The organism is Salinivibrio sp. IB643, assembly GCF_001996105.1.
Taxonomy (GTDB): domain Bacteria; phylum Pseudomonadota; class Gammaproteobacteria; order Enterobacterales; family Vibrionaceae; genus Salinivibrio; species Salinivibrio costicola.
In genome coordinates this window covers 1-85431 of sequence record NZ_MUFF01000008.1, presented here as the reverse complement: position 1 = coordinate 85431, position 85431 = coordinate 1, and the positions used below count along the sequence as shown (strand labels likewise).

The 85431-nt window shown below is 48.6% G+C and carries 62 protein-coding genes, 1 pseudogene and 1 CRISPR repeat array; of the genes and pseudogenes, 36 read left to right on the top strand and 27 right to left on the bottom strand.

Going from position 1 to position 85431, the window contains the following annotated elements; genetic code table 11:
• The first annotated feature begins 62 nt into the window (after window positions 1–62).
• The 3 genes from csy2 to cas6f are packed head-to-tail and all read left to right on the top strand — an operon-like array spanning window position 63 to window position 2712.
• A complete protein-coding gene (gene csy2 / locus BZG77_RS06100) occupies window positions 63–1055 on the top strand; it encodes a type I-F CRISPR-associated protein Csy2 (RefSeq protein ID WP_077646584.1) in 993 nt (330 codons plus the stop codon).
• A gap of 16 nt (window positions 1056–1071) precedes the next feature.
• On the top strand, window positions 1072–2055 hold the full coding sequence (gene csy3, locus BZG77_RS06095) for a type I-F CRISPR-associated protein Csy3 (RefSeq protein WP_077646583.1): 984 nt from the start codon (window positions 1072–1074) through the stop codon (window positions 2053–2055).
• A gap of 9 nt (window positions 2056–2064) precedes the next feature.
• A complete protein-coding gene (cas6f, locus tag BZG77_RS06090) occupies window positions 2065–2712 on the top strand; it encodes a type I-F CRISPR-associated endoribonuclease Cas6/Csy4 (protein ID WP_077646582.1) in 648 nt (215 codons plus the stop codon).
• A gap of 150 nt (window positions 2713–2862) precedes the next feature.
• A CRISPR array of direct repeats spans window positions 2863–4690; the repeat unit is 28 nt; unit sequence GTTCACTGCCGCACAGGCAGCTTAGAAA.
• A 637-nt stretch (window positions 4691–5327) separates the two neighbouring features.
• Here the strand turns inward: cas6f and BZG77_RS06080 are convergent.
• From BZG77_RS06080 to BZG77_RS06070, 3 genes are all read right to left on the bottom strand, one after another.
• Window positions 5328–5612 carry a helix-turn-helix domain-containing protein gene (locus BZG77_RS06080; RefSeq protein ID WP_077460599.1) on the bottom strand — a complete coding sequence of 95 codons (285 nt, stop codon included), beginning with the start codon at window positions 5610–5612 and terminating at the stop codon, window positions 5328–5330.
• Window positions 5605–5928: a type II toxin-antitoxin system RelE/ParE family toxin gene (locus BZG77_RS06075; RefSeq protein WP_077460598.1), complete on the bottom strand. Its 324-nt coding sequence runs from the start codon at window positions 5926–5928 to the stop codon at window positions 5605–5607. Before BZG77_RS06075 ends, BZG77_RS06080 begins: the two co-directional genes overlap by 8 nt.
• Before the next feature lie 379 nt (window positions 5929–6307).
• On the bottom strand, window positions 6308–8209 hold the full coding sequence (locus BZG77_RS06070) for a bifunctional metallophosphatase/5'-nucleotidase (RefSeq protein WP_077646580.1): 1902 nt from the start codon (window positions 8207–8209) through the stop codon (window positions 6308–6310).
• Between the two features lie 313 nt (window positions 8210–8522).
• Between BZG77_RS06070 and BZG77_RS06065 the strand changes: the two genes are divergently transcribed.
• A complete protein-coding gene (locus BZG77_RS06065) occupies window positions 8523–10259 on the top strand; it encodes a methyl-accepting chemotaxis protein (protein ID WP_077646579.1) in 1737 nt (578 codons plus the stop codon).
• Between the two features lie 176 nt (window positions 10260–10435).
• Complete coding sequence (locus BZG77_RS06060; RefSeq protein WP_131826137.1) at window positions 10436–11416, top strand: VirK/YbjX family protein; 981 nt, start codon at window positions 10436–10438, stop codon at window positions 11414–11416.
• Between the two features lie 68 nt (window positions 11417–11484).
• On the opposite strand, the gene BZG77_RS06055 is transcribed toward BZG77_RS06060, so the two are convergent.
• The 4 genes from BZG77_RS06055 to BZG77_RS06040 all read right to left on the bottom strand — a co-directional run bounded on the left by BZG77_RS06055 (window position 11485) and on the right by BZG77_RS06040 (window position 16412).
• Complete coding sequence (locus tag BZG77_RS06055; RefSeq protein WP_025744670.1) at window positions 11485–12381, bottom strand: DMT family transporter; 897 nt, start codon at window positions 12379–12381, stop codon at window positions 11485–11487.
• A 168-nt stretch (window positions 12382–12549) separates the two neighbouring features.
• Window positions 12550–13032, bottom strand: a complete 483-nt coding sequence (locus BZG77_RS06050; RefSeq protein WP_077646578.1) for a DUF2780 domain-containing protein — start codon at window positions 13030–13032, stop codon at window positions 12550–12552.
• Window positions 13033–13135: 103 nt separating this feature from the next.
• Window positions 13136–14740 (bottom strand): ABC-F family ATPase, encoded by a 1605-nt coding sequence (locus BZG77_RS06045; RefSeq protein WP_077646577.1) that lies wholly within the window; start codon window positions 14738–14740, stop codon window positions 13136–13138.
• A 184-nt stretch (window positions 14741–14924) separates the two neighbouring features.
• Window positions 14925–16412 (bottom strand): carboxypeptidase M32, encoded by a 1488-nt coding sequence (locus tag BZG77_RS06040; RefSeq protein ID WP_077646576.1) that lies wholly within the window; start codon window positions 16410–16412, stop codon window positions 14925–14927.
• A 110-nt stretch (window positions 16413–16522) separates the two neighbouring features.
• On the opposite strand from BZG77_RS06040, the gene BZG77_RS06035 reads away from it, so the two are divergent.
• Window positions 16523–17092 carry a gamma-glutamylcyclotransferase family protein gene (locus tag BZG77_RS06035; protein ID WP_077646575.1) on the top strand — a complete coding sequence of 190 codons (570 nt, stop codon included), beginning with the start codon at window positions 16523–16525 and terminating at the stop codon, window positions 17090–17092.
• 93 nt (window positions 17093–17185) lie between these two features.
• Here BZG77_RS06035 and BZG77_RS06030 read toward each other — a convergent pair whose 3' ends face one another.
• On the bottom strand, window positions 17186–18181 hold the full coding sequence (locus tag BZG77_RS06030; protein ID WP_077646574.1) for an outer membrane beta-barrel protein: 996 nt from the start codon (window positions 18179–18181) through the stop codon (window positions 17186–17188).
• 314 nt (window positions 18182–18495) lie between these two features.
• Window positions 18496–19197 (bottom strand): DUF2786 domain-containing protein, encoded by a 702-nt coding sequence (locus BZG77_RS06025; protein ID WP_077646573.1) that lies wholly within the window; start codon window positions 19195–19197, stop codon window positions 18496–18498.
• Between the two features lie 229 nt (window positions 19198–19426).
• Here BZG77_RS06025 and BZG77_RS06020 point away from each other — a divergent pair, with 229 nt between their 5' ends.
• The gene (locus tag BZG77_RS06020) at window positions 19427–21793 is read left to right on the top strand and encodes a DNA polymerase II (RefSeq protein ID WP_077646572.1); all 2367 of its coding nucleotides are present in this window, start codon (window positions 19427–19429) and stop codon (window positions 21791–21793) included.
• 99 nt (window positions 21794–21892) lie between these two features.
• The gene (locus BZG77_RS06015) at window positions 21893–22159 is read left to right on the top strand and encodes a DUF1289 domain-containing protein (protein ID WP_021023263.1); all 267 of its coding nucleotides are present in this window, start codon (window positions 21893–21895) and stop codon (window positions 22157–22159) included.
• 131 nt (window positions 22160–22290) lie between these two features.
• Here BZG77_RS06015 and BZG77_RS06010 read toward each other — a convergent pair.
• From BZG77_RS06010 to BZG77_RS06000, 3 genes and pseudogenes are all read right to left on the bottom strand, one after another.
• A pseudogene (locus tag BZG77_RS06010) lies at window positions 22291–22434 on the bottom strand (50S ribosomal protein L25); the annotation flags it as partial.
• A gap of 141 nt (window positions 22435–22575) precedes the next feature.
• A complete protein-coding gene (locus BZG77_RS06005; protein WP_077646570.1) occupies window positions 22576–24375 on the bottom strand; it encodes a DEAD/DEAH box helicase in 1800 nt (599 codons plus the stop codon).
• A 111-nt stretch (window positions 24376–24486) separates the two neighbouring features.
• Window positions 24487–24948, bottom strand: coding sequence for a GNAT family N-acetyltransferase (locus tag BZG77_RS06000; protein ID WP_077575970.1), 462 nt, complete (start codon window positions 24946–24948; stop codon window positions 24487–24489).
• Window positions 24949–25234: 286 nt separating this feature from the next.
• Here BZG77_RS06000 and rsuA point away from each other — a divergent pair, with 286 nt between their 5' ends.
• The 7 genes from rsuA to BZG77_RS05965 all read left to right on the top strand — a co-directional run bounded on the left by rsuA (window position 25235) and on the right by BZG77_RS05965 (window position 33926).
• On the top strand, window positions 25235–25927 hold the full coding sequence (rsuA, locus tag BZG77_RS05995; RefSeq protein WP_077646569.1) for a 16S rRNA pseudouridine(516) synthase RsuA: 693 nt from the start codon (window positions 25235–25237) through the stop codon (window positions 25925–25927).
• Window positions 25928–26187: 260 nt separating this feature from the next.
• Window positions 26188–27396 carry a Bcr/CflA family multidrug efflux MFS transporter gene (locus BZG77_RS05990; RefSeq protein WP_077646568.1) on the top strand — a complete coding sequence of 403 codons (1209 nt, stop codon included), beginning with the start codon at window positions 26188–26190 and terminating at the stop codon, window positions 27394–27396.
• The gene (locus BZG77_RS05985) at window positions 27393–28052 is read left to right on the top strand and encodes a DUF2913 family protein (RefSeq protein ID WP_077646567.1); all 660 of its coding nucleotides are present in this window, start codon (window positions 27393–27395) and stop codon (window positions 28050–28052) included. Before BZG77_RS05990 ends, BZG77_RS05985 begins: the two co-directional genes overlap by 4 nt.
• A gap of 94 nt (window positions 28053–28146) precedes the next feature.
• Entirely contained in the window at window positions 28147–29523 is a 1377-nt protein-coding gene (locus BZG77_RS05980) for an MATE family efflux transporter (protein ID WP_274532598.1), read from the top strand.
• A gap of 147 nt (window positions 29524–29670) precedes the next feature.
• The gene (locus BZG77_RS05975) at window positions 29671–30342 is read left to right on the top strand and encodes an ABC transporter ATP-binding protein (protein WP_077646565.1); all 672 of its coding nucleotides are present in this window, start codon (window positions 29671–29673) and stop codon (window positions 30340–30342) included.
• Entirely contained in the window at window positions 30323–32797 is a 2475-nt protein-coding gene (locus tag BZG77_RS05970; RefSeq protein ID WP_077646564.1) for an FtsX-like permease family protein, read from the top strand. Before BZG77_RS05975 ends, BZG77_RS05970 begins: the two co-directional genes overlap by 20 nt.
• Window positions 32798–32807: 10 nt before the next feature.
• Complete coding sequence (locus tag BZG77_RS05965; RefSeq protein ID WP_198532391.1) at window positions 32808–33926, top strand: lipocalin-like domain-containing protein; 1119 nt, start codon at window positions 32808–32810, stop codon at window positions 33924–33926.
• Here BZG77_RS05965 and cra read toward each other — a convergent pair.
• A complete protein-coding gene (cra, locus tag BZG77_RS05960) occupies window positions 33923–34936 on the bottom strand; it encodes a catabolite repressor/activator (RefSeq protein ID WP_077646562.1) in 1014 nt (337 codons plus the stop codon). The genes BZG77_RS05965 and cra overlap by 4 nt on opposite strands.
• A 483-nt stretch (window positions 34937–35419) precedes the next feature.
• Here cra and fruB point away from each other — a divergent pair, with 483 nt between their 5' ends.
• Genes fruB through fruA form a run of 3 tightly spaced genes read left to right on the top strand, consistent with a single transcriptional unit; the run spans window position 35420 to window position 39328 of the window.
• Window positions 35420–36610 (top strand): fused PTS fructose transporter subunit IIA/HPr protein, encoded by a 1191-nt coding sequence (fruB, locus tag BZG77_RS05955; RefSeq protein WP_077646561.1) that lies wholly within the window; start codon window positions 35420–35422, stop codon window positions 36608–36610.
• Window positions 36607–37563, top strand: a complete 957-nt coding sequence (pfkB, locus tag BZG77_RS05950) for a 1-phosphofructokinase (protein ID WP_077646560.1) — start codon at window positions 36607–36609, stop codon at window positions 37561–37563. Before fruB ends, pfkB begins: the two co-directional genes overlap by 4 nt.
• Window positions 37564–37591: 28 nt before the next feature.
• The gene (gene fruA, locus BZG77_RS05945) at window positions 37592–39328 is read left to right on the top strand and encodes a PTS fructose transporter subunit IIBC (RefSeq protein ID WP_077646587.1); all 1737 of its coding nucleotides are present in this window, start codon (window positions 37592–37594) and stop codon (window positions 39326–39328) included.
• Between the two features lie 71 nt (window positions 39329–39399).
• Here fruA and BZG77_RS05940 read toward each other — a convergent pair whose 3' ends face one another.
• From BZG77_RS05940 to BZG77_RS05930, 3 genes are all read right to left on the bottom strand, one after another.
• Window positions 39400–40848 carry a glyceraldehyde-3-phosphate dehydrogenase gene (locus BZG77_RS05940; protein WP_077646559.1) on the bottom strand — a complete coding sequence of 483 codons (1449 nt, stop codon included), beginning with the start codon at window positions 40846–40848 and terminating at the stop codon, window positions 39400–39402.
• A 410-nt stretch (window positions 40849–41258) separates the two neighbouring features.
• The gene (locus tag BZG77_RS05935) at window positions 41259–41945 is read right to left on the bottom strand and encodes a DUF3334 family protein (protein ID WP_077646558.1); all 687 of its coding nucleotides are present in this window, start codon (window positions 41943–41945) and stop codon (window positions 41259–41261) included.
• Window positions 41946–42073: 128 nt separating this feature from the next.
• Complete coding sequence (locus tag BZG77_RS05930) at window positions 42074–45259, bottom strand: ATP-binding protein (protein WP_077646557.1); 3186 nt, start codon at window positions 45257–45259, stop codon at window positions 42074–42076.
• Between the two features lie 443 nt (window positions 45260–45702).
• Here BZG77_RS05930 and BZG77_RS05925 point away from each other — a divergent pair, with 443 nt between their 5' ends.
• The 3 genes from BZG77_RS05925 (at window position 45703) to nagK (ending at window position 47861) form a co-directional block, all read left to right on the top strand.
• A complete protein-coding gene (locus BZG77_RS05925; protein WP_077646556.1) occupies window positions 45703–46047 on the top strand; it encodes a DUF3802 family protein in 345 nt (114 codons plus the stop codon).
• 30 nt (window positions 46048–46077) lie between these two features.
• On the top strand, window positions 46078–46851 hold the full coding sequence (locus tag BZG77_RS05920; RefSeq protein WP_241844109.1) for a tRNA-uridine aminocarboxypropyltransferase: 774 nt from the start codon (window positions 46078–46080) through the stop codon (window positions 46849–46851).
• A gap of 107 nt (window positions 46852–46958) precedes the next feature.
• Window positions 46959–47861: an N-acetylglucosamine kinase gene (gene nagK / locus BZG77_RS05915; RefSeq protein WP_077646555.1), complete on the top strand. Its 903-nt coding sequence runs from the start codon at window positions 46959–46961 to the stop codon at window positions 47859–47861.
• Window positions 47862–47937: 76 nt separating this feature from the next.
• Here the strand turns inward: nagK and BZG77_RS05910 are convergent, their stop codons facing one another.
• From BZG77_RS05910 to BZG77_RS05895, 4 genes are all read right to left on the bottom strand, one after another.
• Entirely contained in the window at window positions 47938–49017 is a 1080-nt protein-coding gene (locus BZG77_RS05910; protein WP_077646554.1) for a ketoacyl-ACP synthase III, read from the bottom strand.
• A 121-nt stretch (window positions 49018–49138) separates the two neighbouring features.
• On the bottom strand, window positions 49139–50509 hold the full coding sequence (locus tag BZG77_RS05905; protein ID WP_077646553.1) for an SLC13 family permease: 1371 nt from the start codon (window positions 50507–50509) through the stop codon (window positions 49139–49141).
• Window positions 50510–50759: 250 nt separating this feature from the next.
• Window positions 50760–51425 carry a SanA/YdcF family protein gene (locus BZG77_RS05900; protein WP_077646552.1) on the bottom strand — a complete coding sequence of 222 codons (666 nt, stop codon included), beginning with the start codon at window positions 51423–51425 and terminating at the stop codon, window positions 50760–50762.
• A 114-nt stretch (window positions 51426–51539) separates the two neighbouring features.
• Window positions 51540–53231, bottom strand: coding sequence for an NAD-dependent malic enzyme (locus BZG77_RS05895; protein WP_077646551.1), 1692 nt, complete (start codon window positions 53229–53231; stop codon window positions 51540–51542).
• 373 nt (window positions 53232–53604) lie between these two features.
• Here BZG77_RS05895 and BZG77_RS05890 point away from each other — a divergent pair, with 373 nt between their 5' ends.
• On the top strand, window positions 53605–54342 hold the full coding sequence (locus BZG77_RS05890; protein WP_077646550.1) for a substrate-binding periplasmic protein: 738 nt from the start codon (window positions 53605–53607) through the stop codon (window positions 54340–54342).
• 71 nt (window positions 54343–54413) lie between these two features.
• Here BZG77_RS05890 and BZG77_RS05885 read toward each other — a convergent pair whose 3' ends face one another.
• The 3 genes from BZG77_RS05885 to BZG77_RS05875 all read right to left on the bottom strand — a co-directional run bounded on the left by BZG77_RS05885 (window position 54414) and on the right by BZG77_RS05875 (window position 57703).
• Window positions 54414–54896 carry a YajQ family cyclic di-GMP-binding protein gene (locus tag BZG77_RS05885; protein WP_021023238.1) on the bottom strand — a complete coding sequence of 161 codons (483 nt, stop codon included), beginning with the start codon at window positions 54894–54896 and terminating at the stop codon, window positions 54414–54416.
• Between the two features lie 53 nt (window positions 54897–54949).
• Window positions 54950–56005 (bottom strand): 3-deoxy-7-phosphoheptulonate synthase, encoded by a 1056-nt coding sequence (locus BZG77_RS05880; protein ID WP_077575985.1) that lies wholly within the window; start codon window positions 56003–56005, stop codon window positions 54950–54952.
• A 228-nt stretch (window positions 56006–56233) separates the two neighbouring features.
• A complete protein-coding gene (locus tag BZG77_RS05875) occupies window positions 56234–57703 on the bottom strand; it encodes a protein adenylyltransferase SelO (protein WP_077646549.1) in 1470 nt (489 codons plus the stop codon).
• Between the two features lie 158 nt (window positions 57704–57861).
• Between BZG77_RS05875 and BZG77_RS05870 the strand changes: the two genes are divergently transcribed.
• Entirely contained in the window at window positions 57862–58701 is an 840-nt protein-coding gene (locus BZG77_RS05870; RefSeq protein ID WP_077460567.1) for a CvfB family protein, read from the top strand.
• 191 nt (window positions 58702–58892) lie between these two features.
• Here the strand turns inward: BZG77_RS05870 and BZG77_RS05865 are convergent, their stop codons facing one another.
• Genes BZG77_RS05865 through BZG77_RS05855 form a run of 3 tightly spaced genes read right to left on the bottom strand, consistent with a single transcriptional unit; the run spans window position 58893 to window position 64556 of the window.
• On the bottom strand, window positions 58893–61529 hold the full coding sequence (locus tag BZG77_RS05865) for a PqiB family protein (RefSeq protein WP_077646548.1): 2637 nt from the start codon (window positions 61527–61529) through the stop codon (window positions 58893–58895).
• Window positions 61492–62751 (bottom strand): paraquat-inducible protein A, encoded by a 1260-nt coding sequence (locus BZG77_RS05860; RefSeq protein ID WP_158011419.1) that lies wholly within the window; start codon window positions 62749–62751, stop codon window positions 61492–61494. The genes BZG77_RS05865 and BZG77_RS05860 overlap by 38 nt, the downstream gene beginning before the upstream one ends.
• A gap of 2 nt (window positions 62752–62753) precedes the next feature.
• Window positions 62754–64556 carry an ABC transporter ATP-binding protein gene (locus BZG77_RS05855; protein WP_077646547.1) on the bottom strand — a complete coding sequence of 601 codons (1803 nt, stop codon included), beginning with the start codon at window positions 64554–64556 and terminating at the stop codon, window positions 62754–62756.
• A 76-nt stretch (window positions 64557–64632) separates the two neighbouring features.
• Here BZG77_RS05855 and BZG77_RS05850 point away from each other — a divergent pair, with 76 nt between their 5' ends.
• The 4 genes from BZG77_RS05850 (at window position 64633) to BZG77_RS05835 (ending at window position 68707) form a co-directional block, all read left to right on the top strand.
• Window positions 64633–65091 carry a GAF domain-containing protein gene (locus BZG77_RS05850; RefSeq protein ID WP_077646546.1) on the top strand — a complete coding sequence of 153 codons (459 nt, stop codon included), beginning with the start codon at window positions 64633–64635 and terminating at the stop codon, window positions 65089–65091.
• A 114-nt stretch (window positions 65092–65205) separates the two neighbouring features.
• On the top strand, window positions 65206–65862 hold the full coding sequence (gene proQ, locus BZG77_RS05845) for an RNA chaperone ProQ (protein WP_021023230.1): 657 nt from the start codon (window positions 65206–65208) through the stop codon (window positions 65860–65862).
• Between the two features lie 17 nt (window positions 65863–65879).
• Window positions 65880–67922 carry a carboxy terminal-processing peptidase gene (prc, locus tag BZG77_RS05840; protein WP_077646545.1) on the top strand — a complete coding sequence of 681 codons (2043 nt, stop codon included), beginning with the start codon at window positions 65880–65882 and terminating at the stop codon, window positions 67920–67922.
• 128 nt (window positions 67923–68050) lie between these two features.
• Window positions 68051–68707: a hypothetical protein gene (locus BZG77_RS05835; protein WP_077646544.1), complete on the top strand. Its 657-nt coding sequence runs from the start codon at window positions 68051–68053 to the stop codon at window positions 68705–68707.
• Between the two features lie 70 nt (window positions 68708–68777).
• Here the strand turns inward: BZG77_RS05835 and pncB are convergent, their stop codons facing one another.
• A complete protein-coding gene (pncB, locus tag BZG77_RS05830; RefSeq protein ID WP_077646543.1) occupies window positions 68778–69950 on the bottom strand; it encodes a nicotinate phosphoribosyltransferase in 1173 nt (390 codons plus the stop codon).
• Window positions 69951–70313: 363 nt separating this feature from the next.
• Here pncB and pepN point away from each other — a divergent pair, with 363 nt between their 5' ends.
• The 9 genes from pepN to rmf all read left to right on the top strand — a co-directional run bounded on the left by pepN (window position 70314) and on the right by rmf (window position 85342).
• Complete coding sequence (pepN, locus tag BZG77_RS05825; RefSeq protein WP_077646542.1) at window positions 70314–72923, top strand: aminopeptidase N; 2610 nt, start codon at window positions 70314–70316, stop codon at window positions 72921–72923.
• A 107-nt stretch (window positions 72924–73030) separates the two neighbouring features.
• Complete coding sequence (locus BZG77_RS05820) at window positions 73031–73249, top strand: DUF2835 domain-containing protein (protein WP_021023225.1); 219 nt, start codon at window positions 73031–73033, stop codon at window positions 73247–73249.
• Window positions 73250–73454: 205 nt separating this feature from the next.
• The gene (locus tag BZG77_RS05815) at window positions 73455–78275 is read left to right on the top strand and encodes an NAD-glutamate dehydrogenase (protein ID WP_077646541.1); all 4821 of its coding nucleotides are present in this window, start codon (window positions 73455–73457) and stop codon (window positions 78273–78275) included.
• A 66-nt stretch (window positions 78276–78341) separates the two neighbouring features.
• Complete coding sequence (pyrD, locus tag BZG77_RS05810; protein WP_077646540.1) at window positions 78342–79355, top strand: quinone-dependent dihydroorotate dehydrogenase; 1014 nt, start codon at window positions 78342–78344, stop codon at window positions 79353–79355.
• 139 nt (window positions 79356–79494) lie between these two features.
• Entirely contained in the window at window positions 79495–80049 is a 555-nt protein-coding gene (locus BZG77_RS05805) for a cell division protein ZapC (protein WP_077646539.1), read from the top strand.
• Window positions 80050–80698: 649 nt separating this feature from the next.
• Entirely contained in the window at window positions 80699–82831 is a 2133-nt protein-coding gene (gene rlmKL / locus BZG77_RS05800) for a bifunctional 23S rRNA (guanine(2069)-N(7))-methyltransferase RlmK/23S rRNA (guanine(2445)-N(2))-methyltransferase RlmL (RefSeq protein ID WP_077646538.1), read from the top strand.
• Window positions 82828–83082: a glutaredoxin family protein gene (locus tag BZG77_RS05795; RefSeq protein WP_021023220.1), complete on the top strand. Its 255-nt coding sequence runs from the start codon at window positions 82828–82830 to the stop codon at window positions 83080–83082. The genes rlmKL and BZG77_RS05795 overlap by 4 nt, the downstream gene beginning before the upstream one ends.
• Complete coding sequence (gene uup, locus BZG77_RS05790) at window positions 83069–84991, top strand: ATP-binding cassette ATPase Uup (RefSeq protein WP_077646537.1); 1923 nt, start codon at window positions 83069–83071, stop codon at window positions 84989–84991. Before BZG77_RS05795 ends, uup begins: the two co-directional genes overlap by 14 nt.
• A 180-nt stretch (window positions 84992–85171) precedes the next feature.
• Entirely contained in the window at window positions 85172–85342 is a 171-nt protein-coding gene (rmf, locus tag BZG77_RS05785; RefSeq protein ID WP_077646536.1) for a ribosome modulation factor, read from the top strand.
• Window positions 85343–85431: the final 89 nt, after the last annotated feature.

The following is an 85431-nucleotide window of genomic DNA, read 5'->3' as shown; positions in this document are numbered from 1 at the left end:
GTGTTCCTAACCCAGCTAAAAGCGTTTGAGCGCGACACGCCTCAATTTGAGGAGATCCGATAATGGCACAGTATCTATTGCTTAAGCACATTGAGGTGCAAAACGCGAATGCGATCGYGGGGCTGACTCATGGTTTTCCGGCGATCACGCACTTTCTTGGTTTTGCCCATGCGCTATCACGTCAACTCCCTGATGCGATGGGATTGCGTTTGGGTGGCGTGACCGTGGTGAGCCACAAAAACAATGTTCATGCACGGCAGCCCACAGGGTGGGGCGACTATGTTTTTGCCTTAACCCGCAATCCGGTCACTGCCAAAGGCGAGACGGCATCGATCAATGAAGAGGGACGCATGAACATGCAAGTCTCTTTGCTGATCGAGGTTGAGGGACTGGTTTCCGGTGATAAAGCCGCCGCTGCACAGTTGATCGCGGAGGTGAAAGATTTGGCGCCTCAGCGACGGCTCGCAGGTGGGCAAATCTTAACCATTGGCGAGATTGAACTGCTTGCGGATGCAAGTATGCAGAAAAAAGCGCTACGCCGCCTCATGCCGGGCTTTGTCCTTTGCGACCGACATGATTATCTCGCCCAGCATCATCAACATCTATTGCAACATAATGCGCAAGCCAGCTTATTTGATGCGTGGTGTGAGTTTGCCATGCTGACGTACCAAGCTGTCGCCGATGATGCACACCTACCTAACGACGACAACCAACCCGTGCCGGCCCAATGGCAGCGCGTGGCCAAACCCAAGCCTGGATATTTAGTGCCGATCATGACGGGCTACCGCGCAATTTCCCCTTGTTATGCCGCAGGTGAGATCGCCAATGTCCGCGATCCCGAGGTACCGGTAAGCTTTGTGGAAGCAGCATACAGCGTAGGTGAGTGGCGCAGCGTACATCGTCTCACCGATATCGACGAGGCATGCTGGCGTTATCACGGTGATTACCCTTGGTATCTTGCCCGCGTGACGGCAGCAACGCATGACGAACCCATTGAACCTGACGTTGTGCCCACAACCGAAGATAAAACTGACTTTGACCCTGACTTTTTGTAATTAAGGAGATTTCATCATGGCTGATAAAAAACTGACTACCCCCTCCGTCCTTGCCTTTGAAGCGAAACTGGTGCCTTCGGATGCACTAATGTATGCGGGCAACTGGGAAAAAGGCGATTGGCAATCCATTCATGTGGGCGAAAAATCAGTGCGAGGCACCATCTCTAACCGCTTAAAAGCGGCCACTGCCAATGATCCCGCCAAGTTAGATGCGGAAGTATCTAAAGCGAATCTACAAACGGTCGATGTTGCGGCACTACCGCATGATGCCGATACGCTTAAAGTGACGTTCTCACTGCGTGTGCTCAGCGGACTACATGTACCGTCAACCTGTAACAACCCGGACTATCAGCAAGCGTTGGCTGATAAAGTGCGTGACTATCAATCAGAAACCGGTTTTAAAGAGCTGGCGCAACGTTACGCACACAACATTGCCAATGGGCGTTTTTTGTGGCGCAACCGTGTCGGTGCCGAGCAAGTTAAGGTTGTAGTTACCGCAGGCGAGAAGCAATTTAGCTTTGATAGTTATGAATTCAGCTTACGTGATTTTGACACGCACTCAGATGTCACCGCGCTGGCAGAGGTGATCCAATATGGCTTAACAGAAGCGCATGCGCTTATTCATGTTGAAGCCTACTGCCAACTGGGCGAAGGGCAAGCGGTCTACCCCTCTCAAGAGCTAGTAATGGGCGGCGGTAAAGGCGACAAAAGTAAATTCTTGTATCAATTAGATGGCCAAGCCGCGATGCACTCACAAAAAATCGGCAACGCGCTGCGCACTATTGATACTTGGCATCCTGCTTATGACGAAGTSGGCGCGATCGCCATCGAACCYTATGGCTCGGTGACTAACCGCGGGGCGGCGTATCGTCAGCCAAAAGAAAAGAACGACTTTTACAACTTGCTCGATGCATGGATGTTAAAAGACAAAACCCCAACGCTCGAACAGCAGCATTACATTATGGCGATGCTGATCCGCGGCGGCGTKTTTGGCGCRTAAGGAGGCACAATGCAGTATTACATTGATATCACCTTRTTGCCCGACACCGATATTTCGGCAGATTTTCTCTGGCACAAGGTGTTTCAGCAAGTGCACATTGCCTTAGCGGAAAACAAAATCGGGCCGAATCAATCGGCCATTGCTGTGGGGTTTCCGGATTATCGCCAAGGTGATTTCCCACTCGGCCATCGGTTGCGCTTGTTTGCACAAACCAAGGAAGAATTTGAGCAGTTAAATATTCAACGATGGCTATCACGCTTGACCGATTATGTACATATCAAGGCGGTTAAGCCAGTGCCAGACGGAGTGCAAGACTATGCCTACTTCAAACGCTGGAACTACAAATCGCCGCAGCGACTGTATAAAAACCTCGATCGGCGCGCGGCCGCGATTGCCAGCAAAAATGGTTACGATGAGGAGGAAGTAAAGCGTCGTTTGTTGGAAAACATTAAAACGGACGACAAACGCTGGTCACTGCCTTTTATTCAAGTGACCAGCCTTTCGAGCCAAAAACGAGCAGGGCAGCCAAATACCGAGTTTGCTTTGTATATCGAGCGGGAAATAACCAAACAGCCGCCAAACAAGGACCAACCCTTCACCTGTTATGGGCTCAGCCGACGCGAACCCGATCAGCAATCTGCGGTGCCGTGTTTTTGAGGGGGAAACCCCTCTTTACCCCTTCTTTTTGGGCTCTTTAAAAATAAACTTTAAATACAGCTGGTTACGGCAGGCCGTTTTTAACAAGGGTAAAAGGCCATTTTTATCCTAACGGCCTGTTGTTACTGACGATTGTTAGGTTATTCTATTGTTCACTGCCGCACAGGCAGCTTAGAAAATCAAGCCAGTCAGGTTTTGTCCTGAGCCATCGTTCACTGCCGCACAGGCAGCTTAGAAAAAGCGGCACCGCAACCGCAGACGTACCAGCGGGTTCACTGCCGCACAGGCAGCTTAGAAAAGCCGATGCTGACAAGTTGCTAATGTCTTTACGTTCACTGCCGCACAGGCAGCTTAGAAAAGTCGATGATGCAAAATGTCACTAAAAAACTCGTTCACTGCCGCACAGGCAGCTTAGAAAGCACTGGAATGTGTCGTTGACGTGTCGTGCGAGTTCACTGCCGCACAGGCAGCTTAGAAACCGCGACTTAGGAGTTTTGCAGCTCGCTAAGTGTTCACTGCCGCATAGGCAGCTTAGAAAGCTCTGCTCTATGAGGCTATAGACCACCAGCAGTTCACTGCCGCACAGGCAGCTTAGAAAAAGGAAACACTGAGGCGAGAACTCTTGAAATTGTTCACTGCCGCACAGGCAGCTTAGAAAATCATCAGCCGCTCAGAGGCTGAGCGCATCTTGTTCACTGCCGCACAGGCAGCTTAGAAATGATGCCCTTCAATTAGGAGTTGTATTAATCAGTTCACTGCCGCACAGGCAGCTTAGAAATTTTATGCGACGTTGCGTTTTTTGGTCATTAGGTTCACTGCCGCACAGGCAGCTTAGAAAACATGCACCTCGCCGTTTTTATCGAGCGGTTGGTTCACTGCCGCACAGGCAGCTTAGAAATTTGCCAGCGCCCACAAAAGCAAACCGACGCCGTTCACTGCCGCACAGGCAGCTTAGAAAATCGATGTTTTGATGCAGACTGTAGGTTTCAAGTTCACTGCCGCACAGGCAGCTTAGAAATTTGCCAGCGCCCACAAAAGCAAACCGACGCCGTTCACTGCCGCACAGGCAGCTTAGAAAGCGCTGATTACGAAAACGAAATTGCCATGGTGGTTCACTGCCGCACAGGCAGCTTAGAAACCGCGAAAAGCCACCGCCTGATGCCTATTTAAGTTCACTGCCGCACAGGCAGCTTAGAAATCCTGATGATCCGCCTTGGCCTTTCTTCTAACGTTCACTGCCGCACAGGCAGCTTAGAAAAAAAGGAGTTAGCCGCCCTCGTCGGAGTGAGTGTTCACTGCCGCACAGGCAGCTTAGAAACCGAGTGGGAAATCATTTTTTTACTTGTCGATGTTCACTGCCGCACAGGCAGCTTAGAAATCAATAATGGTCATGGTGTGTGTCCTTTGTTTGTTCACTGCCGCACAGGCAGCTTAGAAAGCTATTCGCGCGAATACCAAATCGCGGCCAAAGTTCACTGCCGCACAGGCAGCTTAGAAACACATGCTAGCCAGCCCTCGCCATATCTAGCCGTTCACTGCCGCACAGGCAGCTTAGAAAACATCAAAATACCGTCGCTTATATTTTAAATTGTTCACTGCCGCACAGGCAGCTTAGAAAATACCTAGCCCTATTATATTTGTGGTGTTTCTGTTCACTGCCGCACAGGCAGCTTAGAAATATGAATTTATCAAACTGATCACGAATAAATGGTTCACTGCCGCACAGGCAGCTTAGAAAATCAAGAATCATGACGTAGCTAGAAACTTCAAGTTCACTGCCGCACAGGCAGCTTAGAAACTTGAGCGCGACAAGCAAATCATCAACAGCCAGTTCACTGCCGCACAGGCAGCTTAGAAATCTCGGTTGGTCATGCTGGTGGCGTGTTGTAGGTTCACTGCCGCACAGGCAGCTTAGAAAGCAAAAGTAAGGAGTGGAGCAAGGAAGCCAAGGTTCACTGCCGCACAGGCAGCTTAGAAAAGATTAACGACCTGGCCGTCTGCCACGATCGAGGTTAATCGTTGGCCTCAATGTCGGATGGCGCGCGGCGTAAATCATACCAAGTTTGTACGATCGAGTTGGCGCTTATGCCGACCTACGCGAACTTTAACGTCGGTGGTACCATTGGCGTAGGTGACACAAGCCCCGGCAAAGTGTTAGGTATGTGAAAACTGCTAACGGGCGCCTGTCACGATCAGTGCCAATTTTAACGACGATGTCGGATGGCGCGCGGCGTAAATCACACCAAGTTTGTACGATCGAGTTGGCGCTTATGCCGACCTACGCGAACTTTGACATCGGTGGTGCCATTGGCGACCGAGACACAAGCCCCAGCACGGTGTTGGATATGTGATAACTGTCAAAGGGCGCCTGTCACGATCAGGGGTTAATCGTTGGCCTCGATGTCGGATGGCGCCAGTTGCACTGCGCGCGGCGCAAATCGTACCAAGTTTGCACGATTGAGTTGGCGCTTATGCCGACCTACGCACAGGCAGTTTAGACATTGAAAATAATTGTTTTTTTTGATGTCAGTTCATTGTTAGTGTGTCGTGGCATCGAGGGAGTAGGGGATGGTTCAAGATCAATAAAAGCGTATGACTAGCAATGACCATACACGTCAATTTGACGCATGTTTATAGCCAAAGTTAAGCTTGCAGTTGCATGCTTTTGCATAGCTAAGCAGGGTTTTAAGGGTTGGATTACCTTTCCCTTTTTCAAGTCGAGAAATATTGCCTTCTTTCGTCCCCATACGTACTGCAACCTGCTGTTGAGTTAGCCCGGCCTGCTTACGCATGCTGAGTAACATATCGATCAATTCAAACTCAGGCGCCAATTCATCGTATGCTTGTTTCACGTCTGGGTTTTGTAGTGCTTTCGCTTTTAATGCTTGTAAGCTATTCACTTTTCACCTCTTTCATACGCCTTGTTGCCAATGCTAAATCTTTCATTGGTGTCTTTTGACTTTTCTTCACAAATGCATGAAGGATATAGATGTTGGGGCCGTCTAAATAGCAGAATAGACTTCGTCCGATCCCTTCTTTTGCTTTGGCGCGAACTTCAAACAGGCCGTTACCTATTGATTTTGTGTGAGGAGGACCCAAGTTTGCGCCATGTTTTTCTATTAGTTCAAGCAGCTTGAGCATTCGCGCTTGAATCTTAGGAGGCATGTTGAGAATGCTCTCCTCCACGCCTTGGTAAAAAACGATGCTCCAGTTCATCTTTTACTTCTTGTTATCATATATGATAAGTTTCTGTGGGTCAAAATCCACTCATCATACCGAGTAATCTCGAGTAATCTTGGGCGATTAGTGTTATCTGATTCGCATAACAATCACACAGACAGCAGACTGCGATCTTTCTTGTTTACTGCCGCACAGGTAGCGTCGATGACACAAGCCCCAGCACGGTGTTGGATATGTGCACATTGTAAACGGGCGCCTGTCACGATCGAGGTTAATCGTTAGCCTCAATGTCGGATGGCGCCAGTTGCACTGCGCCAGTTGCACTGCGCACGGCTTATATCGTGATAATTCTTGATCATGGGCAGGGGGGTATGCGGCCGGGGTGTTACCGACCGCATAAGCTATACCAGCGAGCCTAGTTCAGCGCGTTGATGATGACGATTTCTCGTTCAAGGTTTTCTTTCTCTGTGCCTGTTGCCGTAGCGAGTTTTGCTTCACGAACGGCCAGTGCTTCGGCTTTTTCTTCTTTGGTGTTAAAACGTAAGCCTTTTACGTTGATCGCAGCAACGTTGGTATAACGCCCGTCGTCGCTACTTGGTACATCAATTTGCTTGCTGTTGACCAAATCTTTAATGATATTGCGTGTGTTAGTGTCAATATCTAGACCTTTTAACTGCCAGCGAGCCATAGGTTTGCCGGTATAAACGCCACCTTTTTCCTCTGTTAGATAGCGAATAGTCATATTTCTGATGGTACCTTCTTCTTCACCATAAGCTTGTTCTGAGTCGAACAGCACCGGAAAATCTTTTCCTTCTAACGCGCCACCTGCTTTGGTCAGGTGCCCCATTCGATAACTATTCATCCCGAGGTTTATCTCGGTTGTATCGGTAATTGGCTGTCCATCAGCAAAGGCTAAATCTGTTATGCGTTTTCCTGCCGGTTGAGTAAGATCAATGGTATAGGTGACTCCCGCAAAAAAGTCATTGGTTGAGTATTTCGATGCGCGACGTTCAGGGTTAAAGCTATAGGTGACATCACCCGGTTTGACTGAGTTGAAATAGTCAGCGGACCATTCCATATATTTGCGTAGATCTGCCCCGGTCATTTGATAGACAGTAATTTCGCCGCCAGCATATTGATAGTTATAGGCGATATCTTTTGCTTTAATCGGACCGACGTTTAGCTCGGCATTGTCATTATCAATTTGCAGAGCAATCACGTTGGCTTTTGGTGCATAGAAAAAACTGGCTTCTTGGAACAGTGCACTAATGCCAGTATCTTGAATGTGAACTTGCGGGATCCCTCGGATTTCATTCTGGGGGACCAAATCCACCCCTCTTAATTCCGCGACTTCGCGGTTTGCCATCGCACGAAGGCGTTGGTGGTAAGGCTGGTACAAGGTTTCCATTTCTGGATCTGACGCTGTGCCTTTAATTTTATAAGTAAAACTATCTTTGTTAACCAATGTGTATTGACCGTTTTTTTCCTCAAACGAGAGATCAATACGAGATAGAGCACGACCGTATTTATCCGGCTCAGTCACGATCACACCATTAACAACTGCTTTATCAATGCGAGTATGCATATGGCCGGCGACAATCGCATCAAGTTCTGGATTGGCATTGGCAATATCTGTGACCCCGGTATTCGCAATGTCGTTTTCATTATCCAGGCCCATGTGGGCGACTAAGATAAGAGCGTCGACATCATTTTTGAGTGTCTCGACCACTTTTTTAACTTCCAGTGAAGGGTTGGTAAAGGTCACGCCTTCGAGTCGCCCGGTGCCTTCGGCAAAGACTTGTGTCATCGGTGTATCCATACCAATTACACCCACTTTGATGCCATTTMGCTCGATGATGGTATGAGCGGGTAAAAAAGGGTTGCCGTCAGGTCGTTTAATATTGCCGCCGAGTGATTGTCCCTCAAATTGATCGAGCGAGCGCTGCAAAACATCCAAGCCAAAATCAAACTCGTGGTTACCCATGACCCATACATCATAATCCATTTGGTTAAAACCAAGCATCATTGGACTTGTCGCTTCATCCTTAAACGTCTCGACAAAGTTACCTTGAATGGTGTCACCCGCATCGACCATGATGACGTTTTTGTTGGTGCTACGAATATCCGCTACCTTGGTCGCGATCTGGCTCAAACTGCCACGCATATTGAGTTTGTCTGCCGCGTAATCCCATGGCATGAAATGGCCATGTAAATCTGATGTGCCAAGGATAGTGACATTATGCATATCCCCATCAGCGGCAAGAGTGGGGAACGAGAGTGAGAGCATGATCAGACTAGCGAGTGCGTTTTTTTTCATCAGAGAGTACCTGTTTAAAAAGTTAGGCGAACCTTAAGGGAAATGAGCACTACATAGAGTGACTAGCGTCATGCTTTTGGATTGTTAATATYAGTGGGTTACATTTTTATGAGATGTTGCACGCTTTCAACAATATCAGGGATAGAACAAGGCCTGTGACAACGAAGATCATGCTTTAATTTTATATTAATCAGATGCTTGAGGTTTTTTTCTTTTTCTTTTATTTTTCAAAGTCGATGAAATGATTCTGTCCTACGCTGAAATTGAACAATTTTAAGTAGATATAAATGTGATAGAGGCGGTAGGAATGGGTATGAACATCAATAACACCATGAAATTAGTGTTTTTTATTATTGGTGCAGGCATTGTGGTGAGTTTTTTTTCGATCATTCAGCTTAATGGCTTGATGAATAAAGTCGATGAAATGGCTCAGGTGCGATATGAATCGTATCAAATGGCCGATGAATTAAGACAAAGCTCTGATGACTTAACGCGTCTGGGCAGAACTTACACAGTTACCGGCAATGAAAAGTATGAAAAAATGTATAACGATATTCTAGCCATTCGTAACGGTGAGAAACCTCGGCCTGTTAACTATCATACGATCTACTGGGACTTAGTGTTAGAACATGGTCAAAAACCTAAACCAGATGGCCAAGCTATTTCGTTAAATCAACGGATGAGAGATTTAGGCTTTACCGAGAAAGAGTTTGGCTTACTCAAAAAGGCTCAGGCCAATTCTGATGGGCTGGTGAATATGGAAGTCAAAGCCATGAACGCGGTTAAAGGACTATATCCGGACAGCAGCGGTAATTATACCGTTCGAGGAGAGCCCGACAAACAAATGGCGATTGAGCTATTGCATAGCTCGCAGTATCACCAAGAAAAAGCAAAAATAATGAAACCCATCGAAAGCTTTTTTATTGCGCTGGAACAGCGAACGGATGCACAGTTTAACGAGGCAGCATCTAGTGTCAAAAAAACGGTGCTCATCGGCAATATCTCGTTAGCAGTGGTGATCGTAATTGCGATTTTGGGATACATCATCACGAAACGAACGGTTGTTAATCCAATCGATAGGATGGCATCCACGCTAAAAAAAGTAGATGATAATTCAGATCTTACATTGCGAGTCGACGATAGTAAAAAGAATGAAATTGGAACCATTGGTAATACTGTTAATAAAGTTATCGGAAGTTACTCATCGACGATTAATAAAATTAATGACGTTAATCATATGATCGCTCAGATTACGGATAGTTTGGACGATATTACCAGTAAAAATGCCAAAATATCTAACCAGCAAAACCAAGAGCTCGAGATGGGTGCTACGGCCATGGAAGAAATGACCTCCGCCCTTGCCACGGTGGCGGAGAACACCTCCATGGCAGAAAAGTACGCAGGTAGTACTGAGAAAGAAACTACCACTAGTAAAGATGTGTTCGATAAAACCATGGTCGAGTTTGGCAGTTTAGAAACTGAATTCAAAAAGACATCGGAGGTGATCCAAGAGCTTGCCGATGAATCCACTAATGTAGGTAATGTACTTGATGTGATTAAAGGCATTGCAGAGCAAACCAACCTCTTAGCGCTAAACGCAGCCATCGAAGCGGCGCGAGCAGGCGATCAAGGTCGTGGCTTTGCGGTTGTGGCCGACGAGGTGAGATCTTTAGCGCAACGGACACAAAAATCTGCTGGAGAGATTGAAGAAATGATCGGTGGTTTGCAAGGTAAGGCGGAACAATCAACACAGACTATTCGTGTTAACGCAGATAAGATTGCATCGACACGTGACAATATGACCACCGCAAACGAATCGCTTGGCACGATCAAAGAATCTGCGATAGAAATCCATCGACTGAATTCATCGATTGCATCGGCCACGGAAGAACAGCTTTCTGTCAGTGATGAAATCTCGAGCAATTTATCAAACATAAAAACCTTATCAAGCGATATGCATGAAGCGATTGATCAACTGGGCCCGATTGTGTCTGATTTAAAAGATAACGTTGACGCATTGAACGGTGCTATTCAGGATATTCGTACCTAATTGACAGGCGATGACTGTTAACCGGATTGCTCGAGTGAGTAATCCGGTTTTGTCCAAACGCTCATACGTTCTCTCATTGCAACGAGATCTACCGACAAACACTGACACACTCGTACATTCTCACGACAGCCTTTTTTCTACTTGGTGATTATAGTCAGCCTTCTTTAACGCGTTTTATGCGACACAATGAACTGGGTTTGGCTGTGATGAATATCCGTAAACAACACCTTACTAGCCTTGTGAACTGGGCTGACAAAATTTACCCGAACAGCAAAGGATGGCGAGTGGTGAGCAAGAACTGGCGCTTTTATGCGTTGGGCTTTGCATTTTCGAATATTATGGAGCGAATGGTTGGGGTGTTTGACGAGCCGCATTTGGAACCTGTATTGGCTGACTATCCAGAAGTGATCACCAAGCCGCTCAAACCGTATCTGAATGTGTCGCTAACCATGCTGGAGCGGGTTGAAATGTTGCATGACCATTATCGTTTTATGGCGAATACCTTTGGTCCTCATTGCAGCACTATTTTCTCTGTCACGGGGCTGCCGCTTGCCAGCTTTACCGCCAATAATGGCCGCAGCTATGGCGTGCGTTTCTATCGTGGTGCGATTCGCGAAGGAGCATTGGGTCTGTCGTTGTATGACGTGGAGAGCAAGCAAGGCGTGTATAGTATTTCGTTCCACTTTAACCGTGGTGGGCGTGATCTGTATATTGGTGCGCTGCAAGGCCCAAGCGACAGTGTGTCTGAACGCCAGCAGATCATTAAAATATTAACGAAAACCGCTCACGGCTTGCGCACAAAAGCCTTGATGTTAGAGTTAGTGCTGATGCTAGGGCGGATCATGGGAGCCGAGCGCTGTTATGCGGTGTCTAATAAAGGCCATATTTATAAAGCGATTCGTTATGTCACCTCCAAGCGAAATGTCGTTACCTTTGATTATGATGCGCTCTGGCGTGAATATGATGGCACACCACAAGATCGGTACTTTTTTACTTTAGCGATGCAGCCGTTGCGTAAAGATGTCACTCAATTGAGCAGCAGTAAACGACGCTTGTATACTAAACGTTATGCTTGGCTTCATACCTTGGAGCAAAATATGAGCTTTACGTTGAACGGACTCACAGAAACTCGCACAGAAATAGATCAAGTTGCCTGATCAGCAAACCAAAACTGGCCTCAAATGAGGCCAGTTTTGCTCGTATTAAACCTTTGAATGTGCGAGTGTTATACGATACGTCGCCGAAAGATGCGATGGCCAACTGCATTGAATAATGCGCCTGCCACAATTAACCCACCACCGAGATAGGTCCAAATTGAGGGCACTTCATTAAAGATCCATACCCCAAGCAAGGTTGAGAACACAATTTGTATATAGGCATAAGCAGACGCTTCACCGGCTTGTTGGGTTTGCATGGCTTTGGTGAGTCCATACTGGCCAACCTGGGTAAATACACCGACTAAAACCAATAGCAATGTGAGCGATAAACTTGGCATCACGAACTGTGGCCACATCAGCACGGTCGCGACGGGTAGGGCAACCATGGGAAAGTACAAAATAATTACCGAGCTGTCTTCGGTGCGGCTGAGTTTACGCACAATCACATAAGCCATTGAGCTGCCTAATGCCCCCAGAAGCGCAATAATCACGCTAAACGTGGGCAAGGCCTCCGCAATATTACCGTTAAGGTTAGGTTGCACCATCACGTAAAGCCCGATTAAACAAAGCGCAATACACACCAACGTGGCGCCTTGTAATCGCTCTTTGAGTAACACCAACCCAAGCACAGCAGTAAACACCGGGTGAGTGTATTGCAAAACAGTGGCTTCGGCTAAGGGTAAAGTCGTGACCGCATAATACACACACATCAGCGCGGCTGTACCGAGTACACCACGCAGCAACAGGAGTTGCTTATTGTTACCCCATACCGACAGGCCTTTACGTTTCACATCGGTGTAGCTGATGATGAGCGACACCAGTGCTCGGGCGGCGACAATCTCAAATACTGGGATACCATTGACAGCCACGTATTTCACACAGGCGGACATCAAGGCAAAGCCAAGCGCAGACAGAAGCATAAAGCGGATCCCAACTGGGATCGCAGAGAAAGAGAAGGCAGGCATAATCATACAAACTTAAACAACAGGGCGACTATGATAACGCGTCTCGGTGCGCTTTGCTTGATGATTCGATAAATAAACGCGCGTCAGCGGTTGCCGCGCGTTGTCGTTGTTTAAACTGCCGAGGCATGCGGCGACGGAGTGATTTAATCGGTGTTTGGTAGCGTCGCGCTATGGCCAAAGTTGGGTTAGCGAGCTTAGCAATCCATCGCTCGCGCCTTGTTGACCCAAATAGTCGASCACAACCGGCACAAACTGCTTTAACGTGGCCGCGTCGATACCAAGTTTTTCTGCTGCACGATACACATCACCCATTGAACCGATGCCACCCGCGCTCGCATTGTCTCCGAGTAATGACGAAAGCGACGATAAATCAGGGCTTAAACTTGCAAGCTCTTGTTGATCGCTGCCGGTGAGGTCATTCGCTGCCATGGCGAGTAAGGCCCCGGCGCCACCTGTTGCTTGATCTGGGCTCACATCCACTTGTTCAGTGATCGATTTAACGAGCGGAGATTGGCTCATCTCATCACCGGCAAATTGGGTTGCCATTTGCGTCATCACATCAGTGGTTTTATCGCCTTGGCCGAAAAGGGCATAGCTCGGTGTGGTAAGAAGAAGACTGGAAAGCGTTAACAGTGTGGCCGCGTATTTCATGATCCCTCGCTCGTTATAAAGAATAAGCACGTTACTCTAGGTATAGCGGGACTTGCCGCTGAATGAAAGCCAATCAGCGGCAAATTCAGGCTCAGTCTTATGATCAAGCCACCGCACGTACTTTTTCTAAGTGGGCGAGGTACTCATCGTAACTGCCGTTAAAGTGGATCAATTGCTGGTCTTTGATCTCAATGATATCGGTCGCCAATGAGGAAACAAATTCACGGTCGTGGCTGACAAAAATCAAGGTGCCTGGGAATTGCTCTAGGCCTTTATTGAGTGATTCGATGGCTTCCATATCCATGTGGTTGGTCGGCTCGTCCATCACAATCACATTGATATCTTGCATCATCAGCTTGCCGAACATCAGGCGGTTTTTCTCGCCCCCTGAGCAGCTTTTCGCTTTTTTGTTCACATCATCTGCTGAGAACAACAAGCGACCCAAAATGCCACGAACAATCAAATCATCATGCTTGGCCGTACGCCATTGCGACATCCACTCAAACACGGTGAGATCGTTATCAAACTCGGCACTGTTATCTTGTGCACAGTAACCAATTGCGGCGTTTTCTGACCATTTAATTGTGCCTTCGCTTTGCGCAAGCTCGCCCACTAAACAACGCAACAGGGTGGTTTTACCCACACCATTTTCGCCAATGATCGCCAAGCGCGATCCGGCTTCAAGTAAAAAGTGACCGTTTTTAAATAAAGGTGTCTCGTCAAAGGTATGGCCAACCTCGCGTAATTCGACCGCTTGACGGTGGAGTTTTTTGCTTTCGGTAAATTGAATGTAAGGGTGCACGCGACTGGATGCTTTGACTTCATCAAGCTGGATCTTTTYCATGCGTTTGGCGCGTGAACTGGCTTGCTTAGCTTTAGAGGCATTGGCACCAAAGCGATTTACGAAGTCTTGCAGTTCACTGAGCTCGGCTTCTTTCTTGGCGTTACTCGACAGCAATTGCTCGCGAGCCAAGCTAGAKGCGGCGACAAAGTCATCGTAGTTGCCTGGGTAGACACGCAGCTCGCCAAAGTCGATATCGGCCATGTGGGTGCACGTGGCGTTCAAGAAGTGACGATCGTGAGAAATGATAATCATGGTGCACTGGCGCTGTTGCAGCTCACCGGCCAACCAGTTGATGGTATGAATATCCAAGTTGTTGGTCGGTTCATCCAACAGCAAAATATCAGGATTCGCAAACAAAGCCTGGGCAAGCAGCACCCGTAATTTCCAACCCGGTGCCACTTGCGACATCAGGCCAAAGTGCAGCTCTTCTTCAATCCCCGCTTGCAGCAGAATATCGCCAGCACGGCTCTCGGCGGTATAACCGTCCATTTCCGCGAACTGGCTTTCTAGCTCTGCGACGGCCATGCCATCTTCTTCGCTCATTTCCGGCAAAGAATAAATGCGCTCACGCTCTTGTTTGATTTCCCACAGCTTGCGATCGCCCATCATCACCGCATCAATCACTGAGTATTGCTCATAGGCAAATTGATCTTGGCTAAGCTCGCCCAAGGTTTGTCCTGGCGTGATGGACACATTGCCTGCGGTAGGCGTGAGCGCGCCACTCATGATTTTCATCAAGGTGGATTTGCCACAGCCGTTGGCTCCGATCAATCCGTAGCGGTTACCGTTACCAAATTTGGCAGAGATGTTTTCGAATAGCGGCTCGGCACCAAACTGCATGGTGATATTGGCGATTGAAATCAAAAGACGTTCCTAGCGAATGTGCTCAACCAGGGCGTGTRGTCATGCCAACAAAGCATCTGACTCACGGCCAAGCGAGAGGGTGTAAAGATAAATATGACTGAGCGCGCATTGTACAGAAGTGTGATGGAATTAACAGATTAACCTGAAAAACCAAGGCCAATATCGCTGGCCTTGGGGGCACGGATTATAAATACCGCCCTTGAATATACTCGCGGAAGTGGGCGGGGTTGAGGATTTCGCCGGTAGCATCCTTGAGTATGTTGTCGGTTGAGGTGGTGCTGGCGCGTTGCCAGATATGTTGAGACAACCAGTCAAAAATCGGTGAGACATTGCCGCTGGCGATAATGCCATCCACATCCATTTGCTGGCGCATTGCTTGCATCAATTGCGCGGCATACAGAGCACCCAAGGTATAGGTGGGGAAGTAGCCAAAGCTGCCATCGGTCCAGTGAATGTCTTGCATGCAGCCGTTTTTATAGTTGCCGGCGGTGCTGAGGCCAAGGTATTGCTGCATGGCGTTGTCCCAACGCTCAGGAATATGATCAACTTCCATGTTGCCACTGATCAGATCGCGCTCGATGTCATAGCGCAGCATGATGTGTGCCGGATAGGTGACCTCGTCGGCATCGACACGAATATAACCGGGCGCGACTTGAGTTAACACGCGGTGGAAATTCTCGACATGAAAGGCGGGATCGTTTTGGCGGTTAAAGGCAGATTTAGCACGCTGACAAATCAAGGTGGCAAATGCTTCACTGCGGGCCAGCTGCATTTCAAAAAACAGGCTTTGGCTTTCGTGCACGCCCATCGAGCGCGCTTGGCCCACKGGTAAGCCTGCCAGGTCCTTAGGCAACCCTTGTTCATAGCGCGCATGGCCGGTTTCGTGGATCACGCCCATTAATGCCGAGGTAAAATCTTGCTCGTCGTAGCGGGTGGTAATGCGCACATCAGTGGGYACGCCGCCACAAAATGGATGGGTGCTGACATCCAGACGACCCTGTGCAAAGTTAAAGCCCAACTGCTGCATCACCTGCTCACCTAAGGCTTTTTGTTGTGCTTGGGTAAATGGCCCTTTGGGCATAAGGGGTGGCTGTTGCGCTTGCTTGTCGACTACCGCCTGGATGGTCTCCGGTAGCCATGCTTTAAGCGCACCAAATACYTCATCGACACGATCAGCGGTCATTCCTGGCTCGTAGAGRTCGAGCAGGGCATCGTAAGGCGCACAACCTTTTTGGTCCGCACGAATATGGGCTTCTTCGCGCGCCAAGGCCACCACTTCTTTTAAATTTTTGGCAAAGCCTGCCCAATCGTTRTCTTGACGTTGTTGGCGCCAAGCATGCTCGCATTTGGCACCCGCTAAAGATTTGGCTTTGACCAGGGTGTCAGGCAATACGCTGGCCTGCTGCCACTCGCGMTTCATCTCTGCCACGCTCGCTTTTTGCGTCGGTGTCAGTTGCTCCAATTTATCGTCCAGCTCTGCGAACCAGTCACTAAGCTCAGGTTGGGTGCTTTGTTGATGGCAATAAAGCGCGAGCTCTGCCATCGCGTCGGCACGGGCTTGATTCCCTCCATCTGGCATCATGGTGGCTTGATCCCAACCGCAGATTGCGGCAAGGTGCTGAAAATGTGACAGCCGTTTGAAGTGGGCTTCGAGCTTATTGAGTGGTTCCATGATGACTTCCTTGTTAACAACATTGCCGGATATTCTGGCAATTTGTATGAAAAAAGCAAGGCAGCCACTACCGTTCTGTCAGGTTATGCAATAAAGGAGTTTGCAACGTCATGTATCTATTTGGGTACGGGAGTTTAATGAATCCGGCGTCACGGGCGCTGACCGGTGAATCTGGATGGACGTGCCCGGTTACCGTGACCGGGCTAAGTCGTCATTGGAGCAATGTCAGTGAGGCGTTTATTTCGCCTTTGGTGGTGTTACAAGGTGAAGGTCAATGTAATGGGGTGCTGGTCAGCATCGATCCACAGTCATTGCCCGACTTTGATCGCCGAGAGGCAGGCTATCAGCGGTTACAGTTAGCTGAATCAAACATCACTCTGCCCGAAGACGTGACGCTTGATGGCCCCGTGTACGTGTATGTTGCCGATACGCAGCGTCCCCCAGACGTAGACAAGCCGATTGCCCAATCCTATGTCGATACGGTCATGGCAGGCTGTTTACGCTACTCAGCGGATTTTGCCCGCGCGTTTTTAACCACCACTCAGGGATGGGAAGGCGCTTATCATAACGATCGCGCTGAGCCCAGATACCCACGGGTCGCCGGAGTCAGCGATCAAGATAGAATCGACATTGATCGGTTGATGCAGACGCACTTGACAGGTTTTGCCGCGCGCAGCTAATCAGTCATTGATTGTTCATGACAAGAAAAGGCCACCGACAATGCGGTGGCCTTTGCGTATTTATATATCTATATGATGCGATCGTTGATGTGATTAATTCACTTCCACATAAACGAACTCTGGCGAAGTGACTTCCACGCGGCGGTTTTTCGCACGACCGTCGGCAGTCTCGTTACTGGCGGTTGGCGCGGACTCGCCTTTGCCCATCACAGTTAAGCGCTCAGCCGCAATGCCCGCATCTAAGAAGACTTCCGCAACGGCTTGTGCACGCACTTCAGAGAATGTTTGGTTATAAGCGGCAGGCCCTTGGCTGTCAGTATGACCCACAATCGTCGCTGTGGCTTCTTCATGCTTAAGCAACCGGTCAACTAATGGCTGCAAGGAGGCGACTGCTTGCTCAGATAACGTTGCTTTATCAAAGCCGAACATTTCGGTTTGGCCGGCCTCTGAGATCACAATTGATTGCGGCTCGGCAATCGGCTCTGGCTCTGCCATAACTGGCTCTTCAACCATTGCTTCAGTCATTGGCTCACTGGCGGTACGGCCAAAGTGATAGGTCATCCCGACGGTAACAAAGTTATTATCAACGCTTGAGAAATAGCCATCATCCATATCATTGATGTGTTGATATTCTAGGCGAAGGTTGAGTTTATCGGTGGCTTGGTGATCAACACCGATCGCGCCCATCAACGACACATCGTCGCGATCACCGGCATTGCTGTTAAAGTTCCATATCGCGCCGCCCACTTTCCCGTACAGTGCGGTATCGGGCTTAACGTGATACGACAATTTGGGGGCAAGTGTTAGCGCGGTGAGATCGCCCGATACTTTACCAGAGGTATCGAATTCAGTGTCAAAGCGACCTAAATAATCATAGGTGCCTTCAAGCGCAAACCAGTCATTGAAATCATAACCAGTAATAATACCTGCCCCGAGCTCTTGATCACCACAGTCGGTGTCAGACACACAGCTATCTTCTAAAAAAGACGGCCCAATACGACCCCCCATGTAAAGACCACTGTCTTGCTGTGCATAAGCTGCGGGTGCGACGGCCAATAAGAGGCCGAGACCTGTCACGACTTTTTTCATGCCACTCTCCTAATTAAGGATATGAAGTATCTTACTTTACGCATTGTGAATGCTTGTTATTAAGTCACTTTAGACCATACGATCGCAACTGCCAGCGAGTCGGGCAGACGGAACATAGATAATGTGACATGGATCCTAGGCTAGACCTGAGAGACGTGTAACACAATAGGCGACAAGCGATTTGACCATGATTTGACGTGTTTAACACAAGTGTCTTATTGGTGAGAAAATACTGAAAGAGGCCGGACAAATCGCCGGCCGTTTTCACGTGATGAGAGAGTATTAAAGGGGCGTTGGTTATTACAGGGTTGTGGTTATGATTTTGTGTTACCTGTTAGGCGCTTTTGTGGGCCTTGACCGCTCACAGGGCGACTAACTGAAATTTCGCGACCCTTTTTCATGCCACGTTCGTAGTCATCGGTCATTGCCGCCATGGCGTCTTTGAGTTGCTGCTTAAATGTCTCTCGGTCAATGTTGGCGAACTCTTTATCAATATAGCTTTTGATCTTATCGTCGCTGTCTCGGGCATCAAGCTGTGGCAATTTGTCGAGTGCCCCCTCAAGCCAGCCCGTCGTGAAGGACTGAACACGGCGGGTGACTTGTTGGGTGCTGGTGCCTGAGCCTGCGAAGCTGTTACGGAACTGGCCAATATGTTCATTCATATCGCGATACACCACATCAAATGCAAACGCCGCGAAAATAGCCCGGTCGGCATCACCGATAAATTCAGCTTGCTTGAGCCCTTTGTGGTTGACCAATACGCACTCGACACCAAAGCGATTATTGATGCCGCGGATAATTTTTAAGATCGATTGGTTAATAGACGCTGGCAACAGCTTCTCAGAGCGCGTTTTACCCATACTGATGAAGTCAATGTCGTCCTGATCGAGACCATGCTTCCGCATCAGCCGCTCGGCCATTTTAATCGCTTGCGCCGCCTCGTTGACATTGGCGGAATTGCTGAGCTCTAGACATTTAGCAATTTTTTTGAGCGCTTTGCTTTTCGGATCTGACATTCATACTTCCCGATAACGAACAAACGCGCATTGTATCGCGTCCGCAAGCGACAACAAAGGCGAGATTATAATGGGCGTCTCGGCGGAGCACGTTGTTTGGCTGTCACATGTGTAAAAAGAGGGCCGAAACTGTTTATCTATACAGTGATTAGCCACGTTTGTTACACTGTCCATATCATTCATACGATCCATATCGATAACGCCTGTGACTTCATCGACTGCGCCCTATATGCAGCAAGGGTTTGTTATCACGCGCCAGCAGCGTGATTGGGGCCATACCTCAACTATTGTTTTATGGCTTTCCACGCCAGAAGGCCCGATCAAACTTTGTATTGACGATCAGCACAGTGTGTTTTTTGTGCCGTTGGAAGAAAAAGCGCGGGTGGAGGCGTTATTACCTGCTATCGATCCCAATGCCTATTGCAAACCGGTACCGCTAACAACCTTCCAACATACGCCTGTTGCAGCCTGTTATTTCACCAGTGTTAAACGTGCCCGAGAAGGCCAGAAGGTGATAACGGGGGCCGCTATTGCGCTTTATGAAGGGGATTTACGCTTGGCCGATCGTTATCTGATGGAGCGCTATATTTGTGGCAGCTTGTTGTTCACCGGTCAGGTCCGTCAACGTCAGGGCTACCTAGAAGTGACGCAAGGCAAAGCGAAGCAAGCGGACTATACGCCCACGCTTCATCATGTCTCGCTGGATATCGAGTGTTCACAAAAAGGTCAGCTTTATTCGGTGGGGTTAGACAGTGAAAAAGACAGTCGTGTGATCATGGTCGGTGCGCCTCAGAACGATGCCCCGGCGTGGATAGAGTGGGTGGATAACGAAGAGGCTTTATTGGTCGCCCTGGAGCGTTGGTTCGCACAATACGATCCCGACGTAGTGGTGGGCTGGAATGTGATTGATTTTGACTTTCGCCTATTGGTTAAACGCGCGCAACGCTACCAGCGTGATTTACGCCTTGGTCGCGGCGGGGAACGCGCTTTTTGGCGTGATGGTGGTAGCAATAAGCCGGGCTTTATCAGTTTAGCCGGGCGGGTGGTGATTGATGGGATTGATGCGCTAAAAACCGCGACGTATGGGTTCCGATCTTGGGCGCTAGAGGCGGTTGCACAAACGTTATTAGGCGAGGGGAAAGCGATTGATGATCAGCATGATCGTATGGCCTCGATTAATCGCATGTTTCATCAGGATAAAATCGCGCTTGCGACTTATAATTTACAAGATTGCCGTTTGGTAAACCGAATCTTTGATCACACTCACTTACTCGACTTTTTAATCGAGCGCTCGCGCTTAACCGGGGTAGAGCTCGATCGCGTGGGCGGCTCGGTAGCGGCATTCACTAACTTGTTTTTACCGCGTTTGCATCGTTCCGGTTATGTCGCGCCTAATCTAGCCAGCGAAGGGTGGATCGCGAGCCCTGGTGGTTATGTGATGGACTCCAAACCCGGCTTATATCACTCAGTGCTGGTGTTGGATTTTAAATCGCTGTATCCCTCGATTATTCGTACCTTTCTTATTGATCCGCTTGGACTTATCGAGGGGTTAAAAGCACAAGAGGCCGGTCAGGAAGCCGACACGGTTCCTGGGTTTCGAGGCGGTGTTTTTCATCGAGAAAAGCACGACTTACCGGCATTGATTGATGAGTTGTGGCAAGCGCGTGATCGGGCGAAAAAAGCCGGTGAAAAAGCGTTTTCGCAGGCAATTAAAATTATCATGAATTCCTTCTATGGCGTGTTGGGCTCATCGGGGTGCCGTTTTTTTGATCATCGCTTGGCATCATCGATTACCATGCGCGGCCATGAGATTATGAAAACCACCCGTGAGTTGATTGAAGCACAAGGCTTTGAGGTGATCTACGGTGACACAGACTCTACCTTTGTGTCATTGGGGGGAGAAAAAGCAAGTGAGGACGCCGATGCCATCGGGCGAAAGCTTGTTAGCCATGTGAATCAGTGGTGGTCTCAGCACTTGCAGGAAACCTATGGTCTCGAATCCTTGCTGGAAATTGAATACGAAACCCATTATCAACGCTTTTTAATGCCCACCATTCGTGGGCAAGAAACCGGGAGTAAAAAGCGTTATGCAGGGCGAATCGTTAATCCTGATACCGGTGAGTCACATTTGGTCTTTAAAGGGTTGGAAACGGTAAGAACGGATTGGACACCATTGGCGCAACAGTTCCAGCAACAGCTTTATCAACGTGTGTTTGATGGTGATGATGTCGATGCTTTTATTCGCGATGTGGTCGCCTGTACGCAACAAGGGGAGCGTGATGCCGAGCTGGTGTATCGTAAACGGTTACGACGCCCGATTGCGGAGTATCAGAAAAATGTGCCACCGCACGTGCGTGCCGCGCGGCTGGCTGACAGTGAAAATCAAAAACGTGGCCGCCCTGAACAGTACCAACGGGGGGGATGGATTGAGTATGTGATCACGGTTAATGGGCCTGAGCCGTGTATGTATCGGCGTAGCCCGATGGATTATCAACATTATATTGATAAACAGCTTAAACCGATTGCTGATGGGATCCTGCCGTTTATTGGTAAAGAGTTCGACACCTTGGCGCTACCGCAATTGGGGTTGTTCTAAGCACGCTTGATCCTTTGTCTTGTTCGGGCAGTTTTTAACGCGCGACTTGCAATTGTGTCTGCCACCCGCTTGAATGAAAGAATCAGCAGGGAGGATGACGTGGAACAGCTCGATTTCTTCGAGGTGCCGAGTCCGTGCAAAGGCATCTGTCAGGTCAATAACAAAGGTTACTGCAAAGGGTGCTTTCGCAGTCGCGATGAGCGCTTTTATTGGTATGACTTTACCAACGAGCAAAAGCGCAATGTGGTTCGCTTATGCCACCAGCGTTATTTGCGCATTATGCGTGCCAAACGCCAACAGACACAGGAAACCGCCTTAGAGCCGGAAACTCTTCCACATCAGCCTTCGCTGTTTGATGACAGCTAACATCCCAGCGAATACTTCGGCCGGAGTGCTTGGTACGCAAAGCGTGCTACTTATAATGTTTAAACACAAAAAAGGCGCCCCTGAGGACGCCTGATCTCATTCCATCTTTATCGACACAGCGATTAGATGCGGATGAAGTCCATGTGGTTCAGTGCGATAGATACAGGCTCTTGGTTGCCACCGTAAACAATCGCAGGGAATTTTTTCTGATGACGTAGGCGGCGGCTCGCACCTTTACCCTTTTCTGTACGTACTTCAGCTTCGAATTTAAACATAATTAATAACTCTCTTTAGAGTGAAAAAAATAGCACTGAGCGTAGCGACCTAACTCAGTACCCAAAAACGAGCGCGGATAGTAGCACTGGTTGTGCGCGAAAACAAGCGTCATCGGTGCGCAGAAGCCCTGCTTGCGCGTGTTAGTCGGCTTCTGCAAAGGCTTGCCCACGACTTTGTGCCAACATCGCCTGCAATCTGTCTTGGCTAATAAAACTATCGACATCAAAGATCTTCTGGCGCAGATGCCAAAAACGGCCTTGTTTGCGTGCAATGACAAAATCAGGCGGACGAAATCGATGTTGTGACGCTGTCACTTTAGTGGGCGCGGTATCGGTGAAGGGACGATGGCGATCGACTAAATGTGGGCGAACAAACCGCGCTAAAAAGTCGTGTTTCTGTTTCTTGGTCGCAAGTGGCCAGACTTCATGTAAATCGTTGCCATCGTTGGTGTGATAGGTCACTTTTAACTGCGGTTTTTGGTAGCGGTTTTTGCCCGCTGTGAGGGTCATATCGGCACACGCCACCACAAGTGCGTCTTTGAGTTTGAGTGCCTCACGCAGTTTTTTATCTGGATCGATTAACGGCGCGTCGCATTGGTGGCAGCAGCGGGCGGCAATATCGTTATCGGTGCCGCATTCATCGCAAAATTTAGCGCGAAACCGATAGCCGCAGATTTCACGCTCCCCGGTCTCGTCTTCAAAATACCCTTGGCATTGGCGACCGTAATGTTCAAGTAAAAAGCCATTGTCATCCAGTTTGCCCCAAAAGCTATTGTTAAACCCGCACGCAGGGCAAGGAATGGTGACTAACTCGCTGTCGCTATCGGGTTTAGGCATACCAATTTCGGGCTGATACAGGTCGTAAACATTGCCGGCATAATCAAGGATAAGACAGTCTTTTTTTCCAGGCGCTAATCGCAATCCACGACCGGCTATTTGCTGATAAAGGCTCACTGATTCCGTAGGGCGTAATATTGCAATTAAGTCCACATGAGGGGCATCAAAGCCGGTGGTTAACACCGATACGTTCACTAAGTACTTCAGTGCTTTTTGTTTAAACGCCTCTATAAGACGATCTCGTTCAAGGCCAGGGGTGTCGCCGATGATCAGCGCGGCGCTGTCTTTAGGAAGATAAGTGATGATTTCTTTGGCATGGTTGACGGTCGCAGCGAAAATCATCACCCCTTGGCGCGGGTGCGCATACTCAAGGATTTGTTCGACAATTTGCGGGGTGGCACGCGGGGCATTGGCGACGACTTTATCGAGATCCGCTTCACGGTAGTAGCCGCTGGCAGTGCGTGAGACTTGTGAAAAATCATAGCTAAGAAGCGGTGCATCCAGAACATGGGCCGGGGTTAAAAACCCTTCATCCAAAAGATGGCTTATGGGCAGTTCGAAAACGCAATCGCGAAAAAAACGGGTGTCAGAGGTGCGGACTTTACCACTAGTGTGGTACTGATAAATCCAACCTTGCCCCAACCGATATGGCGTAGCGGTTAACCCGAGTACTTTTAGACCGGGATTGACATGTTGTAGATGCTGAATAACACGACGATAACTGCTGTCTTCGTTGTCAGGAACGCGGTGGCATTCGTCGATCACCAGCAGCGAGAATTGGTCGGCAAAGGCGTCGAGGTTGCGCACGACCGATTGTACCGAGGCGAACACGACCTTTTCATTTGATTCCTTGCGTCCTAAACCAGCGGAGAAAATACCGCCGGTGAGCCCATAGCCTTCATACTTGGCGTGGTTCTGCTCGACAAGCTCTTTAACATGCGCCAAGACCAGAACTCGGCCTTTGGCAATACGCGCTAATTCAGCGATTACCAAACTTTTCCCGGCGCCCGTGGGTAGCACGGCAACGGCAGGCGATGTATGACGGCGAAAATAGTGCAGGACGGCTTTAACAGCGTCAGACTGGTACGGACGTAAGGTATACATAATCAAAAAACGGCCTAAGTGAGGCCGTTTAGTTTACTGACTTGTTCGCTCAGGTACAGACTATTTATACCCAACCGATAAATTTATCCCTAACCGATAAATCACGGTCCATTATAGCCGTTTCGTGAAAATACAATGCTGACGGCGTGGTTGGTAATCAAACTGCTCGTAAAACAGGCGAGCGCCTTTGTTACCAATGTTCATTTCTAAAATCACGGCCACACACTGCCTTGTTTTGGCTTGCTTTTCTACCTCAGGGATCACTTGCGAACCCACGCCTTGACGGCGCCAGGTTTGTTGAATGAAAAACTGATCGATCACACCGACGCTGCCGCCATTTTCGACACTAAAACTATAGGCTAAGACGATAAACCCGATCGTATCCGTTCTTCCTTCGTGCTCAACATCAATCAGAAATACATCGCCACGCTCGGGTTGTGACAATAGTGTGTTAAAGGTAGAAACCACCGGCTCGCGATCAAACGGCAAGGCCTCATGCTCATGTTGTTCGCGCGAGAGTGTGAGTAAGGTTTCCAGGGTATCGACGTCAGGGCGGCGAAGAGAGACAATCATGGTGTTTCCTTTTTATCACTGATTGGTCAAGACGCCCGTATCATACTCGCCAAGCCGGTAGGCTCAATCTCGGTGCGTTTTTCGATTAGCACGATGTGACAGACTCGGCGTCTCAACAAAAAGCGTTTGGTAATGCTTGCATTATGACTAACGTATGTCATCGACAATGGGAGTGAGTGTATCTTATTGCTTTCAGTTTTGCCGCCAAATCTAGCGAAACTTGATCTGTGTCTTCGTGGCGATGTGACGTATAATCGCCGCAAACATAGGTGTAATGAATGGTAATATGCGGATAGATAAATTTTTATGTGAAACCCTAGGGGTAACACGAAAGCAAGCTGGCCGAGTGCTGAAAAGTGAAAGCGTCACCATCGATGGTGAAATCGTAAAATCTGGCGCCATCAAAGTCGGTAAAACCGCGGATGTGCAATTTGAGGGACGATCGTTAACCTTGTCTGGCCCACGCTACTTTATGATGCATAAACCTGCGGGCGTGGTGTGTTCACACGAAGATGCCTTTAATCCCACGATATTTGTTTTGCTCGATGAAGTGAATGCAGAAAAGCTGCATATAGCGGGTCGCCTGGATGCAGACACAACAGGCCTATTGTTACTGACCGACGACGGCCAATGGTCTCACCGTATCACGTCACCCAAGCATCAGTGTACAAAAACGTACCGGGTGTGGTTAGCCGATCCGATCAGTGCAGATACGGCGAGTCAGTTTGAGCAGGGTGTGATGTTACGCAGTGAGCCGCAAGCGACATTGCCCGCGAAGCTCGAGCAGGTGGGTGAGTATGAAGCCTTATTGACGATTCAAGAGGGTAAATATCATCAAGTGAAACGTATGTTTGCCGCAGTCGGTAACAAAGTAGACGCTTTGCATCGCGAATCTGTGGGGGCGCTTGAACTCGATGACACGCTCGAGCCTGGCGAATATCGCCCTCTCACCGATGAAGAAATTGCCTTGTTGGCATAATCTTGTTGGCATAATTAAGTGTGACACCTTAGATCCCACCCAGGGCAACGACCGACCCGAAAGCACAGTTCTTGCTGTGCTTTTTCAATGTGAGCGAGGTAATTTTTTAAGCGGGTTTTGAACATTGATTTTAAAGACTGGTGTTAGAGATTCGTGATGAAAAGAAAGACATTCTTTCCCACTACGCAATAATAAATTGTTACACTTTGAACAAGCTCACGTTATTTCCCTTTTTCCTGTCTTTTACGTTAAGGAGTGTTATGTCGCAATCATCGGCTGTTACGTCGTCCCCAGCGCAGTTAAGTTGGCTGTTAATCCTGGTGCTTGGGGCCATTGCTGCATTGACCCCATTGGCGATCGATATGTATTTGCCCGCTATGCCGGCCATTGCCGCGGATTTAAACGCGCCCAATAGCGCGGTAAAGTCGACGCTGGTGGCCTATACCGCTGGCTTTGCGATTGGACAGCTTTTCCACGGCCCAATTTCGGACAGTTATGGTCGTAAACCTGTGATGCTTGGTGGCGTTGCGCTCTTTTTTATCTGCGCTGTGGTCAGTGCGAAGGCCCAAGATATTGATGTATTAATGATTGCGCGTACCACACAAGGCTTTGCCGGTGCAGCGGCGGCGGTGATCATTCAAGCCTTGGTGCGCGATATGTTCGAGCGCGAAGAGTTTGCGCGTACCATGTCGTTTATTACGTTGGTGATGACGATTGCACCTTTGGCAGCGCCAATGATTGGCGGTTATCTGCTGACTTGGTTTGACTGGCGTGCGATTTTTTGGGTCCTGGCAGGATGGGCCTGCTTTGTGACCTTGTGCATTATTTTTCGGATCCCTGAAACGTTACCGCGAGAAAACCGTCCGCCCATGCGGATTGGTGCCTCGTTGCGTAACTATGCCCGCATGCTAAAAACCCCCTTTGCGGTAGGGATGATCTTTTGTTCTGGGTTCTCGTTTGCTGGGATGTTCTCGTTTTTAACCGCGGGCTCGTTCGTCTATATCGACTACTATGGCGTCAGCGCCCAGATGTTTGGCTATCTTTTTGCGCTTAATATCGTTTGCTTGATTGTGATGACGTTTATCAATGGGCGCTTGGTCCGCAAAATGGGATCACATTGGATGCTGCGGTTCGGGTTGGGTATCCAGCTGGTGGCGGGCATTGCCATTGCTGTTTTTCAATGGTTAGACATGGGGCTTTGGGGCACGGTGATCCCGGTGATGACGTATGTCGGTGTGATTTCAACCATCGGCAGTAATAGCATGGCGTGCTTGCTGGCGTGCTATCCACAAATGGCAGGTACTGCATCATCACTGGCGGGTACCATGCGTTTTGGTATTGGATCCCTAGTCGGTGCAGGCGTTGCCGTGGTCTCTGATGGAACACCTTGGGGGATGATTGGCGCCATCGCGATTTGTGCGATACTCTCTGCCGTTTTCTACTGGACGCTAGCACGTAAAGAATCATGAGTTATGTCATCACCATCCAAACCGTTATGGCTGCGGCCTTCGATGAGTTAGCTGCCGCCATCGATGCTAAAAAAGTGGCTGATGCGCCAGCTGCTCGCGAGGTGTTTTTAGGCCGTTGGGTGGCGCAAGCGGTTAAGAAACAGCGTTTTCACCACAGCGTAAAAGCGGATTTGCAACGTTGGACGCAGCGTGCCCGTAGTGCCGGCACTCAAGCCGGATTAGAAGCCGAATTTCGACACATTCAGCAACTCTATACGCACTGGTTTCCGTTCGATGAGCCGGCAAGCCCGGTCCAGCACGCCCAATTACAACAGATGATTGATAGTGCCCGCGAGGCGGGTTGGATGCTGCACACCCAGACGCCGATTGATCGAAAGATTAAGATTGTCTCTGAAGGACAGCATTCACTGGTGGTATGTCCTGAGGCAACTCAGGCGGCATTCAATGCAGAAGGGCACTTAGCTCACCCTCTTAGCATTTATGTGCGTGGACCAGAAATTGATGTAATGAATTGGGCGCATCAAGCCAAACTGGCACCCACGAAAGTCACGGCCTATAAGTCGATCGTTAAATATCATGCTGAATATCGACTTTGGCCCGACAATCATGCGGATTGCTTAATGGTGATGTCGCGGCAATCTATGGTGAAAGAATAACGCTGATGAGCATTGAGAAACCGTCTGAGGGCGGTTTTTTCTTGTTTGAAAGCCACGTAAACTAGGCGCGTTGCCTTGTCGGTTGGAGTCTGTTGTGAGCGCTGTTTCTCGTCCTTTTTTTGATGTGGTGTTTTTAAAACGCTTACTGTTAATTGCCATTCCCATTGCCCTCCAAACCATGATGTTTTCCAGCCGCAGTTTGGTCGACATCCTGATGGTCGGTCAGTTAAGTGAGGCTGATGTCGCTGCGATTGGGATTGCAGGGAAAGCAATGTTTGTTTCCACCCTGTTAATTTTTGGGGCGATGACCGGTGGCTCTATGTTGGTCGCGCAATACTGGGGCGCGGGCGACAGGCAAGGGTTTCGAGAAAAAATTGCGCTGACCGTGACCCTAACTAATGCCACTGCGGCGTTAAGTGCCTTTGTTTTTTGGGTCTATGCGGACGTCATTATTGGCTTTGCCAGTGATAACCCAACGGTGATTGCCTTGGGGCAAGACTACTTGCAGATCGCGGGGTTATCGCTGTTTTGCTTGGCCAGTGTGTCAGGGCTGGCGGCGGGGCTGCGTGCCATGCATAAACCGGGGATTAGCACGTTTTTTAGTGGCGTGGGGATCAGTGTGAATATCCTACTCAACTGGGTGTTTATCTTTGGTCACTTCGGCGCGCCAGAGCTGGGCTCAAAAGGGGCCGCAGTGGCAACGGTGCTTAGCGGTATTGTGGAAGTTGTCGCCTTGTATACCTATTTGTACCGTCGCCAACACCTTGTTGCCTTTTCCCTTGCTGAATGGCGCTCATCGCTCTCATTGGTGGCGGTAAAACGCTTTTTGGCGCTTTCTTTGCCGACTGCGTTTAACTTTTTAATGTGGTCGTCCGGCTTGTTCATTTACCACGCCATTATTGGTCATGTGAACGAAGCAGGGCTAGCCGCGATAGCGGTGATCACTCCGGTTGAGTCGTTATCGCTCTCTTTTCTGATTGGCACAGCCAATGCTGCCGCTGTGTTAGTAGGGAACAACCTGGGTGCTAAACAAACCGATACCGCCTATCATCAAGCATGGCAAGTGGCGGTGTTTAATTTGATTGCAGGCGTCTTTATTGCCGCAGTGATGCTGCTGATTAAACCTTGGGTCTTGGGGTTTTTCCCCGCATTGACTGGTGAAACGGCACAAATTACTGAATATTTCTATTGGGCAATGTGCGCGCTGATTGTGGTTAAAACCATCCCAATGGCAATGATCGTCGGTGTGCTGCGTGCCGGTGGTGATGTGCGCTACTGCCTGGGGCAAGACTTTGTTGCGCAGTGGTTGATCGGTATTCCCGTGGTGCTCGCTGCTGCAGTGGTGTTTGAATGGCCGGTTTATTGGGTCTATGCGTTATTGGCGACAGAAGAAGTCGTCAAATGGGTCGGCTCTGTCATTCGGGTTAAATCGGGCGTATGGCTAAACTATCTTGTCGATGATGCCCGTTGATTGAAAAGAAGACGCAATGGGAAGCTGTCTACCTAGTTTTGCCCTTTTCTCAGCCTCTTAATTGGGGTACATTGCCAAATTAGTCAAACAGTGTGACCTAGTTCTCGTTTATTGCTGTTTTAAAACACTATGAGGGTGTGCATTGGCATGTTAGCAATTAAAGCGCTGTGCAAGGGATATAAGGACGGGGGCGATTTTCATCCTGTGCTTCAAGGCGCGGCGATGTCGCTGTCTTCCACCAGCCAGCTTGCGCTGATGGGAGAGAGTGGCTCAGGCAAGAGTACCTTACTGAACTTAATTGCTGGGTTGGATAAACCCGACAGCGGTGAGATCTGGCTGGATGATACCCCTTTACACGCGTTAACCGAACGAGCGCGTACTCAGTTCCGTCGTCAGAACATTGGTCTTATCTTTCAGCAGTTCAACTTGCTTCCTACGCTATCGATTGCCGACAACATTCGCTTTTGTCGCCAGTTAAAAGGGCTCAAAGACGATGCGAATTTATGGCGGCAGATTGTCTCTCAGCTTGATTTAATGCCGCTATTAAATCGATACCCGGAAGAAGTGTCAGGCGGGCAGCAACAGCGTGCCGCGATCGCCCGTGCGTTATACATGGCCCCCAAATTATTGTTGGCCGACGAACCCACCGGTAGCTTGGACGAGCGCAACGCGGATGCGGTCATGCGTTTGCTAACCACGTTGACACGTCAGCAAGGCTCGAGCCTTTTATTGGTCACACACAGTGATACGGTTGCTAGCTACTTACAGGGCAGCATTGGGCTGCAAGGAGGCGTGCTCAGTGTTCGGGCCCGTCGCTAATGCACTATGGGGGCACTATCGCCGCCATCCTTTTCAGATTTTGCTGGTATGGCTAGGGCTAACCCTTGGGGTCGCTCTGCTTGTTGGCGTGTTATCGATTAACCAACACGCCCAGCAAAGCTATCGGGAAGGTGCCAAGCTGTTTAGTAATCCTTATCCGTTTAGCATTCATCATACCCAGCGGACCCAACGTGTGCCGCAGGCGTTTTATATTGATTTACGCCGGGCAGGCTTAACACAGTGTGTTCCTGTTGATCGCTTGCAAGTCGTGACACCGTCACTTGATGATCTTAATCTTATGGGCGTTGATACCATTGCCATGTTGCCGCTGTTAGCTGAACGTGGCGGTGATAAAGGGCGTGAAAACAAGGGGATATCACCGGTCAATGCAATCACGCCGCCTTATCCGGTTTATGTTGGTGAGGCGATGGCGAGCCATAAAGGCTGGAAAGATGGGCAAATGATTGATCTGCTTGATTATCCAGCTATTGGCCCCTTGCGAGTACTCGACAACGATGCCCTGAGTATGGGGACGTATTTAGTTGCCGATATGGCGTTGCTACGTACCTTGTCCTCACACGCCGGTATCGCTGACATTCTGTGTGGGTTTTTAACGCAAGCGGAGCGCCAGCAGATTCGCAATGTGTTACCACCTGCACTGACATTGACCAAAACACAGGCCACACAGTTAGGGCCGCTCACCCGTGCTTTCCATCTTAATTTGCTTGCCATGGGATTACTGGCTTTTGTGGTGGGCCTGTTTATTTTCTACCAAGCGATTTCGCTTTCAATGACACAACGGCAACCGCTGGTGGGGGCGCTACGCCAACTCGGTGTTGATGGACGTCAACTCTCTGGGGTTATGCTTGCTGAGATTCTCGCATGGGTTGTGCTTGGCGTGATGAGTGGCAATGTGCTGGGCTTGATGCTAGCCAATCAATTACTCCCTGCCGTCGCTACCACCTTGTCTGACTTGTATGGCGCTGATATTGACTTGGTGATGCATTGGCAATGGCAATGGGGATTGGCGAGTCTGTTGCTCGCGATCTTAGGGGCGATGATGGCATCAGCCTGGCCGCTGGTGCGTTTACTTAACACATCGCCGGGGCGTTTATCTCAAAGAATGACACTAATTCGAGGGACACACCAAGAGTATGCGGTGCAAGCGATCATCGCGATACTATTGGGTGTAACAGCTTGGGGCGTGTCTTACTGGGAAAGTAGCCAATGGCAAGGCTTTACGCTGATCGCATTAACCATGTTAAGTGCTGCCCTAGCGTTGCCCTATGCCTGTGGCTGGTTGTTTCATACCTTAGCGCGCGGCTATGCGGGCGCACGTTGGCGTTGGTTCTTTACCGATGCGGCGGCCAGTTTAAGCTACCGAGGTGTCGCCGCGATGGCCTTTATGCTTGCTGTTTCTGCGCATATAGGTATGGAAACCATGGTGGGGAGCTTTCGCACCAGCACCGAAACTTGGCTGCAGCAACGGTTAGCCGCGGATGTGTATGTTCGACCCGGCAATGCTTTGCTACCCAGAATCGAATCCTGGCTTGAGCAACAAGAAGACGTGTCGCAATTTTGGGCCACTTATCGACGTGAGTTGGTCGCGCCCCAAGGACGCCTTGAGGTGTTATCGGTTGGTGATCGAGCGCTAGAAAAGCAATCGTTAGCCGTCAAATCGGCCCAACCCCAATATTGGTCGCAATTACACCAGCAACGAGCGGTACTGTTAAGTGAATCGCTCGCCGCTAAATTTGACGTAAGTGTTGGTGAAATGGTTAATCTGCCCGCACCGATGGGCGAACGCTGGCACGTGGCAGGGATCTATTACGATTACGGTAATCCTTACGGACAGTTGGTGGTTTCAACGCATAGTGAGGCGGGCGAATGGCTAGCACAAGGACGTCCATCGTTGGCGGTGGTACTCGATAAAGAAGCTCCAAGTGATCATTTTGTTGATCAAATGAATACACGGTTTAGCCTGAGCAATGGTCAGGTGCAAAATCAAGCCGACATTATGCGTTATGCCATGCGCATTTTTGATCGAACGTTTACTGTCACCGAAAGCTTGTGTGTGCTGATGTTGTTCGTGGCGATTAGTGGCTTGTTTATCGCAACGTTAGCCACGGAGCTATCGCGGCAACGCCAGTATAGCTTGTTGCGTTATTTGGGCCTATCAGGGCGAGAGCTCATTGCTCTGGGGGGCGGGCAATTGGTGATCCTTGGGTTAGTCAGTGCCCTTATCGCGATCCCGCTTGGCTTGGTGTTGGCGGGCATGTTAATTCATGTTGTTCTCAAAGCGTCCTTTGGTTGGACAATGACTATGAATCTTTTCCCAATGACATATGCAACGACCATTAGCCTTTCAATGCTCGCCTTGATGGTGGCCGGAGCGTGGCCGGTTTACCGTATGCTTAAGCGGACAGCCGCCGCGTCGTTACGTGATGCGCAGTAGGAGAGTCGCCGTGAGATCAAGTCAGCGAAAGTTAAGCCCTATTGGCCGTGTAGTGTTTGGCTTAATCGGAGTGATGGTGTTGGGGGGCTTGATTGGGTTGGGAAAACAGCCTTCATCGTCGACCGACTTAGCGGATGGCTTTGATGTGTTTGGCCAACAAGATGGCTTCGCCGCTGTTACGCCTGATTATACACCTCTTTATCCGCAGGATATGGCCTCTCATCCTGCATTTGCCACGGAATGGTGGTATTTGACAGCCACACTGACGGATAATGCGGGACAAGAATACGGTGTGCAATGGACCCTATTTCGCCGTGCGCTGAGTCCTCGCCACCAAACAGGATGGGCAAATCAGCAGCTTTATATGGCGCATGTTGCTATTACGCGTGCCGATCAACAGTGGGAAGCCGAGCGTTTTGCCCGTGGTGGTATTGGTCAGACTGGCGTGACACTGTCACCATTTCAGGCTTGGCTGGATGATTGGCAATGGCAGGGGGGCGATCAACCTTTACCGGCGCAAGTCCGTGCATCATGGTCCGATAAGGATGCAACATTGGGGTTCGCACTCCAGGTGGCTGACGGTGGCTTGCGCGTGAAACAGGGCGAGCAAGGATACAGTATTCGCCATGCCAATGAGCCGTCAGCGTCTTATTACTTTTCTCTGCCACAATTAACCATTGAAGGTCAGCTTACCATCGACGGTGAGACAATACCCGTTTCGGGAAAAGGGTGGTTCGATAAAGAATGGTCTAGCGGTGCGATGGCATCGGATCAAAGCGGATGGGATTGGTTCGGGCTTAATTTAGACGATGGTCGCGCGTTAATGGTCACCCAAATCCGAGGCAGTCAGCCTTTTATGTTTGGCTCATTAACGTATCCAAATGGGCGCATTGTGGCCTTAGCGCAATCGGATATTCGGATGCTACCTATTAGCCATGCCAAAATGCGCGAGGGGAGCAGTTTGCCGATAGCCTGGCAGATACAAGTACCAGACGAAGGGATTAACATCACTACGCAGCCACTCAATGCGCAAAGTTGGATGGCGCTGAGTGTGCCGTATTGGGAAGGGCCAGTGCGCGTGCAAGGAAGCGCAACAGGCCGCGGGTTTATGGAAGCGACGGGCTATTAATTGAGGCCAACCCAGGCCTGGGTTTGATGTGGGCGCCATATTGGCTGACGCTCGACGGTAATCACGCCAGGCTGGTTATCGCCTTGAGCGGCAGACACCGCAAGGCTTAAGGCAGCATCGCTGATCGCTTCAAATTGCTGCGGCAAAGACTGCACACCAAAAGGCAGAAAGTCTAAGATACGGCTATCACCAAAAGTGGCGAAATACAGGGCTGTGGGAGCGATACCGGTCTGACGAATCGCATCCAGCACACCCTCGCAAAGGGTAAACGATGTCGTTAAAAGCGCATCGGGTAAATCCCCAGCGTCTATCCATTCGGTCATTAATCGCTGTCCTTCTGAACGGCTAAAGGCATTGCCATAGCGTACTTGTCCCTCGACGTGCTGTGCGTGTAATGCCTGAAAAAAACCTTGCTCACGATCTTGAGATATCGCCAGAGCCGGTACTGCACCGATTAACCCAGCTTGATAGACATCGGTTGGGCTGATCAAGCGATCCGTCAGCTGATAAGCCCCTTTCGCATCGTCCGTTAAAACGTTGGCAAATTGTGTGGCATCTAAGCCACGGTCAATCGCGATAATCGGGGTGCCTTGCTGCTGTAGTTTCGGATAAAAGGCATTATCGGCCGGTAAACAAGAGGCCACAATTAAGGCATCAATCTTTCTGGATACTAGCGTCTGTGCAACCGTTTTTTCTCGCTCAGGATCGTCGTCTGATCCCGTAATAATCACCTGATAACCCTGATCATGYGCYTTGCGTTCAAAGAGTTTGGCTAACGTTGCATAGCTGGTATTAGCAAGATCCGGAACCACTAAGCCCAGTGTWTGGGTCGTGCCTGCTCGTAATGCCGTCGCKGCGCGGTTAGGTTGATAATTATGTTGCTCGACCACCGCCATCACGCGTTGACGTGTTTGCTCGCTGATCCGGTAACGGTCGGCTTTACCATTAATCACATAACTGGCTGTTGTGCGTGACACCCCAGCAAGGCGGGCTATTTCATCTAGCTTCATAAACGAATCCTTAGTGCGCCGATCGTTATTGATGGCTTTGTGAATGCGATCAAAGTTTGCACATACCCGATCAATAATAGGCTTGCATTATAAGMTAAAACGATTCAGCCTTAAAGCTGAAAGGTTTCAGCTTTGGATGTAAATCGCGTCACCATCACACGAATGTTATTTATTRCGTCGTGTTTCGATAATCGTGGCTAGAATGAATCGACAGTAACGATGAGATTCATTTCATCGATAACGCGGGTAATTGCCGCCAAAAGCTGAAACGATTCAGCYAAATGGTATAGCGAAAGACTGTACACAAAAAAACATTATCAGGGTCTGACGTAACGTGAATGAAGACCAATCCCTGATCCCGATATACYGTCATGACWGCGTGGTCTGGCGTGACAAAAACGATTAACCCGTGCAYTTGGCACTGACCCTTTGCACTTGGCATTGACCCTTTGCACTTGGCATTRAAATAAGAGGAAAGCCCTCATGCTGGCACTTAACGCACAAGATATTCATATGCAGCAACATGCTGCCTCCAAGCAAGACGCGATTAAAGCCATTGCCGGTTTGCTGACGCAAAAAGGACTGGTAGAGGCCGGCTATCAAGACGGCATGTTAGCGCGAGARGCACAAACCAGTACCTAYTTGGGCAGTGGGATTGCCATTCCACACGGCACAACCGATACCCGTGATCAGGTTAAACAAACGGGRGTGCAGGTWTTTCATTTCCCTGATGGTGTGGATTGGGGAGACGGAAATCTTGCTTATGTGGCCATTGGTATTGCCGCTAAGTCTGATGAGCACCTTAGTATTCTACGCCAGTTAACCCGTGTGCTATCTCAAGAGGGCGTTGMGGAAGCATTGCAAAAGGTTGAGCGTGCTGAAGAGGTCGTTGCGATCCTCAATGGTGAAACAACCGGCGCACAAAGCCTAACCTTTAAACCAGAGATGATACTGAGCGGCTTTCCAGCTTCAGACATGACTACCCTCCAAGCGGTGGGAGCCGGCCTGCTCAAAAACCATCATTGTATCAATCACGAGGGCGTGAGCCAGTTAGTGGCAGGCAATCCTATTCATYTGGGTCAAGGGCATTGGCTGCTTGGGGTTAATCAAGGCGTTGAACAAACAGGCGTATCCGTTGTGATGCCAGCAACRTCATTGACGCATCACGCGCAGTCTGTCAATGCACTTTGGTGCATAKCAGCGAATAATGCGGCCCATCTTCCTGTCTTGAAAACCTTAACGCAGTGGAAAGCCGACGCTCAATTGGCGACCTGTATTGACCTCTCGCCACAGGCGCTGGTTAACGCATGCATTCCCCAGACGTCAACAGGGGCATCGCCAGCGGCGGCGTCGACCGATGAACGTCAAAAAGCGACCGATAAAGCGATTCAAGAAGGTGAAAACGGTACGTTTACCATCACCAATACGCATGGTTTGCATGCACGTCCAGGGGCAATGTTGGTCAACACCGCGAAAAAATTTGATGCGGATATTCAAGTTGCCAATGCGTCGACYCAATCAGACTCGGTCAATGCGAAGAGCTTGATGAAAGTGATTGCCTTAGGGGTAAAACATGGTCATCAGTTGCACTTTACCGCGCAAGGTTCGGATGCAGCGCAGGCGATTTCTGCACTCGGGAATGCCATTAAAGACGGATTAGGAGAACACGCATGAGTGCCATCTTAACCGTCACCTTTAATCCAGCTCTTGACATGACAGGAAGTGTCGGGGCATTGCAACCGGGTGATGTCAACTTGGTGCAAAACTACACCCTGCATCCTGCAGGAAAAGGCGTCAATGTTGCACGTGTGTTAAGCGATTTAGGGGCCACTGTGTCGGTCTCTGGCTTTCTCGGTGCAGACAATCAAGACCCATTTTCCCAGCTTTTTGCTGAACACGGCGTTGCCGATCACTTTTTGCGCGTGCCAGGGGTAAGCCGTACCAATGTCAAGCTGGTAGAAAATACAGGCCGGGTAACGGATTTAAATTTTCCCGGCATGGCGGTAGACCCGATCCATATTGATGCGTTGACCGAGACCTTGCTCGCACTGGCAGCAAGCCATGAATGGATCATATTGGCGGGCAGTTTACCGCCAGGTGTCACCACTGAACAGCTGGTGATGTGGATTAGCACCTTGCGAGAAGCGGGCAAAAAAGTGGTCGTCGACACCAGTCAACACGCGCTTCGTGCTGCCATTGATGCAACGCCTTGGTTGGTTAAGCCCAATGAAGCGGAGTTAGCACAGTGTCTTAATGAATCTATCAGTAATGAGCAATCTGTTTTATTAGCGCGTGGTGAACAGCTCTTTAACCAAGGGATCGCTAACGTGGTCATTTCGCGTGGGGTCGATGGGGTATTGTGGCGCGATCATCAAGGCTGGTTAAAAGCCGTAGCGCCGGCCCAGCAGGTGGTGAGTACCGTTGGTGCGGGGGACTCCTTGGTCGCGGGTCTGGTCTCTGGCTGTCAAGCTGGGCTGAGTAAAGAAACGGCACTTCGCCAAGCCGTTGCCATATCGGCGCTTGCCGTCACTCAAGTGGGAGTGGGTGTGAGCAATCATGAAAACGTGAATCAATTATCCGAACAAATCAGCGTGTCGCCTGTTGAGTTGTCAGTGCATGCGCAATAAAAACCAATCCATAAGTGGGGTAGAAGGTATGAATCTGGTCATTGTTACGGCATGCCCTAGTGGTGTCGCCAATACTGTTATTGCGGCGGGGCTTCTCGAACAAGCCGTCGATGCAAAAGGATGGACGGCACAAATAGAGTGTCAGTCGAGTGTTCAATCGACAAAAGTATTGTCAGCTGCAGAGATAGAACACGCCGATCGCGTGCTGCTCGTTGGCGATCCGAAAGAGACGGCGCGCTTTAATGGTAAACCTGTTTACCAAGCAAGCCTTGATGAAGTCATGATGGACGCACAGGCCGTGTTGACAGCGGTATCGAATCAGGCCCAGCCTTATGAGGCTTCCGTATCCAGTGAAAGTGGTGAGGAACAACCGGTTCGTATTGTCGGGATCACGGCTTGTCCGACGGGCGTTGCCCATACCTTCATGGCCGCTGAAGCGATTGAAGAAGCCGCGAAGGCGAAAGGGTATCAGGTTAAGATCGAGACACGTGGCTCGGTGGGGGCAAAAAATAACTTAACTGACCAAGACATTGAACAAGCGGATCTTGTCTTTATCGCGGCGGATATTGAGGTCGATCTCAGTCGCTTTGCCGGTAAACGTTTATATAAAACCAGTACCGGGAGCGCGTTGAAAAAAGCGGCACAAAGTTTGGATGATGCTTTGGCGAACGCCCATGTTCACCAAGCCGGACAAACCAATACCGCGAATAGCGCTGCAAACCAAGGTGAACGGAGTGGTGTTTATAAACACCTTATGACCGGGGTGTCACACATGTTGCCTTTGGTTGTGGCCGGGGGGCTAGCCATTGCGCTCTCGTTTGTGTTTGGTATTGAGGCGTTTAAAGAAGAAGGGACGCTTGCAGCGGCCTTAATGGAAATTGGCGGTGGTAGCGCGTTTGCGCTGATGGTCCCGGTACTGGCGGGCTTTATTGCCTTTTCTATCGCGGATCGTCCGGGCCTGGCACCCGGGCTTATCGGGGGTATGCTTGCAGCCTCAACAGGCGCGGGCTTCTTAGGGGGGATTCTGGCTGGTTTCATTGCTGGTTACAGCGCTAAATTCGTTGCGGACAAAGTCAGCTTACCGGCTTCAATGGAGGCGCTCAAACCCATATTGGTGATCCCGTTATTGGCCAGTTTATTTACCGGTTTGGTGATGATCTATGTGGTAGGTGGCCCCGTTTCGGTGGCGATGGAAAGTTTAACAACCTTCTTGCAAAGCATGAATTCAACCAATGCCGTCATCTTAGGCGTGTTACTCGGCGCCATGATGTGCTTTGATCTCGGTGGCCCGGTGAATAAAGCCGCGTATACGTTTGGCGTTGGATTGATTGAAAGTGGTACCTACATGCCAATGGCTGCCATTATGGCTGCAGGCATGGTGCCGGCATTAGGAATGGGTTTATCGACTTTCCTTGCCAAACGCAAGTTTAACGATGCCGAACAAGAAGCAGGTAAAGCGTCATTCGTTTTAGGACTGTGCTTTATTTCAGAAGGCGCGATTCCGTTTGCAGCGAAAGACCCGATGCGTGTTATTCCATCGTGTATTGCCGGTGGCGCATTAACAGGGGCGATCTCAATGTTGATTGGCGCGAAATTAATGGCGCCGCACGGTGGCTTGTTTGTCTTGCTCATCCCAAATGCGATTAGCCCTGTTTTGCTTTATCTCGCCGCCATTACGGCCGGTACCTTGGTGACAGGTTTAATCTATGCGTTGATTAAGCCGGTGAGCCAAGCATCACCATTGACGGCAACCCAGTCGTCTTAGTCAGACCTAAAACGCGCACGTAAAAAAGGCCCTTGATGGGCCTTTTGTTGTTTATGATAACGCTGTGTTGCTTATGATAATGATTCCGGCTGAGGGACCACAGGATAGCGAACCCCCATCATTTGCTCCATACAATGGATGACCTGACAGCTGTATCCAAACTCGTTGTCATACCAAATGTACAGTACGCAGCGATTACCCTCGGCAATCGTCGCCTGGCTATCTACCACGCCAGCAAAGCGAGATCCAATTAAATCACTCGAGACGAGTTCGGTGGATTGGGTATAATCGATTTGGCCTGAAAGCGGCGAGTAGAGCGCGACGTCTTGCAGGTACGCATTGATTTCATCTTTGTTGGTGGCGTGATTGAGGTTGAGGTTTGCAATCGCCATCGAGACATTCGGGGTTGGGACACGCACTGAGTTGCCAGTGAGTTTTCCTTTTAGTTCCGGTAATGCTTTTGCTACCGCGCTTGCTGCGCCCGTCGACGTCAGTACCATGTTGAGTGATGCTGAACGACCACGTCGATCGCCTTTGTGGTAGTTGTCTATTAAGTTTTGATCATTGGTAAACGAATGGACGGTTTCAATATGACCACTATCAATGCCAAATTTATCCTGCATGGCTTTGAGCACTGGGGTAATCGCATTGGTGGTGCAACTGGCGGCGGAGATAATTTTGTCATCGTGACCAATGACATCATGATTGACACCGAACACCACATTTTTAAGCGCGCCCTTACCTGGGGCGGTTAGCAAGACTTTGTCTGTCCCTTTGCTATCAAGATGCTGACCGAGTCCTTCTTCATCACGCCACATCCCCGTATTATCGACCACTAGGGCATGGTGAATGCCATACTGGGTATAGTCGACCTCAGTTGGGTTATTGGCATAAATGACTTGAATGAAATTACCATTGGCGATCAGAGCATTACGGGTCTCATCCACAGTAATGCTGCCATTAAATGGACCGTGCACCGAATCACGACGCAATAAGCTGGCGCGTTTTTCCAAATCGCCTTCTTTGCCACCACGGACCACTATCGCACGTAAACGTAATGGATAGCCTGGCCCACTTTTCTCAACCAGTTGACGTGCGAGTAACCGGCCAATACGGCCAAAACCATAAAGCACCACATCTTTGGGCTCGACGCTGTTGCCAGTGCCGATTAAGTGATTCAATTGGCTATGAAGAAAATCAGTAATCCCATGCTCACTGTCATGTGATTGCCAGTACGTCCACGCCAGCTGGCCAATATCAATTTTACTCGGGGCCAGGTCGAGTTCGGCCATCGCTTCGATTAAAGAGAGGGTTTGGCTCGGGGCTAATGTGCCGCCAGTGTAACGACGTGCGACGCGGTGAGCTTTAATAATATCAATGGTACTAGCGTTGATAAGCTGACGGCCAAAGAGTTGGATCTCTACGCCTTTTTGGCGATAGAGCTGGCTCAGCAGCGGATACATGGTTTCAGAGTGAGTTTGACTGGTTTGCCAGTCGAGTAGGTAGTGTTCTGGACTCATGAATCGACCTTTTCACGAATGATTGTGGGTGGGCAGGGTGCCCAGTAGGATAATGGACTGATCATTGCCAGCCTTATTATTTTGTTGCGCAGTCTAAATGACCCAGAATTATTCACCTACTAAAWATAAGTCCTAAAATTCAACCACTCATAGACGATTATGAGCGATAAGAACGAGTAATAGAGCGGGAGGGTTGTGATCAATATGGTAACTTATATGAAACAAAAGCGATGAATTCAATATTATTGTGAGCGGGAAAAGATGAAATGTTATTTTGTTTTTTGTCGAAAATTAAGTGGATAAAACACAAAAAAGTCGCGAACAAGCAACAATAACGGCTACTTGTTCACGAATTGAGGCGTAACTCGCTGATTTTTAGGTTCGATGTTAATTTATATGGGCGTTCGTGCTCAGATCCCGAGTTCATCTAACAAGTCGTTACTGCCATTGTCTTTCTTTTCATTTTTATCGTTAGATTTTCCTTCCAGCTGACGCACGGTTTCTGCCTCTAAAATAGAATCCGGGTCGACTTCTTCGCCTTCTTCAAAATCTTGCAGCTGAATGAATTCAGTGCGTTCCATCGCGAGTTCTAGATAAAAAATATGATTATTTTCGGTGGTAAAGCTGACCCGGCGCGCTTGAGGTTTATCAATATTGCTGTCGACAGACACGGAAATATTTTTGTTCACCGCCATCATCTTCGGCTGGTTTTGCGAGATAGACGTCTGAATTGAGCGCTTAATCTTGCCTGTGAAGTCACCGATGATTTGGTTCATCAGCTCGCCAAGTACATCACCGACTTCATCCGCTGTATGTTGAGTGGCAAGCTCTTCTTCGGGGATCCCCATATGCTGCATATAGTTGCGATAAATCTCTAACGCCGCTTGAGAGGAGAAGTTGATCACGACGAGTCCCGAAAAGCCGCCATCAAATAATACAAAGCACCCGATATCCGGCTTAAGACTGGTTTTGACTATTTTTTGCACCATTGCGGCATGATGTACAGGAGAGTCCGTGGCTTTGGTTAACACTGCTGTGGCAGATTGACACAGTTTGAGCAGGATGTCCTCGGAGGTGACAACTTTGGTTTTTCTCATTATTCACTACCGTTTTGGTTGCTGATGTTTACCTTGAGTGTGGCACCGGCACGCGAGGTTTGTACACCGATTTTCTAGATATTCGGATAAGGGATCACACCGATTCATTATTTTTGATGTTGGACACATTAAGTCTCAAGCGTGTCGAGCGCATGAGTCAGACGTATGATCGCCGTTTGCATCTGCGCTAACGCTTTGACAAGTGCTTGTGTGTCCTGTGTGTTGGCAGCATGTTCGGCGTCAAGGCACGCTTGATGCAATTCTGTTGCGCCAATACTGCCTGTCGCGGACTTCTGTTTATGTGCTGTGTCTTTGATATCTTGCCAATCTGTAAACGGCGGCGCTAACTGGCTCAGCGTGTTGATGCTCGGTAAACTGCGCCGGCGAAATATCGCAATGATATCAAGATAAGCGTGTTTCTGGCCGGCATAGAGTCGTTCGATAACACTTAAATCTAAAATGGTTGGCGAGATCTCGTGTTGCACAGAGGGGGTAGACGTTTCCTCTTGCGCTTTGTCGGCGGTTGAATGGGAACCTTGGTGAAACCAGTGACTTAAGCGGCTTTCGAGCTGCTCTAACTCAATGGGCTTGGTGATATAATCATCCATACCCGCTGCAAAACAACGTGCGTCTTCWCCACTGAGTGCATTGGCAGTAATAGCGATAATAGGGACGTATCCCGTGGATGACTGCTGCTCTCTCAATGCGGCTGCGAGTGCATAACCATCTTTATTGGGCATATGGCAGTCTGTTAAGACCAGATCAAAGCGCGTGCTTTGATAAGCCTGCAATGCTTGCTCACCATCATCAACCATCACAACGTGATAACCGAGATAATGGAGCTGTTGTGTCAAAACGCGTTGATTAGTGGGGTTGTCTTCGGCAACCAGTATATGTCCACGTATCGATTTGCCATGGCGCTCTCTTGCTTGCATATCGGGGATAATATTTAGCTCGAGAGATTCCCCCAACATGCTAACCTCTGGGCTGTCTAAGCCTAAACACACACGGATCCCATGCACTAAGCGGCGATAAGTGAGCGGTGAGGCAAAAAGCTCGACCAGGTATTTGTTAGGATGGGTATTCAGTGACAGCTTCTCTCGTAGCGCAATGATGTGTTTCACCCCAAGCGCATCAAAACGCGTCTCGTCACTTGTGTCCTGAGTGATCAAGAGAACATGTCTGGCAGCGACAAGCGCAGGCGTGCTTGATGCCTCCTTTTGTAGGATAAGCGTCTCGTTTGGATTAGCTGTCGCATGTGCAATACCTAAATGATTGAGATAGAGGTTGATGGCGTGTTTTAGCTCGCCGTCGGGTAAATCAAGGTAAATAAACAGTGTGTCGATATCGTCACGACTAAGTGGCGCAGGATGAGGTGCACCCAATCTGTCAGTGGTGTAACTTAAGCGAACTTGAAATTCGGTTCCTTTATCCTGTTCACTCTCAACCGTTATCTCACCATCGAGTAAATCGATAATATTTTTACAAATCGCCAAGCCGAGTCCGGACCCACCATACTCACGCGTAGTGGATGATTCTGCTTGGTTAAAGGGTTGAAATATGGTGTCTAATTTGTCGGGGCTGATGCCTATACCATTATCCGCTATTGTGACGTTCAATCCTGTTTTTTCCGGTGTGCCTGTGTCGAACGGTGTGATTTTGACATCGACTTTTCCCAGCTTGTCACGGTGACTGCCAGAAAACTTAATTGCATTGCCCACAAGGTTATAAAGGACCTGTTTAAGCCGGTTAGGATCGCCAATCAGTGAGTCAGGCAGTTCAGGATTAATAAATAGTGACAATGTCACATTTTGTTTTTTGGCATTGTGGCTCACCGTGTCCATCACTTGATCAACCGTTTCAGAGAGAGAAAAGGTAACCTGCTCCAGCTGCAGTTTTCCTGATTCGGTGCGGGAGAAATCAAGAATATCGTTAATAATCGAAAGCAATGAAAGGGCTGATTCTCTTACTGTGCTCAGCAACCCGTGTTGGGATTGGGTTAGCGAAGAGCGACGCAGTAGATCCAACATCCCGATGACCCCGTTCATGGGGGTGCGTATTTCATGGCTCATGGTGGCAAGAAACTGCGCTTTAACCCGAGATGCACTTTCAGCTCGTTCCTTTTCTGCTATCAACTGCTCACGTGCTTGGTTGCGCGAGATAATGTGGGCTCGGAATATCACTAAGCTCTGCGCAATCTTTCCGACTTCATCGGTTCTATCTTGAAAATGACTAGACGGTGGTGTCATGTCACCCGCGACCAGTCGCTGCATCGAATCTGCCAGCGCGGCGATTGGCTGAGTAAAAGACTGATAAATATAAAAATACATGCCGCTACTGACAAACAAAATAAATAACAATAAATAGCCAAGATTCAATTGATTGGAATGAAGAATAGATTGTAAGTCGGTCATTGAGCGGGTAACTTCATTACCTGTGCCTTGTGCAAAACGGGAAAGTGCATTCTCTAGCGCATGATACTCATGATCGCTGAGCGTGCGAACTGCCTTCATGGCAGCGACTTTGGCGTTCGGTTGGTAATTGTTAAAAATGGCAATACCGCTGCGCTTAAAGCTAGTAAAGTGATTGTTTAATCGCGCAATTTTTTTGAGTGAGGCAGGGTCATTAAGCTCGAACTGTGTTAATGACAAATATTGCTCAAAGGTAACCATATCTTCCATAAAGTATTGACGGCTACTCGTGCGACCTTCTAAATACTGATTTAGCTCGGTAAGCATATCGCCGTTTTCATCGACGAGCTCGTCGAGGTATTGTAATACCGCTAAGTTGTCGGGTTGCTTTAACTCCTGGGTGGCTTTGAGTTCGGCAACGAGGTTATCAATTGGGCGAGCGACATCAATGGATAATCGCATCAATTGCTTGCGTGCCCATTGCTCAGCCACAGGATCAAACTCGGTTAATACTTTTTGATGTGCGATGCGTTGAAAGCGTTCGTAGAGTTGACTGACTTTTTCGAGTTGTTGTTTTTCATCGGGTTTGATGGTTTTTAGTTCTTTTAGCGCGTTTTCAAAGTCTTGTTGATTCTCTAGAAACACCGATAGCGATTCGTGCCGTCCCATGACATATTTAAGCATGCTAGCATTCATGTCGCTCACCGAACGCAGCATCTGCATCGTAATAATGGCGCTAGGAATTTCGTGATGGGTAGCGCGCTCTACATCACGATTGACACGCTCTTGCATGATATAGCTTGAAACCGACAATCCGAGCACCATCAGCGTGATAAACGTCATGATTAATCCGATTTTGCTGACAATGCTCTTACTAAATGGGCGCGGACGGTTTACCTTCATGGTTTTTTCCTACATCCTTGTGAGCGATTGATTCGGGCGTATCCGTGAAAACAGCTCAGTGTGTGGTTTATTTTCATCACTGCAAACCAAAGCTATACTGCAAAGAAGAGTGGGTCAGCAGTTTGCATGAGTAAAGTGTGTCATGGATAAGCAAGAAAGGCTTACCGTTCACAGTTTTGCCACTGTATGTACATGATCAATAAGCCAGTACGTGTTATTGCGCATGCTATCTTATACTATAGAGCGTGTGGAATCGTATATAAGGTGCATCGAATAGTACAAGATGCATCGAATCGTATATCGTATAAGGTGCATGGAAACAGTATAAAGCACGTGATGTGCTGTGAAGCGTGACTCGCTTTCTAATTTTGTCCTCTGGGGGCGCACATCGCGGATGTTCGCGATACAATAGCGATATATGAACAGTCTAAGGACAAGTAACCATGGTAGTAGATTCAGACGGGTATCAGGCACTGATCGAGCACTTTGCGTTCAATCTCACCGTCTTTGAGCAACCCGGTGAAGCCATTGGCGATGAAACCATTGCAGATATCGTGCACGATCTCGTCGCCTCTAACATCATGACCATTTGTGAGCAAAACCCTGGGCTCTCATCCGCGTTAAGGTTTACCATACTCCGTGAAGCCGATCGTGTGGTTGAAGATATGGAAGAAGTCTTAGCCGGGCAATGGGAGCAACCTGTCACGGCAGAACAAGTGGGCTTTTTAGAAGAGTATGTGGCGCTAGTCAAAAATTCATTTGATGGCGCCATGGTTGAATTTCGTTAGTACTCAGCCACTAATAACCTAGATACTTTGATGTCAAAAATAGCGATGTCAAAAATAGAGCAGAATCACGCGATTCAGCGCCTTTATAAAGCACGCCTCTCGCGTGCTACCCGCCCTTATCTAGCCCGTGGTGCCGGGGTTGATCGTTGTCAGCAGTGCATGCTAGTTCGTCATTATTGTATCTGCGCCCACCGAACGGCTCACAAGACACACGCCGCTTTTATGCTGCTGATGTATGACGATGAGGTCTTGAAGCCAAGCAATACCGGCCGGCTGATTGCTGACTGTATCGCCGATACCTATGCGTTTATTTGGTCACGAACAGAGCCGGACCCTGAGATGTTAGCGCTTCTGTCCCATCCCGATTATCAACCTTTTGTGGTTTTCCCGTCTCAATACACGACGCCTGAGCGTGTCGTGAGTGTCCCGACTGTAGGCGTGTCAGGTAAACGTCCGCTGTTGATTATTATCGATGGAACCTGGCGAGAAGCGAAAAAGATTTTCAGAAAGAGCCCTTGGCTTGATCGTTTTCCGGTTTTAAGTATTCAACCTCAGGCATTATCACGCTATCAAGTGCGTGATGCTCACGGCGAGAATCAGCTTGCAACAGCAGAAGTGGCTGCAGAGGCACTGTTCGCAAATCAAGAGCAAATGGCAGCCGCATATTTGAATCAATGGTTTGATGTATTTAGCGAGCGCTATATGGCAGGTAAACGACAAAAGGCGTTGCCAGAGCGAGACGCGTTGTCCCTGCTTCTTCATCGCCAGGCTCAATGTGATACACACGAAAATGCCGATGGCTAACGTTTGGTTAAAAAACTACGAAACTTGGCCAGAATCACGGACTTGAGGTTATTTTGGGTGGATAATCTGGTTATATAACGACAAACAAACACGAAGGTGATTCAGCCATGTATTACGGCTTTGATGTGGGCGGCACAAAAATTGAGTTCGGCGCGTTTGACAAACAACTTAATCGTATTGCGACCGAACGTCATCCAACCCCCACGCAGGATTATGCGGCGTTGGTTGAAACCATCGTCCAATTGGTAGAAAAATACGATGTTAAATGGGGAGGGCAGGGAACCATTGGTATTGGTGTTCCTGGCTCACAAGCAGAAGATGGAACGGTTTTAACCGTTAATGTGCCTGCAGCCAATGGACAATCGTTACGTGCAGATTTAGAAGCACGCCTTGGTAGAGAAGTCCGTATCAGTAATGATGCTAACTGTTTCGCGTTATCGGAAGCCTGGGATGAGCAAGCGCAGTCGGCGAAAACAGTATTGGGTTTAATTCTTGGCACTGGCTTTGGTGGTGGTTTAGTCATTAACGGTAAGGTGATTAATGGTAAAAACCAGATGGCTGGCGAGGTTGGTCACATGCGGATGCCGATTGATGCTTGGTTGCGTCTTGGTGATCACCCACCGATGTTTGATTGTGGATGTGGCAACAAAGGATGCTTAGATAATTACCTATCAGGGCGCGGATTCGAACAATTGTATGGCCACTTTTATCAACCTCTATCAGCGATTGAAATTATCGAAAACTACCGAGCGGGTGAATCCGATGCAGTGGCATTTGTCGCGTGCTTTTTTGATGTGTTGGCAATGTCTTTAGGCGGTATTTTAACTGCGTTCGATCCTGACATGGTTGTGCTTGGCGGCGGCTTATCTAATTTTGATGAACTTTATGACGCCATTCCCGAGCGCTTACCTCAGCATTTACTGTCAGCGGCAAATGCGCCTGATATAGTCAAAGCACAGCATGGCGATGCGGGCGGAGTGCGTGGCGCGGCATTCTTGCATTTAACCTAATGCCTCACTGAAACCCTGCTAAGAAAAAGCCGACATCTTGATTGTCGGCTTTTTGGATCTTAGCTTTCTCGCGTTGCTACTTATTCGACTTTTGACAGTGATTAATTGCGTCGTCTAATAGCTCGAGTGCCGTTTTATCGGTGGGTGGTAGGTCTGCATTTGATTGCGCGATAGGTGTGGTTCGCTCACCCCAGCGAATCAGTCCTGCGCCCCAGGTAAGTCCAGCGCCAAATGCCGCAGTGAGCAATTGACTGTGCGACTTGACGACGCCTTGTTCTACCGCTTCGCACAAGGCGATAGGAATTGTAGCGGCAGACGTATTACCGTAATGTTGGATATTGATAAATGCTTTATCCAGTTCAATACCGGCATGCTCACACAAGGTTTCAATAATCCGTTTATTCGCCTGATGAGGAACAACAAGATCGATGTCGTCGGCGTTAAGTTGATTGCGGGCAAGCACTTGATTTGCCGCAGAGCCCATACCTTTGACCGCGCGTTTAAAAATATCGCGACCGATAAAGTCAAACGAAAAACGCCCATTGTCGGGATCAAAACGGTCCATAGCGGTGCCAAATGCCGGGATGGCTAATACGTCTCTTCCTGCTGAATCACATCCGAGTTGCGCATCTAACAAGCCTACTTCTTGATCGCTTTTGCTCACCACGACTGCCCCCGCTCCGTCACCGAATAACACGGCGGTATCGCGTTTGCTCCAATCCAAGTACCAAGTAAGGTGTTCTGCACCAATAATCAGTGCGTGCTGGTAATGGCCGGCTTGCAACATTTTGGTGGCCGTTTCTAATCCATAAAGGAATCCAGTACAGGCGGCATTCATATCGAAAGCGGCTGCACGTAGGGCGCCAATATTTCCTTGAACCTTTGAAGCGATGTTAGGAATTAAGGTATCTGGAGAGCATGTCGCGACAATCAATAAGTCTAACTGGCTCGCATCGATACCTGCAGCCGCCAGGGCTCGATGGGCAGCAACGGTTGCTAAGTCCGAGGTTTCTACATGACTCACTCGACGCGCCTCGATACCAGTGCGCGAGCGGATCCATTCATCATTGGTTTCTAAGATGGTGCTGAGGTCATCATTACTCAACACAGCAGGCGGGAGACATTTACCCCAGCCAGTAATTTCTGCAAATGCCATAGTCGTTTACGGGTTATTAAGCGTTGCGCTAGTGTAAACCTGAAACTCAATTGAAACAATTTTGATAGACGAGAAGACGCGAAAAACACTACCTGGCGCAAATGCCAGGTAGTGAGCGAGATTACCAGAATAAACGGGTAAAAATGGCAAGAACCACAATACAAACAAGGTTTAAGTACATGCCAACCCGCATCATATCACGTTGTTCAATATGCCCAGATCCAAACACAATAGCGTTAGGAGGGGTGGCAACGGGAAGCATAAAGGCACAGGATGCTGCAATGGCAATTAACGCCGATAGTGCCACGGGGGACACGCCTAAGGCTTCAGCAATGGTCGCGAAGACGGGAACTAACAGTGCGGCGCTGGCGGTGTTACTGGCAAACTCTGTGAGGAATATAACAAACGCGACGACACCAAGCATGGTAAAGAACAAACCGGAGCCGGTCAGCGCGCTACTGAGGTGATTCGCCAAGAATACACTGGTGCCTGTTTCTTTGAGTACGTTGCTTAAGCAAATACCGCCACCGAACAATAATAGAACGCCCCAATCTGCGGTTTTTTCCACTTCCTTCCACTTTACCACTCGGGTAGCACCCAGTAGTACGATCGCAGATAGCGCGACGATCGAGTCAAATTTACTGAGACCACCGAGCATGGCATTTAAGGGTTTACTGAAGATCCACGCCGACACCGTAAGCGCAAAGATAGCAATGGTGGTTAAACGTGGCGTGGTCCATTCAAAGCCGCGTTTGTCGGCATCAAAGCTGTAGTTAAGATTCGGTTTGGTTAAAAAATACAACACAACAACAGCCACTGGCAGTAGTATAAGCGTGACAGGCAGTCCGAGCTTCATCCAGTCTGCGAAACTCAACCCAGCTTCTGCAGCAGCGATGGCATTTGGTGGGCTACCGACAATGGTCGCGATGCCACCGATACTGGCACAGTAAGCAATCCCTAACAGAACGAAAACATAGGTGCCATGATCTTTTTGATTATTCACCTTATGTAAGATACCGAGTACCAAAGGAAGCATCATTGCTGTCGTGGCTGTATTACTGATCCACATCGATAGACCGGCAGTGACACCAAAGAGCATCATCACTGCCACTGACATTTTTCCTTGGGCGATGGTTAATACTTTATTGGCAATCGCTTTATCGAGCCCTTGAGCTTGCAATGCTGCCGCTAATGCAAACCCACCTAGAAACAGAAAGATAATAGGGTTAGCAAAGTTTGACAACGCCGCCGGTGTTTCAAACACACCGAGACCCACTGCCATGATCGGCACCAGTATCGCTGTTATGCTGACATGAATGGCTTCGGTGAGCCAAAGCACGGCGATAAAGACCAGTAAGCTGAGGCCAGTTGTTACGTCGGCGGTAAAAGGTAAGCTCTGATATAAAAAGAAAAACAGCGCAATATCAGCCAATAAAATCCAGGCTTTTCGGTCGAGCTTTCTGGGGTGTAAATAAAGGGATTGCAAGTTCATAGGGCGTCCTTTTACAAACGTTATCAGGTATTGTACGCATTTATAATATTTGTGTTATTCGCTTGATAACGGGGATTTATAAGCAAAAACAAGCCACAACAGATTACCAAGCGATGGCTAATATACGCTTTATTGGTCAGGGTGTTAATCGATTACAGGCAGGTTTTTAAACAAATAATTAAAACAATGTAAAAATTGTGATTCGGACAGCATCGATAGTAAAACGCCGAGTCATAACGTCAGAAGGGGGTTATCGGTTTGAGAGGCCATCTATCGGTGCTTTAGGTCCGGTGAATTTTGGCTTCACATTAAGAATAAAACTGTCTAGTACCGCTTTAGTGCGTGCCAGTATTTCTCTGGCGCGGATCTTGGTACCGGCCCAGCCTCTAGGGCTTGGTACCGCGTAACAGATAGCGTCGATATTGTTAACATCCGCGAGAAATAGCGCACGTTCGCAATGAAATTGCTGCGTGATGACGGTAAAACGCGGAAGGCTAAAAACCGTCTTGGCGCGAACAACGGAATCGAGTGTCCGAAACCCCGCATAATCAAGATGGATCGCTTCTTCTGCGATGCCCGCCTCGCGTAAATCTCGTTTCATCGTCCAGGGTTCGTTATACGATCGATGAGCGTTGTCGCCACTAAGGAGCAGGTGGTCAATCTTTCCTGCGTGATAAAGGGCCTCAGCCGCTTCAATGCGATAGGTGTAATAAGGATTTGACGTTTTGCCGATATATTTGCTGGTGCCGAGTACGAGCCCCACTTGTCGTTTGGGCAATACATCGACATCTTTGTAGACACGCCCTTTGGCGTTAAGCGTGATTGCGATATCGCTAGCCGCCATGAGAATAATAGTAAGGGCTATGAGTACAGCCAATGTGATTATCGCCTGACGAACGAGGCGCCGGAGAGCCATGGTGCGTTGTATCCTTTTTTTGACGGACAGCACTCGATAATCGCGGGTGCGGCAAGTAGATGGAATGGTAGCAAAAAAAGCGCCTGAGTAGGCGCTTTTTCTGTCAGTCTTTGGTTAAAATGAGGTGCGTTTGTAAGCTCGGTATTCAGGCGACCAAAAACTCTCCTCGATGCGCTTTTTCAGTGCCTCATCAGAGAGCTCGGCGGCGACGCCTTCAACAATCGCTTCTTTAGCCACCTCAAACGCAATACGTTTTGATACTTGGGTAATATCCTCCAACGGTGGGAGCAGGGCGCCGATCCCTCGCTTCGCCAGAGGAGAGCATTCGGATAGTGCTCGCGATGAGGCCATTAGCATGCCATCGGTAACACGAGAAGCCCGGACGGCTAATACGCCAAGCCCGATGCCTGGAAAAATATAGCTGTTGTTACACTGTGCGATGGGGAAGGTTTTGCCATTATCTAAACGGACGGGCTCAAATGGACTTCCTGTGGCAACTAGCGCTTGACCATCGGTCCAACGCAAAATATCAAATGGCGTCGCCTCGACCCGGCTCGTGGGGTTAGATAAAGGAAAAATAATCGGGCGTGGACAGGTGGCATGCATTTGTTTAATGACATCTTCAGTGAATAACCCTGGTGCCCCCGATACGCCGACGAGCACGGTTGGTTTCGCGTTTCGAACCACGTCTAATAGTGAGATATTGCTATCTTCTAGCTGCCACTCCGCTAGTGCCTCGCTTTTTTGTACCAGCTTTTGCTGGAAGTCGAGCAAGTTTGGCATTGCATCGACTAATAGACCCCAGCGATCGACCATATACACGCGTGAGCGAGCTTGTGCATCTGAAATGCCCTCCGCGACCATTTGTGCAATGATAGCTTCTGCAATACCACAACCGGCAGAGCCCGCGCCTAAAAAGGTGATCCGCTGTTCAGACAACTTGGTGCCAGCCGCTTTACACGCGGAAATTAATGAGCCCACGGTGACTGCTGCGGTCCCTTGAATATCATCATTAAAGCAGCACACCTTATCTTTATAGCGTTCTAGGATTGGCATGGCATTTTTTTGCGCGAAATCTTCAAATTGGATCAATGCTTCAGGCCAGCGGCGCTGTACTGCTTGGATGAACTCTTCAATAAATGCATCGTACTCCTGGCCGCTAATCCGAGTGTGGCGCCATCCCATATACATGGGATCGGAGAGCCGTTGTGGGTTATTGGTTCCTACATCCAGAACAATGGGAAGCGTATAAGCCGGACTGATCCCACCGCACGCGGTATAGAGCGATAGCTTCCCGATAGGGATGCCCATGCCACCGATCCCTTGGTCGCCTAACCCCAGAATCCGTTCTCCATCGGTGACCACTATCACTTTAACATTGTGACGAGACGCATTGTTTAAAACATCATCAATACGTTCGCGATTTGGATAAGAAATAAACAACCCGCGTCCGCGGCGATAAATATTGGAAAAGTTCTCGCACGCCGCCCCAACCGTGGGGGTATAAATGATAGGCATCATTTCGGTGATGTGGTTCGATACCAGTCGATAAAACAGCGTTTCGTTGGTATCTTGAATATTTCTAAGATAGATATGCTTATCGATATCGTTTTCGAAGCGTTGGTATTGCTGATAGGCGCGCTCGGTTTGTTCTTCAATGCTTTCTATCGCGTCTGGCAATAATCCTTCAAGGTTAAAGAACTTACGCTCTTCAACACTGAATGCGCTGCCTTTGTTTAACAGTGGCGTTTCTAGCAGAGCTGGCCCTGCGTAGGGGATGTAAAGAGGACGTTTTTGATTATTCATGAATGATAAGACTCGATGGTTCTTTTCGTTGGGTCGATGACGAATATTGGGCGTTATCATGTGCCTTCATGGCGTTTTTATGTCCTGTGCCGAACGCTTTTTGTGCGTTAGGCGGCGATAGCCCCAAGCGATTTGCAATAAAGGGTAAAGTTTAGGCATGAATGGTGACCTAATTCAACTTTTTTACCTCAATGTGCGGTGTGGGTATGAGCAAAGTTGCGCAAGAGAAGAGCGACACGTCTACACTTTGGCCATAGACCACAATGCAGTGCGGTTTAAACTTGCTACTCAGTGACCGACAGCAATTGATTGAAAGCTAATAATAAATATGTTGGCTGTACACATTTAATGGAAGGTAAAAAGAGGTAGTTCAATGAAGTCACTTATTGCCGCCAGCTTACTGGTTTTTTCGACCACAACTCTCGCTGCTAATTTAAGCGATTTAGATTATATTACTGAGGTGTATCCCCCGTTCAATTATGAAGAGCGTGGTGAGTTAAAAGGGATTGCCGTTGATTTTCTAGAGGCTGCGACTAAGGCGGCGGGTGAGCCAATTAGCCGTGATCAAGTGAAATTGCAACCGTGGGCGCGTGGTTATGCGACCGCGTTGTCTGAACCCAATACGGTCCTTTTTTCAACCACACGCACCGCAGAGCGTGAAGATAAGTTTAAATGGGTTGGGCCCATTACCGATACCAAAGTGGTGGTTTGGGCGCCAAAAAGCAAAGGGATAACAATCAATAACGCGAGTGACTTTGCTGACTACAAAGTTGGCGTGGTGCGAGAAGATGTGGGTCAACACCTATTAGAAACGATGGGCGTTGGCAAGAAATCAATTCGTTTATCCCCTAAACCGGACTTGTTGGCGAAACAATTAGCCGCTGGTCGGATAGATATGTGGGCTTATGAAGAAAATGTGAGTGCGTATATCATGAGCCAGAGCAATATCGATACCAGCCAGTTTGAGGTGGTGCATGTGTTAAACGAATCACAGCTTTATTACAGCCTAAGTAATAACACACCAGACAGCTATGTTGAAAAACTGCAAGCAGGCGTTGACCAGGCGATCATGGATGGCACGCTCGATGAGATAAAAAATAACTACAAGTAGCGCGGGGCATCACAAAGAATAAAAACGGGCGCCTCAGGCGCCCGTTTTTAGATAGTTCGGGGCGTAAGCTGTTAGTCGCGGAAGTTCTCAAACTGAAAAGGTTGCTCAAAATCACTGTCTTTGATCAATTGAATTACAGCCTGTAAATCGTCGCGTTTCTTACCGGTAACACGGACTTGCTCACCTTGAATTTGCGTCTGGACCTTCATCTTGGCATCTTTGATCGCTTTGGTGATCTTTTTCGCCACTGGCGTCTCAATGCCATTTTTGAACTTCACCTGCTGTGAAAAGCTCTTACCGGAATGGACCATTTCCTGAATATCCATCGCGCGTGCATCAACGCCACGCTTGGCCAAATTGCTGCGAAGCATATCCATCATTTGATTCACTTGAAAATCAGCCTCAGCAATCACTTTTACCGCTTCTTTATCCAAGTCAAAATTGGCTTCCACACCACGAAAATCAAACCGTGTTGCCAGTTCACGATTGGCATTATCAACGGCATTTTTGAGTTCCACTTTGTCAATTTCAGACACAATATCAAATGAAGGCATAGTCTCATCCTAGTTGGGGGCATGCTCTGGACATACCCATGTTCAATCAATGGTTATGTATTTTTTCGCGCCATGACAGCGTTGGCAAGTTGAGCCAAAACCTTTTCGGTATCTTCCCAGCCGAGACAAGGATCGGTAATCGACTGACCATAGGTGCGTGAATCGGCACTCCCCATTGCTTGATTACCTTCTTGTAAAAAACTCTCAGCCATAATGCCAGCGATCGCTTGCTCGCCACCATGGATTTGCGCGGCAATGTCTGCACACACCTCCAATTGACGGCGGTGCTGCTTTTGGCAATTACCATGGCTAAAATCAACCACAAGCTTGGTAGGTAAGCCAAAACCTGCCAGCGTGTTCGCGGCTGCCTGTACATCATGCGCGTGATAATTCGGCTGGTGTCCGCCGCGCAAAATAACATGGCCGTCAGGGTTACCGGCAGTGCGATAGATTGTCATGGCGCCATGTTTGTCCGGCGAGCAGAACAAATGCGATTCACGGCTTGCACGAATCGCGTCGACGGCAATAGTAATATTACCATCGGTGCCATTTTTAAACCCAACAGGGCTTGAGAGCGCTGACGCCATCTCGCGATGAATTTGGGATTCAGTAGTTCGAGCGCCGATCGCGCCCCAGCTAATTAGGTCAGCAATATACTGACCGGTAATCATATCGAGAAACTCGGTCGCCGTCGGTAAACCCATTTTATTGATATCGAGCAGTAACTCACGCGCGGTGAATAGCCCCGCACGAATGTCGCCGCTACCGTCGAGGTGGGGATCGTTGATCAAGCCTTTCCAACCGACAACGGTGCGCGGCTTTTCAAAATAGGTGCGCATCACCACCAATAATTGATCTGTGTATTGATCGGCTAGGGTTTTGAGCTTTGCTGCGTAATCACGGGCCGCGGTTGGATCGTGAATCGAGCAAGGGCCGACGATCACGAGTAGTCTAGGATCTCGGCCATTGAGAATATCGCTAATCGCACGTCGTGCGGTGGTTATGTGGTGAGCAACACTGTCAGTAACGGGGTGGGCAGCTTCCACCTCTGCAGGCGTAGGCATGGTATCGACCACACGGGTTCGAAGCTCGTCGGTTTTCAGTGGCATAGAGGACAGCCTTCCTCACATTTTTATCTGTTGCGAAGCCAGTAAGATAGCAAAAAAAGCGGCCTGTGAAAGCATCAATGTGATATCTGTTGGATTTTTTCTTCCAGAGCGGCAAGGTGTCACGCCTACCAACAGGTTACGCGTGACGATAATTGACGGATTGAATGAAGGTTATTATGTTACCCTGTCACTCAAGCCCTGATCAATCTGTGTGTTTAATACTCAGCACTAGGATGAACAACTCAAGGTGAGATCTTTGTCTTCTTCCGCGGGCCGTTGTGCTAGATGGGCCAATGCCGGATGTGCATCAAAGGGATCGGCTAATACAGTGATCAGATCGTGCGTAGGTTGCATGTTACCTTGCTCTGCGGCATCAATGGCTTGCTGAGCCAGAGAGTTACGCAAAATAAATCCAGGGTTTGTTGCTCGCATACGGTCTAGTCGTTCAAGCGAATCAAGATGATGGATACGTTGATGGTAATCGCTTAGCCATTCACTCAAGCTGTCGGTATCGGCAATCATGTCTGAAAACTGACTGAGGCTTGGTGTGGTGAGTAGGGCGTCGTTTTCAATCTCGCTGAGCCGGCGAAAGAAAAGGGTATAATCGACACCTTCGCTCTCAAGCAATGAAAAGAGCGCATTAAATAAATGGCTATCACCCTGCTGTGCGTCCGATAAGCCCAATTTATCACGCATTGCTTTGCTATATGCCACTTGCAAATGATGTTCATAGCCGCCAAGAATGTCGTTGATCACCGCACTGTCGAGCAGTGGCGTGAATGTGTAACCCAATGCGGAGAGGTTCCAAAGTCCAATGGCGGGTTGTTGATTGAAGGCGTAGCGTCCGGTGTGATCCGTGTGATTGCAAATATTGCTGGGATTAAAATCATCTAAAAATGCGTAGGGGCCATAGTCAAAGGTTTGGCCTAGGATCGACATATTGTCGGTATTCATCACGCCATGGTTAAAACCAACGGCTTGCCATTGAGCGATCATTCCAGCGGTGCGCTCGACAATTTCTTGCAGCAATGCCGCATACGGTTGCTCGGCTTTGGCAAGTTCAGGGAAATGACGCGCAATCACATAGTCGGCCAGTGTACGCAGCGCGTCATGTTGTTGGCTAAAAAATAAATACTCAAAATGACCAAAACGGACATGGCTTTCTGCCACCCGCAATAACGTTGCTGCGGTTTCCATTCGCTCACGCATGACAGGCGTGTCGCTCGTGGCCATGGCGAGAGCATGCGTGGTTGGGATGCCAAGTCCGCGCATTGCTGCACTGGCTAAGTATTCACGGAGCGTTGATCGTAGCACGGCCCGACCATCACCATGGCGACTGTAAGGTGTTTTACCGGCCCCTTTTAGGTGCCAATCCCACAGTGTGCCGCTGTTATCACGCCACTCGCCCAGTAATACGCCACGCCCATCGCCGAGCGCGGGATTGTATTGACCAAACTGGTGCCCCGTGTATTTCATGGCGAAAGGTGTGCGGCCGGCCAAGGGTTGCTCTGCCGATAATAACGCGCGAAAGGTATCGCTTTTAATGTCTGCATCGGTTAAGCCGAGTTTTTCCGCCAAGGTGGCGTCATAGGTTAAAATTCGCCCGTTATCTAGCGGCGTTGGTGTAACGGACTTACCGAATGCGCTGCCCAACTGGCTAAAACTAAACCGAATGTGTTCGCCATTAAATACTGCCATGTTTCCCCCTTATTTGCTTTAGCCAGCCTAACAGGGTTACGACGACTAACAAGAGACAGAAAGTAAGGGTATTTTTTCTGCGACGCGTCGGATCAACAACGCATCTTACGTGCAAATTGCGTATACTTGGGGGCATTATTTTTTATCGTGTTGAGACAATGATTAAACTAGGCCAATTTAATACGCTTACTGTGGTCAAACAGGTAGACTTTGGGGTGTTTCTGGATGGAGATGACTACGGCAATATTCTCCTCCCCAAGCGTTATGTACCGCAGAATACTCAGCTTGGCGATGACCTTGATGTGTTTATTTATTTCGATTCTGAAGATGACATCATAGCGACCACCGAAACGCCTTATGTGCAAGTGGGTGAGTTTGCATCCTTGCGTTGTGTTGGGGTGAACTCAGTGGGCGCGTTTGTTGACTGGGGGCTGACTAAAGACTTGCTGGTGCCATTTAGTGAGCAACGCACGCGTATGGAAGAGGGCAAACCGTATGTTGTGCGCGTTTATACTGATAATGCATCAGGGCGCATTGTGGCGAGTCGTAAATTTAACAAGTTTATTAGCGACGCACAGCCCAAAATGCAACAGGGAGATAAAGTCACGGTACTGATCACGGATAACACCGATCTGGGCTATAAGTGTGTGGTCGACAATCAACACTGGGGACTGATTTATCGCGCTGAAGCGTTTGGTAAGTTGTTTATTGGCAAAAAACTCAGCGCCTACGTCAAACATGTACGCGACGATGGCAAAATGGATTTATCGCTACAAAAACCAGGTAAAGCCCGGGTCGATGAGTTAGGCGATAAAATCTTACGTACGCTGGAAAACAAAGACGGCTTCTTACCGCTGAATGATAAAAGTTCGCCTGATGCTATTTTTGCTTTGTTTCGTACGAGCAAGGCGACCTTTAAAAAGACACTGGGGGGCTTGTATAAGCAGCGACAAATCCGGATCGAACACGATGGCATTTACTTAACTAAGTTCGATTAACATGACAAAAAAATGCCCGGTACGTCCTGTTCCGGGCTTAGGGAAAAGGCTCATTAGAGCCCGATGCCAATTTAACTTTGTTTCCTATAGTGTAGTCTGTCATTAGTGGTTTTCCAGCGCGTGAAGAAAATAATTCGGGCGTGGAAATGAAGATAAAAGGGTATCGCGACAGACGCGCGATACCCTGGGGATCATGGCTTGGGAATCCTTGTCCGCCACGCTTTCCATGCGGTTTTCCCTTCATCATGGAGTAAAAAATGCTGTTGATCCTGAGCGATAGGCTGAAGCGGCTTGTCCTCAGGGGTTGAGAAAGCAATCCCGCCTTTTAGCAAACTATCAATGGTACCGCTTTTTAAATCGGCACCGGTTAATCCTATCGAGACATCCACGCCTGATTGATTCCAAAATACAGAGTTCTCGCGTACTAAATAGGCATAGTCGGGAGCAATGTGTAACTCGAATAAAACGCGATCAGCGAGTTCACCCAGTGTTACTTTAGCGACAGTGCCTACTTCTATTTCTCGATACAACACAGGCGTACCTCGGGTCACTGAATGGCGCGCATCGCTTTCTAATATCAAAGTGAGTCCTTGCGGATACTTTGGCGTCTCATGTAGGACAAACTGCTGGGAAAACTCACCTTGGCCGGGCTCGACGGAGATATAAGTTCCAAATAAAGAGTCTAAGTTTTCGGTCTTGGTCAGACTTAGTACGGGTTGCGTCAACCAAAAGTAACTCCCTTGACGCGCCAATGCGCGTTTATATTTCGGGTAGACCCTTGCCTGTATACGCACCTTCTCCTGGCTGAAATCCGGCGACATGTCGATCACTTCACCCACATCGACGCCTTGATAGCGAATCGCACTGCCTACTTTTACCCCATTGGCTCGGTCGACTGTCAGCATAATATCAACACCATATTGGGCTGCGTCTTTTTTGGAAGGGTAGAGCTTCCACTCTCCGTTGCGTTGATTACTGATCCCCGGCATGTCGCCAAACGCGATGCCGCCATTGAGTAGCGAACGGACCGAGCCTGTATTAATTTCAACGCCACGTAAATTGGCTTTGATATCCAGTCCGGATTGGTTCCAAAACACCGTATTGCGATGAATTAAGTGCTTGTAGCGGTTATTGACAGCGATGGCGATGGTGACGCTCTGACCGTTTAATTGGTAACCCTCCACTTGACCGACAATAAAGTTACGATACATCACGGGGCTACCTTCGCTGATACTGGGTAAGCGGTCAGCGACAAGCGTAAAGCGCGTTTGGCCTTGTGCGCTTTGGTTGGCATGTTTTGCTTGAATGGATGACGTGTAAAGCGGATAGGTATCGTTGGCGCCTTTCGCCCCCTCGCTGGTGAAGCTAAGCGCCGGATCGGCAATTTGTTCCATTGCAGGCACAACCACGTCGAGCCCTTTACCCGTTAGCTCACCAGTAATGCCGCCAAGGATGAAAAATTGCGATGCTTGTTTGACGAGGTGACGATATTGCGGGTCGATCACCACATCTATCGTGACATTGTCACTTTCATTGAAGCCGATATGGTCAATAAAGCCGACCTCTATGCCGCGGTGTAACACTTTTGTATGTTGAGAGAGACCATAGGCATCGTCTGCGGTCAGGGTGACGGTTAAGGCATTGTCTTGTTGTTTACGTTGTTGATGGCGGTTGGCAGCGGTGAATAGATGGTCCGATGTAACGGAATCTGCGTCCGCAGAACCTGGCTCAATCGATAAATAATTGCCAAGTACGAGGTTACCGATGTTTTTTAAGCCATCAAAGCCAATTTGTGGTTGCTCGATTTTTATACGCGTGTCTTTGTTCAGTAGCCAGGTCATACTGGGATCGAGTTTGGCGGTGGCGATAGGACCAGGGTAATTGTCTGTGATCTCAATACGCGTAATTTCACCCACTTCTAATCCTTGGTAGGTGATCCGTGTGCCTCGGCCCGGCAGACCGTGATCAGCGGGCAAAGCGATGTTTAATGTTTGCCCCCGCGCGGCATGCGCGAGACTCGAATACAATTGAAATGGCTGATTCGCATCCGAACGAGGGCTGTGATTGGGAGAGTCGAACGCAATGCCTCCCGCAATTAAACTTGCCACGCTATCTAATTCGAGTTCAACGCCAGAGGCATCGATCCGTGTTTTAAGCCCACTGACCGACCAGAAACGTGTCTGCTCTTTTAGTAAGTGTGAGAATTGGGGGTCAATCAACGCCGAGAGCGTCACGCCTTGCGCGTCACTGTCGAGCCGATAGCTATAAACCTCGCCGACTTGAATTTTACGGTAATAAAGGGGAGAGCCGACATTAAGAGAGCCCAGGGTTGGTGCTCGCAGTTTCACCGTCGTCCCCGCCTTTTCGGCCATATCTGTCGGTGGCTCGTCGCGTGCGGTAAATGTCAGGCGAGGCTCACCTTTTCCTGGCTGCAAAGCAATGTAGTTACCGGATACTAAGGTTTCTAAGCCACTGATCCCAGTGATGGAGGCGCGAGGCTTGACCAGCCAAAATTCGGTCCCGGAAGTTAAAAGCTGTGTGGCTTCTGGATAGATATTGGCATCGACATAAATACCATCAAGATCGTCAGCCAAGGTAATATTGCGCACCTTGCCGACCTCCAGCCCTTGATAGCGGATAATGGTGCGCCCAGCCTCTAATCCTTGTGCATCACTAAAAAGAATCTGGATCCGTTGCCCGGCTTCATTGATTGACTGAAACACCAACCATGCGGCTAAACCTAGCGCCAGTATAGGGAGTATCCATAGTGGAGACAGGCCATAGGTGGTTTTAATTATCGGTGAGGGTAGGTCTTGTTTGTCGCTCATGATGATCCCATATCAAACGCGTATCAAGAAATTCGGTGGCGAGCATGGTTAATACCACGACAATGCCAAACGCGATGGCGCCCGGCCCAGGGGTAAAGTCCATAATGCGGCCACGATCAATTAATGCCACCATAAATGCAATGACGAATAAGTCCATCATTGACCATTTTCCGATCCACTTAACCCCACGATATAGCCACATATGCTGACGAGGTGTAATGGCAGTGCGGCGCCGAAAACTGATTAGTATTAATCCTAGCCCCAAGATCTTGGCCACTGGAACGATGATGCTGGCGGTGAAAATGATCACGGCAATACCAGGCATGCCATTATTGATTAAGCTCGCCACCCCAGAGAAGATGGTGTCTTCAAGCCGAATACCGTTAGAAAATAAAATTGAGATCGGATACACGTTGGCTGGAAACAAAAAAATACTGGCCGTGATCAAACATGCCCATGTCTTTTGCTCACTGCGAATGACACGCCGATAAAGAGGCTGGTGGCAGCGCTGGCACGCGCCTTGGTCTGCGGTCTGTGTTAAGCCACAGTGACCACAACGAATGAGTGTGGACGCATTGTCCGAAGGTGTCTCAGCTAAAGAAAATGTATCCCAATATCTTTGTGTATTCACTCTTACCAGCAGCACAGAGAGCAAGATCTGGATAACCGCGTAACAGGCGAGGCCGATGGAGAAATGCAGGGAGGCATAGTCTTGAATTTTAAAACACGCGATGGCCAAACTGACCATCAAAACATCCGCCATGACCCAATGACGACTATAGTTAACTACCTTGACCGCAAGACGAAAGCACCGAATCGCTTGACGTCGTCGTGCAAGGTGTAAAGTGAGTAAAGCGCTGGTAAAGATAAGTGGCCCTAGAGAGGCACAAATCACCACGAGCGCAGCCACAAAAGGAAAGTCGGACCAAAGGCGCACAGCACCAGTCAATACGGAGGCGTTGATCGTTGAGCCTAATAAATTTATCGATAGCAAAGGTTGGAGATGAGCTGGCAAGAAAAGGATAAGTATCGTCAAGGTTAACGCGATTTCACTATTAAATGATAAGCGTCGACCCTGTGCAAGTTTGGTCGCGCAGCGTGGGCAAATGGCAAGATGATCAGAACCTGTTTGACAGCCTTGTAGCACCCGATCACAACCCGGGCACCTTATCTGACTTGGATAAGATACCGACAGGGTGTTGTCTGGTGGTTGCGTTCTCACGATTATTTCCCTGCTACCTGTTGGAGTTGTCCATATAATGTTTGATAAACACCGGGTGCATTCACCAGTTCGGTGTGTGTCCCTTGTTGACTGACCTGACCTTCATCGAGCACATAAATCAGATCGGCTTCTTTAACCGCTGACAGCCGATGCGCAACAATCAGTGTCGTACGACCGGCTAAAAAGGTTTGCATTGCTTGATGCAGTGCGCGTTCAGTGGCGGTATCGAGTGCCGAAGTGGCTTCATCTAAAATCACCAGTTTAGGGTCGCCGAGCAGCATACGCGCAATTGCAACACGCTGGCGCTGACCGCCTGATAAGCGCACCCCTTGGCGTCCCAGTGGGGTCTCTAAGCCTTGAGTCAGCTGATTCACGACATCGCCCAGCTGTGCGCGCTCCAACGCTTGCCAGAGCGTCGCATCATCAAACTCACGCCCCAGACTTAAATTATTTCTTAAGGTATCATTAAACAGTATAGGCTGTTGCAATACCACGGCAATTTGATGACGAAGCGCATCCATATTGATGTCATGAATGGAATGGCCATTAAAGCGAATATCTCCCTTTTCTACAGGATAGAGCCCTAACAACAGCTGAATGAGGGTTGATTTGCCGCCCCCACTTGCGCCGACGAGGGCCACGCGTTGTCCAGCCGGGATCTGCATGGTGAGACCATTGAGAACCGCTTTGTCATCATCATACGCAAAGTGAAGGTTATCTATCTTAACATCGATTGCTTGCGGGTTATCCCTCCCTGAAATGAGCTCGCCTGGATCGATCCCTTTTGGACGCCGAGTTTCTTCGGGTAATTGCAAGACCTCGTTAATCCGAGTCATCGCTGCTTTGGCGCTATACCACGCAAACTGTATCCCGAGTAGCTCTTGAACTGGCCCGAGCATAAACCATAGATAGCCAAACACGGCAAACATCAAGCCGATAGAAAGATCACTAAAAAAGACCATGCCCATCGCGACTGCGCGAAAGAGTTCAAAGCCGACTAAAAACATTAAGAACGAAAGACGACCCGCCGCCTCAGATTGCCACGCGTATTTATCGGCGCTCACTTTAATGTCATTGGCACTGTCATCAAGTTGCTTTAAATAGGTCCGCTCTCGGTTAGCGGCGCGAAGTTGATATAATCCGTCTAAGGTATCGACCAGTCGCTGTTGGAACTGTTCAAAGGCTCGGTTTTCGCGCGTTTTAAGGTGTTTTACGCGTTGGCCGAGGGCACGACTCAGCGCCACCACAATGGGATTAATCAATAAGATAAACAAGCCTAATCGCCAGTCAATCCAAAGCAAAACCACCGCTGTCCCGGTGACAGTGAGGATCCCAATAATAAATTTACTCAGCGTGGTCCCGATAAACTTATCGATGGTTTCCACATCGGTGACAAGGTGAGAAGTCAGTCCGCCACTGCCACGAAGCTCGTACTCTCGCATGCTGATACGGCCGAGTTTTGCAATCAGGTGCTGACGGATTTTATAGGTGATGGCTTTACCCACCAGCGTAAATTGGCGACCTTGTAAGATGTTCAACCCTTGGCTGATGGTGCGCATCAATACCACGATCACTAAGACGGCAGCGATATAGTACGCAGCCTGTTGCCAGCTTTGTGGCAGTATTGTATTAAGTACCGACAGCCCCCAATCGGGTTTGTCGAGTAGCACCTCGTCGACCAATAATGGCATCAATAACGGAATCGGCACACTGATTAGCGTGGCAGCAATGGCGACCACGTTTGCCCAGATTAACCGCGTTTGATGAGGTCGTGCTTGGTCAAGAAGCCAGCGCCAAGTGATCATAAATCAAGATACTCAATTGAAATGTCTTCAGATCCTTTCTATTGTAATGGTCTTGTTGATTGAGATGCAGTGATTTATGGAAAACAAAGCGGATTTTTATCGTTTGTTAACGCAACAAGCGGTGGCTTTATGTGAGGGTGAGCCTAACCTTATCGCTAAGCTTGCTAATGTGAGCGCCTTGATAAATAGCCAACTTGACGATATCAACTGGGTGGGATTTTATCTGGATGACGGTGACGAGTTAGTGCTTGGACCATTTCAAGGCCAACCCGCGTGTGTTCGTATTCCTTTTGATAAAGGTGTATGCGGTGCGGCTTATCGACAAGATATTGTCATACGAGTTGAAGATGTCCATGCTTTTGAAGGACATATCGCCTGTGATGCCGCCAGTAACGCTGAAATTGTTCTGCCAGTGCACGTCAACGGACAACGGCATGCGGTACTCGATATTGATAGTCCAAGTATCGGTCGATTTGACCAAGAAGATGAGCATGGGCTGGCTACCTTGGTCAAAGAAATGCAAARACACTTATGATTTCGCCAATCTTGGTAGTTTTTTAATATCAGGTATCTATAATACGCACCACTTTCATACTTAAATACACGTAGATACGCTGCTGCAGTTTGCTGCAGCAGGCCAGGAAAAAACATGGAAAATACTGAAAAGCTCGCGAACAGCAAAGAAGTCATTGCCTATATTGCTGAACGTTTCCCTAAATGTTTTACTGTTGAAGGCGAAGCCAAGCCATTAAAAATTGGTATTTTTCAAGATCTTGCGACTCGTCTAGACGGCGATCCCAAGGTAAGCAAAACCCAATTGCGCGCTGCGCTTCGTCAGTACACGTCTTCCTGGCGTTATCTGCACAGCGTGAAACCCGGTGCGTCACGCGTCGATTTAGATGGCAATGCGTGCGGCGAGTTAGAGCAAGAGCATATTGATCATGCGGCTCAGGCTCTAGCAGAAAGCAAAGCACGGGCCGCTGAGCGTCGTAAGCAACAACAGGCGAAAAAAGCGGAGTCTCAGGCGAAAAACGGTGAAAAAGCGCCAGCCAAAGGCAAAAAAGCGGCAGCGCAATCGGCAAAAGGCCGTACAAGTAAACCAAAGCCCGCTAAAATGACTAAGAAAGAGAGTGAGCCACGTCGCGAACTCAGCGCCAACGACGTTGTCGTAGGTAAAGACGTAAATGTGAATATGGGCAATGGTAATTTACCTGCGACCATTGTTGAAATTAATAAGGATGAGGTTCGGGTTCGCCTAACTAACGGATTAACCATGTTAGTAAAAGCGGAGCACCTCAGCGCCTAAAGGAGACTCCTCGACGCATGTTTTGTCGACGCCGCGTTTCGGCGATTGCTGCCAGCCTCATGCTGGCAGCATCTGCCCAGGCCATAGAGGCCGATTTTCAACTCAGTGAGTTACCTTCACTCTCTGCAGAACCTCAACACGAAACCGCTTCTAAGCGGGTAACCTCTCGTTTTACCCGATCGCACTACAAGCAGTTTACGCTCGATGACGCGTTCTCAGCGGCTATTTTTAAACGCTACCTTGAAACGCTCGACTACAACCGTGTCTTTTTGACTCAGGATGATGTCGACACGCTATCGCGTTGGGAAGATCGTTTAGATGACCAATTAAAGGTGGGTGAAACAAAAGCCGCGTATGCGATTTATAACCGAGTTCTCAAAAAGCGTTTTGAACGCTATCAGTACGCTTTAAAAGTACTCGATAAACCGTTTGATTTTTCCGCAGATGAGAGCATGGTGCTGGATCGGACGGAGCGGCCTTGGGCGGTTGACGAAGCCGAACTGGATGCCATCTGGGATAAACGGGTTAAAAACGATGCCTTGAACCTACGTTTAACGGGGAAAGAGGATGAAGAAATCCGAGAGACTTTGGGCAAGCGTTATAACAGCGCATTGAAGCGTTTAACCCAAAGTCACAGCGAAGATGTGTTTCAAGTCTACATGAACGCCTTCGCCCGTGAGGTTGATCCGCATACGAGCTACTTATCTCCCCGTAATGCCGAACAATTTCAATCGGAAATGAACCTGTCTCTTGAAGGGATTGGTGCCGTTTTACAGGTCAAAAACGAATATACCGTCATTCGTTCTCTGGTTGCTGGTGGCCCTGCGTCCAAGTCGAAACAGTTGTCACCAGGTGACCGCATTATTGGTGTTGGCCAGGAAGACGAATCGGTTGTCGACGTTATTGGCTGGCGTCTGGATGACGTAGTGGAACTGATCAAAGGCCCGAAAGGGAGCGAGGTTCAACTCAAAATCCTTCCTGAAGGCGCTAATGCTAAAAGTTACAACGTCACGTTAACCCGCGATAAAATTCGTCTTGAAGATCGTGCGGTGAAGTCGGAAGTGATCGCGCGCGGCGAAGATAAAATTGGTGTACTCACGGTACCGGGGTTTTATGTCGGCTTAGCCGATGACACCAAAAAAGAATTGGCAAACTTACAAGAGAAAGATGTCAGTGGCATCGTTGTCGATTTACGTAATAACGGTGGCGGGGCGCTGAGTGAAGCAACGGCGCTCAGTGGTTTGTTCATCGACAAAGGCCCGATTGTGCAAGTAAGAGACAGCTACGGTCGAGTGAAAGTCAACGCCGACAGTGATGGCAAAAGCTATTACGATGGTCCAATGACCGTGCTGATAAATCGCTATAGTGCCTCTGCGTCGGAAATTTTTGCCGCTGCTATGCAGGATTACGATCGAGCGGTAGTGATTGGCGAACAATCGTTTGGTAAAGGTACAGTGCAACAGCATCGTTCGCTCAACCATATTTACGATTTGTTCGATAACCCACTGGGTTATGTGCAATATACAATCCAAAAGTTTTATCGCATCAGTGGCGGCAGTACCCAAAATAAAGGTGTCGTACCTGACATTGCGTTTCCATCGCCTGTCTCGCCTGATGAAACCGGTGAAAGTATGGAAGACAATGCATTGCCTTGGGATCGTATTGAAAAAGCGGATTATCAGGCACAGTCTTTGCCTGAATCAGTGATTGATACCCTCGCGCAACGTCATCAAGCAAGGATTGCTGACGATCGAGAGTTCGGTTTTATTCGTCAAGATATCGCGCGCTATCAAAAAGAAAAGGACGACAATACCTTGTCTTTAAATGAGAAAGTACGACGTCAAGAGATGGATGACGAAGATGCAGACCGCTTAGCGCGTTTAAATGCACGTCAAGAAGCCATGGGGGAGCCTCGCTTCAAGTCACTCGATGATGTACCTAAAGAGTATGAAGAGCCCGATGCCTACCTAGACGAAGCCGCCAGTATTACGGGAGATCTGGTTAATCTCACGACATCGCGTAACGAGTCATCTCTTAACGAGTCATCTATTAACGAATAGTGAGCCCGAAAAAGACACGACTGTGATCACGATAAGCCTGGGTCATCCGACCTGGGCTTTTTTTTCACTCAAAATGAGAACTAGGTCTAATCTTAGTAATAAGGCATCACCATCAGTAGGGGGAAGGTATGCGTTATTTCTACGGGATCACACTTGCCATGTTTATGGCATGGCCAGTGCATAGTGAGGATTTAGGGCGTTTTGATGTCCCTTTGCTGCTGGGGCAATGGTACTGGTTTAGTGAAGCAACTGAAACATCATCCCCCCATCCTTATAAAGCGATAAATATCTCCTTTAACTCCCATTATGAATTTCGTATCGATATGTTACGGCGTAGCGGTGAGTTGGAGACTGCATCGGGTCAGTACGCCGTGACGCAAAAAACACTGAGGCTGTATGATGATAAAGGCACGGATCAGGTACATGCTTATCAATTGAATCATCACCAGTTGCAATTACAGGGGGCTATCTTTACGAAGTTGCTTCCAGACAACCTGAGTGGTTTGTGGCGTTCAAACAGTATTGAAGGTGATGATGTTAGCGAAGACGTAGACGGTGTGTCGCTAAAGTTGCGCCCAGACTTTTTGTTTGCGATGCAAGTAAGAGGCGATAGTGGCCGTTCAGTGACCCATCGAGGCGTCTATTTGGTCGAGGGGGATCACTTAATGTTGATTTACAAAGAAGGGCGTCACTCGTCGCAATACCAACTGGCCGCTGATACTTTGCGATTAACCAATGATGTATTTGGTATGGAAGCGGTATTACAACGGCAACGCCAAGAATAGCAGTGTCAAGAATCGTTCAGCCCGTAAAAGTCGGTTATCGTCACGGCATTTTACGGGCCAAAGCCGTGATTCACGGCGACAAATTAAATGCGGCCTTTAGTGCCGATAAATGCGCCTCATCCTTACAAATCGCCTTGTTCGGTTCATCCGATATTTTGGCAACCGGTTTACCTTGGCAGCTGGTTAGCTTGATCACCACATTTAGTGTTTTCACATTGGGTAGATCACAAGTCAGTTGTGTGCCAATCCCAAACGACGTACTCGCCTTACCCGCAAAGTGTTGATAAATGTGAATGGCTTTAGCCAGTGTCAAGCTATCTGAAAAAACGAGTGTTTTATCTTTAGGATCGATATGGTGGTGGCGATAGTGCGCAATGGCTTTTTCGCCCCAGATGATGGGATCGCCGCTGTCGTGACGTAAGCCACTGAATGCCTGAGATAGAGACGCATCAAGATCGCGCAAAAAGGCATCCATATTGATACAGTCGGTAAGGGCGACCCCAAGACTATTCGGATACTCGCGTAGCCATACATTAAGCGCGAGCTGTTGAGAATCTGCTAGATCGCCCGCCAGTTGTTGGTGGGCTTGAAACCACTCATGCGCTTGTGTGCCAACCGGAGGAAGCCCTAGCTGCTTTGCTAACCAGCAATTCGAGGTCCCCTTTAGCGGTGGATAAACGGCGTGTAAACGCGTGACGATAGCCTGATGGACATCGCGCGAAAAACGACGGCGTGTACCAAAATCAACTAGATGAAAGTCTTCCGAGTAGCCATCGGCCGGTAAGTGTGCCAGTTTGTCGTCAAGGCGTGCTAAGGCATCCGCGACTTCCAATTCTGGATAGCAAGCGCGATTGCGTAGCTCACAGATAATCGCAAGCAGTGGCACTTCCCACAGAATAACGTCACACCATGGCCCATTGATATGCACAGCAAGTTGTCCCTCTTCAGTGGACACCGTCACCTGTTGAGGGTTGAGCTGGAAGTGCGAAAGGTAGGCGAGAAAATCGGCCTGATACAAATCTAACGAGGCGAGATAATCAATCTCGTCCGCTTGGAAACGGAGTGTCCCCATGTGGTGAATATGGTCGATAAGCTGCTCGCGCAGATAGGCAAGGTTTTCATCACTGCGGCAATAAAAGTCCGCACTGACATGAACGTCAGGGTAATGATGAAAGACAGCCTGCTGCATATTCAGTTTATAAGCATCAGTATCCAAAAGCGATGTGATGATCGGATTGTGCATGCGTGAGGAACGCCTTACGGGTTACAAAACGAAATTGGCTTCATAGTACCGTAATTTTCAAAAAATTTAACCGTCGTCACATTATATTTCCGCATGGATTGGCAGGCTTCGTTGACATTTTGTTGCGCTTTTAACCACTACCGTTTGTTTTTAGTACAGCGACGTGTCTTTGTCTGTTTCCCATTGAGCGGGCGTTAATCCTTTGTCGCCATCGCGTTAAATGTAAAAGCAAACATTTGATAACAAACTGTTAAACCTATAGTCATCTTTGCTCAGCCGCGGTATGGTGTGGCATGCACATCGTCCTAAAGGCGAATGAATACAATTCGTTGGCTGAGGTACACCCGATAAAAAGGAAATAACATGTCTCAACAACCTACTGCCAAATACCGTGATGACTACCGCGCACCGGACTTTACTATCACGGATATCAATCTTGAGTTCGATCTTGATCCGAATAAGACCTTGGTGACAGCAGTCAGTCAGATAAAACGTCTTAATGAACGCGCGACGGATCTCGTACTCGATGGTGATGATCTGACTCTGGTGCGCCTGGATATTAATGGTGACACCTGGACGGCATACAGCGAAGAAGCGGGTAAATTAATTATTCGCGATGTCCCCGCCGCCTTTACTTTGACCATTCAAACCCAGCTAGATCCGGAGAATAACTCTGCGTTAGAAGGGTTATACATTTCTGGCGGTGCGTATTGTACCCAGTGTGAAGCAGAAGGCTTCCGTCGTATCACCTATTACCTAGACCGCCCTGATGTACTGGCGCGATTTACCACCAAAGTGATTGCGAATAAAGCGGCGTATCCTTATTTGCTCAGTAACGGTAATAAAATGGCGGCGGGTGATCTTGATGACGGCCGTCACTGGGTTGAATGGCATGATCCTCATGCCAAACCAAGCTATCTATTCGCCTTGGTGGGCGGTGATTTTGATGTCTTGCGAGACACGTTTGAAACGCGCTCAGGGCGCAATGTCGTGTTAGAAATATTCGTCGATAAAGGCAATTTAGATCGTGCCGACCACGCCATGGTGTCACTGAAAAACGCCATGAAGTGGGACGAAGAGCGATTTGACTTAGAATACGATCTCGATATCTACATGATTGTTGCCGTCGACTTTTTCAATATGGGCGCGATGGAGAACAAAGGCCTAAATATCTTTAACTCCAAGTATGTGCTTGCCAATGCAGAGACGGCAACCGATACCGATTACCTGGGTATTGAAGCGGTGATTGGCCACGAATACTTCCACAATTGGACAGGCAACCGTGTTACCTGTCGGGATTGGTTTCAACTTAGCCTCAAAGAAGGGTTAACGGTTTTCCGTGATCAAGAGTTCTCTTCTGACTTGGGGTCGCGCTCCGTCAACCGCATCAGCAATGCACGCATCGTGCGTGGCCCGCAATTTGCTGAAGATGCAAGCCCTATGTCTCATCCAATCCGCCCTGAAAAGGTGATTGAGATGAATAACTTCTACACCCTAACTGTGTACGAAAAGGGTAGTGAAGTCATTCGTATGATGCATACCATTCTCGGTGAATCTGCTTTCCAAAAAGGGATGAAGCTGTATTTTAAACGCCATGATGGTACCGCATCGACCTGTGATGATTTCGTCCAAGCGATGGAAGAGGCATCAGGTATTGATCTTACCCAGTTCCGTCTGTGGTATAGCCAGTCAGGTACACCGGTGCTGACCGTTTCATCCACCTATGATGCGGCTACCAAGCAACTGGCGCTGCATGTGGCACAGCACACGCCGGCGACGGCTGATCAGCAAGAAAAGCAGCCGCTGTATATTCCGCTTGATATCGAAATGTACCGTCAAGATGGCAGTGTGATTGAGTTACAGCGTCACGGAGAGTCGGTTTCTAACGTATTGGCGGTCACACAAGCAGAGCAAACCTATCTGTTTGATCATGTCGATGAGCAACCGGTCCTATCGCTACTACGCGAATTCTCAGCACCGGTTAAACTTGAATATGATTATCAGGACGATGAGTTGGCGTTCTTATTGCAGCACGCTCGGAATGACTTTGCGCGCTGGGATGCGGGCCAAAGCTTACTGGCTAAGCATATCAAAGCGAATGTAGCGCGTGTGCAAGATGACCAACCGATCGATGTGCCCTTATCCGTGGTTGATGCCTTCCGTGGTGTGTTGCTGAGTGACAATACCGATCCTGCCTTGATTGCTGAAGTGCTCAATTTACCTTCAGAGACAGAGGTAGCAGGTTGGTTTGAAACGGTCGACGTGGATGCTATTCACCAAGTGATGGCAGCGTTTAAACAGCAGTTTGCTGATCATATGGTCGATGAGCTTGCCGCTGTGTATCGTCAGTATGCACAAACGGATTATCAAATCACACACAAAGCGATGGGTGAGCGTGCCTTGCGTAATGCCTGTTTGAGTTACTTGGCCCATACAGAAAATGGCAATGGCTATGTTGAGCAGCATTATCAAGAAGCGCACAATATGACAGATACCATGGCAGCCCTGAGCGCAGCAAACAGTGCACAATTGCCTTGCCGAGAGCCGCTGATGAAAGGCTTCAGTGATCAGTGGCAGCATGATGGGTTGGTAATGGATAAATGGTTTATGCTGCAAGGCGCCAATCCAGCCGATAATGCGTTAGAGCAAGTAAAAGCGCAAATGTCGCACCCAGCATTTACGTTGAAAAACCCTAACCGTATACGGAGTTTAATTGGTGCATTTTGTAATCGTAACCCGGCACGTTTTCATGCTAAAGATGGTGCAGGGTATCGATTCTTAAAAGAGATCTTGGTGACGTTAAACCAGTCTAACCCGCAAGTGGCGTCGCGCTTGATTGATCCGCTATTGAAACTGGCGTACTACGACTCAGCGCGTCAACAGCAAATGCGTAATGTACTGCAAGAGCTCGCCGATATGGATAACTTGGCGAACGATTTGTATGAAAAAGTGGAAAAAACACTTGAGCAGTAACCAATAAGTTGGGATAAAATCAAGACGTACGACAAGTGAACCTCAAAAGCCGCCTGGTTGGGCGGCTTTTTAACGAATAAACTTATGAGCGGATTAAAAAGTGAACCATGGAGTACTTTTTTAGCGTCTATATTGCCTATTCTGAGTATCAGCATTACTACAGTGGTGCAGCAGCGAATGTGGTTGTGACCACGGACCAAGGGCTGCGCTTACAAATCCCGGCGTCTCGCTTTCGACCTTTTCTTTCACAGCTTGGCATTAGGGGGCGTTTTAAACTGACGACGGACGCGCACCACCGCTTTCAATCGTTAATGCGCGTTGCTTAATAGGCGTTGGTTAAAGCCTCATCCAATCTCTAATTAAATAGCCACACCAGTCACATTCTCGCGAAAATCGCGTAAATCCAGCCGTTTATCTATAACGTTTTTGCTATCCAAGCCTTACACTAGACAGTGCGTTTGTTAACGCAATGTTTACCTCTGATGACGACTCACAATGATAATGTTCTAAAAAGGACAACGGAGTGCCAGAATGACCTCGCGTGACCCTATAGTACCAGTGTTACTTGAGAAGGTTTATCAACTCATCGCTGATAAACTCGATGATCCTCAACAACCACTTGTCGATGCGTTAGCCAAAAGGATATTGGGTCAAGTATCTGATGACGATTTGCAGGAACGCAATGAGTCAGATCTTTATGGTGCAGTAATGAGCTTATGGCACCATCTCAACACGTTTGAACAAGATAAAGTCTTTGTTAAAGTTTTTAACCCAAGCCTGAGCGGAAATGGATGGCAATCAACCCATACGATTGTTGAAATCCTCGCCCCAGATGCCCCCTTCCTTGTCGATTCTGTGCGTATGGCCCTTAATCGCTTAGGTATCACAACGCACTTGATGCTGAATAGCCCGATCAAAGCGCGCAAGAATGAGCAGGGAGATGTGGTCGGCATTGGCAGTGAGGACGGCCAATTCCAAAGCACGTTCCATATTGAAATCGACAAGATGTCAGATGACTCAGAGATGGCAGCACTTGAATCTGAGCTCTCTGAAACCTTGACCGATGTCGTAATGGTGGTGAACGACTGGAAGCCAATGCGCGCGCAAATGCTTGAGCTATTAGCATCATTAAAAGAGACCCAATTACCGATTGATGATGAGCGCCGCCAAGAAGCCGTCGAGTTCCTAAGTTGGATCACGGACAATAACTTTACCTTTATGGGCTACAAGTGCTTTGACCTGGTTCCGGTTGAAGGCGATTACGAGCTTCGCGCAAGCAGTGATTGTGACGCACTAGGTTTAGCTAAAAAGCACAAATCCCCCCAGGCTCTGCGTTTATCCGAAATGCCTGAGTCAGCCCGAGCAGAAGCGCTGAAAAAAGAGCTGTTAGTGCTTACCAAAAGTAATGCGAAATCTCGGGTTCACCGTCCGGCTTATGTCGATTATATCGGGATCAAAAAGTTTGATAGCAACGGTAATGTGATCGGCGAGCACCGGTTTACTGGGCTCTATGCATCGTCTGCTTATAACCAGTCGACCGCTAGCATTCCGGTGCTGCGTAATAAAGTACGCCGTATCCTTGATAACAGCGGTTTTTATCGCGAATCACACGCCTGGAAAGCGCTGGCTAATATCCTAGAAAACTACCCGCGTGATGAACTGTTCCAAGCGACAGAAGACGAAATGCGCAATGTGGGAATGGGCGTGGTACAAATGCAAGACCGCGACATGCTCCGTGTATTTGTGCGTCGTGATCCGTTTGGTCGTTTTTTCTCGTGCATGGTGTATATCACCCGAGAGCGCTATAACACCGAGTTCCGTCGTCAAACCCAGCGTATTTTTCAGCAATACTTTGGATCAGATCAGACGGTTGAATTTACCACTTTTTTCTCGGAAAGCCCGCTGGCGCGGACGCATTATATTGTCCGAGTGGAAAATAATAACTTCGATATTGATGTGAAAAAAATCGAACAAAACCTCACAGAGGCAGCGTCATCGTGGGATGATCGTTTACAAGAAGCCGTGATTGCTAATTTTGGTGAAAATCGTGGTACACCGATCGCGAAACGGTATTTGCGTGCGTTTCCGCGTTCTTACAAAGAAGCGATGTTACCAGGGTCAGCAGTGGCGGATATTGAGCGCCTAGAAGGGCTCAGTGATGACAATAAACTCGATATGTTGCTCTACAGGCCGCAAGAAGTTAGCCATCAATCTAATGCCATTAGCCTAAAGCTTTTCCAAAAGGGGGAGCCGATCCATTTATCGGATGTGATGCCGATGCTAGAAAATCTAGGGCTGCGTGTGATCGGCGAATCGCCTTATGAGGTTGCAACCAGCCAGGGGGATGTGTATTGGATTCTCGACTTCTCTATGTTGCACAGTGCGGGAGCAGCGTTTGATCTTGGTAATGCGCGCGATCGTTTCCAACATGCATTTGCCGACATTTGGCATGGCCGCTTGGATAATGACGGTTTTAACCGCTTGGTATTAAACGCGGGGTTATCCGGACGAGAAGTCACGATTCTACGCGCCTATGCTCGGTATATGCGCCAGATTGGCTTTCCTTTCAGTCAGGCGTATATCGAGGATACATTAGCTTCGCACCCGCATCTTGCTGGATTATTGGTCAGGTTGTTTAGTCGACGCTTTGACCCTGCAGGTAAGCAAAACAAGCGAGAACGAGATGCGATTATTCACGAGATTGAAGAGGCACTCGACAATGTTGAAAGTTTGGATGATGACCGTATTATTCGTCGATACATGGAAATCATGCTCGCGACCATGCGCACAAACTTTTTCCAGAAAGATCCGGACAATGGCCAAGACAAACCCTATCTATCGCTAAAACTGCAAGCATCGGATATTCCGGATATGCCTAAGCCGGTTCCCGCGTTTGAGATCTTTGTTTACTCCCCTGATGTAGAAGGGGTGCACTTACGCGGTGGTAAAGTCGCGCGTGGTGGGCTTCGTTGGTCCGATCGCCAAGAAGACTTCCGTACCGAGGTATTAGGCTTGGTGAAAGCGCAGCAGGTCAAAAACACCGTGATTGTGCCAGTCGGGGCGAAAGGGGGCTTTGTCTGCAAGCGTCAACACCAGTTAACTGAGCGGGATGCGATCATTGCTGAGGGTAAGCGATGCTATCGAATCTTTATCCAAGGGTTACTTGATATTACCGATAACATTGTCGAAGGCACCTTGACGCCGCCTGACCATGTGGTCCGTCATGACGACGATGACGCCTATTTAGTCGTCGCGGCAGATAAGGGAACGGCAACTTTCTCTGATTTAGCGAACAGTGTCTCAGCGCAATATAACTTTTGGCTGGGAGATGCTTTTGCGTCCGGTGGCTCGAATGGGTATGACCACAAAAAAATGGGGATTACGGCCGCAGGTGCTTGGGAATCGGTAAAACGCCACTTCCGTGAAATTGATATTAACTGTCAAACCACGGACTTTACCTGTGTCGGCATTGGCGATATGGGCGGCGATGTGTTTGGTAATGGCATGCTGCTTTCCAAGCATATTCGCTTAGTCGCAGCGTTTAACCACATGCATATCTTTATTGATCCCGATCCAGATGCCGCGAAAAGCTGGGAAGAGCGCCAACGTCTCTTCAATTTGCCGCGGTCAACTTGGGAAGACTACGATACTCAGTTAATAGCCAAAGGTGGGGGGGTGTTTTCTCGCCGTGCGAAATCAATCACCTTAACGCCGGAGATACAAAAGCTGCTCGGCACCCGTAAGCAGACGATGGCGCCTAACGATCTGATTAAACAGATCCTAAAAGCCAAGGTTGATCTGCTTTGGAATGGCGGTATCGGCACCTATGTTAAGTCATCGAGCGAAACCCATACCTCGGTAGGTGACCGTGCTAATGATGGTTTGCGTGTCAACGGCAATGAAGTGGGTGCCCGTATCATTGGTGAGGGCGGTAACCTTGGCATGACCCAATTAGGGCGAATTGAGTATGCGCTTAACGGCGGTCGAGTGAATACCGACTTTATTGATAATGTCGGTGGTGTCGATTGCTCGGATAACGAGGTCAACATCAAGATCCTGCTTAATGGGCTGGTGGCGGCCGGTGATCTGACCATGAAAAAGCGCAATGAGTTGCTGGAGCGAATGGAAGACGAAGTGTCTGACATCGTGCTCGAGGATGCTTATAGTCAAAGTGAATCAATCTCTGTCACCCATAACCAGCAGGCCGCTTTGTTAAAAGAGCAGATCCGGTTTATTCACTATTTAGAGAAAGAGGGTAAGCTCGATCGGGCGCTTGAATATCTGCCAGACGATGAAACCTTGTCTGAACGTAACTTGCGTGGCACCGGTTTAACGCGCCCAGAAATTGCTGTATTGGTTGCCTACGGCAAAATGGTTCTCAAAGAGCAGCTGGTTGTTGATGATGTCACGCAAGATGCTCACTTCGGACAGCTACTCCCTCGTTACTTCCCTAAAGAGTTACAACGTCACTATAGAGGCGAGATGGAATCGCATCCACTGCGTGGTGAGATCATTGCCACCGCACTGGCGAATCAAATGTCGAATGACATGGGTTTTAACTTTGTGACCCGCATGCAAGATGAGACCGGCGCCAGTGTGAGTGATATTGCTAAGTCTTATGCCATTGCCAGAGAGGTGTTTGGTTTTGAGCAGCTATTTGATGATGTGCGCGAGCTCGATAATCATGTGAGCGCCAAAGTGCAGTATGACATCATATTCCGCTGTCGCCGGATGTTACGCCGTGCAACCCGTTGGATGTTACGTAACAAACGCAAAGGAGAGAGTATTGAGGCTCAAGTTGGCTTTTATCGTCCTGCATTGCAAAACTTGGTGGATCACCTCGATCAGTATTTGGTTGAGGGTGAGATCACCGAGCACGATCAACAAGCGGAAGCATTGATAAAAGCGGGTGTACCTGGTGCGCTTGCGAACAAGGTTTGTCGCCTGACGAGCGTGTTCTCGGGATTAGATCTTGCCCAAGTGTCAGAACAACTCGACAAGCCATTCGAGCTAGTGGCACGCTTATACTATGTTCTAGGTGATCGACTATCGCTGCACTGGTTCTTGAAGCAAATCAATAACCAGCCGGTTGATAACCACTGGCAAGCTTTGGCCAGGGCATCGTTCCGTGAAGATCTTGATTGGCAGCAACGCATGTTGACTGCAGGTATTGTTTCTGAAATGGATCAACAACAGGATGCGGAAACCGGGCTGACGCAGTGGATGGAGGAGCACGCCGTTATTTTGGGACGGTGGCAAACTATCGTCGATGAGTTCAAAGTTGGCTCTGTGCATGAGTTTGCCAAGTTCTCGGTGGCGTTGCGTGAACTATCCCTTCTAAATTTAAATTGAATTAGCGCGTCAATAACGCAATAATCTAGCCCCGTTTATAACGGGGCTTTTTTATTAGGAGGGATAATGCTATACCGCCTCGCCAGACCGGCTATCTTTCAGTTAGATCCAGAAAAAGCACACGACTTAACCATCAAAACGCTTTCCCGTTTCCATCACACACCGCTTCGCTTTTTATACTCTCAGCATCTTCCTCCTCGCCCAGTGACTGTCATGGGACTGCATTTTACCAATCCAGTAGGCTTAGCCGCAGGGTTAGATAAAAATGGCGAGTGTATAGAAGCGTTTGGCGCCATGGGGTTTGGCTTTGTGGAAGTGGGGACGGTTACCCCGCGCGCCCAACCAGGTAATGATAAACCGCGCCTCTTTCGCCTTAAAGCGTCAGAAGGAATTATTAACCGAATGGGCTTCAACAATCATGGTGTTGAGGCCCTGATTGAAAACGTGAAACAGGCGAAAAATTTTACTGGTGTACTTGGTATTAATATAGGCAAAAATAAAGATACGCCCATTGAACAGGGCACCGATGACTACATTGCCTGCATGCAAAAAGTGTATCCGTATGCTGATTATATTGCGGTTAACATTTCCTCACCGAACACTCCCGGATTACGAACTTTGCAATATGGCAACATATTTGACGAGTTGCTCAGTGCGTTAAAAAAGGAACAAGGTCAATTAGCCGAAACACACGGCAAATATGTCCCCCTTGCAGTGAAGATTGCACCTGATTTAAGTTGTGATGAGATCCAACACGTCGCTGATAGTTTGGTTCGCCATAACATTGATGGCGTGATTGCGACCAATACGACGTTAGAGCGTTCACTGGTGGATGGGATGCCGCACTACCGCGAAGCTGGTGGATTAAGTGGCCGGCCGGTACAGTTGAAAAGTACGGAAGTGATTCGTCAACTTCATCGCGCACTCAATGGAGCAATGCCGATCATTGGCGTTGGGGGGATTGWCTCAGTGACAGCGGCACGTGAAAAGTTGGAGGCTGGAGCTGATTTAGTGCAACTCTATTCAGGACTTATTTATCAAGGTCCAGGCTTAGTGAAGCAAATCGTTCGTCATATTTAATTTAAAAAATAAAGTCTTAAGGCTAAAAGGGGGAGGGTTTCTTCCCCTTTTTTTTTGCCCTCAACCTATTACACTTCAGTCAATGGCAGTCTTGGTATTGCCAACCCCCCAGTTTTTGAGTCTTTGCGGGAGCTGAAGTATGTTAAAACCTAACAATGTATGGAGATGGTATTTCGATGATGCATCGACATCACTGATGCTCGATTTGGGTGATGACATGGTTTTTCGTGTGGCGATCAATGCCAAGCATCTCATCCCTGATGCGTTCTCGACATCCCCATTTTCAGTTGAGGACGCATCGCTTTTCCAGTATCTGACAGATCCTCTGTCGTTACTGTCACTGTCCGGCCCGCGCCGGGCAGAGCTCGCTTTGAACGCAGTGGCAGCCAATCGCTTCCACAAACCTGTGCTACCCAAAAGTTGGTTTTTTGAGACGCAACAAGAAACGATCGCCGCACCCGAGTGGGGGCAGATTGTCGAACTCACGAGCCAAACCGGGGACAAGGCGCCATTTATTATTATAGAAAATGCCGGTTCAGCCTCGCTATGCATGCTCGCTCGCGAAGCCGATTTTGAACTGAGCGCAAATAAAACCATGGCGTTTTGTGATGCGATTAAAGTAATGAACGACCGGCTATCGCAATCTAAACACCAAACTAATAGCCAAAAAGGTCGCTTTGCGTTAGTGGGCTGAGTGGCTTTCACTCAGCTCACGTTTTCTTTTATCCAACCTTTCCCCTAGATTTGACGTCACTATTCCCACTTCTTTTTGCGCGATTAATGTTTCTGATGCCAAACAGGTGCGTCTAAACCCTGTGATCTCTCTTCACGTTCGAGCAAAAAACGTGCACTAATAATGTCTAAAATTGGGTATTTTCGTCGCGTTTTTGTCCGCTTTAACGGCAAATCTTTACCGCCTTTTCCTGTTTTACAGCATTAATTCTTTCCTTAACTGCTGTCTGGTATATACCAGATTTTGGGGGGGCTAACCTGATTCCTAGCGGGAAATAATCGAATCTTGCACACCTATAAACCCGCCATAACGCGCCTCTCAAGGCAAAGTGAATGCTTACACGTTATATTCTCTAACACTTCATGTTAGACATGGCGCGTCTTGACCAGGTTGTGTTTCCATCAGGAAACGCAATAAGTTAGGGTTTGCTGAGATAGGATTCCTGAGGGAAACAATAGTTATCGAGTGATTGATTCTTTATAGAAACAGTGGGGTGGCGATTAATTCACCATTCAACGGAGATTGTTTCGCCTTGGGTCAACGGGGCGGGTCAGATTGATGTATAATCGGCGCCATTATGACAACCACGCCCAGAGGGTGTAGAGACTCAATGAAACACTATCTCGCTATAACCGCTCGAGGTCTCGAGCATTTGTTGGCTCAGGAGCTTGAACAGCTTGGTGCATCCAGCCTTAAGCAAGTCCATGCCGGTGTAAAATTTAAAGCCGACGATTCCACGCTTTATCAATGTTGTTTGTGGAGTCGGGTTGCATCCCGTTTTGTGCTGGTGCTGGGTGAGTTCGCGGTTCGCGATGATATGGATTTATACCTTGGCGCTACGGCGATTAATTGGCCGGATCATTTCCATTCCAGCCAGCGGATAGCGGTTGACTTTAACGGTACTAACCAAGAGATTCGCAATAGCCAATATGGTGCCCTAAAAGTCAAAGATGCGATTGTCGATAAATTTGAAAAAGCCAATCTGCCACGGCCAAGTATTGATCGTGAGCAACCAGACTTACGCATTCACATGCGCTTGTCGAAAGATAAAGGTGTGCTCGGTATTGATATGGTTGGCAGTGGTTTGCACCAACGAGGATATCGTACTCAGGCAGGGGCGGCTCCTTTACGCGAAACCCATGCAGCAGCGTTAGTGTTACGCAGTGGGTGGCAAAGCGGGCAACCTATGATGGATATCATGTGTGGTTCCGGAACGCTTCTGATTGAAGGGGCGATGATTGCCGCGAATGTCGCTCCTGGGCTTAAGCGCAAACGTTGGGGCTTTGAATCACTGCTTGGTTTTGATGACGAGGCTTTTAAAACGATTAAAGCAGAGGCGAGCGTTAAAGCTAAACGCGGGGTGAGCCAATGCCAAACGCGTTTTTATGGGACAGACAATGATGCACGTATGATTGAGACGGCCCGGGCAAACGCCCGACGCGCGGGTGTCGCAGAATTGATCGAATTTAATGTCGCAGATGCCACTGAAGTGGTCCCGCCAGAAGACTTCACCGGAGGGCATATTATCTCAAATCCCCCTTATGGTGAGCGTTTAGGCACGACGCCTGGACTGATTGCGTTGTACACGCAGCTGGGTGACCATCTTAAGCACGCGTTTGCAGGTAACACTGTCTCTTTATATTCCGGCTCGGACGAGCTGCTTAGTTGTCTGCGGATGCGTGCCGATGACAAGTTTGCACTGCGCAATGGCGCCCTTGATTGCGTAATGAAAACGTATGCCATTACCGCGCGTGGCGTGAAAGAGGCAGGAGATGCGGCCCCGACGGTTGACGTTGCCCCTGACTTTGCCAATCGGCTCCGTAAAAACATGACAAAATTGGATAAATGGGCGAAAAAAGAGGCCATCGAGTGTTATCGACTCTATGATGCTGACTTACCTGATTACAAAGCCGCGATTGATCGCTATCGCGACTTTTTAGTGATCCAAGAATATGCGGCACCTAAAACGATCGCCCCAGAAAAGGCACGTCGGCGATTGCTGGATATGGTGCGTGCTGCCATTGCTGTCACAGGTGTTGATGCGAATAAAGTGGTGCTCAAAACGCGTGAGAAGCAAAAAGGGAATAATCAATACCAAAAGCTGTCAGGTGCCGCACATACTATGACCGTACAGGAATACGGTGTAACACTTGAAGTTAATCTTTATGACTACCTCGATACCGGCTTGTTTCTCGATCATCGCTACACGCGTCGACTGATTGGCGAGAAAGCGGCTGGAAAAGATGTACTTAACCTGTTTGCTTATACGGGAAGTGCATCGGTACATGCAGCGGTCGGTGGTGCACGGTCAACGACCACCGTGGATATGTCAAAAACGTATCTCGCGTGGGCAGAGCGCAATATGAAGCTTAACGGAATGGTCGGGCGTCAGCATCAGTTTGAACAGGCCGACTGCTTGCAGTGGATAGAGCAATCGGACCAACAATTTGATCTTATTTTTGTCGATCCACCGACTTTCTCTAACTCGAAGCGGATGCAGACAACCTTTGACGTGCAACGCGATCACATCGATTTACTATTGGCTCTCAAAGCACGGTTGCGTCAAGGGGGCGAAATTATTTTCTCTAACAACAAACGCCACTTTAAGATGGATCTTGCGCGATTGGCCGATGCCGGACTTAATGCAGAAAATATGAGTAAGCGTTCGATACCAGAGGACTTTGCACGCAATCCCCATATTCACAATTGTTGGATTATTCAGCATCAGGACGTGGTTGCATGACACTCGTGTTATTCAGTACCGAAGGCTGTCATCTGTGTGAGCAAGCCTGGTCACTTTATCAATCACTCGGTTATCAAACGCCACTTGCAACCCAAGATATTGCCTTTGATGATACGCTCTTTGAGCGTTACGGCGTCACTATTCCGGTGATTGCAATTCGCAATCAAGCAGGAGAGGTGAGCGCAGAGTTAGGCTGGCCGTTTGATCACATACAACTACAAGCTTGGTTATCGCAAAATGGCATTAATTAAAATTACCGCTGCGCAGTTAGCGTATGGCGACAATCCATTGTTAGACAAAACAGACTTCATTCTTCAGCCCGGAGAGCGTGTTTGTTTGGTTGGACGTAATGGCGCAGGCAAGTCTACGTTGATGAAGGTCATCGACGGACAAGTGCAACTTGATGATGGCACTATTCAAAGTCAATCCGAGCTTAAAGTCTCACAACTTGAGCAAGATCCACCTCGAGATAGCCCAGGTTCCGTGTTTGACTATGTCGCGGAAGGGCTTGCCGATGCAGGCGATAAGCTTAAGCAATACCATCAACTGATCGCAACGATCGAAACCGATCCTAGCGATCGAAACATCGCCGAGCTGGCAAAGGTACAAGAAGCGCTAGATCATGCCGATGCGTGGCGCTTTGATAACCAAATTATGGTGGTTCTTGGTGCCCTTGGGCTGGATGGTAATACCGCGCTCAACGCGTTGTCAGGTGGCTGGCAGCGTAAGGCAGCATTAGCCCGGGCACTGGTTTGCGAGCCCGATGTATTGCTCCTCGACGAGCCGACTAACCATCTTGATGTATCGACCATTCTGTGGTTAGAGCAATTTTTGAAAGACTTTCGGGGCGCGATCGTATTTATCTCACACGATCGTTCGTTCATCGGCGCCATGGCAACACGTATTGTCGACTTAGATCGCGGTAAGCTGACATCCTGGCCGGGGAATTATCAAGCCTACCTTGATGGTAAAGAAGAGGCACTACGGGTTGAAGCTGAGCAAAACGCTGAGTTTGATAAAAAACTGGCCCAAGAAGAATCATGGATTCGTCAAGGTATTAAAGCACGTCGTACTCGTAATGAGGGAAGGGTGCGAGAACTGAAAGCGTTACGTCAAGAGCGCGCTAACCGCGTAGAGTTACAAGGTAACGCCAACTTGCAACTGGATGATGCAACGCGTTCAGGAAAAATTGTTTTTGAAGCTGAAAACGTGACATTCACTTATCAAGATGAACCGTTAATTAAACCGCTGAGCTTTACGGTGATGCGTGGTGATCGCATCGCGCTTATCGGCCCCAACGGATGCGGAAAAAGCACACTGCTAAAACTGATGCTAGAGACGCTGACGCCCGACAGTGGCTCTTTACATGTTGGCACCAAGCTGGATGTGGCCTACTTTGACCAATACCGCGAAAAACTCGACCCGGAAAAGACCGTGATTGATAACTTGGCGGGAGGAAAAACAGAAGTGGAAGTCGGTGGGCGTAAGCGCCACGTGATGGGGTATCTGCAAGATTTCTTGTTCCATCCACGACGTGCACAAACCCCGGTAAAGGCCCTATCGGGAGGAGAGAAAAATCGCTTACTGTTAGCCAAACTGTTCCTCAAGCCTGCGAATCTCTTAGTGCTTGATGAGCCAACAAACGATTTGGATATTGAGACGTTAGAGCTGCTAGAAGACTTACTCTCTCAGTTCCAAGGAACCTTGTTGTTAGTCAGTCACGATCGACAGTTTGTTGATAATACGGTGACCCACAGTTGGATATTTGAAGGGGACGGCACGATCAATAAGTTTGTGGGTGGCTATCACGATGCGCAGCAACAACGTGAGCAATACCTCAAAGCGATTACCCCAAATGATAAAGGTACTCCATCAAACCGTCACGCTGATACGGAACAAAAGACGGCAAAACCGAAAAGTAAACCGCGGAAGCTTTCGTACAAATTACAGCGTGAATTGGAAGGTTTACCTGCGCAGCTTGAAGCATTAGAAAACGAAATTGAAGTCTTGCAATCAGAGATGAATGATCCTGAGTTTTTCTCGAAAAGTCAGGAGATTACTCAGCCTAAATTGACCCGATTGGCAGAGGCGGAACACGAGCTTGAGCAAGCGTTTGAACGTTGGGAAGCCTTGGAGGCAATGCAACAAGAAAGTGAGTGACAGCGTCACTTTTGAGTGGATATGACTCACAGTTTGTCTTTTACAGCAGCGATAGTGCTTGATTAAAAAATGTTCATGATCGAAGCTGTAGTTGATGCTTCATAAAAACGTCATGGACGGGAGCATTCTTGCGAATAGCAAGCGCAGCATTGAACAAAATGGAATAAAGAGGGCGACCCTATGAAAAGACAGAAGCGAGATCGTTTGGAACGCGCACAGTCAAAAGGCTTTCAAGCGGGAGTAAACGGTCGATCGTCTGAAATATGTCCTTACCAACAAACTGATGCAAGAAGTAGCTGGCTTGGCGGATGGCGCGAAGGCAGAACAAGTAAATCAGAGATGATGAAGTAGTCCATTTCCGTAATATGTTTGGCCTTATCATTAGATAGGGCCTTTTTAATACTCATATAACGCACTATAACTTTGAAAGTGTAAACTTA

Bases quoted from the DNA above. Each gene is read 5' to 3' on its own strand.
- BZG77_RS06075 (WP_077460598.1), bottom strand. From the start codon at position 5,928: ATGAACTGGAGCATCGTTTTTTACCAAGGCGTGGAGGAGAGCATTCTC.
- BZG77_RS06065 (WP_077646579.1), top strand. From the start codon at position 8,523: ATGAACATCAATAACACCATGAAATTAGTGTTTTTTATTATTGGTGCA.
- BZG77_RS06060 (WP_131826137.1), top strand. From the start codon at position 10,436: ATGCGACACAATGAACTGGGTTTGGCTGTGATGAATATCCGTAAACAA.
- BZG77_RS06055 (WP_025744670.1), bottom strand. From the start codon at position 12,381: ATGCCTGCCTTCTCTTTCTCTGCGATCCCAGTTGGGATCCGCTTTATG.
- BZG77_RS06035 (WP_077646575.1), top strand. From the start codon at position 16,523: ATGTATCTATTTGGGTACGGGAGTTTAATGAATCCGGCGTCACGGGCG.
- BZG77_RS06030 (WP_077646574.1), bottom strand. From the start codon at position 18,181: ATGAAAAAAGTCGTGACAGGTCTCGGCCTCTTATTGGCCGTCGCACCC.
- BZG77_RS06025 (WP_077646573.1), bottom strand. From the start codon at position 19,197: ATGTCAGATCCGAAAAGCAAAGCGCTCAAAAAAATTGCTAAATGTCTA.
- BZG77_RS06020 (WP_077646572.1), top strand. From the start codon at position 19,427: ATGCAGCAAGGGTTTGTTATCACGCGCCAGCAGCGTGATTGGGGCCAT.
- BZG77_RS06005 (WP_077646570.1), bottom strand. From the start codon at position 24,375: ATGTATACCTTACGTCCGTACCAGTCTGACGCTGTTAAAGCCGTCCTG.
- BZG77_RS06000 (WP_077575970.1), bottom strand. From the start codon at position 24,948: ATGATTGTCTCTCTTCGCCGCCCTGACGTCGATACCCTGGAAACCTTA.
- rsuA (WP_077646569.1), top strand. From the start codon at position 25,235: ATGCGGATAGATAAATTTTTATGTGAAACCCTAGGGGTAACACGAAAG.
- BZG77_RS05990 (WP_077646568.1), top strand. From the start codon at position 26,188: ATGTCGCAATCATCGGCTGTTACGTCGTCCCCAGCGCAGTTAAGTTGG.
- BZG77_RS05985 (WP_077646567.1), top strand. From the start codon at position 27,393: ATGAGTTATGTCATCACCATCCAAACCGTTATGGCTGCGGCCTTCGAT.
- BZG77_RS05975 (WP_077646565.1), top strand. From the start codon at position 29,671: ATGTTAGCAATTAAAGCGCTGTGCAAGGGATATAAGGACGGGGGCGAT.
- pfkB (WP_077646560.1), top strand. From the start codon at position 36,607: ATGAGTGCCATCTTAACCGTCACCTTTAATCCAGCTCTTGACATGACA.
- fruA (WP_077646587.1), top strand. From the start codon at position 37,592: ATGAATCTGGTCATTGTTACGGCATGCCCTAGTGGTGTCGCCAATACT.
- BZG77_RS05940 (WP_077646559.1), bottom strand. From the start codon at position 40,848: ATGAGTCCAGAACACTACCTACTCGACTGGCAAACCAGTCAAACTCAC.
- BZG77_RS05935 (WP_077646558.1), bottom strand. From the start codon at position 41,945: ATGAGAAAAACCAAAGTTGTCACCTCCGAGGACATCCTGCTCAAACTG.
- BZG77_RS05925 (WP_077646556.1), top strand. From the start codon at position 45,703: ATGGTAGTAGATTCAGACGGGTATCAGGCACTGATCGAGCACTTTGCG.
- BZG77_RS05920 (WP_241844109.1), top strand. From the start codon at position 46,078: ATGTCAAAAATAGCGATGTCAAAAATAGAGCAGAATCACGCGATTCAG.
- nagK (WP_077646555.1), top strand. From the start codon at position 46,959: ATGTATTACGGCTTTGATGTGGGCGGCACAAAAATTGAGTTCGGCGCG.
- BZG77_RS05910 (WP_077646554.1), bottom strand. From the start codon at position 49,017: ATGGCATTTGCAGAAATTACTGGCTGGGGTAAATGTCTCCCGCCTGCT.
- BZG77_RS05905 (WP_077646553.1), bottom strand. From the start codon at position 50,509: ATGAACTTGCAATCCCTTTATTTACACCCCAGAAAGCTCGACCGAAAA.
- BZG77_RS05900 (WP_077646552.1), bottom strand. From the start codon at position 51,425: ATGGCTCTCCGGCGCCTCGTTCGTCAGGCGATAATCACATTGGCTGTA.
- BZG77_RS05895 (WP_077646551.1), bottom strand. From the start codon at position 53,231: ATGAATAATCAAAAACGTCCTCTTTACATCCCCTACGCAGGGCCAGCT.
- BZG77_RS05890 (WP_077646550.1), top strand. From the start codon at position 53,605: ATGAAGTCACTTATTGCCGCCAGCTTACTGGTTTTTTCGACCACAACT.
- BZG77_RS05885 (WP_021023238.1), bottom strand. From the start codon at position 54,896: ATGCCTTCATTTGATATTGTGTCTGAAATTGACAAAGTGGAACTCAAA.
- BZG77_RS05880 (WP_077575985.1), bottom strand. From the start codon at position 56,005: ATGCCACTGAAAACCGACGAGCTTCGAACCCGTGTGGTCGATACCATG.
- BZG77_RS05875 (WP_077646549.1), bottom strand. From the start codon at position 57,703: ATGGCAGTATTTAATGGCGAACACATTCGGTTTAGTTTTAGCCAGTTG.
- BZG77_RS05870 (WP_077460567.1), top strand. From the start codon at position 57,862: ATGATTAAACTAGGCCAATTTAATACGCTTACTGTGGTCAAACAGGTA.
- BZG77_RS05865 (WP_077646548.1), bottom strand. From the start codon at position 61,529: ATGAGCGACAAACAAGACCTACCCTCACCGATAATTAAAACCACCTAT.
- BZG77_RS05855 (WP_077646547.1), bottom strand. From the start codon at position 64,556: ATGATCACTTGGCGCTGGCTTCTTGACCAAGCACGACCTCATCAAACG.
- proQ (WP_021023230.1), top strand. From the start codon at position 65,206: ATGGAAAATACTGAAAAGCTCGCGAACAGCAAAGAAGTCATTGCCTAT.
- prc (WP_077646545.1), top strand. From the start codon at position 65,880: ATGTTTTGTCGACGCCGCGTTTCGGCGATTGCTGCCAGCCTCATGCTG.
- BZG77_RS05835 (WP_077646544.1), top strand. From the start codon at position 68,051: ATGCGTTATTTCTACGGGATCACACTTGCCATGTTTATGGCATGGCCA.
- pncB (WP_077646543.1), bottom strand. From the start codon at position 69,950: ATGCACAATCCGATCATCACATCGCTTTTGGATACTGATGCTTATAAA.
- pepN (WP_077646542.1), top strand. From the start codon at position 70,314: ATGTCTCAACAACCTACTGCCAAATACCGTGATGACTACCGCGCACCG.
- BZG77_RS05820 (WP_021023225.1), top strand. From the start codon at position 73,031: ATGGAGTACTTTTTTAGCGTCTATATTGCCTATTCTGAGTATCAGCAT.
- BZG77_RS05815 (WP_077646541.1), top strand. From the start codon at position 73,455: ATGACCTCGCGTGACCCTATAGTACCAGTGTTACTTGAGAAGGTTTAT.
- BZG77_RS05805 (WP_077646539.1), top strand. From the start codon at position 79,495: ATGTTAAAACCTAACAATGTATGGAGATGGTATTTCGATGATGCATCG.
- rlmKL (WP_077646538.1), top strand. From the start codon at position 80,699: ATGAAACACTATCTCGCTATAACCGCTCGAGGTCTCGAGCATTTGTTG.
- BZG77_RS05795 (WP_021023220.1), top strand. From the start codon at position 82,828: ATGACACTCGTGTTATTCAGTACCGAAGGCTGTCATCTGTGTGAGCAA.
- uup (WP_077646537.1), top strand. From the start codon at position 83,069: ATGGCATTAATTAAAATTACCGCTGCGCAGTTAGCGTATGGCGACAAT.
- rmf (WP_077646536.1), top strand. From the start codon at position 85,172: ATGAAAAGACAGAAGCGAGATCGTTTGGAACGCGCACAGTCAAAAGGC.